Here is a 109690-nt window from a genome sequence, read left to right as displayed (position 1 = left end):
CGGGCTCGTCCCCCTGGCGTGGGGGTTCGCGATCGCCGCCCATCTCGGGCTCGTCGCGGATCGACCGGTCCTGGTCGCGCACCTCGTGATGGACGCGCTGCTCGTCGCGTTCGTCGCCCTGTCGTGGGCCGACATGGGCGCCGGCGTGTTGCGCGCGTGGCGGCTGGTGATCCTCGCCGGAATCCCCGTCACGCTCGCGGGCACCGTCGGCCTGCTCGTCGCGCCGGATCCGGCGTCGTCGCTGCTTGTCGCCGTCTCGGTCGTCGGCTGGACGCTCCTCCCCGTTCCGGCGCTGTGGTACACGGGCCGCGAGGCCGCGGGGACCGCGGGGGCGGTCAACTACGCGGCCGCGACGCTGTCACTGGCGGGCGCGGTCGGCTACGTCGCCGCGCTGGCTGCCGGCGCGGTCCCCGATTCGTCGCTTCGGATCGCGGGCCTCGCGTTCGTCGGCGTCGGCCAGACCGTCGGCATCGTCGACGCGGCGGTGCGGTACTGACGCGGCGCCGATCGCGGGGAGTCGCCGCCCGTCGCTGTCGGCCATCGTTATCGGTCGTCGCTACCGCCCCTCCCACTCGGGGTCACGGTCCTCGAGGAACGCGTCGATGCCCTCGTTCTTGTCCCGCGTCGCGAACAGCCCGACAAACAACTCCGTCTCGTAGTCGAGCCCCTCATCGATCCCCATCCGCGAAGCGGCCCGCACGGCCCGCTTCGCGTGTTCCAGCGCGACGGGGCTCTTGTCGGCCATCGACGCCGCCAGGTCGTACACTCGGTCGTCGAACCCGTCGTCGCCGTACACCTCGTCGACGAGGCCGAGGTCCGCGGCTTCCTGGGCGTCGATCAGTTCGCCCGAGCAGATCAGCTTCATCGCCTGCCCCTCGCCGACGAGTCGGACGAGCCGCTGGGTGCCGCCGCCACCGGGGATCAGTCCCAAGTTGATCTCCGGCTGGCCGAGTTTGGCCCGCTCGTGGGCGATCCGGACATCGCACGCCTGCGCGAGTTCGCAGCCGCCCCCGAGCGCGTGGCCGTTGATCCGGGCGATCACCGGCTGGCGGAGGTCAGCGACGCGCTCGTACACTCGCGGGCGCTCGCTCGCGCGCCGCTGCTCGGTCGCGTCGCGCTCGCGCAACTCGGTCACGTCGGCGCCCGCGACGAACGCCGTCGCCTCGTCGGCGCCGGTGAGGACGACGACCCGGACGCCGCTGCCTTCGCGCTCCACGGCGTCGAGGACGCGTTTCAGCTCCCCCCGGATCTGGGCGTTGAGGGCGTTGCGCGCGTCCGGTCGAGAGAGGGTCACCGTGGCGACGCGGCCGACGCGGTCGCCGACCGCGCAGTCGACGAACTCGCAGTCGCCGGCGACGGCCGCCGGACCCGAGTCCAGGTCGCCGGCGTCGTCCCCCTCCTCGGGGTCGCTCATCGCGGCCCCTCCGCCGCGCCGCCGCCCGGTTCGTCCGCGGGCCGAACCGCCTCGCCGTCCTCCCAGACGTAGAACCCCTCGCCGGTCTTCTTCCCCAGCTTGCCGGCGCGGACCTTCCGCTTGAGCGCCTGCGGCGGGCGGAAGCGCTCGCCCAGCTCCTCGCGCAGGTGCTCCAGCACGTCGAGGCGCACGTCCAGCCCGACCACGTCGGTGAGCTGTAGCGGCCCCATCGGGTGGTTGTATCCCAGCTCCATCGCCGCGTCGATGTCGGCGGCGCTCGCGACCCCCGACTCGTACATTCGGATCGCCTCGGCGCCGAGCGCGACCCCGAGCCGAGAGGAGGCGAACCCCGGGGAGTCGCGCACCTCGACGGCGGTCTTGTCCAGCGACTCGACGAACCCGCGGGCGGTCTCCAGCGTCGCCTCGTCGGTCCGCTCGGCGACGACGACCTCGACCAGTCTCATCAGGTGGACGGGGTTGAAGAAGTGAAGACCAAGCAGACGCTCGGGGCGATCGAGCGCGCTCGCCAACTCCGTCACCGACAGCGCCGAGGTGTTCGACGCCAGCACCGCGTCGTCGCCGACGTGACCCTCGGTCTCGTCGAGCACGGCCTTCTTGAGGTCCACATCCTCGGACACCGCCTCGATCACGAGGTCGGCGCCGGCGGCCGCCGCCGCCAGATCGGTCGTGCCCGTGATCCGGTCGAGCGCCGCCTCGCGCTCGGCCGGCGTCACCTTGTCGCGCTCGACGCCCTCCGAGAGCGTGTCGTCGATGTCGGCGATGCCGTCCTCGACGTACGACGCCTCCACGTCCCGCAGCGCGACCGCGTGGCCGGCGGTCGCGGCCGCCTGCGCGATGCCGGCGCCCATCGTCCCCGCGCCCAGTACCGTGACTCGCATGGCTGGGAGGTGCCGCGGGCGGGCATAAAGGGTGGGTGGTGCAGGGTGGGTGATGGAGCGAGGGAAGTGCGGCGGGGAACGGGGCGCACGGCCGGACGGCGGGTTGGGTCGACGGCGCCCCTCCCCTCAATCGCCCGCGCTCGGGCGGTACTCACGGCTCACCGCCTTCCAGCGGTTCGAGCGGAAGCGCCGGAGGTTCACCGCCAGCGGGACCGCCGTCTCCGCGAGCAGCGCGAGCAGCAGGCCGCCGACCCCGAGCGCGGGGATCGCCGTCCCCGCCCACGCCAGCGGCAGCGCCGCGAGGTACGCGCCCGCCAGCGTCGCGACGAACGGGACCCGGGTGTCGCCCGCGCCCCGCAGCGTTCCCGTGATCGACCCGTCAACGCCGAGCGCGACCACCGAGACCGCCGCGACGCGGACGAAGTCCGCCGACAGCGACAGGCTCGCTGGGTCGTCCACGAAGACGGCGGCGATCGGCTCCGCGAGCGCGACGACGATCCCGGCGGCGGCGAGGTACACGAGCAGCGACAGCCGGGTGATCCCGCGGCCGTACGCCTCCGCCTCGCGCTCGTCGCCGCGGCCGAGTTCCTGCCCGACCAGCGTCGAGGCGGCGATGGAGAATCCCCACGAGAAGCTCCCGAGGAGCGCGCGCACCTGCCTGCCGACGCCGACGGCGGCGACGACGACCGGGCCGAACGTCGCCGCGATCGCGAGCAGCGGGAACACGACCAGCCCCTGGGCGGCGCGGCGGGCGACCAGCGGCGCGGATACGCGGGCGATCTGGCCGAGCAGTTCGCGGTCGTGGGGCGACCCGCGGGCGCGCAGCGGGAGGGGGCTCGCGCCGCGCCCGCGGAGGTAGCTCCGGCCGGTCATCCCCCACGCGAACACGGCGGTCACCAGCACCGTCGCGAGCGCGGTGCCCAGCGCCGCCCCGGCGACGCCCATGTCGAGCCCGACGACGAACGTCGCCGACAGCGCGATGTTGGCGACGGCTCCCCCGGTCCGGACGACCATCGGGGTGACGGTGTCGCTGACGCCCGCGTACGTCCGACTGGCGATCAGGTTCAGGAACTCGAACAGGAGGCCCGGCGCGACCACCGCGAGGTACGTCGCGCCGTAGCCGACGCTCCGCGGGTCGCCGCCCAGCAGCGTGACGAGCGGCTCGGCCGCGAGGCCGAACAGCGCGACCGCGGGCACCGCCAGCGCGAGTGCGATGGCGACGCTGAGGCGGACGATCGCGGCCGCGCGCTCGTCGTCACCGCCGCCGTGGTTCTGGGAGACGAGCGCGACCGTCCCGCCGGCCAGCCCGATGGCGACGAATTTCGCAGCCATCCAGAACGCGTTCGCGAGTGTCAGGCCGGCGACCGCGGTCGGCCCGACGACGAGGCCGACGAGCGCGAGGTCGACCGTCCGCTTCGACATGATCGCGAAGCCGGTGACGATGCGCGGCCACGCCAGGTCCGTCGTCGCGCGCAGGCGCGACTCGCCGATGACCCCTGCGCCGTCGAGCGCCGCGGCGACGGCGGCGCCGGCACGGCGGAGCAGTGACACGGACCGGGCGAGGGCCGCGTGCGGCTAATCGCTTCCGTTCGGGGGCCTCGCCTGCCGGGTCGTCGATCCCGCGGTCACCCGAGCAGCAGCCCCGCGACCGCGCCCGTCGTGAGCACGGCCAGCGCGTCGGCCGTAGGACCGCTCCACCCCTCGTCAGCCACGAGGAAGCGGCCGCGATCGCGGACGGTCTCGGGGTCGGCCGCCACCGCGAGGTCGCCGTTCGACAGCGCCGCCCAGTACGCCAGCGGCGCGATCGCGAGCACGCGGAGGTCCGAGCCGGCGGGCAACGCGGCGTCGAGCACCGCGGCGACGGCGACGTGCGCCAGGGGCGCGAGCGCGACCGCCCGGACGACCGCCGACGGCGTCGACTCCGGTACTGTCGCGTCGAAGCGCCCGAGCGGCCTGCCGGCTCCCTCCCACGCGGGCAACACCTCGATCTCGGCGTCGAGGCCGAACAGCCGTGCGGCCGCAGCGTGAGCCGCCTCGTGCGGGAGCACCGCGAGCGCGACGACGAGTCGGGCGATCCGGGACACGAGAGGAGTTGACGCCAGAGGCGCATAGGCGTTGTCCGCCGGGGCGACGATCGACGCGGCGCGTCGCCGCCGGGCTCCGACCGCGTCGCCACCCGGAGGACCGGTCGCACCGGTAGCCGGAAGGGTTCTCCGTGGTCGTCCCCTATCCGTCGTATGAACGCAGACGACCTCCGCGACGCCTGGGCGGACCGCACCGGGGAGTTCTCCCCGCGGTACTACGCGCACTACGGCCCCAACGAGGTCAGCGAGGTCCTCGCCGACCGCCTCGGCGGTGCCGTCGGCCGCGACGCGCGCGTCCTCGAACTCGGCTGCGGCTCCGGGCGCCACCTCGCGCACCTCCACGCGGCTGGGTTCTCCGACCTCGCCGGGGTCGACATCAACCCCGACTCGTTCGACGTGCTTCGCGAGGAATATCCGGACCTCGCCGACGCCGGGTCGTTCCACGCCGGCGCGATCGCCGACGTGCTCCCCGGCTTCGACGACCGGGAGTTCGACGCGGTCTACTCGGTCGAGACGCTCCAGCACGTTCACCCCGAGGAGATGTCCCCGACCTTCGACGAGGTCGCCCGCGTCGCGGGCGACCTGCTCGTGACGGTGGAACTAGAGGGCGACGCTGACGGCGGCATCGTCGAGGTCGATGAGGGCCTCCCGCTGTACCGTCACGACTGGGGGAGCGTGTTCGAGTCGCGGGGGTTCGATCAGGTCGCTGTCGAGCCGCTGGGGCACGACACGGTCCGCGTGTTCGAGCGCGCCGACTGACCGCGAGCCGTCGCCCCGTCTGCCCCCGACTACTCCCCGGACGGGTGCTCCTCGGGGTACGACTCGTCGACCATGGGGTTCTCGCGGTCGCTCGGCGGGTCTTGAACCGCGACGTACGGCGCGTCCTCCAGATACTCGACCAGCGAGGTCGTGCCGACGAAGCCGCACGGCGGCTTCCGGAGGTGGACGTACTGGAGGCCGCTGTCGGAGAGCCACGTCTCGACCACCTGCTCGGCGGTGTTCTCGAAGAACGCCGACACCTCGTCGGTCGCGGTCCCCGGGTTGTGGACGTGCACCAGCGTGTCGCTCGGCCGGACCAGGTTCGACTCCTCGTAGTAGCGGAGTTCGCGCGCCTCCGCGGGCGAGAGCGCGTTCACGTACGCGTCGGCGTTGACCAGCGAGGTGAGCGCGGCGCCCGCGTCCGGGCGGACGGCCTCGAACGCTGCGCGGACGCCGTCAGCCGTGTCCGGCGCGTGGACGCCGTGGCGCTCGTCGTCCCACGTGCCGATGAGGTCGACGACGTGGAGGCGACCATCCGAAAGCAGCGCGTCGGCGTCGTGGTCGAAGCCGGCGAGGATCGTCTCCGGCCCGTGCGGACGGAGGTGGATCGTCGGGACGACGACGAGGCGGTCGAACCCGTCGATCCCCACGGGGCGGTGGCCGTGGGTCTTCACCGCCGGCGGCTGGCTCCGCCGACCGGGCACGGCGCGAGCGCCGCGGTCGCCGTCGATGTGGAGTTCGAGCCGCCGCGTGTCGTGGTCGACGCCGCGGAGCTTCGTGATCTCGATGAATCGGTGGCCGTCGTCGCGGACGCGCTCGCGGGTCAGCGAGACGACGCCGTGGACGGCGTACTGGAGCAGGTCGCCGACGGACTCGCCGTCGCCGCCGTCCTCCGCGGTGAACAACAGCGTCGCGTCGCCCTCGGCGGTGAGCGTCGCGATCACGTCGAGGAGGATCCGCCGGTACGTCCGGCTGTCGGTGAACCCCGCGAGTCCGTTGGCGGAGTCAACGACGACGCGGTCGTAGCCGGTGTAGCGGTTGAACTCCTCGCGAAGCGTCGCCGGCGTCAGCGCCTGGGTGTACTCACCGTACGAGCGGTCGCCGCCGACGGCGGCGGCGTCGTCGAGCCGCTGGAGCGTCAACGTGTCGTCCGCCCCGTCGGGGTGTTCCAGCGTCGTGCCCGGTGTCGCGTGCAGAGTGAGCACGTCGAGGCAGTCGTCGTCGAGCGCGAACGGGAACGACCCAAAGGAGTCGGCAACGTCGTCGAGCGTCTGTTCGGTCGTGACGTACAGGCACCGTTCGCCGGCCGCACCCCGGCGTCGAGGAACTGCATGCTCAGCGTCGACTTCCCGGTGCCGGGTCCCCCACGCACGAGCGTCGCCTGCCCCCGCGGGAGCCCGCCGCGGAGCATTCGATCGAGCATCTCGTCGCCGACGCTCGCGGCAGTCTCGTCGGTCATGTGACTGACAACGCCCTCGGACCGTCTTAACCGTATCTTCGTCGGCCCGTTCCGCCGACGACGGTCGGTGAGGGCGGCGACGCGACGGGGGTGCCGCGGCCGGCGAGCGACGAGGCCGGGGTTGAAGTGCGGCGACGGCGTTCCGTCGGCCATGCAGATCGGGTCGCGTCGGTGCCTCATCAATCCCCACAGCGGCACGGGCGATCACGCCGAGGGCGTCCGCCGAGCGATGGGAGCGCGCGGGTTCGCCGTCACCGAGACCGACGGCGCCGCCGACACCGTCGAGTTGGCGCGCGAGGCCGGCAGCGTCGGCGCCTCGACGCTGGCGGTCTGCGGCGGCGACGGAACGATCAACGACGCGCTCCGGGGGCTGTACCGCGCGGACGCGCTCGGCGACGTGACGCTCTCGGTGCTCCCGGCGGGCACGGCGAACCTCCTCGCGGGCACCCTCGGCGTCACGTCGCTGGACCACGGGATCGAGCTGTCGGACACCGGCGAGGTTCGGGCGATCGACGTGGGCGTGGCCGAGGGGACGGACGGCGCCGACGAAGCTGACGCCGGGGCCGCCGAGCCGTTTCTCGTCTCGTGTATCGCCGGACTCCCCGCCGACGCGAGCACGGCGACCTCCGGCGAGCTAAAGGAGCGGTTCGGCACGCTCGCGTTCCTGGTCACCGGCGCCCGCGAGACGATGGCGTTCGACGGGCTCGACGTCCGCGTCGAGTCGCCGGCGCGGTCGTGGACGGGCGAGGCGACCTGCGTTCTCGTCGGCAACGCCCGGAAGTTCGTCGAGGAGGGCGGCCAGGCCGACATGGAGGACGGCCGCTTCGACGTGGCGGTGGTCGAGGCCATGCCGGCCCCGGGGCTGGCCGTCGAGGCGGCGCTCCACCGCCTGCTCGGGGAGGGAACCGACGGCGTCACCCACTTCCGGGCCGGGCACCTCCAGGTCGAAAGCGACGAGGGGCCGATCACGTTCAGCCGGGACGGCGAGGTGTCGACCCACGAGCGCCTGGACTTCCGGGCGCTGCCGCGCGCGCTCGACGTTCGGGTGGGCGAGGGGTACGATCTGGACCCGGCGTCTCAGTAGTAGCCCAACGCTTCGAGCTGTGACTTGGTCTCTGCGGTCACCTCCTCGGGGAGCGGAGAGCGCACGTTCGCGCCGTCGAAGCGTGCGAACGCCTCGTCGACGCGCTCTCGCGCACGAAGCGCGTCGACGCCGTTCGCGGCACGCGTGACCGGCTCGGCGACGCCGGCGGCGTGGATCTGGAGGGCGCCGGCGGCCTCGCCCCAGTGGTACGTCTTTCGGACGCTCCCGGGGTCGCCGACGGCCGGGTGATACACCGCGCGGCTGTCGGCGAACAGCCGTCCGGCGTCCCCGCAGGCGCGCTCGAACCGCTCGCGCAGATCCGCAGTGATGGGGAGCTTCGACGCGACCACCGGCACGTCGGGGACGAACGACGCCCGCCGCCCGTCCCTGGCGGCGCCCACGACGTCCGGGAACCGAGTGAGCGCGGCCGGGTCGCCGACGCGGACGCCCCGACTCCGTCCGTCGGGGTCGACGGACGCCGGGTACCGCACGACCAGCGGGACGTGGAGCAGCGTCTCGTGCATCGGAACGATGTGGGAGACGGCCGGCGGCTCCGTCGGCAGATACCCCTCCTCGCCGAAGCCGTCGCCGTGGTCGCCGCAGACGACCAACAGCGTGTCCTCGAGGGCGTCGCGGTCGCGAAGCCCGTCGACGACGTACCGCAGGACGGCGTCCGTCTGACGGATCGCTCCGTCGTACAGCGACTCCAGCCCCGAGAGCTGCCAGTAGGGGAACTCGCCGCCGTGGAACTGCGGCTCCCACCGGAGGTCCAGCGTCGACTGAAGCGAGCGAGCGTCCTCGTCGCCCCAGCGGTCGTGCCCGGGGGCGGGCTCGAACGGTCGGTGTGCGTCCATCAGGTTGACGCAGGCGGCCCAGTCGCCGTCGCGACCCTCGCTCCAGTCGAGGAACTCGTCGGCGTAGTAGAACCCGTTCGGGCCGTCGTTCACGTCGCCGGTGACGTAGTCGGCGGCGGGGTCGTCGGGGACGGTCTCGACCGTCTCGAACGCCGAGTTCACCCCGGCGTCGTGGCTCGCGAGGAAGCCGTTCTCGGTGAAGAGGCCGGTCTCGTATCCCTCCGCCGCGAGGTGTTCGAAGATGGTGTGGCCGGGGTCGAGCCTGTGGTGGATCGTTACCCCGTGGACGTGCGTCTCCAGGCCGGTGAACAGCGACACGTGGCTCGGCAGGCTCCAGTTCGAGGGGGCGCGCGCCTGGTCGTACACCGTCGCCTCCGCCGCCAGCGACTCGAGCGCGGGCGTCGTCTCCCGTCGGTGACCGTACAGCGAACAGTTGGCCGCCCGGACGGAGTCGAGAACGACCAGCAGCACGTTCATGTTCGGAGAGCGCACCCGGCTGATACACCAAGCTAACTATGTGGTGAGTACAGTGCTGTAGAGCGACGGGAACGGTAACGGAGCCGAATATATCGACTCGATCGGATCGCCGGAACCGAGGCCGCGGACGGCGGTAGCTACAGAAGCCCACGGACCGCAGTCCCCGTATGGCCGACCACACCGACGCCGACGACGCGATGCCCGCCGGCCCCGAGCACGCCGACCCGCCGTTCGACGCCCCCGACCTCTCGGGGTCGACGGCGTTCGTCACCGGCACGACCCGCGGCATCGGCAAGCGGATCGCGCTCACGCTGGCCGAGCAGGGGTGTAACATCGTCTCGACGGGAAAGACCGCCGAGCCTGGCGGCGAGTTGCCGGGGACGATCCACACGACCGCCGCGCAGTGCGAGGAGCGCGGCGTCGACGCCCACGCGATCCAGTTGGACGTGCGCGACGCCGAGGCCGTCGAGGCGGCCGCACGGGAGGCGATCGACGAGTTCGGCGAGGTCGACATCGTGATCAACAACGCCAGCGCGATCCAGTTGGCGACCGTCGCCGATCTCCCGGCGAACCGCTTCGATCTGCTGACGGATGTGAACGTCCGCGGCACCTACCTCGTCTCGCGGGCGTTCCTCCCGCACCTGCGCGAGCAGGACGGCGGGTGGATCCTCACGAACGCGCCGCCGGTGACGGTGGATCGGGCACCCGGAAAGGCCGCCTACGCGTGGTCGAAGCTGGGGATGTCGTTCGTCACCCTTTCGCTGGCCGAGGAACTGGCGGGCGACGGGATCGGCTGCAACACGTTCTGGCCGGTGACCGCCGTCGACACCCGGGCGACGCGCTACTTCGGCCTCGGCACGGAGGACGACTGGCGGACGCCGCACGTGCTCGCGGACGCCGTGCTCTCGGTCCTCGCGCGCGACCCGGCGGAGTACACCGGCCACTCGGCGTACGACGAGGATCTCCTGCGGGCCGCGGGCGCGACCGACGCCGACCTCTCGGCGTACAACCTCACCGATGGGGACCCCGCTCCCACGTCCGCGCGGATGTTCGTGCCCGAGTACACGCGAGAGTGAGGCGATCGGGGGCGGCGGCGGACGGTGTCGTGTCGCCGCCGTCACCCGGTACGTCCGGCGACGCCGGAACCGCCACCGAGTATTTCCCCTTGGGCCGGTGATAGTACCTCATGCGACTATCCACTGCCGTACTGTTGATCGGTGTCGGCCTGTTCGCGCTTCCGATCCCGGGGACGTTCATCGGCGGCGGGCTGGTTCTGCTGGCGGGCGGCGGGCTCAGATACCTCGGCGAGTGACTCCCGTCAGGTGACGCCGCCGCCGCGGGGATCGTACTCGCGGTGGGCGTCGGCGTCGACGATCGCTTCGATCGTCTCGACCACCCGATACACGTCCTCGAAGCGGGTGTACAGCGGCGCCGGACAGACGCGGACGACGTTCGGGGGGCGGAAGTCGACGACGACGCCGCGGTCGCGCAGCGCCTCGCTCACGCGGTAGCCCTCCGGGTGTTCGATCGCGACGTGGCCGCCACGGCGGGCGTGCTCGCGGGGCGTGCCGACCGAGAAGTCGTCGCCGAGGCGGTCGGCGACCAGGTCGATCAGGGAGTTGGTGAGCGCGAGCGACTTCTCGCGGACCGCGTCGATGCCCGCCTCGCGGACCAGCTCTGCCGCGCCCTCGATCGGCGCCGACGACAGCATCGGGACGGTGCCGATCTGCCACGCGCCGGCGGTGTCGGCCCCCTCGTAGGTGCGGCGCAGCTCGAACTGCGTCGACTTGTCGTTGCCCCACCAGCCGGCGAGCGCGGGCGTCGTCCCGTGGTGGCGCTCGTGAACGTACAGCCCCGCGGTCGCGCCGGGGCCGGCGTTGAGGTACTTGTACGAGCACCACACCGCGAAGTCGGCGCCCTCTGCGTCGTCGCCGGCGTCGCCGGCGCCCGCGCTCCCCAGGTCGTGATCGACGACGCCGACCGAGTGGGCGCAGTCGAAGCCCGCGAGCGCGCCGTGCTCGTGGGCCGCCGCGGTGACCCGGTCGATGTCGAGCAGTTGCCCCGAGCGGTACAGCACCGAGGGCATGAACACGATCCCGATGTCCTCGCGCTCGCGGAGCGCGGCCTCGATGTCCGCCTCGTCGATCGTGCGGCCGTCGCGGGAGGCGACGGCGACGAGCCGGTCGTCGGGATCGATCCCGCGCTGGCGGAACTGCGCGCGGATGGCGTAGTGGTCCGTCGGGAAGTCCAACTCGTTGACGAGCACCGCCGGCGGGTCGGCCGTGGGATCCGGGCCGGCGGGCGTGCCGGGGAGTGCGTCGAGGAACGTCCCGATCAGGGTGTGGATGTTGACCGTCGTGGAGTTGGCGACGACGACCTCGGACTCGCGAGCGTCGACCAGCGGCGCGAGCAGGTCGCCGAGGTGCTCGCCGTAGCCGAACCAGTGGGGGTCGGCCGCCTCCCACCCGCGGATCGCGAGCTTCTTCCACTCGTCGACGACGCGGTCGAGCGTCGCCAGCGCGGCGTCGGGGGCGAGGCCGAGCGAGTTCCCGTCCATGTAGCGCTCGCCCTCGGGCACCGAGAAGTGGTCGCGGTAGTCGCGGAGGGGGTCGGCGGCGTCGCGCTCGCGGGCGTCCGCGAGCGACCTGACGGGGCCGGCGTCCGTGTCGGTCATGGCCTCGGGTTCGGGTGGGGCCAGTTAGGCGTTGGCGTCCCGCCCCGTCGCGCCGCGGGCGGCAGGTCCGAGGCGCTCAGTCGTTGGCGGCGGTCGCCGTCGGCTCCCCGTCCGCGTCCACGCCCATGTCGCCGACGAGCAGCAGTGTGCCCCCGACGGCCACGACCCCGACGGCCACGGCGACCGAAACGGTCCTGACGGCGGCGGCGTAGCCGGCGGCGTCGGCGAGGAGCGCAACCGCGGCGCCCATCGCGACCGGCGCGCCGGTCGACCCGAGCCGACCGATCGACTCCCCGAGGCTGACGAGGCCGCCGCGGGTGTCGTCGCTGGCGAGGCCGGTGAGCGCCGAGCGGTACAGCGTCAGCGACACCGAAAAGCCCGCGCCGACGGGGACGCCCGCAGCGAGCGCGACCGGCACCGACGGCGCGAGCGCGAGCCCCGCGAGCCCGCCGGCGGCGACGACGAGTGCGGCGAACGTCGGCGCGGGGCGACCGAACCGCGCGGTGATGCGCCCTGCCTGCGTCGTCGCGACGGCGCTGGAGACGGAGGCGACGGCGACGAGCGCGCCCGCCGCGCTGGGCGTCCCGCCGAGCAGACGGACGACGACGATCGAGTTGTACGTGAGGAAGCCGAACCAGAGGAACCCCGGCACCGCCCGCCCGACCAGCGTCGCGGCGACGCGGGGGTCCGACGCCAGCGCGAGCAGCGTACGGACGCCGCCGCGTCCATCCCCGCGCTCGCCGCCGGACCCGGCGGCATCGCCGTCGGTCGCGGACGCGTCGCCGTCGGCCGTGTCTCCCTGACCGAGGGCTGCGGGTTCCTCGAAGCGCAGCCACACGACCGCGGCGACGGGGAGCGCGGCGGCGTACAGCGCGAACGGGTACTGCCACGCGAACGCGACGAGCAGCCCCGCGAGGAACGGGAACACCGTCAGCGACGCGCCGACGGCGGTGAACCGGACGCCCTGTGCGGCCGACTCGCGGGCGCCGGAGAACAGGTCGCCGGTCGCCGTGATCAGGATCGGCCCGATCCCGGTGTAGCCGACACCCTGGAGGAGTCGGAGCCCCAGCGCGACCCGGAAGTCGGTCGTCAGAGTGAGCGCGACGCCGGCGAGCCCGAACAGCGCCAGCCCCGATACGAGAACCGGCTTGCGGCCGTAGCGGTCGGCCAACACGCCCGAGAGGGGGATGAGGACGATCCCCGGCGCGGTGAACGCCGAGAGGAGCAGCGCGGCCTCCGCCGTCGAGACGCCGTACGGTCCCGTCAGCGACTCGACGACCGGCGAGACGACCGAGGCGCCCATCGGCGAGATGAGCGACGCGAGCAGCAGCATCCGAAAGTCGCGGTCGGCGAGCACGTCCGCGTCGTCGCCGACGAGGCGATCGAGCGAGAGCGACACGCCGCCACCTCCGTCACGCCCCAGCAAGAGCGACTCGGTTCCGGCGGCCGCAAGCGGGCGGGCCGTCGGCGAGCGACCGGCCGTCGATCGACCCGGGAGCGGTCGGGTGGGATTCTTGTCGCCCCCGTCCGTCCGGATGCGCATGACCGACACAGGCGACGGGAGCGCCCGCTCCGACCGGCTCGCCGCCCTCGACCCCGACCTCCGCGAGGCCGTCGCCGAGGTCGAGGCGCTGGGCGTCCCGCCGTGGCACGCCCTCTCCGTCGAGAGCGCCCGGCGCATCGAGGACGACCTTTTCGGGGGCGACGGCGGCGACGGACGCGACGGCGACGAAGGCTCCGACGACGGCGACGGCGCCGCCAACGACGACGGCGACGGCGTCCCCGGGCTCCCGGTCGCCTCGACGCTCGATCTGGCGATCGACGGGCCTGACGGCGACGACCTCCCGCTGCGGGTGTACCGGCCGGCGGAGACGCCCGCGCCGACGCTCGTCTTCCTCCACGGCGGCGGGTGGTGTCTGGGCACGCTCGACTCCGCCGACGACCTCGCGCGGCAGCTGTGTCGCCGGGTCGGCGCGGTCGTCGTCTCCGTCGACTACCGGCTCGCGCCCGAGCACCCGTTCCCCGCCGCCGTCGACGACGCGATCCGCGCCCTCCGGTGGACCCGCGAGCACGCGAGCGGGGTCGGCGGGAACGGCGTCGTCGGCGTCGCGGGCTCCTCGGCGGGTGGGAATCTCGCGGCCGCCGCGTCGCTGGCGGCGCCCGCTGGGGAGGCGCCCGCGGTCCATACGCTGCTGTATCCGATCACCGACCGCGACTTCGAGACCGCGTCCTACGAGGCGAACGCGGACGGCCCGCTGTTGACGCGGGCTGACATGCGGCACTTCTGGGAGACGTACCTCCGCTCGGACGTGGACGCGGCGAACCCCCACGCGGCGCCGGCGCGGGCGGACGAGTCGGTCCTCGCCGAACGCGCCCCCGCCGTCGTCGTCACCGGCGAGCGCGACCCCCTGCGCGACGACGGCGCCGCCTACGTCGCCCGGCTCTCGGACGCCGGCGTCGACGCCGAACTGCTGGACTACGAGGGGATGTGTCACGGCTTCCTGTCATTCGCCGACGCGGTGCCCGCGGCCGACGCGGCGTTCGACGACCTCGCGGCTGCGACCCGCGAGCGGCTGGACGCCGCCGAGGGGGAACGGCCGGCCGGCGGGTCGGGAGAGCCGAGCGATCAGTCCCGCTCGGAGAGCCGCTCGTAGGCCGCCCAGGAGGCGTCCTCGGCGGGCGCCTCGACTCGCTCGCCGTTGACGACCACGCCGGACCCATCGCGCACCTCGCCGGCGACGCCGACCGGCGTGTCCCGCGCCGCCAGCGCGTCGACGACGCGGTCGACCGCCGCGGGGTCGACGGCCAACAGGAGCGTGCCGGACGTGGTGCACGCCCACGGGTCGAGGTCGAGCGCCTCGCAGGTTTCCACCGCCGCCGGGTTCGACGGCACCGCCGTCGAGTCGACCTCGATCCGGACGCCGCCGGCCTCGGCCGTCTCGCACAGCGCGCCGCGGAGGCCCCCCTCGGTGGCGTCGTGCATCGCGGTGACGCCGGCGTCGGCGGGCGCGTCGCGGTCGCTCGACTCCGCCGGCCGGCGACCCGCCTCCGCGGCCGCGAGCGCGTCGCGAACGACGCTCGTCTCTTCCAGTAGCACGGCCGCGTCATCGATCGTTTCCTCGTCCAAGCCGCGCTCGGCGAGCGCGTCGGGGTACAGCGACGCGAACAGCCCCGCGGTCTCGATCCCCGGCCCCTTGGTCACGAGCAGACGGTCGCTCGGGCGGGCACCGTCGGGGCGGATCACGTCGTCGTGGTCGCCGACGCCGAGGACGGTCGCGGCGCCGACCCACGGGAGCGACGCGCCGGGGTAGCGCGCCGTGTGGCCCGTGGGGACGGCGACGCCGAGCGCCTCGCACTCGGCGGCGACGGCGGCCCAGAAGGTCGCGAACTCGTCGTCGGTCACGTCGCCCGGAAGCGCGAAGGAGGGACAAAAGTGGGTGGGCGCGACGCCGGAGACGGCCACGTCGCCGAGGGCGAACGAGAGCGCGAAGCGGCCGGCGCGCTCGAAGCCGAGGTCTGGCAAAAGCGAGATGGGGTCGGTCGCGCACACGATGGCGCGGTCGGCCACGTCGACGACGCCGAAGTCGACCCCGTGGGTCGGGCCGAGGCGCACGTCCTCGCGGGCCGCCCCGAGGTTCGGCCGGACAACCGACTCGAAGGCGTCGCGGTCGACTTTCCCCCGTCGCGGCCCGCGGTCGTCGGTCATGGGTCGACGTGCGCCGGGGCGGCCCAAAGCGGTTGCGTCACGGCGACGCCGCCGACCCGGCCGGGGCGGTCGCCGGGGCGGTCAGAACCGGGGCGCCATCGGGTGCGAGACCTCGTGTTCGGTCCGCGCGGCCGGCCGCTCCACCGTCGCCTCGCGGCCGTCGGGCCAGCGGACGGTGACGCGCTCGGGCGTCTCGTCGCCGAGCCCGAAGTGGGCGACCGGCTCCATCTGACAGAGGTAGCCCGAGCCGGCACACACCACCTTCGTCCGCGTCCACGACGCCGTCTCGACGGTGACGGCGGCGCCGCGGGCGGGCGCCCCGTACTGCGTCGTCGGCCGCACGCGGAGCCAGTCGTTCTCCGCGGCCCCCTCGACGGCGTACAGCGCGAGCGGCTGGGCCGCGAGTTCGCCGTGGACGACGAGCAGTTCCAGCGCGCCGTCGCCGTCGAAGTCCGCGACGGCGGCGCCGGTGCCCAGCCCGCGCGGCTCCCTCGCGTCGCCGGGGTCGATCGCGGTCCACCCCGCGCGTCCCTTTCGAAACAGCCGGTTCGGGGCGCCCAGCGCGTTGCAGAACAGCTCCTCGCGGCCGTCGTTGTCGAAGTCCGCCGTGACCAGCGTCCGGACACGCGTCGGCGACGCGAACGCGTGCGGCGCGGCGTCGCTGAAGCGCCGGGGAGACGGAGCGTCTGCCGCGCCCTCGGGGGGTTGATCGGCCCTGAACAGCCGGCTCGGCGTCTCCCACCCGCCGACCGCGAGGTCGCCGTCGGCCATCGTGACGCCGCGGGCGTTCGTCCCCGGCGCCGACAGACCCACGTCGCCGGCGACCTCCTCGAAGTGGCCCGACTCGTTGCGGAACAGCCGGTTCGGGCCGCGCTCGACGCCGACAAACAGATCCATGCGGTCGCTCACGAGCGGGCCGGCGTACAGCGATCGGGCACCGGCGTCGAGGTCGAGGCCAACCGCCTCGCACATGTCCGAGAGTTCGCCGTCGTCGCCCAGCTCGTAGAAGCGGGAGGGAACGCCGTAGCAGGCGACGAAGACGCCGTAGCGGCCGGTGCCGTAGCGGTCGAGCGCGGCGACCGAGCGGCCGGCCCGGAAGTTGCCGCGGTCGGCGTTGACCGCGAGGCCGAACAGGTCGCGCCAGCGCACGTCCTCGTGGTCGGGGCGAACGTCGACCGGGTCGAGCAGGAGGTCGGTGTCCCGGGTCTGCCCCTGGTACGCCTCAGTGTTGTGGACGTACAGCTCCTCGGCGCCGTCGGCGTCGAGGTCGGCGGCGACGACGCCGATCGCGTGGCGCCCCTCGTCGGCGACGGCCGGGGTGGCCACGTCGCGGAGGGCGCCGTCGCGCCAGACGAGCAGCCGGTTCGCAGGCCCGTAGCCGGCGACGAGCGCGCACGGCCCGCTCACGCCCGGCGTGACGGCGACCCCGTAGCCGCGGTGGGGCGTGTCGTCGGCGATGGCGTCGGACCGGTCCGCGAACACGCGCGCTCCTCGGAGACCGGGGTACAAGAGGGCTCGGTTCCGCCCCCCGAGGAACAACGCTTTTCGGACGCCGGGGCGAACCGGGATCCATGGCAGACGACGACCCGGCAGACGACGGATCGGACGCGAACGAGGGCGCCGAGGGAGGCGACGACGGCGAGGAGAAGTCCTTCCGCGAGCGGGTCGAGGAGATCCGCGAGCGACGCGAACAGGAACGCGAGGAGGGCGAGGGCGGCGCCCCCTCCCCTGAGGAGATGATGGGCGGGGGCGGCGGCCCCGGCGGCATGGGCGGCGGCGGCAACCCCTTCGCGCAGATGATGGGCGGCATGATGGGCGGCGGCGGTCCCGGCGGCATGGGGGGTGGCGGCCCCGGCGGCATGGGCGGCGGTGGCGGTCCCGGCGCCGAGGAGGAGTCCGTCGGCAACGAAGAGCTCGTGCGCGAGGTGCGCCAGCTCCGCGACGAGGTCCGCGACGCGACCCGGCAGCTCCAGCGGATCGCGCAGGCGCTCGAGGACTAGCGAGCCCGAGCGAACCAAGAGCGGGATCGACCGGCGGCAGAGTGATCTCCGTACGGCGGTTCGCTCGTGGTTCCTCGCGCGTTCGCGTCGGCGCGTCCGGCGATCGCCGGCCCTTCGATCGGAACCGAGCGTATCATTCCTTCGGAACCGGGGTATTGGCCCCCAGACTCGGGTATTTGTTCTGTTCGCCCGTACGGGCCCGTATGGCACGATCGGAAGTCGCGATCCTGGCGCGGTTCGAGGCGAAGCCCGAGAAAGCCGAGGAGGTCGCCGAGTTCCTCAGCGGCGCGCGGGAGGCGGCGGAGGCCGAGGAGGGGATGACCTCCTGGTTCGCCGTTCGCTTCGACGAAACTCGGTTCGGCATCTTCGACACCTTCCCCGACGAGGACGGGCGGCAGGCCCACCTAGAGGGCGAGATCGCGACGGCGCTGCTGGAGCGGGCCGACGAACTCCTCGTCGACGAGCCGGAGATCGACGCCGACGTGGACGTACTGGCGGCGAAGCACGCCTGACGACGACGGGAGTCGACGTTCGACCGACGGACGCTCCCGATGTCGCCGGTTCGCCTCCGGTCGCGACTAGCTGAGTACCGCGCCGTACACCTGTTCGAGTCGGTCGACCGCGTGCTCGACGCTCGTGTCCTCGCGGCGGTCGAGGCAGGCCGCCGAGAGCGACTCGCGCTCGGCGAGCGTGCGGTCGATGGCGTCGGCGAAGGCGCCGGTGTCGCCGCGGGGGTAGTGGTGGCCGGTCTCGCCGTCGACGACGGTGTCGGCGAGCGCGCCGGCGTCGACGCCGACGACGGGCGTGCCGCAGGCGTTCGCCTCCAGCGCGACTAGCCCCTGCGTCTCGACCGGCGAGGGGAACAGGAAGGCGTCGAGGGTGGCGTACAGCGCCGGCAGTTGCTCGCGCGGGAGAAACCCGAGGAAGCGCGCGTCGACACCCGCCGCCTCGCAGGCGCGCTCGACGGCGTCGCGTGCGGGGCCGTCGCCGCCGAACACGAGCGTCGCCTCGGCGTCGGCGGTCGCGACCGCCGGCGGGATCTCGGTCAGCTCCTTCTCGAAGCCGTGGCGGCCGGTGTAGCCGACGAGGGGGGCGTCGGCCGGGTCCGGGAGGTCGTGCTCGGCGCGGAAGTCCGCGAGCGCGTCGTCGTCCGGCCGGGTGAAGAAGTCGGTGTTGACGCCGTTGGGAACGACCTCGACGGGGGTGGTGACGCCGATGTCGCTGAGGTGCTCGCCGGCCGGCTCGCTCGGGACGACGACCGCCGTGGCGGCGTTCATGTACCGCCGCTCGTACCGGCGGGCGGCGCCCTCGACGACGGTCGCGGCCGGGCCGGCCGCGAGGTAGTCGGCGTATTCGGCGGTCGGCGTGTGGTAGGAGGCGACCAGCGGGGCGTCGATCCGATGGGCGAGGAACCACCCCGAGAGGCCCAGCGCGAAGGGCGTGTGCGCGTGGACCACGTCGGCGTCGCGGACCGCGTCGGGGACGCCCGGTAGCCCCATCCGGAAGCCGTCGTAGAAGGGGAATCCGACGCTGCGGGTGGTGTACTCGCCGTCACCGGGGTCGTGTCCGGGGGCACCGGGGAACACCACGTCCATCCGACCGCCGCGGGCCTGCCACTCCGTGCGCCACGACTCCAGCGTGTAGGTGACGCCGTTCACCGTCGGCAGGTACGTGTCGGTGAACGCGGCGACGGTCTGCATTCGTCCGCCGTTCCCGGAGCGACGGGTAATGCCTTGCGTCTTCGACGCGGGTGTCGCCGTCGACGAGGGCGTCGCTGTCGACGGGGACGGCGAACGGGCACGGGCGATCGGGGACGACGGCCAAGGGCGAGTCCGGAGCGCCTACCGCGCGTCGAGCAACTGCTCGTAGGTGTCGACCAGCTCCTCGCCGACGCGCTCCAGCGAGTGCTCGGCGGCCGTTTCGCGGGCGTTCTCGCCGAGGCGCTCGCGCAGGTCGGGGTCGTCTGCCAGGCGGTTCAGCGCGTCGGCGAACTCCGCGCGCGTCTCACACAGGAGGCAGTCGTGGCCGTCCTCGAAGTACTCCCGGAACACGGGAATGTCCCGGAGGACGCACGGCTTGCCGCAGGCCATCGCCTCCAGCACGACGATGCCCTGGTTCTCCTCTTTCGTCGGGAAGAAGAACACGTCGCCGGCGCCGAACGCGCCGGGCTTGTCGTCGACCCAGCCGGTGAAGGTGACGTTCTCCGGCGGGTCGCTCGTCCAGCGCGTCACCGTCTGCGACGCCTGCGGCCCGGAGTCGACGGTGCCGAACCATGCGAAGTTGCTGTCGACGCGCTCGGCGACCTCGCAGAAGGCGGTAAGCCCCTTGCGCTCGAAGACGGAGCCGACCGCGAACATCACGACTCCGTCCAGGTCGAACCGCTCCCGATACTCCTCCCGGTACCGCTCGTGGTCGTCGACGGAGTCGTGGTCGATCCCGTTCGAGACCGCGCGGATCGGCGCGCCGACGGGGTACTCCAGCAGCCGGCGCTTCGTGTACTCTGAGGGCGTGAGCACCAGATCGGCCTGCGAGTAGAACCAGCGGAGGTACCGCCGGAGCGCGGGCGCGACCGCGTTCGACCCGCGGAAGCTCTCCCGGAAGTCCTCGCTGGTGACGTGGCAGTGCAGCACCAGTGGCGTGTCCGCCAGCCTTGCGTACCGCGCGAGTGCGACGCTGGCCGGGCCGATGAGATTCAGGTGGATCACGTCCGCGTCGGCCACGGGCGAGCGGCCGCCGAGCCCGCGGCGGAGAGCGGTACCGAGGTCGCCGTCGGCCCACGGCGATGTGACGACCTCCACGTCGGCGCCGGCCGCGCGGGCGCGTTCGAGCGCCTCGACCTGCTGGTCGTGTGCGGTGCCGATGCCCGCGCGGTCGAGCTGTGAGTCGAGTTCGAGGTAGTCGAGGACGCGCACGGTCGAGTGGTCTGGGCTTCGGCGGGTCGGGGTTTGAGCGTGCTGGATCCACGTCGGCCGGTTCCCGCAGGGGTGCCCGGATCCGCAACGCTTGACCCCCGGCGCGCGAACCGACAGCCGTTCACGTGACGAAGCGCCTCTTCACCACCCTCTGCGGGCTCGTCTTCCTGGTCAACTTCGGCCGGGTCGCGTTCGCCCCGCTGGTCCCCGAGTTCCAACAGGACCTCGACCTGTCGGCGACGGCGGTCGGCTCGGTCACGACGCTCGTCTGGCTCGGCACCGCCGCCCCGCGCATCCCGGTGGGCTGGGTGCTCACGAAGGTGGCTCGCGAGCGCGTCGTCGTCGCGACCGGCGTCGCGCTCTCGCTGGCGGCGGAGCTCACCGCGACCGCCGACTCGCTTTTGACGCTGCGGGCGGGCGCGTTCGCCGTCGGGCTCTCCACCGGCGGCTACTTCGTCGCTGCGATCCCCCTCATCGGCGCGCTGTACCCCGACCGGACCGGCCGCGCCGTCGGCGTCCACGGCACCGCGAGCCAGGTCGCCTCGGTCGTCGCGCCGGCGGTCGCGCTCGCGGCGATCGCTCGCGTCGGCGACTGGCGCGTCGTGTTCTCGGCGCTGGCCGTCGGCGCCGCCGCATCGACGGTCGCGCTGTTCGCGGTCGTCCGGGTCCGCGGCGGGGTCGAACCCGAGGGCGCGGCGGTCGACGGGGACGCCGACGCTGCCGACGCTGCCGACGCTGCCGACGCTGCCGACGCCGCCGACGCTGCCGAGCCGCGGAGCTTCCTCGCGGCGCTGTCGCACTGGCGGATCGTGCTCGCGGGGATGTCGCTGGTCGCCGTCGCCGGCTTCGCCTGGCAGGGCGTGTTCAATTTCTACGTGAGCTACCTGCTCTCGAAAGGGCTGACGCCAGCGAACGCGAACCTCCTGCTCACCGTCGCGTTCGGCGCGGGCGTCCCCGCCTTCTGGCTCGGCGGCCGGCTGGCCGACCGCCTCCCGAAGGTGCCGTACCTCCTCGCGCTCAACGCCGCGTTCGTCGCGTCGCTGGTCGCGCTCACCCACGCCGGGTCGTTCGCGGCGTTCGCGGTCGTCTCGGCGGTGCTCGGCTACGCCGCACACGCGCTGTTTCCCGCCGTCGACACGTACATGCTCGCGACGCTCCCGCCCGCCGACCGCGCCAGCGCCTACGCCGTCTTCTCTGGCGCGTCGCTGCTGTTCGAGGCGAACGGCTCGGGCGTCGTCGGCGCACTCACCGACGTCGGGGTCGCGTTCGATCAGGCGTTCCGGCTGTTCGCCGCTGCGGTTACCGCGGTGCTGCTGCTTGCGGGAGCGCTGTACGCCGCCGGGCGGTTCCCGGCTCCACCCGCCGACCGTCGCACGACGAGGTGAGTCGTCGCTCCCTGAGCCGATGTACCGGCCGCGCTCGGGATCACGGGCCGGCGATCCGCAGTCGACGAGTTCAGTAGTTTGCGGATAGTTTTCCGTCGATTCGACGGAAAACACGGTCCGAAACGTTTTGGTCTTCTGTGACAGATTACGTCGTATGTCAGGCACGCTCCCGTCGAACGCCGACGGGTCCGCCGACGCGGACGGGTCCGGGGGGACCGACCGCGACGGGTCGGAGGCCGCCGGCTCGCGGACCGACGGGGGCGCCGCGGCCGGCTCGGACACATCGGAGTCGGAGTCCGCGTCGGCCGACCCCGTCGCCGCCGAGACCGACGCGGGTGCCAGCGAGATCGACTCGCCGCCCACCGATATCGAGGAGGTGTCCGCCGGCGCCGCCGGCGACGGCGACCGAGCCGCGTCCACTGACGACGATGGGAACGTCCGCATCTGCTGGCTCAACGACGACGGCGCCGACGCGCTGATCGGCGCGCTCGCGCCGCAGACCGCCCGGGCGATCCTCGGCGCGGTCCACGAGGAGCCGCGGACCGCCTCCGAGCTGGCCGACGCCGCGGACACGTCCGTTCAGAACGTCCGCCACCACGTCCAGAAACTCGGTGACGCCGGGCTGGTCGAGACGGTTGACACGCGGTACTCGGTGAAGGGACGCGAGATGACCGTGTACGGGCCGGCGGACGACCGCGTCGTCGTCGCCGTCGGCGGCGAGTCCGAGCGGTCGTCGCTGCTCGATTCGCTCCGCGGCCTGTTGGGCGCGGTCGCGGTGCTCGCCGGGGCGAGCCTCCTCGTGCAGGCGCTGTTCGGCGCCGGCGCCGCGACAGTTTCCGGACCGGAGACCGCGCCCCGCATCGGCGACGCGGTGGGGGCGACCGGCGGCGCGGTGCTCGGTACGATCCCGCCCGGCGCGGCGTTCCTCGCCGGCGGGCTCCTCGTCCTCACGACGGTGCTCGTGGCGGAGCGACTCCGCAGACGGTGACCGTGAGTCGGACCCCCGTGTTCGTCGCGGTCTTTCTCGTCGTCGTGAGCGTCGGCACCGGACTCGTCGGCGCCGACGTGAACGACGGCGCCGCCGTCCCGGTCCTCCCGGCCGCCGACGGCGTGTTGCACGACGGCACGGCCGGCGGCGTCTCCGACGCCCCTACCGTCGGATCTGCGCTGCTCGCTCGCCTCGGATCCTCGTCCGGCGACGCCTCGGGTGACCCGGTCACGCTCGACCCCGCCGCCGACGGCGACGCCCCCGTCCGTGTGGGCGTCATCGGAAGCGCGTTCGGCGCGACCGAAGCGCTCGACGGACGGGTGGCGGCGCGTTACCGCACGGGCGGGCCGCGATTCGGCCTCGTCGCCGGCGATCACGGCGCCGCGGTCGCGGGCGTCGTCGCCCGTCGGGCCGACGAGTCGGCGCTATATCTCGCGTCCGTCGGCTACGAGCCGACGCCGGCCTCGTACGCTCGCGCGGTCGACTGGCTTATCGCACAGGACGTGGACGTGCTCGTCGACGCCGGGAGCTACTACCCTCGAACCGCAGACGGGATGGACCGGATCGCGAGAGCCGCAGAGCGGGCGACGGCCGCGGGAACCGTCTTCGTCACCTCGGGCGGCAACGCCGCGCGACGCCACTGGCGCGGCGAGGTGTCCGGCACCGGCTGGGCCGTGTTCGACGACAACGCGACCGAAGGAAATCGTCTCGGCGACGGCCCGGTCGCGGGTAGCGTGACGCTCCGGCTCTACTGGTCGGGCGGGGGCGACTACGACCTCTACCTCTACCGCGATATCGCGGACGGCCACGACCGAGTCGTCGCGAAGTCGACCCGGGGGTCCGGTCACGCCGAGGCGATCGACGCCGTGGTCCCCCGCGGCGCCTACTATGCGGCGGTGTACGCGCGCGACTCCGGCGACGGTCCCGTCGATCTGTTCGCCGCTCGCCACCGTCTCGCGTTCGCCGGCGCGAACGGGAGCGCGGTCGCCCCCGCCACCGCCGACGGCGTCATCTCCGTCGGCGCGCTCGGACGCGACGGAGGGCTCGCCGCCTACTCGGCGGTCGACACCGACGTGCGGGCCCCCGGTACGGTCACGCCCGCCGACGGAACGATGCTCAGGGGAACCTCCGCGGCCGCACCGGCCGTCGCGGGCGTCGTCGCGAGGATGACCGCCGCCGCCGGCGGCGAGGGGCTGACGCCCGCTCAGGTGGAGCGACTCTTGCGCGAGACCGCCGCGGACGGTCGCGTCTCCCCCGACGCGGCCGTCGCCGCCGCGAGGGCGGGCAGTCGAACGGGCGACGACGAGCTTCAGGGGACGGGCGACGGGGGCGATCCGGGCGGCGAGCGCGACACGAACCACGATGGCGAAGGGTCGCGGACGTTCCCGGGTCCGTAATCGATCCCCGGCCGCGCCGCCTCCGCCGACGAAACGGTTAGGTCGGCGTGCGTCCGTCTCGAAGCCGTGTCGCGAGGCCGCAGCTCGTCGATCGCCGAGCGCGTCGAGGAGTACTGGGCGTGGGCGACGGCGGCGCTGTTCCTCCTCGTGACCGTGGACCTGCTGACGACGATATACGCCGCCGCGGTCGTCGGCCCGAGCGCGGAGGCGAACCCGCTCGTGCGGTGGGCGCTCGGGCGACCGCTGTCCGTGCTCGTCGGTGTGAACCTCGGCGCGGTCGTGCTCGCGGCCGTCGTCTTCCGCGGACTGATGGAGACATACCGGTCGACGCCGGCGCGTATTCGCCCGTACTACGGCCTGCTCATCGAGGCGTGGCTGGGGCTGCTCGTGGCGGCCGGGCTCGCGCTGTTCGCCAACAACCTCTCGGTGATCGTGCTCGGCGAGAGCCTGGTGTGACGGCCGGCGCGCGCACGCGTCAGCGCGGTGCCGCAGCGGCGCAGGAGCATAGCCGTCGACCGCGCCTGCCGAGGCGAAGATTCAGGTACGAAAGCGGGGCCATCGACGGACTGAAACCCGTGGCAACCGCCGACTACACCGTGACCGAGGCGACGGACCAGCCGTGGCGAACCGTGTTCGGGCACTCCGACCCGTACCCCGAGCAGGCGGACGGGATCGAGGCCGCCCGCGCCGTCGCCGACGACGGAGGATTTCTCGCGCTGGAAGGTGCTTGCGGCACCGGGAAGACGATGCTCGCGCTGACCGCCGGCATCGACCTGGTACGCGACCCCGACAGCGACTACGAGCGCGTGCTCGTGCTCACGAGCGTCAAGCAGCAGCTCCGCCAGTTCGAGGCCGACCTCCGCACGATCAACGACAACCTCCCCGACGACTGGCGCCCCGTCTCGGGGATGACGCTCGTCGGCAAGGCCGACGTGTGCCCGTACGCCCGCGAGAACCGCGGCGGCATCGACACGACGAACGTGTACGAGCGCTGTGAGGGGCTGCGCGAGCGCACCCGCGACCTCGTCGGCGACGGCGGCGAGACGAGGGCGGGCGCGCTCGCAGAGCAAGCGAGGCGGGCACAGACTGGACTCGCCGACACCGGCGAGGACGGAGCGAGCTACCTGGAGACCGCGGACGAGCCGACCCCCTATCTGCCGGACATGCCGGAGCACGGCGGATCGGCTACCCGCGACGGCGTCGAGTACTGCCCGTTCTACGCGCAGTACCTCGACGACCTCCCGGAGGACGGCGACGCCGCGGAGGCGGTGCCGTTCGACTTCGCCGACCGCGGACTCATCGACGCCGAGGAGCTGGTCAGCCTGTCGGCGGGCCACGGCACCTGCCCGCACTCGATGATGGGGACGGTCCTCCCCCAGGTGGAGGTCGTCGTCGGCAACTACTACCACGCGTTCGACCCGACGACCGTCGGCGGGTTCACCGGCGCGCTCGTAGACGACTCGACGTTCGTCGTCTGCGACGAGGCGCACATGCTCGAACCGCGGGTCCGCGACCTGGTCTCCGACGGCGTCGCCGACGCGAGCCTCCGCGACGCCGAGAACGAACTGACGCGCGTCCTCCAGCCGGTGCAGTTCGAGGACTCCGGGCGCCGAGTGGAGGGGACGACCGACGCCGACCTCGTTCGGGGCGAACTGGCCGACGCGGAGGTGAGTCTCGACGAGGTGAAGCTGCTCGTCGAGTTCGTCCGCGACCTCCGGGAGGAACTCGACCGCCGCGTCGAGGGCTTCCTCGACGCCGAGCGCCGCGGCTGGCGCGACGACCCCACGGATCTGGACGACGAGGAGGTCCCCCTGCGCGACCCCGAGGAGCCCGGCGTCGACGAGATCACCGAGTGGGCCCGCGACGCCGGCTACGGTGAGCAGGTGTGGGCTCGGGCCGAGCAGGTGGGCGCCGTCGCCGCGCGGATCCTGGACGAGGCCGAAGAGGAGAACGGCGAGGCCCGAAGCGCCTCGGACTCGTCGAGCGGGCAGAGCCCGCGAGACCGCCAGCGCGCCGCGCCGGGGGTCGGGCGGACGCTCAACGCCTGGTATCGCTGCGACCACGGGACGTACTTCCGAGAGCTGGAACTGCTCCGCACGTGGGACGAGACCGAGCCGCCCGGCTCGTGGCGCCGCGCGTACAACGCCCGGCTCGCGCTGCACAACTGCGTGCCCGCCGACGCCATCGGGGAGCGCCTCGCCGACTTCGGCGGCGGGGTGCTCATGTCGGCGACGCTGGCGCCGCTCGACGTGTTTCGGGAGGTAACGGGACTCAACTACCTCGAATCCGAGGGTCGGCCCGTCGAGGAGCGGACCTACGGACTGGGGTTTCCCGAGAGAAACCGCGAGTCGTTCGCGGTCGATACGCCGAAGTTCACGTTCTCCAACCGCGGGCCGCCCGGCGAGGACAACGAGACCCGGCGCGCGCACGCCGACGCCGCCGCCGAGGTCGCCGCCACGACGCCGGGGAACGTCCTCGTCGGGATGCCCAGCTACGGCGAGGCGGAGTGGATGGCCGGCGAGTTGGACGCCGACGGTCGGGTCGACAAGCCGGTCCTCATCGACGAGTCGAGCGACGATACCGCGACGGAGGCGCTCAAGGCGGACTTCTTCGACGGCGAGGCGAAGCTGCTCGTCACGAGCATCCGCGGCACGCTCACCGAGGGCGTCGACTACGAGGGCGACCGCCTCGCCGCGGCCGTAATCTGCGGGGTGCCGATCATCAACACGTCGTCGCCGCGGACGCGCGCGGTGAAGACGGCGTACGACCGCGAGTTCGGCGATGGGTTCGAAACGGCGCTGACCGTCCCAGCAGTTCGGAAGGCCCGGCAGGCGATCGGGCGGGTGATCCGCGGCAGCGACGAGGTCGGGGTGCGCTGTCTGGTCGACGCGCGCTACGCCCGCGAGTCGTGGAACGCCGTCCGCGAGTACCTCCCCGAGTACGAACGCGAGGAGTTCCGTCCGGTGAGCCCGGACATGCTGCGCTTCGGGCTGGAGCGGTTCTGGGACGAACACCGGTAGCCGCGCTCGTCACCGCGCCATCCTCACCGACGCGCGACCAGCACGAACGTGTCGGTGCGCGTCTCGGCGCGCTCGACGGTGAAGCCGGCGTCCTCGAACGCGTTCGCGGCGTCGCCGACGCCGAAGCGCTCGTCGCGGGGCGGCCCGGCGTCGCCAGGGCCGTCGGCGGTCCAATCGACGGAGACGACGCGGCCGCCGGGGCGGACGACGCGCGCGAGTTCCGCCAGCGACCCGTCGCTCGCGTACTCGTGGTACGTCATCGTCGAGAAAGCGGCGTCGAGGGCGTCGTCGGCAAGCGGGAGGTCCTCGACGCCGGCGGTCACGGTCTCGACGTTCTCCGGGATGCCCTTCTCTGCGTACAGGTCGTGCATCTCCGACTGCACGTCGACCGCGTAGCAGGTGCCGACGTGCGGCGCGATCACGTCGGTGTAGAAGCCGGTACCGGAGCCCAGATCCGCGACCGTCGCGTCCGCCGGGACCGCCAGCGCGGCGAGCAGTTCCTCGCCCGAGCAGTAGCGGAATCGACCGGGGTCTTCGAGCTTGTCCGCGCGGGCGGCGTCGAACGTGTGGAATCCCATCGCGTCCGGCTACGGGTCGGGGCGTAAAGACCCCCGGCGATTTAGTCGCTCCCGGCCGAGGGGCCGCCATGCACGTCCGCGAGGCCGACCGCGACGACGCCCAGGCGATCGCAGCGGTCGCCCGCCGCTCCTGGCACGCCGCCTACGGCGAGTTCCTGTCTGAGGAGGCGATCGACGCCACCGTGGACGAGTGGTACGCGCCCAAGACAATCCGGCGCCACGTCGACGCGGCGGGGACCTTCCTCGTCGCGGAGGCGGAGGCTGACGACGCCGGCGGAGACCCGATGCACAAACGGGTCGACCCCGAGTCGCTCCTGGGGTTCGCCCACGCACGCTACGACTCCGGCGTCGGCAACGTCGTGCTCCGGCGGATCTACGTCGCTCCGGATGCGTGGGGCGAGGGCGTCGGCACCGCGCTGCTGGGCGCGGTCGCGCACCGGTTCGTCGACGACCACGATCGGATCTCGGCGGTCGTGTTCGCGGAGAACGGCGTCGGGCTGTCGTTTTACGAGCGCCACGGGTTCGAGACGGTCGGCGAGCAGACCACCGCGTTCGGCGACGGGGAGCACGACGAGCGGATCGTCGCAGCGGACCTCGCGGAGCTCGCGAGCCTCGGGGCGACGGAGAGCGGCCGGCAGGCGTGAGCGACGGGCCGTCGGCGTCGACCGGCGAACCCGTCCGGCGCCGCCCCCGAGAGCGTTAAGACGATCCGTCGACCACGAACGCATATGTCTGCGCGAATCCGCCGCCCCCGAGCGCGCGTCTGCGAGCGGTGCGGCCGCGAGGAGCGGTTCGACGCCGCGACCGGGAGCTGGGTCGTCGGCGACGGCGGCGATGTCGGCGAGGTGTACTGCATCCACGAGTGGGACATCAACGGCTCGTTCGTCCCGTTCGACGACGGGCCGACCGAGGCGTAGCGAACGCGCCGTCCCCCGGCGGCTCGCCCCTTGGCGCGTAGCGCGTCTGTCGGCCGTCGCTCAGCCTTCGGTCCTCGCGCGCTCGATCAGCTCGGCGAGCACGGTCATCGTTCCGTCCATGTACCCGGCATCGAGCGTCTCGGCGGCAGCGTCTTTGGCGACCTCGTCCGCGTTCGCAAGCGCGTAGCTCTCGCCGGCGACCGCGAACGTCGACGCGTCGTTCATCGAGTCGCCGACGGCGACGAACGCATCGGGGTCGCAGTCGAGGATCGACGCGGCCTCCCGGAGCCCGTTCCCCTTGCTCACGTCGGGGTCGGTGAGGTGGTACGCGTACTGCGTGTCGAGGAAGGCGAGGTCGAACTCCTCGGCGACCCCGCGAAGCAGCTGTTCGTCGGCGGTGACGCGCGCGGCGACCTCCGTCTCCCGCCAGCGGTTCGTCGTGTCGGCGGCGCCCCAGCCCAACTCCCCGCCGCGCTCGCGGAAGGCGTCGGCCGCCGCGGCGACGCGCTCGGCGTCGCCCTCGATGCGCACCTGCTCGTCGACGCAGACGACGCCGCCGTTCTCCGCGATCACCCGCTCGGGGATCCCGACGAAGTGACACAGCGCGATCGGGTACGGGAACGACTTGCCCGTCGCGAGCACGACCGGCGCCGGCCACTCAGGGAGCACCCGGAACGCGCGCGGGTCGATCGTGTGCTCGGGCGTCGTCAGCGTCCCGTCGATGTCCAGCGCCAGCGGCGGGAGGTCGGCGCCTGCGGGAACGTCGAGGCGCGCGGGGGCGTCGCTCGTCATTGGCGGTGTGAGGGGCCGCGAGCGAAAATGGGCGTCGGTTCCGCGGGTCGCGAGTCGAATCCCGGGCGGTCCCGGGAGGCCTCAGCGCATCCCCGGCGGCGGGCCGTCGTCGCCGAGGTCGTCGTCGCCGGTATCCACGTCAAGCCCCAGTTCCTCGCGCTGCTCGCGCAGCGCGTCGATCTGTCGGCGGTAGTACAGCAGGCCGCCGCCGCCGACGACCGCGAGGAGAGCGAACACCGCCCCGAAGATCCGGATGTCCTGCGGGAGGTAGAACTGGACGATCACCGACTGCGCCTGCACGTCGTCCCAGCGGACGTGCAGTCTGTTCTCCTCGTCGACTGAGGTGGTCGCGCCGCCGGGACTCACGTCGCCGAACACCGGCAGCGACACGCGGCGGTTCGGCGGGAGGACGACCTCGTAGGAGCCCTGCACGTACGTGGGAAGCGCGAACCGTTTGGGCGTCGACCCGGCGGTGAACGCCACGCGGTCGCCGTCCGCGTCGCCCTCTCCGGGGAAGTCGATGCGGACCACGTCGCGGGTGCGCTCGACGGCGCCGCGCTCGGCCAACTCCGACCCGGTGATCACGGTCCCGTTGGGGTAGCGGTAGCGCACGGCGCGCACGCTCAGCGGGGTCGTTCCCCCGAGGCCGTCGCGGCGGTACAGTTCGACCTCGCTACCGTTCACGGCATACACCGCCGAGAACGTCGCGTTCTCGTGGATCGTGATGTGTGCGTTCACCCCGGAGTCGACGCTCTTGTTCCAGTCGTACTCGCCGCCCGGCGGCGATTGGTCGAGCCGCTCGTCGGAGACGGACCCGCCGCCGAAGAAGCCGACACACCCCGACAGCGCGAGCATGCCCGCCAGCGCCACGAGCGCGAGGAGTCGTCTCCGTCGGGCCATGCTACTGCGGGATGACCGCCTTCAGTTCGGAGGGCAGGTAGCCGCCGATGGACGCCAGGAGGCCGGGAGCGTCCGTGTTCTCGCGACAGATGATGCTCTGTTCGAGCAGGCCAAGGCGCTCGACGGTGACGATGTCGTTCGCGTGGCCAGCCCGGTTGACCGTCGCGCGCACCTCCGCGCGGGTCGCGGAGTTGACGTTCACGCGGCCCTGTCCGCGCGTCCAGTCGTACAGGCGGTCGCGCTCGGCGTCGGCGAGCTCGTGGTCGCCGTCCTCGTCGTAGACGAACCGCAGGGAGAGGTGCTGAACGATGCCGAAGCGGTCGCGGACCTGTTCGGGCGAGCCGGTGCCGAGCCCGAGCCCCTCGGCGGGGACGCGGACCTCGATGCCGGCGTCGAGGACGAACCCGTCTTCGTCCCAGCCTTCGAGCGTGCCGACGTACGTCTCGCCGTCGGTGAAGTGGTCGGTGATTTCTCCCCACTCCTCGCGGAGCACGTTGCGGGCGACCGTCTCGTCGTCGCCGGAGACGGTCACGGAGATGAAGTCGTCGTGGCGCACTCCCACGTCGAACTCGACATCGAGGTCGCCGAGTTCGTTGGCGACGAGCGAGCCCATTCCGTCGAGCGCGCGCTCGCGCGCCTCGCCGGAGACGTAGCACTTGGTCGCGAGAACGACCATTTAGGCTTCAGCCTCGGCTTCGCGGTCGACGTTGAGTTCGTCGCGCAGCTGGTCGATGCGCCACTCCATCGCCTCGACGAGCCGGGAGTTCTCCATCGACTCCAGCGGCGAGCCGCACTCGGGGCACTCGAAGCCGAACTCCATCGCCTCCTCGAACTCGAAGCGGATCGAGTCGACCTCACACAGGTAGAACTGGTGGTCGGACTCATACGAGCGGCGCTGTTCGAGCCCGTCGAGCAGCCGGTGCATCTCCTCTTCGAGGTTCTCGGGGATGTTCTCGTAGTGGAACGTCCACAGGTACGTGAGCCAGCCGGAGTCCTCGTCGCGGACGCGCCGGTACGACGCCAGGTCGTTCTCGTACAGGATGAACAGCGCGCGACGCACGTCGTTCAACTCCAGTCCCATCTCCTCGGCGAGCTCTTCGTCGGTGACCTCGCCGTCCGGCGGGGCCGCCGCGACGGGCATCCCCGTCGGGCCGACGAGCTCGTGGAGGTACTTCTGGATAACAGGGTCTTCCAGTAGGTCCTCAAAAGCCATTTGTTGAATGTGCGGGTGGATATCGGTTAAAGTCACCGACTCGGCGGGTTCGCGGGCGACGACGCCGTCGGCGCTCACGCTCGCGATGGGCCGGGAGACGGGGGTCGGGGGCCGACCGCACGCACACAATTATTCCGGTCGGCGCCGACACCGGACCCGACGCATGTCGAGTCCCTTCCCGTCGGTGCCCGCAGACGCCCTCGCCGAGGGCGGCTGGCGCGAGGCGGAGCGCCGGGAGACGACGGCGTTCGACGCCGCGGTCGTCACCGTCGAGGCCGCGACCGTCGTGTACGAGGACCGCGCGCTCCGCGATCGGATCCGCAAGTCGACTGGACTCGACCGACTGTGGCGCTTCTTCGTCGCGAGTCGGCTCGCGGTGTCGCCGGCGACCGGGCCGTCACCGGCGCTCACGAAGCTCGTCGCCAACCGGGCGCACGCGGGCTTCGCCGACACCATCGGCGACCGCGGGTTCGAGGGCGTTCGCCGGACCGACCGCGCGGACGCCGAGGCCGCCGAGGAGGCGCTCCACGACGGCTCGCGGGTCGCCGGGTACGAGGCGCTGTGTCGTCTCGACGGCGTCGGCGTTCGGGCGCGCGGCTGGGCCGCCGTGCGTCCGTCGTCCGGGATGTACCTGCTCGTCGGCGGGGCGTACCCGACGGCCGTTCGAACCGCACCCGACGAGCGGGTCGACGACGCGCTCGCGGAGGCGCTCGATCCGGACCGTTTCCGAGGTGAACTGTTCTCGCTGATGCGGGCAACGGAGTGACCGAAAACGGGCAGTCACGAGGGACCCCTCACCACCGCCCGCGGAGCGCCACGAGCGCGAGCCCCCGCACGTCGAGTCGCACCGGAGCGACGCCGAGCGCGCGAGCGAGCGGCCCCGCCGGAACGTCGGGGTCGGCGCGCGCCACCTCCACCCCATCGACGTGGACACCGATGGGAACGCGGTCGAGCGATCGCTCCACCCGGTCGGGGAGCACCTCACGCAGCGATCCGATCGCACGGAGCGCCCGCACGCGGTCGGTCTCCACGTCGATCCGGCCGTCGCCCGATCGGATGTCTATCCGAGCACCGTCGACGGTCGCTTCGAGATCGACGGCGATCCGGAGATCGCCGACGGCGACGGGGTCCTCCAGGTCCTCTGGGTCCTCCGAGTCGTCCGAGTCGTCGGTTCTCGCCGTCACTCCTCGCCGGCCTCGCGCTCGCTCGATGAGATTCGGAGCGTTCCGTTGAGCCGCCAATGGGCGTGTTCGGCGTCCTCGTCGGCGCTGCGTGGCACGTCCACCTCGAGGTCGTCGAACGTGTAGCTGATCGCAGCGCCGCGACCCGTGAGTCGTTCATACAGCGCGATGCCGAAGTCGGGCCACGTGGTCGCCTCCCCCCGACGGGACTCGGTGATGTCGTCGGCGCGCATTCCTACCGGAACGAACGGTTTGAACCGACTTATCGGTGTTCCCGTTGGGGCGACGGTCAGCGTCCGCCGACGCTCACTCGCACAGCGCTGCTCGTCCGCGGGCCAGAAGGTCGGCACCGGTCGCCCCGTCCGGCACGGAGTCGCCGAGGACGAGGCGGTGTCGGGGCCTCCCGACGCCCGAGACCTCGGCGTCGGTGTCGACGAGCCCGGTCTCCACGAGCCGGGCTTTCGTGCGGGCGATCTCCGTTCGACTGGTGTGACCAATCTCCTCGACCTACTCGCTGACGGACATCGCCAACAGCTCGTGGCGCGCGCCGACGAGGACGCACACCGCGGCCGGATCGAACGGCCCCGTTCGGGAGAGCTCGTCGGCGGCCCGCCACAGATCGCCGAGGGTCTCGGCGGCGGCGGGCCACCGATCGGCGAACGACTCCGCGATCCTCGCGCGCCCCGGTACCTCCAGCGGGTACGTCTCGGCGTCGTCCCACCGAGACCTGTATGCGCCTGCGACCGCCTCGACAAGCCGTTCGTCGTCACCCACGACGACGCCGTAGGTCGACGATCCGTCGACAGCACCGCTCGGTGACGCGTCCTCGTCGCCGTCGGCGAGTCCGACATGGGCGCGCACGGTCCCGTCAGCGACACTCACGTTCGCGTCGATATTGGGGGCGGTGCGAACCGCGAACCGACCTGCCGAACGGACGTCGACGGCCGCGGTGGCGATCAAGAAGTCGGCGAACGTCGCCTCCGCGGTCTCGGGCGTGCAGAGGAGAACGGAGACGCGTTTCGTCGGGACCTGCTGTCGCTCGATCGTCACCGGCGGGATCACCGGGCGCTCGGTCGGTTCGCGTGAGCGAACGGATCATCCCGCGGGCGAGCGCCGGCGACGGGCCGACGGCGAGGACATCGGAGGCGGCGGCCAGCGTCTGGGCCGCGAGCGCTGACGGGGAGCCGGTCGTCATATCGGCGAATGCGCAACACTCCGACTTCAGTTTTCAGGATCCGTGGCGTTGGATTTTCACTCGGTGCGGCGAGCAAACAGCAGGTAGCCGGTGTGGCCGACTCCCGCTGTGCTCGGTCGCGTGCCGCGCTCGTCGACCGTGAGCTCGCGCTGGATCGTCTCCAGCGTCTCCACGCCGCCGAGGCCGGCGTCCCGCGCGGCGAGTTCGGTGTCTCGCGCGTCCTCCACGAACGGCGTGTAGACCGCGACGTAGCCGCCGGGGACGAGCAGATCTAGCGCGCGGTCGACGACCTCGGCGGCGTCCGCGGTGTCCAGCGTGATCAGGTCGAACGGGTCGCCGTCGGTGAGGTCGTCGAGGTCGTCGGTGAGGTCGCCGGTCCGAACCTCGACGCGGTCGCTCACCCCGCCCAGCTCCATGTTGGCGCGAGCGTTCTCGGCGAACTCCGGATCGATCTCGTAGGTGGTCACGTCCGCGCCGATCCTGCCGAGGTAGCCCGCGAGCACGCCGGTTCCGGTGCCTGCGTCGAGGACGCGATCGCCCGACTGTGCGCCGGTGTGCCCGATGACGAGCCCGATGTCGCGCGGCATCATCGGCGCGCCGGTGCGCTCGAAGTGGTTGAACAGATCTGGGCCGCGGAGGCGCCGGACGTGGAACGCCTCGCCGAGATGCGTCTCCAACACGTCGCCGTGGGCAACGTCGACAGGCACCTCCAGCACGCCGAGGTCGGTCTGGAGCTCCTCGCCGGGGCCGCGGAGATACTCCCGGTCCGATTCGGCGTGAACGAGGAGGTACGAACTCACTCCAGGCTGGAGATGGCCGCGGCGAGATCGCCGTCCGCGGCGTCGAGCGCCTCCCGGGCGTCGGCCTCGCTCACGCCGGCGCGGGTCGCGACGAGCTGCACGTCCTCGTCGGGCGCGCCGCCGGCGTCGGCCGAGCCGGCGGCGTCCGTGGCGTCGTCGTCGGCCGCGGCCTCGCCGTCCTCCGCGCCGGCGTCACCGGCGCCGAGTTCCCGCGTCGTCGGCTCGCCGACGATCTGGTACGTCTCCTGACCCTGGGCGTCCATGCGCGTGACCTGGGCGCCGTCGAACACGAGCTCCTCATCGCCCGTGCGGATGACGACCTCCTCGGCGTCGATCTCCGTTACGTCGATGCCCATCTGCTTCATCATCTTCTGCATCTTGCGCGGGTTCATCCCGCCGCCTCCGAACATACCCGAGGCGTCGCTCGCGGCGAGCAAAAGCGTGGCGAAGCGGTCGCTGGCGGCACTCGGCGTGGAGTCGGACAGACTCCGCAAAACCGCGGCCGTGCCGGCATCCCCGCGTTTCATGCCTCTCGCGGTCCTTCCACGCCTCGTGTACCTCGCACACCAGACGTGGCCGGAGTTGGGCGACTACGTCGCCGAGGAGTCGGTCGCGGTCGTCCCGCTCGGCTCGACCGAACAGCACGGGCCGCACCTGCCGCTCGCGACGGATTACCTCATCGCCGAGGCGCTCGCCAAAGAGGCGACCGACCGGACCGGCTTCCTGTGCACACCGCCCGTTCGGATCGCCGTCTCCGAGCATCACCGGCAGTTCCACGGCACGATGTGGGTCGAGCCCGAGGTCTTCCGCGACTACGTCGAGAGCTTCTCCCGCAACCTCGCGTACCACGGGATCGACCGGATCGTGTACGTGAACGCCCACGGGGGAAACGCCCAGCATCTCCGCGAGGTCGGCAGACGGCTCCGTCGAGACGAGACGGCGTTCGCGGTCGAGTGGATGTGGGACGAGTCGATCCCGGATCTCGTCTCGGAGATATTCGAGCACAACGGCCCCCACGGGGGACCGAAGGAAACGGCGATGGTCATGCACATCGCCGAGGAGTTGGTGCGAGCGGACCGCCTGGAGGCGGCCCGCGACGGCGGTATCGTCGACTTCGCGGACGCCGACGCACGGCAGTTCGGATCGCGGACCTTCTACGACTCGGCGGACAACTCAGAGAACGGCGTCTTCGGCGACCAGACGGACGCGACGCCCGAGACGGGCGAGGAGCTGTTCGAGGCGGCGAGCGGGCAGCTCGTGCACCTCTTGGAGTGGATCGACGCGCAGCCGTTCGCGGACCTCATGCCCGAGCCACACGTCGACCCGCAGCCCGGCAGCCAACGGTGACGCCCGACGACGCCGACGAGGTCACGGACGCGCTCGCGGCCGCACACCGGACGGCGACGCCCGTTTCACCGGATGGATTCCCCCGAATCGACTCCCTCGCCGACGGCTATCGGGTGCAAGAGCGGCTGATCGCACGGCTCAGCGACCGCCGAGGCAACCCGATCGGCTACAAGATTGGGTTCACCAACCAGCGAGTGCAGGCGGACCTCGGCGTCGCCGAGCCGGGATACGGGCGACTGCTTGCGGACACGCTCGCTCGCTCGCCCGCGACGATCCGTCTCGACGAGTACGTCGGGCTCCGCGTCGAGCCGGAAATCGTGTTCCGGCTCGGCTCGGATCTCTCTGCGGACGCTTCGCGGACGGCGACACGCGGGGCGATCTCAGCGGTCGTTCCGGCCGTCGAACTGGTCGACAGTCGGACCGACTGGCGCTTCGACGCGCCGCTGGCGGTGGCCGACAACTGCCTCGACGCCGGGATCGTCGTCGGCGACGACGCTGCCCCGAACGGACGCTCGACCTCAACGGAGTCGGTGACACTCCGCGTCGACGGTGAGGCGGTCGCATCAGGCGCGGGAGACGAGGTGCTCGGCGACCCGCTGGCGGCGCTCGCGTGGCTCGCTGAGACCGCCGGCGGCCTCCCGGCGGGGGCACTCGTCTCGACCGGGTCACTGACCGAACCGCTCGCCGTCGAGCCAGAGGAGACCGTCACCGCCGCATTCGCGTCGCTGGGAGCGGTCGAGCTTCGGGTTCGGTAGGGCTGACAGACGACACCGATACGTCGAGGTCACTCCCGTCGCGCCGTGTCGCACACCCGCTGCACGCGACGGGGCAGGGTTCAGCGCACGCAGGGGCTAGTCCCGGTATCTGATTTGAACCTTCGCGGTGCCAGGTCGGCGCTCACGGCGTCTTCGTGCTCACGGCGAGTCCGGAGCCGACGGGGAGGACCACCGTCTCGAAGGCGGAGTCGTCGCGGACGGCGTTGAGGTAGGCCGCGATGCCGTGCGTCTCGTCGTTCGCTCCCGCGAGCGCGTCCGGGTCGCCGCCGGCGTCGCCACGGCCGCCGGTGGCCTCGGCGTGCGCGAGCAGCGCGTCGAAGTCGATGGGGCCGCGCATCACGTTGTCAGCGACGACGACGCCGCCGGTGGAGATCTTGTCGCGGACGGCGCGGAGGGCGTCGGCGTAGCGCTCCTTCTGGTGGTCGACGAGCGCCACGTCGAACGGGCCGTCGTAGCGCTCGACCGTCTTCATCGCGTCGCCCTCCTCGAAGACGCAGCGGTCCGCGAGCCCGGCATCGGTCATGAACGCGCGACCCTGACCGAGTTCGTCGGCGTCGAACTCCGTGAGGACCACCCGGTCGGCGCCTCCGCGGAGAAACCACGACGCAGAGTAGCCGAAGCCGGAGCCGAACTCGAAGACGGTCTCGGCGTCGGTGAGGCGCGCGAGCAGGCGGAGGACGGCGCCCGACTCCGGGCCGATGTTCGGGAAGTCGTGCTCGTCGGCGAAGGCGGCCATTCGCGCCTGCACGTCGGTGTGCTCGGGGCCGGTCGCGCGGACGAACCGCGCGATGTCATCTGACAGGACCATGCACGGCGGTCGGTGGCCCGCGACTTGTATCTCACCGCCGGACCCAGCACGCCCCGAACGCGGAGGTCGCCGCCGGGAGTGGGTCGCCGTGGGCTTATCGAGAGGAACGCGGAGGGGGACGAGGACACGCCGGGAGGATACCGCTACGACTTCGACCACTCGTACTGTTTGGTTTCGAGAGGGGGCGGTCGGAGTGAGCCGGGTGAGCGACCCGGTCGAACCGCCGTCAGGCGGCGAGGTAGCCGCCGAGCACGAGCAGAACGAAGCCGACGACGGCGGCGGCATTGTAGAACGTCCCGGCGTCGCGAGCGGCGGTGCGTACCTTCCCCTCGTCGAGCGCTGAGCGGATCTTGCTCCCACCGACCTCGACGAGGCCGGTCATGACGAGCCACAGCGTCAGCATCGTGAGCACGACGTGGCCGCGCGGCGGCGCGAACAGCCCCTCGGCGCCGTACACCGTCGCGGCCATGTGGCCGCCGGTCGCGACGAACACGACTGCGCCGATCCGAGTGATGAGGGAGACGCCGGCGGCGACGCCCCCGAGCAGTTCGGGGGTCACGTCGCCGTCCTTCGCGAGCGGGAGGACCTTCCAGGCGGTGAGCACGACCGCGCCGACCCAGAGGCCGGCGAACAGGGTGTGGAACACGTACGCCGCGGTGAGCGCGGCCTGCATCGGAGCGAGTTGCATGGGCAGTCACAGCGACGGGAGCCACATAAATCCCGACACGACGCGGCGGCGCCCCCCTGCGATCGGCGGTGCGACGGTGCGGCGGTGCGGCGGTGCGGCGCTGTGGTGCTGCGGCAGTGTGGCGCTACAGCGGTGTCGGCTCCAGTCCGCTTAAGCCGCGGGCGCGTGATGGATCGCTCATGTTCGACCCCGACGATCTCGAAGCCATCCGCGAGGGCAAGCGGGAGTGGGAGGAGGAGACTCTCTCCCCGACGCTCGACCGCTTCGGGGAGCGCGAGGAGGAGTTCACCACCGACACCGGCGGGCAGGACGTGAAGCGCCTGTACACCCCGGACGACGTGGCCGACCTCGACTACGAGGACGACGTTGGCTTCCCCGGCGAGGAGCCGTACACGCGCGGCGTCTACCCGACGATGCACCGCGGGCGCCTATGGACGATGCGCCAGTACGCCGGGATGGGCACCGCAGCGGAGACGAACGAGCGGTTCAACTACCTCATCGACCAGGGCTCGTCGGGGCTGTCGATGGCGTTCGACCTCCCGACGCAGATGGGGTACGACTCCGACGCCGCGATGGCCGCCGGCGAGGTGGGGAAATCGGGCGTCGCCATCGACTCGCTGGCGGACTTCGAGCGCGTCTTCGACGGCATCCCGTTGGACGAGGTGTCCACGTCAATGACGATCAACGCGCCCGCGTCGATCCTGCTGGCGATGTACATCGCCGTCGGCGACCGACAGGGGGTAGACCGCGAGGAGCTGCGCGGCACCATCCAGAACGACATCATGAAGGAGTACATCGCGCGCAACCTCTACATCTACCCGCCGGAGCAGTCGATGCGGCTGATCACGGACATCTTCGAGTTCTGCGCCGAGGAGGTCCCCAGCTTCAACACCATCTCCATCTCGGGGTATCACATTCGCGAGGCCGGCTCCACCGCCGCCCAGGAGATCGCGTTCACCCTCGGCGACGGTATCGAGTACGTGCAGGCCGCCGTCGACGCCGGGCTCGATGTCGACGAGTTCGCGCCGCAGCTCTCCTTCTTTTTCAACGCACACAACAACATCTTCGAGGAGGTCGCGAAGTTCCGTGCGGCCCGCCGGATGTGGGCGGAGATCATGGAGGAACGCTTCGGCGCCGAGAACCCCAAGTCGAAGCAGCTGAAGTTCCACACCCAGACCGCCGGGTCGACGCTCACCGCCCAGCAGATCGAGAACAACGTCGTGCGCGTCAGCTACCAAGCGCTGGCGGCCGTCCTCGGCGGCACGCAGTCGCTCCACACCAACGGGAAAGACGAGGCGCTGTCGCTGCCGACCGAGCAGTCGGTTCGGACGGCGCTGCGGACCCAGCAGATCCTCGCCCACGAGTCCGGCGCCGCCGACACCATCGACCCGCTGGCGGGGAGCTACTACGTCGAGAGCCTCACCGACGACATCGAGGCGGAGGCGTTCGAGATCATGGAGGAGGTCGATCGCCGCGGCGGGATGCTCGACGGCGTCAAGAGCCAGTGGGTCCAGCGACAGATCCAGGACACGGCCTTCGAGCGCCAGCGCGAGATCGAGGAGGGCGAGCGGATCATCGTCGGCGTCAACGAGTTCGAGGTCGAGGAGGAGGACCGCCACGTCGACCTGGAGGACGTCTCCGAGGAGGAGGAGCAAGCGCAGGTCGACCGCGTGCAGGCGCTTCGTGAGGACCGCGACGACGAGGCGGTCGAGGACGCGCTCGCGTCGCTGCGGGACGCCTGTCGGGGCGACGCGAACGTGATGCCGCACATCGTCGACGCGGTGAAGGCGTACGCGACCGTCGGCGAGATCGCGGACGTGATGCGCGAGGAGTTCGGCGAGTACAAGCCCGGCCAGTAGTCCGACGGCCTGCTTGCGGGCGACGCCCGAGGCGGACGGATTTATTCTCCGGGCGTCGTATCGCCGGGTATGCACCTCGACCACGCCGGGATCGCGACCGACGACGCCGCCGACCTGGCCGCGCTGTACGCGGACCTCCTCGGCTGTGCGATCGCCCACGAGGAGCAGTTCGACGGGATGGCGGTCGTGTTCCTCGATCTGGGCGACTCCTACCTCGAACTGCTCGAACCGCTCGATGAGGACGGGACGATCGCCCGCTACCTCGACCGCGACGGGCCGGGGATCCACCACCTCGCGTTCGCCACCGACGACATCGCGGGCGCGCTCGACCGCGCCCGCGACCTCGGGGTCGAGTTGATCGACGAGGAGCCGCGACCGGGGGCCTGGGGCCACGAGGTCGCCTTCTGCCACCCGCGCGACACCGGCGGCGTCCTCGTGGAGTTCGTCGAGCACTGATCCCTTCGAATGACACGTTTTGTCACGGGAGCGCTCCGTCATTATTTGTAGCATCTCGACGACAGAATTATGTCCCGGCCGTCGTCGGATCCGCCCGTGCAACGACGCAACTTCCTCGGCGCGGTCGGCGCGGGCGCGGGGGCGCTCGCGGTCGGGTCGACGGGCGCTCGTGCGGAATCGACGAACAGCGATCGGATCGGTCGACTGGTCTTCGACTCGACGGCGAGTCTGCTCGGTGCGGACGGAACGCCGGCGGCCGCCGACGCCGAGTTCGTCGCGGTGCGCGCGGAGTCGACCGCCGTGAACGTCAACGAGGACGGCAACGGCGGCGCGGAGGCCGCCGTGGACTACCCCGATGACCGCCCGATCCCGCTGGTCGGCGTCGACGGCGGGGTCGTCGGCTTCGGCGCGCCGACCGTCCAGAACGGGACCGACTTCACCTTCGGCAACGAGGAGGTCGTGTTGAACGCCCTCGACCGCGTCGCGGGCTCGGGGACGGTCGTGTTCGACGAGACGCACGGCCAGTTCTACGACGCCGAAAAGCACACGGCCTTCATCCAGTACGCCGAGTCGAACGGGTACGCCGTCGAGGCGACGGGCGCAGACGGCGACTTCGCGGGCGCGCTCTCGACGGCCGACGCCGCGATCGTCACCTCGCCGAGCGAGGGGTTCAGCGCTCCCGAGCGCGACGCGCTGGCGACGTTCGTCGCGAACGGCGGCGGGCTGCTCGTGTTCCACCAGTCGGACTTCGGCGACTTCGACGCGACCGGGAACCTCAACGAGGTCGCGGCCGCGCTCGATCTCGGGTTCCGGTTCAACGACGACCAGGTGATCGACGAGACGAACAACGCGGGCGTCGGCTTCGTGCCGACCACCGACCGGTTCGACGCCGACTACGCCGGCCTGTTCGCGAACCGTCCGGGGCTCGGCTTCGAGGTCGACCCGAGCCGGACGTACACCGCGGAGGTCGTTCGGGTCACAGACGGCGACACGGTCGACGTGCGGATCCCGCGCGACGGCGTGCCGGACTACTTTGACACCGTCCGCCTGCTCGGCATCGACACGCCCGAGACCGTCGCCGGTCCCGAGCTCCCCGCGGAGTGGGAGGGGATCGACTCGCTCGAATACCTCCTCTCGACGGGCGCGGCCGCCGAGGCGTGGGCGGTCGACCAGCTCGCGGGCGCGACCGTCGAGCTCTCGTTCGACCCCGAGGAGGGCGTCCGCGGGAACTTCGGTCGGCTGCTGTGTTACCTCCGGTACGACGCCGACGGCGACGGCGCGCGCGACACGCTGTACAACCGTCGCGCAATCGCCGAGGGGTACGCCCGCGTGTACGACTCCGGACTGACGAGACACGACGCGTTCGTCGAGATCGAGCGGGTCGCGCGCAAGCGAGGCCTGGGCGTGTGGGCAGAGAGCGATGTCGACGCCGCCCCGCCGACCCAGCCCTCGCGCGTCCGTGACGTGCTGTTCCCGAAGGCGGTCCCCGTCGACCCCGGCGAGGGCGGCGAGGTGATCGCACGTGCTGCCTCCTCTGCGTCGCGACCGAACGCGCCGCTGGCCGCCGTCGACGAGGACGCCGGGGTCGCGCTCGTGGGCGCACAGACCGTCGACGAGGACTACGACGAGGCGGACACCCCGATCGACGACCCGAGCGCCTACGACTACTTCCAGTTCACCGCGGGCGTCATCGGGGCGCTGACCGAGCGGGCCGGCGAGGTGCTCATCGACGGCGGTCACGGCCAGTTCGCCGCCGAGGAGAGCGTCTGCGCCGAGGACGCCGCGTTCTTCCAGCGGTATCTGGAGGGGCTCGACGTGGGGTTCACGCAGTACAACACCCTCTCGATGGGCGAACTGGCCCGCGGGCGGGCCGTCATCGTCTCCGCCCCTACCGAGGCGTACGACGGCGACGAGCTCGCGGCCCTGCGGCGGTACGCCCGCGGGGGCGGTGCGGTCGTCGTGCTGGCCGACCGGACGGCCGACCGGGCCCGGGTGAACGACCTCCTGGCGTCGCTGGACGCCGAGATCCGCGTCGGGAGCGGCGTCGTGGACGATCCCCGGTCGAACGCCGGTCGGCCGGACCTGCCCGTGACGAGCGATACCGGCATCGACCCGCCGGAGTTCGAGGGGGGCGAAGACGGGGGCGAGGGCGAGGGTGAAAGCGGGAGGGAGAACGAAGGCGAGAGCGAGGGCGAACGAAAGGGGCGGCGCGCTCGCGGTGGCCACGGCGCCCCCGGTGGCGACGAGCGCGAGCACGGGAACGCCACCGGTCGCGGAGCGGCCGGGTCGGACGACTGAGCGGCCGAGACTCCGGCCGGGTCCGACTCGCCCGCGTCGGTCGGATGGAAAGAGCGTAGTGGGACGGGGTTCATCTCGGTTCCATGCGCGACTGGCTCTCCCACCGGGTCGCCGCCACGCCGGACGCGGAAGCGCTCGTGCTTGCGGACTCCGGGGAGTCGCTGACGTACGCGGACCTCGACGCCCGCGCTGAGGAGCTGGCGTCCCGATTCGCCGGGTTGGGGATCGAACCGGGTGACCACCTCGCGGTCGTCCTCGGCAACCGCGCGGCGTACGTGGCGCTCGTCCATGCCGCGATGCGGCTGGGGGTCCGGCTCGTCCCCTGCTCGGATCGGCTCACGGCCGCGGAACTGGCGCCGAAGCTCGCGGCCGCCGACGCGACGGCGCTGGTGTGCGGCGACGACACCGAGGCCGTCGCCGTCGAGGCCGCCCTCGGCGGCGGGGGACGCGAGGGCGGTGGTGACGCCGACTCCGATCCCGACGACCCGGCTGCGACGGGGTGGCGGTCGGTCGACGGCTTCGAGCCCGCCCGGGTGGACGACCGCCCCGCCGACGCGGCGGAGGTGGCCGCGTCGAGTGACTCCCCCGTACCGGTCGTCTCGCTCGACGACCCGGCCGACGACCGCGTCGTCGGCGTCGAGGCGGCGCCCGACGGGGAGGTCCCCGAAGTCCGCTGGGGCCGGGGCGATACGCTCGTCATGCTGTTCACGTCGGGGACGACCGGGAGCCCGAAGCTCGTGCCGCTGACGGTGGGGAACGTCCTCGCGTCGGCGACGGCCTCGGCGTTCCGTCTGGGCGTCCTCCCCGAAGACCGCTACCTCGCGACGCTGTCGCTGCACCACACCGGCGGGATCATGCCGCTGTACCGGGCGACGCTGTACGGGACGAGCGTCGTCCTCCGCGAGTCGTTCGACCCCGGCGGCGCCGTCGACGACATCCGCCGCTACGACGCGACGGGCGTCTCGCTCGTGCCGACGATGCTCTCGCGGATGCTCGACGCCCGCGGGACGCTCCCGGACTCGCTGCGCGCGGTGCTGTTAGGGGGCGCGCCCGCGCCCGACGCGCTGATCGAGCGCTGCCGCGACTACTCGATCCCGGTCCACCCGACGTGGGGGATGACGGAGGCGGCCTCCCAGATCGCGACCGCGCGCCCCCGGGAGGCGTTCGACCGCGTCGGCACCGTCGGGCGGCCGCTGCTGTGGACCGACGTGTCCGTCCGCGACGAGGAGGGCGCGACGCTGCCGGCCGGCGAGACGGGCGAACTCGTCGTCTCCGGCCCGTCGATCGCCGCGGGGTACTACCGCGACGAGGCGGCGACCGACGCCGCCCTGACCGACGACGGCGCGCTGCGGACCGGAGACGGGGGCTACCGCGACGAGGACGGCTACGTGTACGTGCTCAACCGCCTCGACGACCGGATCATCTCGGGGGGCGAGAACGTCGACCCCGGCGAGGTCGCCGCGGCCCTCCGCGAGCACCCCGAGGTCGACGATGTCGCGGTCGCGGGACTGCCGGACGAGGAGTGGGGCGAGCGCGTCGCCGCGCTCGTCGCCGCAGCGGACAACTCGGAGCTGGACGCCGCGTCGGTCGAGTCGTTCTGCCGCGAGCGACTGGCGGGGTTCAAGATCCCGCGCACGATCGCGTTCGCCGACGAGATCCCCCGGACCGTCTCCGGAACCGTCGAGCGACCGGCGGTGCGCGACCTGCTCGAACGCGCCCGCGAGGGCGACGACACCGCGACCGCGTCCGTCGGCCGCGAACCCGCAGACGGCGCGGGCGACGCAGACGGCGCGGGCAGCGCCGAGCAGTCCGACGGCGGCGACGAGTCCGACGAGGAGTAGGATCGCCTTCGGTAGGCGCCAGCCGGTCGGTAAACGCGAAACCCCGGGTCGACCGTTCCACGGAGGTTATGATGCAGGGTTCCCGAGTGCTATCCATGAACACGGGCCTGGGTCTACTGGATGAATCACTGGTCCCCGAACACGCGCGCGACGTGAAGCGGGAGGCGCGAGAGTTCGCCGAGGAGCACATCGCACCGGTCGCGCAGGAGCACTTCGCGGCCGACGACTACCCGTGGGAGGTGCTGGAGGCCGGACAGGAGGCCGGCCTCGTCGGGCAGGACATCCCCGAGGAGTACGGCGGCCGCGGACTCGACATCTACCAGATGCTCGCCATCGCCGAGGAGTTCTACCGCGCGGACGCCGGGATCGGCCTGACGATGATGCTGGCCTCCTTCGGCAACGAACTCGTCTACGACTACGGCACCGACGAGCAATGCGAAGAGTACGTCCGCCCGGTCGCCGAGGGCGACCAGATCTCCGGGCTGGCGGTGTCGGAGCCGCAGACGGGCTCGGACCTCGCGGGCATGACCACGAAGGCGGAGAAGGTCGACGGCGGCTACGAGCTCACCGGCGAGAAGTACTGGGTCGGCAACGCCGTCGAGGGGGACTGGCTCACCGTCTACGCGAAGACCGGCGACTCCGACGACCGCTACGGCAACTACTCGCTGTTCATCGTGGAGACCGACCGCGACGGCTACGAGGCCGAGCACATCCCCGAGAAGATGGGGATGCGCGCCTCCAAGCAGGGCCACATCGTGATGGAGGACTGCTTCGTCCCCGAGGAGAACCTGATCGGCGCCGAGGGCGGCGGCTTCTACATGCTCGCGGACTTCTTCAATCACGGCCGCGTCGTCGTCGGCGGCCACGGCATCGGCCTCGCCGCCGCGGCCATCGAGGAGGCGTGGGAGTTCGTCCACGACCGGGAGGCGTTCGACCGCAACATCTCGGAGTTCCAGTCGGTGCAACACGACCTCGCGGACATGCGCACCGAGTTCGAGGCTGCGCGGTCGCTCAACTGGCGCGCCGCCGAAAAGCTCCACGAGGGCGACAACGCCGGGCTGTGGGCGGCGATGGCGAAGCTCAAGTCGACGGAGACGGCCGTCGACTGCGCCGAGCGCGGGATGCAGCTCCACGGCGGGCGCTCGATCCTCACCGAGCGCCGCATCGCCCGCGTCTACCGCGACGTGCGCATCCCGGTGATCTACGAGGGCGCCAGCGAGGTGCAGCGCAACCTCGTGTACCGGCAGTCGCAGTAGGATCGATGTCGCGGTAGGTCGGCAGCCGAGACCGGACTCGACGTGATCCCGGGTTCGGAGACGCTCGTTCAGTCGTCCGTGGGGGGATTGACTGAACCGGCTTCGGTCCCGTGAGGGGTATCCAGTGTGATCTTCGTCCGCGACGAGATCTGGTGCAGCGACAGGACGACCCCCGCGCCGGCCACGATGACGACGCCTGCCACGACGAACGCGGTTGTAAACCCAACTCGATTGGCGAGCGCGCCACCACCGACACTCCCGATACCGCCGGCGAGGGCTGAGAGCGCAGCGTACATCCCCAGTGCTTCGCCCCGGACAGCCGCGGGTGCCACCCGTGTAACGATCGTCCCGGCGGTCACGGCGATCACCGCCCAGGAGACGCCGATGAGGACGAACAGGAGTGCCGAGAGGATCGTACCGACGACACTGGCGGCGAGCGCTGCACCGACGACGGCGACGAGCGGCATCGCGAGACCGCGAACCCCCAGTGCGCCCGTTTGGAGGACTCTGAGATCGAATCGACTACTGAGCCTCCCCGCACCGGTGTAGAACGCCGCCGCGCCGAGGCTGGAGACGAGATAGAGACCGAACACGAGATCCGAGGAGAACCCAACGCCGGTGAGGTACAGGGGGAAGCGGCGCGAAAAAGGCCGAGAAACCGACGAAAAAGAGGACGACGCCGAGGAAGTACACCGCGAGCGTGGCCGTGAACTTGCTGGCGAGACGCTTCGGGTGCAGGGTTCGAGTCGACCAGTACAGCCGGTTTGGGTTGAAGACGAACGTCGCCCCGCGGATACCTCGTCGGCCGATCGAGAGGATCCGTGCGACCCGTTCGGGGTCGATCCGGTCGAGTTGCCGCCGTGATGGTGCCGGCATCCAGCGACCGAAGAGGACTGCGGCGAGCAAGGCGGTGCTTCCACTGAACACGAACAGGGACTGCTGTGTGAACGCGGGCGTGAACTGCCGACCGACCGTGAGGGACCAACAGATCCCGAGCAACAGCCCACCGGCCCAGCCGTACCCCTGATACGTGTTGAGGAGTGCGATCTCTCGATTCCACTCCCGTTCGGGCGAATCAGCGACGACGAGCAGTGTCAGTACGGGTCCCGCAGCGGCGAACACGAGCCAGAGAAGCGCGTTCGCGACGATGAGTGCCGGAATCGAAGAGAACAGCGGCATCACACCCAGGAGGACGCCGACGCCGCCGAGGCTGAACAGAATGATCCCGCGCGAGTTCGATGTCCGATCGGCGAGGCGGCCCCAGACGATCGCACCGGGGGTCCCGATGAACGCGGCGACGGCACCGAGCAGGCCCAGTTCGAACGGATCGCCCCCGAGCTGAACGACGTAGAGCGGGACCAGCAACGACGCGACACCCGCGGCGATCGAACCGAGTCCCCACGCGAACAGCCACCGGTGCTTGCTCATACCGTGTTCACAGCGATGGAATACTTGAGAACACTGGTGGGACGAACGTCACACGGTACTGCTTCCTCCGGCGGCCACTCCGCCCGCGGGTGAGGTCACGTCTCACCGGGTCCACCCCCGCGCTTTACCCGTTCCCCGCCGAACTCGGAGCCGACACATGATTTCCTCCGAGCGGATGGCGATGGTCGACCGCAACGCCGCGGCGCTCGGCGTCTCGACCGAGCAGTTGATGGAGTCGTCGGGCAACGCCGTCGCCCGCGCGGTCGGCGAGCGGGCGGCCCCGGACGATCGGGTCCTCCTGGTCTGCGGGCGCGGCAACAACGGCGGCGACGCGATGGTCACCGCGCGCTTTCTCGACGAGTTCGAGACCGAAGCGCTCCTCCTCGGCCGACCGGAGACGATCCGCACCGACATCGCCCGCGAGAACTGGGACGCGCTCGTCGAGAGCGATCTCCCTGCGCGGACCATCACCGACTCCCGCGAGTTCGACCTCGACGAGTACGGTCCGGACCTCGTCGTCGACGCGATGCTCGGCACGGGCGTGACCGGCGCGCTGCGCGAACCGGAGGCGACCGTCGCGCGCCGACTCAACGCCGCCGACGTTCCCATCGTCTCCGTGGATGTGCCCTCCGGCGTCGACGCCGACACCGGCGAGGCCGCCGGCACCGCCGTCGACGCCGACGCGGTCGTCACCTTCCACGACGACAAGCCGGGCCTCGCGAGCCTCGATTGCGACGTGACGGTCGCGGACATCGGTATCCCCGACGCCGCCGAGACGTTCGTCGGCCCCGGCGACCTGCTGGCGCTGGGCCGCGATGCCGACTCCCACAAGGGCGACAACGGCGAGGTGCTCGTGGTCGGCGGCGGCCCCTACACCGGCGCCCCCGCGCTGGCCGCCCGCGCCGCGCTCCGCGCCGGCGCCGACCTCGTCCGAGTGGCGTGCCCCGTCCCCGTCGCCCGCGAGATACAGGGGTACGGTCCGGACCTCATTGTCCGCGGGTTCGACGGCGACCGCCTCGCGCCGCGGCACGTCGCCGACCTGCTCGACCGCGCGGCCGACCAGGACACGGCCGTCTTCGGCCCCGGACTCGGCAGCGACGACGCGACGCTGGAGGCCGTCGCCGAGTTCCTCGCCGGCTACGACGGCCGCGCAGTCGTCGACGCCGACGCGCTGCAGGTCGTCCCGGAGGTCGACACGGAGGCGGAGCTAATCTGTACCCCGCACCAGGGCGAACTGCGAACGATGGGCGGCGAGACCGCCCGCGACTGGCGCGAGCGCGCCGACCTCGTCCGCGAGTTCGCCGGCGAACTGGGCCACACGCTGCTCGTGAAGGGTCGGCACGACGTGATCAGCGACGGCGCCGAAACCCGCGTCGGCCGCACCGGTAACCCGGGCATGACCGTCGGCGGCACCGGCGACGTGCTCGCGGGCGTGACGGGCGCGCTCGCGGCGCAGGTCGACTCGTCGCTCCAGGCGGCCGCGCTCGCGGCGTGGGCGAACGGCCGCGCCGGCGACGCCGCCGCCGACGAGTTCGGCGACGGTCTCGCGGCGTCGGATCTCCCGGACCGGATCCCACAAGCCCTCCGCGACGAAGGGGAGTGACATGAGCGACGACGAGTCCACCCCCGACCGCGACGCGCGGGCCGACGACGACCTGACCCACACCGACGACGCGGGCGACGTGCAGCTGGTGAACGTCGGCGAGAAGCCGGACTCCGCGCGTCGCGCCGTCGCGCGCGGGACGATCCATCTCACCGAGTCGACCGTCGAGGCCGTCCGCGGCAACGAGGTCAAGAAGGGCGACGTGCTCGCGACCGCCCGGATCGGCGCGGTGCAGGCGGTGAAACACACCTGGGAGACGATCCCGATGTGCCACCAGATCCCGATCACGAACGTCGACACCGACTTCACGGTGTCCGACGACCGAATCGAACTGGAGGTCGCCGTCGAGACGACTGGGAAGACAGGCTGCGAGATGGAGGCGCTAGAGGGCGTAACAACGGGTCTGAACACGGTCTGGGACATGGTGAAGGCCGCCGAGAAGGACGTGACGGGCGACTATCCGAACACGCGGATCACGGACGTGGAGGTCGTGACGAAGGAGAAAACCGTGCTGGAGTGAACTGTGCCGGGAGCCGTACTGCCCCCGTAGCGTCCGCCGGATACCTTTTAATCACGGCCGCGGAACCACCACCTATGATATCACTCGACGAGGCCGTCACCGCCAGACTGGAATCGCACGGCACACGGTTCGAGGTGCTCATCGACCCGGACGCGGCGCTGGCGATCAAGCGCGGCGAGTTCGAGGGCGACCTGGAGGACGTGATCGCCGCTGAGGACGTGTTCGAGAACGCCTCCCGCGGCGACCGCCCGCCCGAGGAGGACGTCGAGGAGGTGTTCGGCACGACCGACGCGATGGAGATCATCCCGGAGGTCGTCAAGCGCGGGGAGATCCAGATCACCGCCGAGCAGCGCAAGGAGATGCTCGAACAGAAGCACAAACAGCTCGTCAACCGGATCACGCGCAACGCGGTGAACCCGCAGATGGACGACGCGCCCCACCCGCCCGAGCGCATCGAGCGCGCGCTCGAGGAGGCGGGGTTCACCGTCGAGCCGATGGAGCCCGTCGAGAACCAGATCGACGACGCGCTCGACGCGCTGCGCCCGGTCATCCCGATCCGGTTCGACGAGGTGACGATCGCGGTGCAGCTGCCCGCCGACTACGCCGGCTCCGGGCAGGCGAAGGTGCGCGAGTTCGGCGAGCTGGAGCGCGAGGAGTGGCAAAGCGACGGCTCGTGGGTCGGCGTCGTCACGTTCCCCGCGGGGCTGCAGAACGACTTCTACGACCTCGTGAACGAGGTGTCCAGCGGAGAGGCCGAAACCCGGGTCGTGAAGGAAGAAGACGAGATCAGCCGTCGGTAGCCGCCGCGACCGAGCCGACCGAGCGTCGCCGCGGCGTACGAACGCCGCGGTCGCCTCGTTATCCCCGCTTGAAGCCGATGAAGAAGCCGCCGGTGAACCCCGCCGACACCGACAGCGTCGACAGGATCGAGCTCACCCACGACGGCGGCTGGCTCCCGGCCGCGACGTCGCTGGCGGACATGAACGTCGCGCCGAGCTTGTCCCAGTTGACGGTCAGGATGCCCCGCGATTCGAGGAATTTGAACAGCGCGAGCTCGATCCCGACGAGCACCGCGATCAGCTTCGCGACCTTCTTCGCCGCGAAGCCGACGATCCCGCCGACGACGGCGCCCGTCCCCAGCTCGAGGCCGAGCTTCTGCGGGTCGATTCCGAGCTGCGCGATCGCTTCTGGCCCTGGCATACCCTGGGTTGGGCCGTCCCCGGTTAAGTCGTTTGTGGGGCGAGAAGCGACAGGACGGGTGTCGGATATCGCCACGCGCGGAACGGCCGGACTGGGCAACCTACCCCGGTCGCGTCGGCGCGGAATTGAAGTCGACTGGCCCCGTACCCGCGAGTATGCGACCGACACGGACCATCGCGAACCGGGAGGTGGATGGAACCCATTCCTGACCGACACACCGGTGACGCGCCGACGGCGGTCGTCGCCAAGCGCGTCGACCGCGGGAGCGCCGACCTGACCGAGATCACGGAGCTGGCTCGCGCCGCTGGCTATGAGGTGACCGCGTCGCTCTCACAGGCCCGCGATCAGGACCCAGCGTACCACTTCGGCGAGGGGAAAGCCGACGAACTCGCGGCGCTGGTCGCCCGAGAGGACGCGGACGTCGTCATCATCGACAACGAGGTCGGCCCGTACCAGACGTTCAACATCGGCTCGAAGCTCCCGGAGGGCGCCGAGGTCGTCGACCGCTTCACGCTCATCCTCGACATCTTCGGCCAGCGCGCGCAGACGCGCAAGGCGCAACTCCAGGTCGAACTCGCGGAGCTGCGCTACGAGCTGCCGCGCGCCGAGGTGAAAGCGAGCCTCGCGAAGCGGGACGAGCGACCGGGGTTCATGGGGCTGGGCGAGTACGACGAGTCGCGCGAGCGCGACATCAAGGCCCAGATCAGCCGGATCAAAGACGAGCTCGACGCGATCGCCGAGACCGAGGAGAAGCGCCGCGAGCGCCGCCGGGAGTCCGGATTCGATCTGGTCGCACTGGCGGGGTACACGAACGCCGGCAAGTCGACGCTGCTTCGCCGACTCGCGGACGACCTCGCGGTCGACGAGAACGCCGAGAGGCACCCTGACCTCGACTCGACGGCCGAGTCCGAGAACCAGCTGTTCACGACGCTGGGAACCACGACCCGCCGCGCGAACACCGGTAAGCGGGACGTGCTGCTCACCGACACGGTCGGGTTCATCTCCGACCTGCCGCACTGGCTGGTGGAGTCGTTCAAGTCGACGCTCCAGTCCGTGTACCACGCTGACCTCGTCCTCCTCGTCGTCGACGCCAGCGAGCCCGTCGAGGAGATGCGCGAGAAGCTCGTCACCTCCCACGATACGCTGTACGAGCGCAACGAGGCGCCCATCGTCACGGTGTTCAACAAGGTCGACCGCCTCGGCGACGACGAACTCCGCCGCAAGCGCGAGGCGCTGTCCGCGCTGGCACCGAACCCGGTGTGCGCCTCCGGGCTGACCGCCGAACGGGTCGACGAGCTCCGTGCGCGCGTCGAAGCGGAGTTGCCCGACTGGAAGCGAGAGCGGCTGCTGCTCCCGCTGTCAGACGAGACCATGAGCCTCGTCTCGTGGGTCCACGACAACGGTCACGTCGACCGCGAGGAGTACGATTCTCAGCAGGTGGACCTGGAGTTCGAGGCGCCGCCGTCGGTCGTCGAGCAGGCCCGTTCGCGGGCGGCCGACCTCGATCACGAGGCGACGGCGGAGTCGGCGGAGTCGCCGTAGCGACCGACCGCCAACGCATTCCGCCGTCGACGTTCTCCGCACAGCTCCCCGTGGGTAGTCGGTTGGTACCGCAGTTAGGCGGTCGATACTAAACAGCGATCGAGTCGAGTCGCCGACCGACATGCGCGACACTACGTTCCACATCGTCTGCCGAGACTGTCCGACGGAACTGCTGGGCGACTCCGAACGGGCGGCCGCGCGGCTGGCCGCCGACCGCGAGAACGCCGCCGGGCACGACGTCGCCGTCGGCCGCGTGGAGTGATTGAACGGCGGCGGACACAACGCCGGGGTGTCGGCGGTGGACGAGAACCGGAGATCGACCGAGGCTTGTACCGGGCGCCCGATCGCCCGGTATGACCGACGAACCGATCCCATCGGCGGACGCCGACGACAGGCTCGCCGCCGCCGTCGCGGCCGCCGAGCGCGGCGGGGCTGTCGCGCTCGACTCCTTTCGCTCGGCGCTCGACGTAGAGACGAAGGCGGACGGCCCGATGGACGCCGTCACGGCCGTCGACCGCGCGGTCCAAGAGCGCATCTTCGAGTCCGTCGGTGACGCCTATCCCGACGACGCGGTCGTCGGCGAGGAGGGCGACGCGCTGAAAACGGTCCCCGACACGGGCGCCGCGTGGGTCGTCGACCCGATCGACGGCACCGTCAACTACGCGAAGGGGAACCGCGTCTGGATGACGAGCATCGCGGTCTGTCGCGACGGGGAGCCCGTCGCAGCAGCGAACTACGCGCCCGCGACTGACGACCTGTACGTCGCCGGCAGCGGCGACGCACGACGAAACGGCGATCCGGTGACCGTCGGCGACACGGCCGATCCGAACGCACTGCTCGTCAACCCCGTCTTCGGCGTCTCGGCTTCCCATCGAAGAGAGTTGTCGAAGGCCGTCGACACTGTCTGCATCGAGTTCGGCGACGTGCGGCGGTTCGGCTGCGCGCAGGCGGCGCTGTCGGGTGTCGCGACCGGCGAGCTCGACGCGGTCGCCTCGACGGTCGAACTCAACGCCTGGGACACCGCCGCCGGCGTCCACCTGATCCGGCGGGCTGGCGGCCGCGCGACCGACGTGCACGGCGATCGCTGGCGCCCCGGCTCAACGGGGTTGATCGCCTCGAACGGCGAGGCACACGACGCGCTCGTCGACGCGTTCGATCCGGTCGAGTGACGGCCCACCGACGCGGGCGTCGTCACCGCGGGAACCCGAGTCGCGCGCCGGAGCTTACTGCAGCCGCTCGATGACCTGCAGCAGCGACTCCTTTTTTTGTACGCCGACGAGCCGCTCGGCCTCCTCGCCGTCGGCGTAGAACTGCAGCGCCGGGATGCCGCGGACGCCGGCGTCGGCCGCGAGCTCTTTGAACGCGTCCACGTCGACCTCGAGAACCGTCAGCCCGTCGACTTCGTCCGCGAGTTCCTCGACCGTCGGCTCCAGCATCTTACACGGTCCGCACCAGTCGGCATAGTAGTCGACGAGCACGAGCCCCTCGCCGGTCAACTCCGCGAACTGCTCCTCGCTTTCGATCTCGATGGGTTCCCCGGCCGCGGTCTTGCTGCTCATACCGCGTCATTGGTGAGCTCGCGTGTTAACCGTTCCACTGGAATGCCGGGCTCGCGCACGACCGCTGCAGCCGACGTGATCGTGTCCGTCGGGCAGCGCCACCGTCGAGGCGGTTGCGACGCCGTCGCTGGCGGGTGGGCGAACAGGCGACTCGCGGTCGCGTCCGTCGGTGAGTCGCACACCCGCTGGGCGACGGACGGCGGCGGTCAGCGCACGCGACGGGGTGGCCCCGTCACCGCACTTCAATCTTCATAGGAGAGCAACACGCCGTCGTCGACGCGCGCCACGTCGACCAGATCGAGTCGGGGGAACTGGTCGACGAACCCGTCGCCGTCCGCAAGCGTCGGCGCGTCGCTGCCGCCGATCACGAGCGACCCGACGTAGAGGGTGAGTTCGTCGACGAGGCCGGCGTCGAAAAGCGAGAAGATCACCTCGCCGCCCCCCTCGACCATCGTCCGCTCGACCCCCTCGGTTTCGAGCGCGTCGAACGCCGCGCGGAAGTCGACGCGGCCGCCGTCGCCGCCGGCCTCCAGTATCTCCGCGCCGGCGTCCCGGAGCGCGTCGAGTCGGTCGGGGTCGGCGCGGTCGCTCACGAGCAGGTAGGTCGTCGCCTCGTCGTCGAGGATCCGGGCGTCCGTCGGGGTGCGGGCGCGCGAGTCGGCGACGACGCGGGCGGGCGTCGCCGGACGGCCGTTGCGGAGGCGCTGCACGCGGCGGTCCTCCTCGTCGAGCGTGAGGTGCGGGTCGTCCGCAAGGACGGTGCCGACGCCGACGAGCACGGCGTCGGCGGCCGCGCGGATTCGGTCGACGCGGTCGAAGTCGTCGTCACCGCTGATCCGGACTTGCTCGCGGCGGCGCGAGGAGAGCTTCCCGTCGACGGAGACGGCGGCGTTGACGTGGACGTACACGGCGGGAGGCAGGGGATGAGATCAGTTCTGCCGGTAGCCGAGCGGCTTCTTTTGCTCCAGTTCGATCTCGACGTGGACCGAGTCGGGGAAGTCCATGTGGCCGACCTCGCGGGCGATGTGGTCGTTGCCGTGGATCTCCAGCCGGCGGGCGAACACCTCGAACGTCCAGTCGCCGAGTCGGTCGCCCGAGGAGAGTCCCTCGTACAGCGGGACGCGGACGCGTTCGGCCGGCTCGGTGTGGGGCCCCTTGCACTCGGCGCCCTTCCGTTCGAGCATCTCGCGGATGCCGTTCACGGTGTCGTCGAGGGCGGCTCGGTCCCCGCTCTGGAAGCGGAGTTTGGTTACGAAGGTCATGAGCTGTGGGTCTACCCTCCCTGTTTCGCCGAAGCGGCAAAAGCGCATCTACCCGCGCGGCGCCACGTGGGCCACTCCCACGAAAGTCGACGGAGGGATGGGCCGCCGTCGCAACCACGGCCGTCGCCCCGCCCGCCGGACCACGTCGCCGGCGGCAGCATCGCGGACGCTCGGCGCCGTACAGGTGCCGTTCCGGCCGGTAGGCCAGTCTCCGCTCCGACATACTCTTGAACCGGGGTAGCTTACCTGTCGGCAATGCCGGTCGAAGCGACTAGCGCTGGAGCCATCCTCTTCCGCGACACCCGCGGCAAACGGGAGTACCTGCTCCTGAAGAGCCGACCCGGGGACTGGGAGTTCCCCAAGGGCGGGGTCGAAGGGGAAGAGGAACTCCAGCAGACGGCGATCAGAGAAGTGACCGAGGAGGCGGGAGTCGAAGACTTCCGCCTCATCGACGGCTTCCGCAGGGAGTACGACTACGTGTTCGAGGCGGGCGGAAGCACCATCCACAAGACGGTGCATCTGTTTATCGCCCACTCGTTCGAGGCCTCCGCGGAGCTGTCGACCGAACACCGCGACCTGCAGTGGCGCGACTACGAGCAGGCGCTCAACACCATCACGCAGGACGGTCCCCGCGAGATCCTCGAGGAGGCCCACGACTACCTGGACGAACTCCAGGCGACGGAGGCCGACGGCTACCTCCTCGAATCCGAGGGCTGATCGGGAGCGTCCACGCCGACACGGGGGAGCGAACCGCCGGCCGCGCGTCGCCGGCGCACCAGCGACACCGAAACCGGTTAGTTCGTGTCCGCGCCACCTCCGGGTGTGTTTCGGGGCGCCGGCGACAGCGAGTTCGCCTTCGAGCTGCTCGTCAGTCGGTGGGCCGAACTCGCCTGGCACCCCGCCGAGGGCGACCGACCGGTCGTCGTCGCGCGCCAACTGGGCACCCGCGAGCGCCGCTGGGACACGGTCGTGCTGGAGGTCGACCCCAACGCGCTGGCGGAGCGGCGCGCGTTCGGCGAGCGCGAACTCGACTCGGACCTCCTGCGCGTCGTCCGCGGCGCGCCCGTGGACTACCGGTGGTATCGGGACGCGCTGGATGACCTGGGCGTTCCCTGGCGCTACGTGCGCGAGGCCGTCCACCGCGCGGCCGGCCGCGACCTGATCGAGAAACGCCGCGGACGCAACGGCCGAATCGAGTTCCGTCGCCTGCGGGAGTACCCCGACTGGGTCGAGCGCGTCGTCGCGATCGAGAACAAGCCGGATCTGGACGCGAGCGCGGCCGCGACGCTGTCGGACCAGCTTCGCCACGACGTGCAGTCGGGGCTCGCAGACGAGGTGTGGGTCGCGACCTCGGCGACCGGGGACCGGGTGTCGCCGGCGCTGTTGGAGGACATCCCCGTGGAGGTCGGCGTCGTCGAGTTCGACTTCTCGGAGGGCGTCCGGGCCGACGCTGCCGAGGTGGTGTGGCACCCGACTGCACTCGACGCCGACGGCGACCCCCGGACCCGACTACTGCTGGCCGAGCGCGCCTACGGGAGGGGTTGGCGCTCGTTCCACGAGACGATGCGCCCCGACTGCCGCCACTTCGAACTCCGCAGGGAGAGGCGGGCGCTGGTTCCGTACTGCGCCGCGAACGGACGGGTGCCGACGGCCGCCGAATGCAAGGGGGGCTGCCCCGAGTTCTCCCCGGAACCGCCGCAGTGGCGGACGAACGGCTGGCCCATCGAAGGCGGACCCGGGAAGGGGATCCGGGCGCTGTTGGAGCGGCGGCGAGCGCGCGAGCGCCGACGGGCGGTCGACGAGGAGTGAGACGGAGCCGGTCGCGTCACTCGCCGCTCACGACGACCTCCACGTCCTCGCGAGGCACCGCGAGCCTGAACGTCGGCACCGTCCGGTAAATCACCTCGACGACGTTCTTGCGCCGGAGGCTCTGGAGCGCGCGACGCACGTCGTCTGCCTCCGGATCGACGCCGAACCCCTCGCGCACCCTGTTCAGCACGGAGACGACCGACTCGGAGCGCTCGTCGTGGTCGGCGACGACGCGGAACACCTGCTCGTGGAGTTCCGGGACCGTGATCCGCTCTGGCACCGCGTTCGGGTCGTCCTCGTCGTCGACGACGCCCGGTTCAGCGCCGGTGCGCTCCGCGGCCTCGCCCGTGGCGCGGATAAGGCTGTTGTCGTCGCGGTAGTAGTAGTCCTTCAGGTGGTTCTCGAGGTAGCTGTGCACGTCGCTGCCGCTGTCCATCCCCCACCGGTCGCCGAGTTCGCTGTTCTTGGTCGGCTGGAGCCGCACCACGTCCGCGAGCCGCTCCAGCTCCTCGTCGGTGAGGTCGCTCATCGCCGGGGGATTCCCCGCGGGAGTATTTGGGCCTCCCGGTTCGCCAGGGTCCGGGCCCGACCGGATCCATGTCGGAACTCTTGTATATTATTCAACACAACTATTGTTCATTGAGAATAATCGACAGTGGCCGCTCGACGGCCGAGCGGAGAGACCAATGACAGAAGAGACCCACAGTCCGGCGGACGCGCCGTCGGCGGGAGCGAGTCAGGTACAGCACGGGATCGAAAACGAGTACTACACCCAGGAGGTGCACGGGCCGTACGACTACTTCGACATGGACGCGTTCGAGCTGGAGAACGGCCGAACGCTCCGGAACTGCAGGATCGCGTACGCCACTTTCGGCGAGTTGAACGACGCGAAGGACAACGCGGTTCTCTTCCCCCACATGTACTCGGGAACGAGCAAGGACATGGAGATGTACGTGGGGGAGGACTCCGCGATCGACCCGAACGAGTACTTCGTGATCCTTCCGAACCAGATCGGCAACGGCCTCTCCACTTCGCCGCACAACACGCCGGCGCCGAACGGGCAGGCGGATTTCCCGAGCGTCCGGATAGCCGACGACGTACGCGCGCAACACCGCCTCCTCACCGAGGAGTTCGGTATCGACGAGCTCCAGCTCGTGCTCGGATGGTCGATGGGCGCCCAACAGACGTACGAGTGGGCGGTCCGGTACCCCGAGATGGTGAAGCGGGCGGCACCGATCGGCGGGACCGCGACGAATCCGGTCCTGAGCGGCCTGCTGGTGGACGCGCTCATGTCCTGTATCCGGTCGGACTCGGGGTGGGAGAACGGCTACTACGACGATCACCGGGCGGTTCGCGACGGGCTGAAGCGACACGCGCGAACGTGGCTGCTGATGGGGACGAGTTCGACCCTGTTCCGCGAGGAGGCGTGGCGCAAGGCCGGATTCACGTCGCTTTCGGACTTCGTCTACGGCGCGTGGGAGGAGTGGTTCCTTCCCATGGACCCGAACAACCTGTTGACGATGGCGTGGAAGTGGAAGCACGCGGACGTGAGCCGGATCACCGACGGCGACCTCGAAGCCGCCCTTGACCGGATCGAGGCACGCACCTACGTGATGCCGTTCGCCGAGGATTACGTGTTCACTCTGGAGGACTGCCGCGAGGAGGAGGCGATGATCCCCGACAGCGAGCTTCGACCGATTGAGACGCCCTGGGGCCACTTCGGAATGTTCGGATTCGACCCCGCGGACAAGGAGTTCATCGACGAGACCGTCCGGGAACTGCTCGACGAGGAGGTGTAACCGCCGGAACGATCCGAACCGGATCGTCGGCGACGGGCGCGCTCGGCGGCGACCTGGTGGCCGACGACGCTACCGGCGTCGGTCCGACGACGGCGACGACAACCGGCTTCGCATGTCGCGGGGGGAAGGGTTACGGTGTGTCACGGAGACTGACCGTGCGTGCCCGAATCCGACACCGTCATCCTCGACATCGACGACGAGATCGCCACGATCACGATCGACCGGCCGGACAAGCTCAACGCCCTGAACGTCGAGACGCTGGAGGCGCTCCAGACGGCCATCGCGGAGGCCGAGGAGGCCGACGTGCGCGCGCTCGTGCTCACCGGCGCGGGAGAAGAGGCGTTCATCGCCGGCGCGGACATCTCCTACATGAAGGACCTCGGCACGCCCGAGGCGCAGGCGTACGCCGAACTGGGCCACGACATCGCGCGCTCGCTGGAGACGTTCCCCGCCCCCAGCATTGCCGCGGTCAACGGCTACGCCTTCGGCGGCGGCTGCGAACTCGCGCTGGCGTGCGACCTCCGGGTCGCCGCCGAGAACGCCGTCTTCGGCCAGACGGAGATCGATCTTGGGATCGTCCCCGGGTGGGGCGGCACCCAGCGACTCCCCCGGCTGGTCAACGACGAGGTCGCCCGCCGGCTGATCCTCTTCGGCGACCGCATCGACGCGACCGACGCCCACGAGTACGGCATGGTCGGCGAGGTGGTCGCGCACGACCAACTCGATTCGCGGATCGACGACCTGACCGCCGACCTCGCCGCACAGCCGAAGTTTGCCGTCGCGGCGGCGAAGGAGGCGATCAACCAGTCCCACGAGACGGGGCTGGAGGCCGGGCTCGAGTACGAGCAACGCGTCTTCTCGGGACTGTTCGGGACGCACGATCAGCGCGAGGGGATGGACGCGTTCGTCAACAAGCGCGACCCCGAGTTCGAGTAAGGCGGGGCGCGAGCTGAGCGAACGAGGCAGATTCAGCGGGACGATAAACGCCGGTTTCAGCGGATCGGTCACGCCCCCCGTCTCGGGCCGCCCTGAGCCGACCGACACGAACCCAACCGATAGCAAAACGGCCCGGAGCTGACACTACCAAGATATCTCACGGCGGCGTAGCGTCGGCACAGATGACCACGGTCTAACTGTCGCGAGTGGAGTCGTTGTTCGAGGAGTTGACGTTCCCTGTCGCCCGCGATCACGCCGCGCAGCAGTTTTCCGACGTGACGCTCCGGTTCGCGGATGGCGACGGGAACCTCGGCGAGTACGTCGCCGAGTGCCCCAGCGAGACGTTCGACTCGGCAAACGACCTGTACGCAGATCTCAACAACGTCCTCCCGGTGGAAGCAGTCGGCGAACCCAGGCAGTCCGAGGGGGACGGCTGAGCGGCCGGCGCCGACTACCGCTCGGTCGGATCGTCGTCGCTGACCCTCCGGCCGCCGCCGTCGCGGCCGGCGCGGTTCCGGAGAGAACCCGGATCTTAAGTACGAAGCCGGCAGACCGAGGGGGTATGAACTTCTGCGACGAGTGCGGATCGATGATGAAAGCGGACGACGACACGTGGGTGTGCGGGTCGTGCGGCCACGAGGAGCTTCGCGACGAGGCGACGGAGGCGGGGATGACGACGACGCAGGGGCAAGAGGGGAGCGCCGTCGTCGACGTGTCCGAGATGGACCAGTCGGAAATCGGGCCGACGGTCGAGCAGAAGTGCCCGGAGTGCGACGAGGTACAGACGGTGCGCTACGAGATGAAGCAGATCCGCTCGGCCGACGAGTCCGAGACGCGCTTTTTCACCTGCACCGAGTGCGGCCAGAAGTGGCGCGAGGACGACCACTGAACGGCGCCGCGCGCGGCGAGCAGCCGTGCCGTTCCACGGGGTCGCGAGAGGCGCAGCCCGGTAGCCCCCCGACCGTGGCGTTCGCTTCGGTCGATCCCTACGCCCCGTCCTCTCCTTCCACGTCCTCGGGATCGACCACGCGCTTGCCGGTCTCCTGTGGGAGAACGACGCGGTCGGCGTCCTCCCACTCGCGCTCCAGTTCCGCGCCCTCGAACAGCCGGTCGAGGAAGACGGCGAGCCCGGCGACCTCCGAGTGGGGCTGGTTCGTCACACCGACGTTGAAGTCCGCCTCCTCGTAGAAGTCGAACGGCACCTTCTCGCCGCCGACCACGACGAGCAGCGGGGTGTCGCCGCCGACGGCGTCGGCCCGAATGTCGGCTTCCACGTCCTGGACGCGCTCGCCGTACATCGTGAGGTGGACGACCGTGCCCTCCCAGTTGCGCGTGAACGCGCGCTGGTCGTCGCGCAACTCGACGGCGAAGGGGCCGCCGAAGCGGTCGGTGATGTCGCGGATCGTCTCCGCGGACTGGCCGGCGTTGTCCGGGAGGATCACGCGATCGGCGCCGAGCGCGCGCGCCGTCAGCCCCACGTGGGTCGTCATCCGGTCGTCCCGCCCGGGGCGGTGACCGTACCGGAGGACGACGACCTCGTCGTTCATACGCCGACAACGACGCGCCCGGGTAAGGGCGGTTCGCTTTCGGCGGCGAGGCGACGACCCGACGACCGCCGGCGTCCCCGCCCCCGTCCGCCGTCCCCGTCGCCGCCGGTGCCGTCGACAGTGCCGGCGACCCCCCGGCGTCCCCGCCGCTAGTGTCGCCGACGGCGCTTTCCCGTCCGAACCCCTTCGACCGTCCATGCGTAACTACCCCGAGGACATCGCCGGCGTCGGCGACGAACGACTGGTCGGGAAGACGGCGCTCGTGACCGGATCGACCAGCGGGATCGGTCGGGAGATCGCGCTGTCGCTCGGGCGACTCGGCGCGCACGTGATCGTCCACGGCCGCGACGACGACGCCGGGGGCGGCGTGGTCGACCGGATCGACGCCGGCGTCAACGAGGGCACCGCCGAGTTCGTCGCCGCCGATTTCGCGGAGCCGGAGGAGGTGAGCGCGCTCGCCGACGCGACGCGGCGCGCCGTCGGCGACGACGGCCTCGACCTCCTCTTCAACAACGCGGGCGGCTACTTCCGCGAGGCGCGACTCACCGACCTCGGCGTCGAGTACACGTTCCACGTGAACCACCTCGCGCCGTACCAGCTCACTGCCGAACTACTCGACGATCTGGCCGACGACGCCCGAGTGATTACCACCTCTTCGGAGGCCCACCGCGGCGATCGGATCGATCTCGACGCCGTGGAGTCGGTCGAGGAGTTCTCCTCGTGGCGCGCCTACCAGCGCTCGAAGCTGGCGAACGCGCAGTTCGCCGCGGAGCTGGGGCGTCGACTACGCGAACGCGACGGTCGGGAGATCACCTCGAACAGCTTTCACCCGGGTGCGATCCCCGGCTCGGGATTCCTCCGTGACCTCCCCGGGCCGCTCTCGCGGGTCGCCCGCGCGCTCGGACGGCTCCCGTTCGCGACGACGCCCGCGGAGGGCGCGGCCACCGCGGTGTACCTCGCCGTCGCCGACGAGCCGGCCGACGCGACGGGGCGGTACTTCGCCGACCGCCGGGAGAAGAAGCCCTCGACGGAGGCGCAGGACCCGCGCGCGCAGCGCCGGCTGTGGGAGACGAGCGCCGACCTGCTGGGGGTCGACGAGCCGCTTCCGGCGCCCGCGACCGACGAGATCTGACCGACAACACGGGGGATCGAACCGTCCGCTCGACCGCGTTCGCGCATGCGGCGACCGCAAGAGCTTTTCTGCGCGCTCGCCCCCGGAACGTCATGGACTTGACTGGAAGCGCCGCCCTCGTCACGGGCGGCGGCGGCCTGATCGGCTCGCATCTCGCGGGACACCTCCAAGCGGAGTACGGCGCGGACGTGCGCGTCGCAGACGACTTCTGGAAGGGCGAGCGCGGCCGGATCCCCGACGGTGTCGACGTGATCGAGGCCGACCTGACCGACGAGGCCGAGACGCGCGCGGCGGTGACCGACGACCTCGACGTGGTCTTCCACCTCGCGGCGTACACGGACACGAACTTCGACGACGACCGGGCGCTGTTCGAGGAGAACACCGAGATGACGTACAACGTCCTAGAGGCGATGACGGACGCGGGCGTCTCGAACCTCGCGTTCACCTCCTCCTCGACGGTGTACGGCGAGGCCCCCCGTCCGACGCCGGAGGACTACGCCCCCCTGGAGCCGATCAGCATCTACGGCTCCAGCAAACTCGCCGACGAGGCGCTCATCTCGACGTACGCGAAGAGCTACGGCTTCACCGCGTGGGTGTACCGCTTCGCCAACATCGTCGGCCCGTACCAGCGCGGCAACGTGATCCCCGACTTCATCCAGAAGCTCCAGGCGGACCCCGAGGAGCTGGAGATCCTCGGCGACGGCCGCCAGGAGAAGTCGTACCTCCACGTCACCGACTGCGTCGACGCGATGTGCCACGTGGTCGAGCACGGCGAGCGCGACCTCAACACGTTCAACCTCGGCTCGCGCACGACGACCTCCGTGAACCGCATCGCCGACATCGTCGCCGCGGAGATGGGGCTGGATCCCGAGTACGGCTACACCGGCGGCGACCGCGGCTGGACGGGCGACGTGCCGAAGATGCGCCTCTCCGTCGAGAAGCTCGCCGCGCTCGGGTGGGAACCGCCCGCCTCCAGCGACGACGCCGTTCGCGCGGCGACGCGAGACCTGCTCGCGGAACTGTCGTGAGTCGGAACGGGCCGTGCCGTCGCGGGGGACGTCGAGACCCGAATAGACGTCTCGGCGGCGCTCTGTAGAACTATTTACTCGGTCGCGGAAAACTATTTATGCTCTCCGAACGTATCGGTGAGTATGAACGAGTACCGCAACACCACCTACGCCGAAGTGAGTTCCGGAGTCCGCAGCGTCGCCGACCGCGCCGTCTCGCTCGGGCGACCGGCCGGCGACGACTGAGCGATCGCACCGCGGATCCGTTCGGTCGCGAGCGATCCGAGAGGCCCCGACGCGGGTGCGGAGAGCGGCCGGCGCCGCCTCCGACGGTTCGCCGTACGACCGAACCCCGTGACGTGAACTGCAACTGCGGGTGCGGCCGGCCGGGCAGAGGAGACGGAAGCGTCTGAAGGGGACATCGCTTTATTCCGCTGGGGGCTACCGTCCGTCGTGCAGATCGTGGGGTACGAGACACCGGCGGGCGCGCTGTTCGTGAGCGACGGCGCGCCGGACCCGAACGCTTCGCCCGGGACCGCGACCGGCGAGGTCGATCGGATCGCCCTCGACCCGGGCACCGATCTCTCCTATCGCCTCGGCGAGCGGCGCTGTGCGGGAACGGTCCACGACGGCGGGCACGTCGCCTGCGGCGCCGACGCGGCGCCGTACTGCGAGGACCACCGGTCGACGTGGGTGTGCGCGCGGTGCACCGGAACCTGCCTCAAAGATGAGATGGACTGCTTCGACGACCACGCGGTCTACGTGGCCGCGTTCGCCCCGGACACGTTCAAGGTGGGCGTCACGAGGGAGTGGCGCCTCAACACCCGACTGCGCGAGCAGGGCGCCGACCGCGCGGTCCACCTCCGGACCGTCGAGAACGGTCGGATCGCCCGCGAGATCGAAGCCGAGATCGCCGCCAACGGACTCGAACGGGCCGCCCGAAGCGACGGCGACGACGCGGGCGACGCCCGTGGGTCGCCGACCGCTGCCCCCGCCGAGGGAACCGACGGGCTCCCCGACCGGGTCCGGGTCCCGACCAAGATCGCCGGCCTCGCAGAGCGAGTGGACGACGACGCGTGGGACGCGCTGCTCGCCGGCGTCGAGTACGAGGAGCGATTCGAGTTCGACTACGGGCTCGACCTCGCCGAGCGCCCCGTGGCCGAGACGCTCGCCTCGGGCACCGTCGTCGCCACGAAGGGACGGCTCCTCGTGCTGGAGACCAGCGGGACGGCGTACGCGGTCGACATGCGCGACCTCGTCGGATACGAGATCGAAGCGGGCGACACCGAGCGCGACCTCCAGTCGAGCCTCGGCGCGTTCGGGTAGTCGCAGCGTCGAGGCATATCGGAGGCGGCACCGTGGTATTCAAACGCGATATTTTGCGGACTGGCTTGATACGTCCGACCGCCGATCGGACGGATAGAATGGTGCAACTGCTTCGACGGAGTTTCGCGGCGAAGCTTCTGGTCGGCTTCGCGCTCACCACGGGTGCGACCGTCGGCTACGGGCTCGTGACGCGCAACGTCGTCGGGACGATGCTGATGGCGACCGCCGGGCAGGTGGTGCTCGGGGCGTATCTCGGGACGAACACCGTCGTGTCCATGCGGACGCTGGAGGAACAGACGGAGGCGATCGCGGACGGCGACCTCGACGTGGCCGTCCGGACCTCTCGGGCGGACGAACTCGGGCGGGTGTACAGCTCGGTCGACCGGATGCGGCGCTCGCTCGCCTCCCGGATCGAGGAGGCCGACGAGGCTCGCGCGGAGGCCGAGGCCGCAGAGGCGCGCGCGCAGTCGCTCGCCGAAGACTACCAGCGCACGGCGACCGAGTACGCGGAGACGATGCGCGCGGTCGCCGATGGCGACCTCCGTCGCCGAGTGGAGGTCGACCGCGAGCACGACGCGATGGAGACCGTCGGGACGGCGTTCAACGACGCCGTCGACGAGCTGGAGGTCGCGCTGGCGCGGGTGGACACCTTCGCGGGCGACGTGGCCGACGGGGCCACGGACGTGCGCGCCGCCGCCGAGCGGATCGACGAGCGCACCGACGACGTGCTCGCGGCGACCGACGACATCGACGCCGCGACCGACGAGCAGCGCGCGACCGCGCGGACGGGCGCCGAAGAGACGGCCGACCTCTCAGCGACCGCCGAGGAGGTGGCCGCGACGACCGAGTCGCTCGTCGAGACGACCGACGAGGCGGCGGACGCCTCCGAGGAGGCACGCTCGGCCGCGGGCGACGCGATCGAGACGATGAGCGAGGTCGACGAGACGATGGGCGAGGCGGTCGACCGCATCGAGACCCTCGACGAGGCGACCGCCGAGATCACGGAGGCGGCCGAGCTCATCCGCGACATCGCCGAGCAGACGAACATGCTCGCGCTCAACGCCTCCATCGAGGCCGCGCGCGCCGGCGGCGACGCGGGCAACGCCGGCGACGGCTTCGCGGTCGTCGCCGAGGAGGTGAAGGGGCTCGCCGAGGACACCGGCGACCGCGCGGACGCGATCGCCGGGATGATCGACGAGGTCCGAACCGAGACAGAGCGCGCGGTCGAGGCGATCCGCGCGACGAGCGAGCAGGTGAGCGACGGCTCGACCACCGTCGCCGAGGCCGTCGACCGCCTCGACGACATCGCGGAGGCCGTCGACGACCTCGACCGGGGCGTCCGCGAGATCAGCGACGCGACCGCCGAGCAGGCGTCGGCGGCCGCGGGCGTCTCCGAGACGATCGACGACCTCGCGGAGAACTCCGACCGGACGGCCGACCGCGCCGCCGAGGCGGATGCCGCCGCCACCGAGCAGTCGACCGCCGTCGACGCCGTCGTCGAGGAGTCGGAGACGTTCCGCGCGCGCTCGGACGACTTGCTCGACGTGCTCGCGGAGTTCGACCTCCGTGAGTCGCGCGCAACGTCTGCGGCCGGCGGCGACGCCGCGTCCGGGGCCGGCGAGTCGACGGCGCGGGCGGTGAGCGACGGCGGCGGGCCGCTGGACGGAGCCGAGCGGACCGACGGGGGTGAGCGCCGATGATCCCGGACGTGCTGACGCCCTCCGTCGACGGCCTCAGTTCGGTCGTGTACGGGGTCGGAACGCTCGGCATGCTCCTGGGTATCGCGGTCGTCGGATGGCTGTTGCGCGACGAGACGCTCGATTCCGGATCCGGCCGGTTCCGGGTGCTGCTCGTGATTCCGGCGTTCGCAGCGCTGTCGTACGCGTCGATGACCTTCGGTATCGGCGTATTCACGATCAACGGGTACGATGTCGAGGGGATGCGGTACCTCGACTGGCTGGTGACGACGCCGGTGCTCGTCGGGTACGTCGGCCACGTCGTCGACGTCGACCGCTCGGTCGTGTACGGCGCCGCCGGATTGGACGCGACCATGATCCTGACTGGCTTCGTCGCCACGACGACGACGGGGATGCTCCGGTGGGGCGCGTTCGCGGTGTCGTCGGTCGCGTTCCTCCTCATGCTGTACGTCATGTTCGTTCAGTATCCGCGACGGGCGAACACGACGACGCCGGAACGCAAGCGTCTCTTCCTCCGCCTCCGCAACCAGGTCGGCGTCCTCTGGCTGCTGTATCCTGTCATTTGGCTCGCGAGTCCTGTCGGATTCGGGCTGGTGTCGACGCTCGGTACCGCGATGCTGGTGACGTTCATGGACGTGGCCGCGAAGGTACCGTACACCTGGGTCGTGCACGAACACCGGGGGATATTTGGCACCGACCGAGTGTCGAACGATGCCAAATCTGTTGACGGGGACAAATTCGAGAGCGAAGTCCCCACGGCGACGGCTGACTAACGACCGGCCGATCGTTCGCCGGCGGACCGACTTCACTCCTCGCCGCCCGCCCACTCCACGTCGGAGAGCGTCCGCTGGACCGCCTCCTCACCGACCGCGGAGGCGAGCTCCTCGAACCCCTGGCGGACCGCGCGGTCGGAGGCGTTGGCGACGAGCCGCGAGACGATGAACTCCGGCGTCGACTTGCCGACGACGCCGAAGCGGGGCTGGTAGTCGACGAGCAGGTCAAGGTCGTTCGTGAGGCCCTCCGCGAAGATGCCGTCCACGCGCGCGGCGTCTGGCAGCGGCGAGAGGTCCTCTGCGAGGTGGGTGACGTACACGCCGACGGCGCCGCGGTCGACCGTGAGCTCCACGAGGCCGTTGAGCAGGTCCGCAGCGCGTCCGGGCTCGGTGATCGCCTCGAACTCGTCGACGAGCATCAGGGTGCGGCCCTCGCCGACCAGCGGCGGAACCACGGACTTCAGCGTCGATTCGAGCACGCCGGCGTTGAACGACGCGTGCCGGCGGTGGAACACGACGGTGTCGAAGCGGCCGACTTCGGCGGCCTCGGCGGGAACCGGTAGCCCCATCGACGCGAGGATCACGACCTGACAGACCGTCTCCAGCAGCGTCGTCTTCCCGCCGGAGTTGGCCCCCGTGAGCACGGCGACGCGGTCGCCGGCCGGGATCCGACCGCCGGACGCGTCGCTCGGGAGACCGTGGTCGCCGACGCCGTAGCTGACCGGCTGCACGTCGCCCGAGAGAAAGAGGTTCCGGGCGTTCGCGACCGCGACGCCGTCGCCGGCGAGGCCGGGCCGCGAGAGGTCGTGTGCGACGGCGAACCGCGCCAGCGAGAGGGAGAAGGCGATATCGGAGACAGCGTCGACGACGGTCGCCACGTCGGCGCCGCCGTCGGCCACGTCGGTCTCCAGTTCGGCGCGGACCTCGGCGGCCCGCTCGTCGGCCGCCGCCTCCAACTCGTCGGCGAGCGTGCGTAGCGTGGAGCCGACGAAGTCCGCGGAGTCGACGGCGCCGTCGGGGGCCGCCGACTCGACGCGCCCGCGGGCGAGCCCCGTCTCGCCGGCGACGTACTCGACGACCGCCGACCGGAACGCGTCGGCGTCGCGTGCGCCGCGCTCGCGAACCGTCTCGACCACGTCGAACGCCGAGTCCGCGAGGTCGCGGGCGTCGGCAGCGCGCTCGCGCAGGCGGTCGAGTCGTTCGTCGGCGCCCGCGGCGACGCCGTCGTCGGTGAGCGCAGCCAGCGCGGCGGCGGCCTCGCGCAGGGCTGCCTCATCGACGCCGTCGAGCGCGGCGAAGGTGCCGCCGCGCAGCCCCGCCTCCCGGAGCGCGAGCGCGCACTCGATGGCCGCGCGGTCGGTCCCTCCCGCCTCGTCGTACTCGGCGAACGCGTCGAGGACCAACTCGCGGTCGGCCTCGCTCAGGTCGACCCACGCGTCGCGGGCTTCGAGCACGTCGTCGAGCCGGCCCTCGCGCCGCTGGTCGCTCCCGAGCGGCGTGAGCACGCGCACCCGGTCGGCGGCGTGGGCGGTGACCGCGTACCCCGCGGCGAGATCGAGCAGGTCGTCGTACACCTCGCGGGCGTCGCGGGTGCCGAACAGGTCCATCGCCTCGCGGCCGTTCGCCCGGCGGAGCACGCGGGTCGCCCGGCCGCGCGGAACGCCGGCGTCGACGAGCGCGCGCACGTCCGCCGACTCGATGGCGTCGACGGCCGCCGCCTCGCCGAGCGACTCGCGGAGCGTCTCGGCGGTCTTCGGGCCGACGCCCCAGTACCGTTCCAGTCGCATACGAATCCGTGTGGACGGAGCGGTGTAGACGTTACCGGTCCACGCGCCCCGTAGACGGTACCGGTCGACGGGCGCCGACGCTGGCGTAGGCGGTTCGGGTGTCGAACGCGGAGAAGCGGGCGGCCTGCCGTCAGACGCCGGACGTGGAGCCGTTCTCGGCGCGGTCGCGGTAGACACGCAGCAGCTCCTCCAGGATCATACCGGAGCGGTCGGTGGTCTCGTAGTTCTCGTCGATGAACTGCTCGGCCTCCGCGAAGTCGTTGCGCAAACCGAGTTGGCGGACCGTGATGACCGCGTTGAGGAAGTCGCGGCCGCCATCGGCCCCGAGCAGCACGGGCTCCTCCTGGAGGTCCAGCTCCTCGCGGATCTCGCCGTAGTTGAACGTCTCCGGCTCCCACTCGTCGCTGACGAGCGCGAGCACGTACTCGGCGGAGAAGCGGTAGAACTCGGACTTGCTCTCGAAGACGCCGTCGTCGACGAGGGCGTCGATTTCGTCGACGACCTTATCAGGGTACCGGACGGTGTCCTTGGCCATGCCGAGTTCCTCCTTCGTTCCACACTTATACCGAACCATATAGAGTCTTTTGGTTACCTGACAGACTCGTTCGCGAGAACGGGCTCGACAGCCGTTCTCTCGCTTGAATCTTGCTCTCGATACGCAGAGGATATATATCGATCCGGTACGGACCGCCGCCGGGTCGCCGGCGCGGAACCGCACGGTTCACCACCCCGCTCACCGAACGGCGGCGCGTGCAGCGTCCGTCGCTCGACGCCGTCCGCGGCTTCGACCGCGCCGTCTACGTCGTCGCGCTGGGCCAACTGATCAACGTCTTCGGCGGCGGCCTCGTCTATCCGTTCGCGACGGTCCACTTTCACCTGCGGGTCGGCATTGCGCTGTCGGTCGTCGGCCTCGGGCTGGGCGCCAAGAGCGTCACCACCGCCGCGGGTACGGCCGCCGGCGGGCTCCTTTCGGACGTGATCGGACGCAAGCCCGTGATGGTCGCCTCGATGGCGCTGTCGGCGGTTGCGCTCGCGGCGTTCGCGTTCGTGCCCGAGATCGTCGGCGTCGTCCCGACGGCGGTCCCCGCCGCCACCGGCGTCTCGGCGCTCGGCGTCGCGTTCGTCGGGGTCTGCGTCGCGTCGGGGTTCGTCCGCGGGCTGTACACGCCGGCGAGCCACGCGATGACCGCCGACCTCACCGACGCCGCCGAGCGCGACCGCGGCTACGCCCTCCTGAAGGTCGCGAACAACGTCGGCTTCGGCGCCGGCTTCGTCGCCGGCGGGGCGCTGTACTCGGTTGCCTCCGTCGCCGTCTTCGTCGCCGACGGCGCCACCTCGGCGGTCGTCGCGTTGGTGATCCTCCTGTTCGTGCCACGCGTCGCCGCCGGTGAGGTGGCCGACGAACGGACGGCGAGCGCGGCCGGCGAGGGGGAGGAGTCGGACGGCGAGGGCGACGCGGGACGTGGCGCGCTCGCAGCGTGGTGGCGCGCGGCCACCCGGCCGCGGGTGCTCGCGCTTGCGGGCGTCAACGTCGGCTTCGCGGTCATGTACGCGCAGATGCAGACGACACTCCCGATCGTCGCCACGGAGGAGCTGGTGCTCACCGCCGCCCAACTGGGCACGCTGTACGTCGTGAACCCCCTCACCGTCGTGATCCTCCAGATCCCGCTGGTCGATGCCGTCGGCGGCTGGCGGCGCACCCGCGGGCTCGCCGCGTCGGCGTGCTTCTGGGCGGTCGCGATGCTGGCGGCGTGGGGCGCTGACCTCATCTCGGTATCCGGACACGCGGGTCTCGCCGCGCCGACGGTGGTGCTCGGCGTCGCGCTGGTCGGCGGGCACCTCTTTTTCGGGACGGTGGGGGAGATCCTCCACTCGCCGCTGGCGTCCGCGCTGATGTCGGACCTCGGCAGCGCCGCCGAGCGCGGCACCCAGCTTTCGATGCTGGAGGTCGCCAAGCGCCTCGGCATCGGCCTGGGGTCGTTCGCGGGCGGGCTGTTCTTCGATCACGGTTTTTCCGGCCTGCTGTGGCCGACGCTGATCGCGGTGTGCGGACTGGTCGTTGCGACGCTGTTGTGGCTGGAGCGGTCCGTGACGCCGCGCGAGAACGGCGCGCGCGGCGACGCGACCGAGGCCGCGGTCGAGACGGCGACCGACGACTGACCCGCGGGGGCGTCCGCGCCGGCGTGATCCACCCGAAACCGCTATCCGCCGCGGCCGTCGAGTACCGATCAACGCGCCCGATGAACGACGCACAGATCGCAGCAGAGCGGATCGACCGCCTCGCCGAGTTCGCCCGCGAGGCCGCGCGCGCCGGCGAGGAGGAGCGCGCCCGTGAGGCCGTCAGGCTCGCCCGGCGGATCGCCGAGCGGCACCGCTGCGGGCTCCCCGCACGGTTCGACCGCTTCACCTGCGACGCGTGCGACGCGTATCTCATCCCCGGCCGCACCGCACGCGTGCGCCTGCGAGAGGGGAGCCACGTCGCGATCCGGTGTGCCTGCGGCGCGACCGAGCGGTACCCGTACGGCGACTGACGGGCACGGCGGGCGGCGACGCCGCAAACGAGAACCTTCAAACCGCGTCCACGGCTAGCGGGGCGTATGTCTGACCAGGATCTCCGCAAACAGGCCCACGATCTCGACGTGACCGTCTGGGTCGGGAAGAAGGGCCTCTCTCCGGTCGTCGACGAACTCGACGACCAGTTGACGAACCGCGACCTCGTGAAAGTGAAGTTCCACCGCTCGGCGCAGGCCGGCACCGACGTGGACGAACTGGCGACGGAGCTGGCCGATCGGGTGTCGGCGGACCTCGTGGAGACGCGCGGTCACACCGCGGTGCTGCACAGATGACCCTCGCGGGGGTCGCACCGGTCCTCAAGACGGCCACGCCGGCGCCCGGAGACGGAGGGTCATCAACGGCGTCCGCGCCCGTCGCCGATCTGCTCGCGAGCCTCGGCGTCCCGACCGGGTTGGCGGGTCCCCTCGGGGCGGCGATCACGTTCCTCGTCGTCGTGGCGGCGTTCGTCGTGCTCGGTCGGACGTTCGTCCGGCCGCTACTCGACCGCGTGCTCGACGCCCGCGGGCTGGAGACCCACGCCAAGCGGCCGCTCAAGAAGGTCGCGAACGTCGTCGTCGTGTTCGCCGGTATCGCCGTCGGCTTCGGCCTGGCGGGCTACGGCGACTTCCTCCAGTCGCTGGCGACGATCGCCGCCGCGGCGACGCTCGCAATCGGCTTCGCGATGCAGGACGTGATCAAGAACTTCGTCGCGGGCATCTTCATCTTCACCGACCGCCCGTTCCGCATCGGCGACTGGATCGAGTGGGACGGCCACTCAGGCATCGTCGAGGACATCTCCTTTCGCGTCTCGCGCGTCCGCACCTTCGACAACGAGCTACTGACGGTCCCGAACTCGCAGCTCACCGACGGCGTGATCAAAAATCCCGTCGCGAAGGATACGCTCCGCCTGCAGTTCCTGTTCGGCATCGGCTACGGCGACGACATCGAGCACGCCACCGAGATCATCGTCGAGGAGGCCGAGCGCCACCCGGATATCCTCTCGGACCCGGCTCCGTCGGTCCGGCTCACGGAACTGGCAGACAGCTACGTCGGTCTCAAGAGCCGCATCTGGATCGGGAACCCCTCGCGGGCGGACTTCGTGAAGATCCGCGGGGAGTACGTGACGAACGTGAAGGAACGGTTCGACGAGGAGGGAATCGAGATCCCGTTCCCCCAACGCGACCTGTCGGGTGGGGTGGAACTCAACACGCCTGCGGAGGGCGCCGCGACCTTGGGCGACGACTGAGCCGGAAGCCCGTCGGTTCGGGTCCGCGTTCGCTTCGCGCGTCGTTACTTGTCCAGTACCTGCTGAGCGATAGTGTTGCGCAGGATCTCGCTGGTGCCCTCGTAGATCTCGTTGAGCTTCGCGTCTCGGTAGAACCGCTCGACGGGGAAGTCCTTCGTGTAGCCGTAGCCGCCGTGGATCTGGATCGCCTCGTTGGCGACCTCGCGACTGATCTCGCTGGCGTACAGCTTCGCCTGCGCGGCCTCCTTGATGAACGGCTCGCCTTTGATCTTCAGGTCGGCGGCCTTGTGCATGAGCAGTTCGGCGGCCTGCAGCTTCGTGTCCATGTCCGCGATCTTGTGTTGTATCGCCTGGAACTGCGAGATCGGGCCGCCGAACTGGTCGCGCTCGGTGGCGTACTCGGCGGCCGCCTCCAGCGACGCACGCGCGATGCCGACACCGCGGGCGGCGATGGTGATCCGGCCGCCGTTGAGCGTCTTCAGCGCCTGTACGAAGCCGTCGCCCTCCTCACCGAGCAGGCGCTCGGCGGGGAGGTACAGGTCGTCGAAGCGGAGTTCGGCGGTGGGACACCCCTTGTCGCCGAGCTTGTGCTCGGTTCCCTCGACGATGAAGCCGTCGTCCTCCTCGGGGCGCACGACGAACGAGGAGATCCCCTTGTTGCCGGCGTCGGGGTCGGTCTTCGCGAACAGGGTGACGGTGTCGGCGACCGAGCCGTTGGAGATCCACAGCTTCCCGCCGTTGACGACGTAGCCGTCGCCGTCCTTCTCCGCGGTCGTCTCCATCGCGGGCACGTCCGACCCGGCGCCCGCCTCCGAGAGCGCGAACGCGCCGATGTCGCGCCCCTCGGCGAGCGGGGTGAGGTACGCCTGTTTCTGCTCCTCGTCGCCGAAGGCGTACAGCATGTTGCCCGCCAGCGAGATGTGCGCGGCGACGACGGTGCCGAGGCCCCCCGAGCCGCGCGCGATCTCCGAGAGCCCGAGCGCGTAGCTGTGGTAATCGAGGTCGGCGCCGCCGTACTCCTCCGGAAACGGCATCCCCATCAGGCCGAGCTCGGCCATCTGGTCGACGATGTCGCGGGGGAACTCGTCCTCCTCGTCGATCTCGGCGGCGCGCGGCACGATCTCCTCGTCGGCGAACTCCGCGACCATGTCGCGGATCTGTCGTTGCTCGGTGGTCAGCCCGAAGTCCATGGTCGTTCCTGTGAGTTCCGCGGCTTCAATCTTTGCAGTGTCGGTGGCGGCGGCGGGATCGGTGCCGCGAATCGACGCGCCGATCCCGTGACAGGACAGCGACACGCACCACACAGTACTTTTTAACCCTCCTGCCATAGGCCACTCCAACTGAATGCCCGACGCCGATCGCCCCGCCGCGACCCACCCCGACGCCGACCTCGCGTGGTGCCACGAGGCCGTCCAGGGCGTCTCGCGCACCTTCGCGCTGACCGTCGACACCCTCGACGAGCCCATGTCGTCGTACATCTGTCTCGGCTACCTCGTCTGCCGGATCGCCGACACCGTCGAGGACGCCGACCACATCGCTCCCGATGAGCAGGCCGCCCTCCTCCGGGAGTTCGACGCCGCCCTCGACCCCGACGACGGCGCGGACGCCGGCGACTTCCGCGCCTCGGTCGGCCCGCATCTCCCTCCCGAGTCGGAGCGCTCGGCTGACTGGGAGGTCGTCGCCGAAGTCGACCGCGTGTTCGCCACCTTCGAGGGCCTCCCGCCGGAGGTGCGCCGCGCGGTCGTTCCGCCGGCCCGCGAGATGGCCACCGGCATGGCCGACTTCGTCGAGCGCTACGCCGACGAGGGCGGCCTCCGCATCGAGACGAAGGGAGAACTGGAGGAGTACTGCTACTACGTCGCCGGCACCGTCGGCACCCTCATCACGAACCTCATCACGACCCTGGGCACCGTCGACGACGAGCGCGCCGACCGCCTATACGAGGTCGCCGAGGAATTCGGCCTCCTGCTCCAACTGGTCAACGTTGCGAAAGACGTGCACGACGACTACACCGAGGAGAACAACGTCTACCTCCCCGCCGAGTGGCTCGACGAGGAGGGCGTCCCGCAGGACGAGGTCGTCGCGCCCGAGTACTGCGAGGGCACCGCCAGCGTCGTCTCGCGGACGGCGGGCTACGCCCGCGGCTTCCTCGACGGCGCGCAGACGTACCTCGAACGCGTCCCGCTGGTCGAGGGGAACACCCTCGCCGCGTGGACGATCCCGTACCTGCTCGCGGTGGGGACGCTCCGGGAACTGTCGGAGCACCCCGAACGCGCGGTCACCGGCGAGGGCGTGAAGGTGAGCCGCGAGGAGGTGTTCGCCGTCGTCACCGCGGCCCACGAGCACGGCCGCGACGCGCTGCCGCGCCTGCGGGAGTCCATCGCCGCGCAGCCGTTCCACACGGCGCCGTCGGCGGCGGATTGAGGTAGACGGCGAGTTCGTAGTGGCGATTGAGCTTTACGAGGGCGCAAAGAGAACGGCTACCGCGTCGGGACGCTCAAGTGGAAGGCACCGGGCGAGTACCGCAGTTTCACCTACAGTCAATCCGGCTTCAAGCTCAAGAACACGAGTGGTCGGAGTAAACTGTGGCTCTCGAAACTCGGAGAGATCCCGCTCACCTTCCACCGCGACCTCCCCGACGACGCCGACATTAAGACCGTCACGGTCAAGCAAGAACCAACCGGGAAGTGGTACGCCATTCTCGACATCGAGACGCCCGAGGACCCGCCGGAGAAGCCGGAGAATCCCAAGAGCTGCGTCGGTATCGACGTGGGGATTCTCAAGTACGCCCACGACACCGATGGAACCGCCGTCGAATCCCTCGACCTGTCCAACGAACGCGAACGTTTGGAACGCGCACAGCGCGACCTCTCGCGGAAACAGCACGGGTCGGACAATTGGGAGAAACAGCGTCGGGGCGTGGCAGAACGCCACGCCGAGTTGAAGAACAAGCGCCGCGACTTCCTTCACAAGCTCTCGAACTACTACGCTCGGGAGTACGACTTCGTGGCCGTCGAGGACTTGGACGCGAAGGGGTTGGTCGAACTACCGGGCAACTCGCGGAACCGGGCAGGTGCGGCGTGGGGGACGTTCCTGCGGATGCTCAAATACAAGTGCGAACGCGAAGGAACGCACTTCGTTGCTGTGAATCCGCGCGGAACGACGAAAGAGTGTGCGTCCTGCGGCGTCTCGACCGAGAAACCGTTGTGGGTGCGCGAACACTCCTGCCCGGCGTGTAGGTTCGAGGCCGACAGAGACGCGAACGCGGCGTGGAACATTCTTTCTCGCGGTATCACAAAGCGGTTAGGAGCGGGACGCTCCGAATCAACGCCTGTGGAGACTGCGCTCCCTGTGTCCTCGATTGTGGATGCAAAGCGCGTCGTGGAAACAGGAAGCCCCACCCTCAAGCGCGAGGGCGTCAACCCGAGCGGTAGGGTGGGGTAGTTCACGCTCTTGTCTCTCTGTGAAACCGTGACGGACGATAGATACAGAGGGTATACCCGGCATGGCATCTGCGCACCCATCAGCTACCCCGTACTAGATCCGCGTCGATCTGCGATTCGGCAGTAGAATTGACACAAGAGCATCTCGAGCGGAGCAGCCTCTACTCCTTCACGAAATAGCACTCCAAAGGTGTGGGAGCCGAACAGTAATTATATTGCCACAGTGACCGCAGTTTGAGCTAAGGCGGTCTCATGGAGGGATTCCCGAATGACACAACCCTGGCGGACGTTGATTCCATGGAGGAATCGAACGGAGGTCTATTGGGAATGTCGCAGGTGTGGTACCACTGTCGATGGAGCCACCGAAGAGTGTCCGACGTGTGGATCCGCACAGATCGCTCGGTACGAGATGTCCTGACAGCAGATCGTTCGGTTCAGAGGACGCGGTAGGAGGAATATCAAAACGACCCGCCCGCAGAGCGCGAGGCAACGAGTCGACGTGATCGTTTCCGCCGCCCTCGGTGACCCAACGACTTTCTCCGAGCCACCCCAACCCCGGAGTAGCCATGGTCCAGACCGACTCCGACTCCGACCTCGCGCGCGGCGATGCCGTGCCCGACTTCGAACTCCCCGGCGTCGACGGCGAGACGCACGCGCTCGCGGACTTCGCCGACAGCGACGCCGTCCTCGTCGTGTTCACGTGCAACCACTGCCCGTACGCACAGGCGAAGTTCGACCTGTTGAACCGGATCGCCGCCGAATACGACGACTGCGCGGTCGTCGGGATCAACCCCAACGACGACGCGGCGTACCCCGAGGACTCCTTCGAGAGAATGGTCGAGTACGTCGAGTCGGGCGCGGTGACCTACGACGCGTACCTCCGCGACGAGACCGCCGCGGTTGCAGAGGCGTACGGCGCGGTCTGTACCCCCGACCCGTTCCTCCTGCGCACCGAGGGCGACGGGTCGTTCACGCTCGCGTACCACGGCCGCCTCGACGACGCGCTCAACCCCGACGACGAGGCGACCGAGTACTACATCGAGGACGCCATCGACGCCGTGCTCGCGGACGAGGACGTTGCCCTGGACCCCGGGCCGAGCCGCGGCTGTTCGATCAAGTGGCCCTGAGCGGGCGACCCGTCTGCGGTTCGCCTCTTTCGGCGTGACCGGTTAGGCCGCCTCGCCGTCAGATCTGCCCGTCTCGCCGTCGGAGCCGCCCGCCCCGCCCGCCTCCTCGACCAGTTCCTCGAACGTCTCGCGGGCGTTCTTGACGGCCTTCTCGCGCTTGGCGGGGTACGCCTCCACCTTCGCGCGGAAGGTGATCCCGGGTCCGAGTTCTGCGCTGCCCGTGAACGCCGCCTGCTTGTCGAGCCGGAGGAACAGCGAGTTGTTGTCGTCGACGCGCTCGTCGAGTTCGGCGAGCACGCGGTCCCACTCGGGCAGTTCCGAGAGCATCGAGAGGACGTGACGCACGTCGTCGGCGCGCTCGACGCGCGCCGAGAGCACGACGATCCGGTCGCCGTGGTGGCCGGCGTTGACGACGCGCTCGATATCGAACTCCTCTGGAAGGAACGTGCGCAGCGCGTCCTCCACGCGCTTTTCGTCCTCCGTGGCGTAGCAGAAGGCCCGCAGATCGACGTAGTGGAAGGGAACGGAGCTCACGTTGGTCGCCAGTAGGCGCGGCGGGATGAAAAGGGGTCGGACTGGACCGGAGCGTTTTCCTACCCGATAGGCACACCTACATAGCGATGTCGCCGGCCGTTTTCCGCTACTACCTCTACAAGGCCACCCGCGCGGTCGAACTGTACCGTCCGATCATGTACCTCTACTTCCTCTCCGTCGGCCTCTCGTTCACCCAGATCGCGATCTTGGAGGCGGCGTACAACCTGACGACCGTGGTGGCTGAGGTGCCGACGGGCTACGTCGGCGACCTGATCGGCCGGCGATTGAGCCTCGTCGTGGGGACGGCGATCATCGCGGGTACGCTCGCTGGCATCGCGTTCTCGACGACGTTCCCGGCGCTGCTGGCGCTGTACGTGCTGTGGTCGGTGGGGTACGCCTTCCGCTCGGGGAGCGAGGACGCCTGGCTGTACGACTCGCTGGTCGGCGACCGGGAGTTCGCGACCGTCCGGGGCCGCGGCGAGTCGGTCGCGCTGGCCGTCGGTGTCAGCGGCGCCGTCGCCGGCGGATGGCTCGCCGGCATCGACCTGTCCCTGCCGTTTCTCGTCGCGGCGGGCGTCACCGCCGTCGGAGCCCTCGTCCTGCTCACCGTCGACGACGCGGGCGGGACACCCGAGTTCGACCCGCTGACGCCGCGAGCGGCGTTGGAGGCCGTCCGAGCCGCAGTTCGGGACCCCCGTCTGCGGTCGTTTCTCCCGTACTACTACGTGCTGTTCTCTGCGGTCACGTACCTCGTGTTCATTTTTCTCCAGCCGCGCATCGAGGCGGTCGCCGTCGACGGCGCGGGCGCGGCGCTCGTGGGGGTCGCAGGCGGCGTCGAGCCGTTCCTCGGCTGGTACTACGCGGGGATCAGCCTCGTCGGCGCGCTGCTCACCGGCCGAGCGGGGTGGCTCCGCGATCGCGTGGGCCTGCGGGCGTGGTTCCTGACGACGCCGTTCGTCGTGGCGGCGCTGCTCGTCGGCCAATGGGCCGTTCCGCTGGTGGCGTTTCCCGCGTTCGTGCTCGTGCGCGGCCTCTCGGAGGCGACCTCGGTGTTCGCGGCCAACTACGTCAACGACCGCATCGCCTCGCTCGGGCGCGCGACGACGCTGTCGGCGATGGCGATGGTCTCGGGGGTGACGGTCGTGCCGTTCCAGTTGGCCAGCGGCACTCTCTCGGATCGCTTCTCGCCCGGCGTCGCGCTGGCCGCCGCGGGGGTCACGCTGGCCGTCGGGTCGCTCGCGGTGCTCGCGTGGCGCGACCCCGTCCCGGACAGCGCCTGACCCGACCCGCGGCGTCAGTGGGGGTCGTGGCCATGCCTGCGGGCATGGGAGTCGATACGTACGTGCGGTGATACGGGAAGCCGACGACGGGTTGGTCGTCGTTGTCCCCTCGAAACGGCGTTACTCCTCGTCGTCGACGGCGGCGTCCGCGTCAGTGTCGGCGGCAGTCAACTGGTCGGCCGGGACGCCCTGCTCTTGGCCCTCCTCGAAGCTGACAGTGTACGTCGCGTCGCCGAACATCGTCTCCATCACCTGCGTCACGGTGCCGGTCTCGCCGTCGAACTCGCTGTGCTCATCGTGCAGCACGACGCTGTCGTCTTTCTCGAACTCGGTCATGTCTCGACCATCGACACGACCGTACAAAAGGTCGCTGAAAGGCTACGCGGCGGCGACTCCCACGATCGCGGCGCAGACGCCGTAGGCGGCGGCCGCACCCCCGATGAGGCCGCTAACTGCGGCCGTGAACGCGGCCGCGGCGGCGACGCGATCGAGTGCGACAGACAGCCCGAGCGACCGCAGCGGGGTCGGAGCGACGGCGGCGGCTGTCGCCTCGGCGCCGACGGCGAGCGCCTGGGCGACAGCTGCGACGACGACCGCGGCGGCGACGACGGTCAGCAGGTGCCGGTGGACCCACCAGCGACCGACACCGCGTCGCCCCGGGGAGCCCGCGCTCGGTCGCGACCTGGACATTCGGGGCGTCTGGGTCGGTATCCCAGATAAACGTTCGTACCCGCCGAGACGGTCGCGGGTCGCCGGTCACTCCCCCGCGACGAGCACGACGGCGACGACCGCGAAACCGACGCCGAGGAGCTTTCGCGCGGTGACGGGTTCGTCGAGGAGCACGACGCCGACCGCCGAGGAGGCGACGAAGAACATGGCGAAGATCGGGGCGACGATCGACACACGACCGACCGACAGCGCGCGGTAGTACGCGAGGATGCCGACCGAGAGGCAGGCGCCCGCCGCGAGCACGTAGCCCATCCGCGGGTCCGTGAGGTGCTCGACGACGCCGTCGCCGGTGAACCCGATGACCGCGAGCGTGGCGACGACGAGCACCGAGTTGGCGACGAATGCGGCGACGGTGCTGGGGATGGCCCCCTCGCCGGCGGTCGCCAGCCGCATCAGCGGCGCGACGAACGAGTACGCCGCCAGCGCCACCACCGACCAGACGATGTAGTTCATACGGCCCCTGTGTGGCTCCGCGGCTTCAGGGATCCGACTCGGGACGACCCGCCCGGTTTCGACACGGCGGCGGTGCCGTCGCCGACGGGGACCCGTGCGGTGTGTTCGCTGATATCGCGCCGGGCGAAACCGCTTTGCCCGGCCGTACGAGTCGGGGAGTATGGACGAGGCTACCCGATCCCTGCTAGACGCGCTCGTCGACGACGCACGCGAGTCCACCGCCGACCTGGCCCGCCAGACCGGGCTGGACGAGGCGACCGTCGAGGAGAGGCTCACCGAGTTGGAGGCGTCGGGGGCCCTGCGTGGCTACACCGCAGTCGTCGACTGGGACGCCGTCGACGAGGAGCGCGTCAGCGCCATCGTCGAAGTGAACGTCGAGCTCGACCGCGAGACCGACTACGACGACGTGGCCCGCCGCATCGCGGAGTCGCCGGCGGTCGACTCGCTGCGGCTGATGTCGGGCGACTACGACTTCGCGGTCAACGTCTCCGGCTCGTCGATGGGCGACGTGTCGGGGTTCGTCTCCGAGGAGGTCGCGCCGCTTCCGGCGGTGACGAAGACGGTCACCCACTACGTGATGGAGACGTACAAGGAACGGGGCGTCAGCTTCACCGACCGCGACGACGACGACCGCCTCTCTGTGACGCCATGAACGGCGGCGACCCCCGAGACAGCGACGCCCGAGACCGCGGCGGCGACGACCCGACCGGTGCCGGCCGCGGGTCCGTCGAGACCGACGGCGGTGCCGCCAGCGGAGCGGAGGCGTCCGAGGGCGAGGGATCACGGTTCAGCCCCGCCGATCGCGTCGCGTCGGTGCCGCCGTCGGGCATCCGCGAGTTCTTCGAGATTGCCGAGAACCGCGACGACGTGATCTCGCTGGGCGTCGGCGAGCCCGACTTCACCGCGCCGTGGGCCGCGCGCTCGGCGGCGATCGAGTCGCTGGAGCGGGGACGCACCAGCTACACCGCCAACCGCGGTATGCCCGACCTCCGGCGGGCGATCGCCGAGCGCGTCACGCGCTACGGGCAGTCGTACGACCCCGACTCGGAGGTCCTCGTGACGACCGGCGCCTCAGAGGCGGTCGACCTGGCGTTCCGGGCGTTCGTGAACCCCGGCGACACGGTCGCGCTCCCGACGCCGACGTACGTCTCCTACGGGCCGGGCGTACGCTTCGCCGGCGGGGAGCCGCTCCCGGTGCACACCCGCCACGAGGACGGCTGGGCACTCACGACGGAAGCGCTGTCGGAGGCGGGCGTCGACGAGGCCGACGTGCTCGTGCTCTGTTACCCGAACAACCCCACCGGGGCGACGATGGACGCCGACGAGATGGACGCCGTCGCGGCGTTCTGCCGCGAGCACGACCTGCTCGTCGTCGCCGACGAGATCTACGCCGCGCTCACCTACGACGGGGACCACCAGTCGGTTGCGACGCGGCCGGGGATGCGCGAGCGCACGGTCGTCATCAACGGCTTCTCGAAGGCGTACGCCATGACCGGCCTGCGCCTCGGCTACGCGATGGGTCCCGAAGCGGCGATCGACGCGATGACGAAGGTCCACCAGTACGCGATGCTGTCGGCGCCGACGACCGCCCAACACGCCGCGCTGGCGGCCATCGATCGGTGCGACGACGAGGTCGAGGAGATGCGGCGGGAGTACGATCGACGCCGTCGGTACGTCGTCTCGCGGCTGCGCGAGCTCGGCCTCCCGGTGGCGGAGCCGGGCGGCGCGTTCTACGCGTTCCCCCGCGTCGCCGACGTGGCGTCCGACGGCGACGCCCGCGCGTTCGCGACCGAGCTGCTGGAGGCGGAGGGCGTCGCGGCCGTCCCCGGGACCGCCTTTGGCGCGGGCGGCGAGGGCCACATCAGGATCTCGTATGCGACCGGGCTGGACGACCTCAAGGAGGCGATGGCGCGCCTGGAGCGGTTCCTCTCGTAGCAGTCACTAGCGGAGTCGACACGCACCGTTCGCCGAATTTTCGAACGGAACGCCATCGAACGCGGGCGACTCGACCTCGTTCAGAGGTCATCGAAGCCGTCGTCGTCGAAGAGGTCGTCGTCGTCCACCGAATCACCGTTGTCGAGGTCGCGAAACGCCCGTTCGAACTCGCCGTCGCCGAAGCTGGCGACCTCCTCGTCGAGCTCCGCGCGAAGCGTCGCCGCCCGTCGTTCGAGCGACTCGTACCGCTCGGACTCCTCCAGCGCCGCTCGTCCCTTCTCGGCTTCGAGCACGGCCATCTTCGAGGAGACCGCGAACAACTCCTGGACCCGCGAGTCGTACGCCGAGCGAGAGTACAACCCCTCGACGGTGTCGAGCAGGGATTCGCGCGTGACGGGCTTGACGAGGTAGTCGTCGAACCCCATCTCGATGATGTCGAAGTCGGGCTCGACGGCGGTGACCATCGCGACGCGGGCGTCGATCCCGCGGTCCCGGGCCTCCTCGAGCACCTCGTCGCCGGACAGTCCGGGCATCCGGCGGTCGAGGAGGATCACGTCGATCTCGGGGACGAGTTCGTCGAGCGCCGCTTGACCTCCGTAGGCGGTGCGAACGTCGTATTCGCCGTCGAGCCACGCCGCGTACAGGTCCGCGAGGTCGGGCTCGTCCTCGACGACGAGGACGACCGGCGGCTCGGCCGGGTCGTCCGGCGCGCGGGTGCCCGTGTCCTCGCTCATGCTGTGTCCCCCCTCGGCGGTCCTTCGTCCGTGACGGACCGGCCTACATCACGGTATCCGTCGACGCATACCGGTCCCGCGACTCTCCGTCGCGCGGACGTTCGGGCGTACCGGCGCCGTCCGGCCATCAATTGGTGTTGTCACCGCCGGGTACTTAACCGTATGCGATGTACGGGGGAACCGGTCGAAAATTGGCGTGGGTCAGGTGACGGGTTCGCGTCACGCCTGCCGTGGTGCCCCACTGTCCGCGGTGGCCACCAGCCACCGGAGGGACGTACGGGCACCGCCATCGAAAGCTTACCGGCCGTCGCGTCCGAAAGCGGTCACGCGTCGTCCACCGGCCGTCAGACACTACACTGGCGGCGCACGCGTCGCCGAGGCGAGCCGAGGTCGGTTTCCGCGCCGATTACTCCGGGCTGTAGTTCGGCGCCTCGTCGGTGATGGTCACGTCGTGGGGGTGGCCCTCGGTCTGGCCGGCCTGGGAGACGCGGACGAACTCCGCGCGTTGTTTGAATCCGGGAAGCGTCTCGGCGCCGACGTACCCCATGCCCGAGCGCATGCCGCCGACGAGCTGGTGGAGCTCCGACGAGAGCGGCCCCTTGTACGGGGTCGCGGCCTCGACCCCCTCGGGGACGAACTCCTCGTCCTCCTCGGCGTCCTTGAGGTAGCGGTCGCCGCCGCCCTCGGACATCGCGCCGACCGAGCCCATGCCGCGGTACTGTTTGTAGCGCTTGCCGTTCATCGTGATGACGCGGCCGGGCGCCTCGTCGGTGCCCGCGAAGTACGACCCGAGCATCACCGCGTCGGCGCCGGCGGCGATCGCCTTGATCGCGTCGCCGGAGTAGCGGATCCCCCCGTCGGCGATGACGGGCACGTCCTCGCGGGCGGCCACGTCGGCCACCTGCGCGACGGCGGTGATCTGGGGCATCCCCGCGCCGCTCACGACGCGCGTGGTGCAGATGGAGCCCGGCCCGATGCCGACCTTGAGGCCGTCGGCGAAGCCGACGGCGGCCTCGGCGGCCTCGCGAGTGCCGACGTTGCCGACCACCACGTCGGCGTCGACCTCGGCTTTGATCGCCTCCGCGGAGTCGAGGACGTTGAGGTTGTGCGCGTGCGCGCAGTCGATGAACAACACGTCCGCGCCGGCCTCGTCGGCGGCGACGGCGCGCTCCTCTTCGAACGGCCCGACGGCGACGCCGACGAGCAGCGAGCCCGACTCGTCGCGGGCGGCGTCGGTGTGCTCGCGGCGCGCGAGCGTCCCCTGCATCGTCACGAGGCCGACGAGCCGGTCGTCGTCGTCGACGACCGGAACGCGCTCGATCTTGTGGTCGTACATGAGCTCCAGCGCCTCACGGGCGTCGACATCCTCCGGGGCGGTGATGACCTCGTCCGTCATCGCCTCGCGGACGGCGTCGGACTCGCCGACCTCCAGGTACGGACGGATGTCGGTGCCCGAGATGATGCCGAGGACAGCGTCGTCCTCGTCGACGACGGGGGCGCCGGAGACGCCCTCGTGCTCCATCATCGCGTCGACCTCGCGGACGGGCTGGTCGGGTGAGGCGGTGACCACGTTCTCGCGGCGGATCACCAGCTCGTCGGCGCGCTTGACGCGCTCGACCTCCGCGACCGTCTCCTCGACGGTCATGTTGCGGTGGAGCACGCCCAGACCGCCCTCGCGGGCCATCGAGATCGCCAACTCGGACTCGGTGACGGTGTCCATCGCCGCCGAGAGGACGGGGATCGTCAGCTCGACGTTGGACGACACGCGTGTGGAGACGTCAGCCTCGTCGGGCTCGACTCGGCTCTCCTTGGGACGCAACAGGACGTCGTCGAACGTCAGCGCTTCCGATACCTCCAGCTTCTGTGAGAACGGACTTCCCTCGGATCCGTCGTTCGCCATATCAACGGTGCTCGCGGACACCGCAAAAACGTTCCGAGAATCGGACCGCATGGACAGTCAGTCACACACGTACGTGTACAGATCGCCGGTGCGGGCACGCACGGTAGGGGGTCGAAATGCATCTGGGTGCACATATCCGCGGATCGACGCGAGCAATAGCGGATCGCTCCTCGAACGGCCGGGAGCGCGGCCGCTCCATCGCGCAAGATTTGCGCGCGCTGCCGCCTGACTTCGACGGTCCAACGGCGTGTGTGGTCGAGTCCCGACGGTCCGTAGGTTCAGTATTTAAATAGCGGCGAGAATTCGTTCGGACTGTGTGGACACGTCCCACGCAATCGTTAAGTCTCGCCTACGGGAGAGTAGTAGTATGGACTTCGAGTCCCGCATCGCAACGGGTATCGTCGGCTGGGTGAGCGACAACGCTGCACTCCCGACATTTATTCCGTTCAAACGCGGGCTCGACTGGTGCACAGGAGAACGCCTCCCGCGTTCCTCCCTCCGAGCGTCCGTCCGCTCCGGTTCGTCACCAGACTCCCGTCCGGTCGTGGGTTATGCCGGGTCGTATCGCTGAGCCGTGAGCACCTCAGCACACCCGATCGCGCTCCGCCTGGAGCAGCGCGTCGGCGGCGCCACGCGGCTCCTCGCGACCGTCATGGGGCTCCCGCTCGTCGACGGCATCTTTCCGGCGCTGGTCATCGCGGGCGCGCTCACCGTGCCCTTCGGGATCGTCGAGACGGGACTGCTCATCTTCGGCGGCTCCGCCACGATGGCCGTCGTCCTCGCCGAGATGGAGGGGACGCCACGCGAGAAGGCCGCCTCCATTCTCCTGCTCGGCGCCGTCCTCGTCCCCGTGGCGATGGCCGAGGCGGCGCTGGCCCAGACGATCCAGAGCCTGCTGAACCCCGAGGTGTTCCACCGGTTCGCCGGACTGGTGATCCTCGCGGTCGCGGCCAAGACCGCCAGCGCGGAGATCGGCGAGTACCTCCCGAGCCCCGGCGCGATCATCGGACTCGGGCTGCTCGCGTCGTTCCAGCCTGCCGGCGCGGAGTTGGTCGTCTCGCTCGACCCGGATCTGCTCGCCAGGGCGGGCGCTGCCGCCGGCGTCGGTGTCGCGTTCGCGCTGTCGATCGCGCTGGCGGGCGACCGACTGCGCGGCCGCGTCGACATCGACCGCTTCCGCTTCGGCTCCTCGGTCGCGCTGGGCATCCTCTCGCTGTCGGTGCTTGGGCTGCTTCCGACCGAGCAGCCGGTCGCGCTCGGCGTCCTCGCCGTGACCGGACTGTTCGCGTACGACCCGAACTCCGAGGGCGACGCGGACGAGGAGTCCCTCGACGACGAGGTCGACGGCGCCGACGCGGTCGAGACCGCCCCGGAGCCAGCCCCCGGGGACGCGGTCACCACCGACGGCGGCGACGAGGTCGACAGCGACGACCCCACAGCCAACGAGACCGCCGACACCGATCTCGATCCCGACCACGGACGCGTCTATCCCGACTCCGGCGTCGCCTTCGGGGGGACGCCGACGGCGCCGACGGCGGGAATCGACCCCGTCGACTCCGCCAGCGGCGCAGAGGAGGAGGACGACGACGCCGACGACGAGCCGTCGGACGAGCCCTCCCGCGAACCGTGGCTGTGAGTCGGCGCTGCCCGGGCTGACCGCCCGGGACCGGGACACCCGGACCGCGGTCTTTTACTCGATCGGCTGCCGACGACGAAGCATGAGCAACCGCGTCGTCGAGGGACGGATGGTCACGCCGGAGCGACTCGCCGAGTTGGTCGAGGGGGACTCCGTGATGGATGCCGAACCGATCGAGGACGCCGATCGCCAGTGTCCCGACTGCGGGGGCGACGTGATTTCGGTGGGCTACATGCCCAGCGTCACGGAGTTCGTGACGGCGTACAAATGCCAGGAGTGCTCGTGGGGCGAGACCGACCGCGAGTAGCGGATCCGATCGAAATCCCTTTACGGCGGTCAGAGGTATGAGTGATTGCACGGGGTCGTGGCCAAGCCCGGTATGGCGACTGACTCCAGAGGCAACGCGCCCGGTGACGAACTCCAGACTGATATACCGAGCGTCCGACTGATCATCGGACGCGACGACGACCCTCTGGAGTACCGAGGTGCCGACCGGAGATATCAGTCGATCGGGGGTTCAAATCCCTCCGACCCCATTTGCTCCACGAAACGACTCGAACAGTGCCGACAGGCGCACCGTTCGCTCTGCCTCGACGCGTTCGGGATCGCCCGCGGCCGGTCGGTCACGTCGATACCCGAATACACGTACTTATCCCACTCGATTACGTATCCGTCGATATGAGCGACGATACGCAAAACCGCAAGCCCCTCAGGATGCCCGACGACAACCAGGTGTTCGCGACAGTCACCGACATGCTGGGCGGTCGGCGCGTCACGCTTCGCTGTGCCGACGGTGAGGAGCGCATGGGCCGGATTCCCGGTCGGATGCGCTTTCGAACGTGGGTGAAGGAGGGCGACATCGTGATCGCCGAGCCGTGGGACTGGCAAGACGAGAAGGCCGAGGTCGTCTGGCGCTACGAGTCCGACGACGCCCAGCAGCTCCGCGAAGAAGGCCACATCCAGTAACGGGATCGGGTTTTCCGCCAGTTCGCGCCCGCCAGGTCCATCACTCCCAATCGGATCCAGCTCCCGCGTCGCCAGTTCAGCCTCAAGACGCTCGACGCGGGGCGCGATGGCGTCTGATCGGTGGCTGTCCGTTCCGACGGTGACGGAGACGCCGCGGCCGCCGTCGCCATGAACTCGGTGAACGACCCGTCCGAGTACGTCGAGTGGACGTGGCAATCGTGACGCGCGATCGACCGAGGGCGGTCCCACTCACGAACCTTTTGGGGTCATGCTACTGGGTCTCATTACCCGGGGGCCGAGTCCCGATCGCCGGCGGCGGTGTCGTCGTCGGTCGTCCGCTCGACGAGTGCGTCGGCGAGCGCGCGGAGGTCGGTCGGCGCGTCGAGTTCGTTCAGCCAGCGCGCGGGGACCGCGTCCCCGCTCGCGCCGAAGCGGGCGCCCGCGACCGCGCCGGCGACGGCGCCGAGCGCGCTCGCGTTCCCCCCGCGGCTCACCGCCGAGACGATCGCCTCCTCCGCGTCGCCCGCGACGACCGCCTCGTGAAGTGCGGTCTCGAACAGCGCCGATAGGTCGCCGGTGGGGTCGATCCTGATGGCGCCGCGGTCGCCGACGACCGATAGCGTCTCTCGGAGGGAGACCGGCGCGCCACGGGACACGGCGACCTCCATCCCCGTCGACACCGCGTTCTCGACGGATTCGCCGTCGACGAGTTCGCCGACGATCACCGCCAGGGCCGCGGCCGGTTCGACTTCGGCCGCGTCGACGGCGGTCGCCGACTGAGCGTCGTCGAGCGTCCGTTCGACCGCCTCGGCGGCCGCCGCGACGCGTTCGCCGGCGGCCCACGTGGGACAGCCGGACGGGACGGCAGTGGCGAGCAGCAACCCGGAGCGGTTCGCCGGTCGCGACCCGTCCGGGCACGTCGATCCGGCGGAGTCGGATCGGTCCGCCAGTCGCTTGGCCGACCGAACAGCGGCGGCTGTGACAGCGGTGGTCGTTCCCGCTGCGGGGCCGTCGCCGCTGAGCATCTCGGTCACGCGGCCGTGGCGGTCGCGGACGGCACCGGCGGAGTCGCCGTCGATCGGGCGGCCGAGCGCGTCGCCGACAGCGAGCCCGAGCAGGCTCGCGTATGCGCGCTCGCCGCGGCTGGAACCGGAGCGAGCGTCCGAGTCGGTCATCAGAGTCGGCTCGGGCGGCCGGCGGTACAAGCGTATCGGCGGCGTCCGACGGCGTCGAGTTCGTCCGCGGAGTCGGGTTCGTTCGCGGAGTCGAGTTCGTCCGCGGAGTCGGTGGCGGCGGCGTTTGACGCGTCTTTGTCGGTCGGATCGACCGCGATAGCCGTGTCTGACGGGTCGAGTGTCATGTGGGTAGTTGGGTCGGGAACGCCGTTTCCGGCGGTGTCACTCTCGTATCGAGCCGAAACGCCACACACTCGTATGGTATGGTGGCCGCGCTCAGGCGAACTCGACGAGCGTGCCCTCGTACCGGCAGTCCTCGAGAGCGTGCTTCGCTGCGAAGCCGGCCTCGTGGGGCGTCGAACCCGAGCCGACGCCGACCTTGAGTTGGACCTCGGCGTCACCGGCGACGTGGTCGATCGCGTTGCGGTAGTCGTCGTGCGAGACGTCCGGGCACGCGGCGATGACGTTGTCGCCGCCGACGAAGAACGACAGCGCGCCGTGCTCCTCGCGCATGTACTTCATCAGCGAGGCGTACCCCTGCTCGATGTTGATGAACGAGTCGAACTCGTTGAGCCGGTCGGTGTACTTCCCCGTCGCGTCGTTCACGTCGAAGTGCGCGATGTGCACGTCGTCGTCGGTCGGCTCGCCGCCGTGGAACTCGCCCGCGAGCGCCTCGCTGCGATCGGACGACTGCGCGGAGCCGGCCGCCTGCACGCGCTCGGTCGCGGTTTCCAGCGCGTCGATCGGCACCTCGTCGACGCCGACGCCGAGGCTCACGGTGACGGGGAAGCGGTTCCCCACCGACTCCTGGAGAAGTTCGTGGTCCCGGCGGTCGAGCCCGTTGGTCACGGCCACCATGTTGTCGAAGCGGGTGAAGAAAACGTAGCCGCCCCGGTTGCCGATGTACTGTGCCATGTCCGCGAACAGGCGCGACTGGAGCGTTTGGAGATCCATCTCCCGGCGGGGCTCCGGCGTCACGGTCCACGGGCCGTAGTTGTCGATCTGCACCAGCGTCAACTGCGCGGCGGTCACTGTACCCGGATCGGGGGACCGACGACACATACGCGTTACCGTTCACGGATCCGTGACGGTCGTCGGCTCCGTCCGCGGTCGCACCCACGGCGATCGAACCCACGGCGATCGAACCCACGGCGGCCGAACCCACCGCGTTCGCACCCACCGCGGGCACACCGCCCCCGCGGCGGGCGATACGTTCAACAGCGTGCCGCCCCAACGACGGTCGTGATACGCGGCGTCGTCCTCGACGTTGACGGAACCGTCGTGCGCGGACGCGACCCGTTGCCGGGCGCGCCGGAGGCGGTCGATCGCCTGCGCGAGGCCGGCATCGACGTTTGCTTCTGCACGAACAACCCGACGAGCGCACCGACGGCGTACGTCGACCGGCTCGCGGCCGCCGGGATCGACGCGAGCGCCGACGAGGTGGTGACCGCCGCCGACAGCACCGTCGCGTACCTCCGCGACCACCACGCAGACGACGCGCTGTACGTCCTCGGCGAGGACGGGCTGATCGAGCAACTGGAGGCGGCCGGACTCTCTGTGGCGGCGGGTCACGCCGATGCGGACGCAGGTGTCGTCTCGATCGACCGCTCGTTCGACTACGACGACCTCGCGCGGGCGCTGGCGGCGCTGGGCGACGGCACGCCGTACGTCGGCACAGACCCTGACCGCGTGATCCCCGGCCCCGACGCGCTCGTACCGGGGTCGGGCGCGGTGCTCAGTGCCGTCCGAGGCGTCCTCGATCACGGCCCCGACGCCGTGCTCGGAAAGCCGTCCGCGACCGCCCGCGACCTGGTGCTCGACGCGCTCGGACACCCGCCCGAGGAATGCCTCGCCGTCGGCGACCGACTCGACACTGACATCGCCCTCGGCGCCGACGCGGGGATGCGGACGGCGCTCGTGTGCACCGGCGTCACCGACCGCGACGACGTGGCCGCCTCCCCGTACGAGCCCGACTACGTCCTCGACGACTGCACGGGGCTCGCGGCTATCGCGGACCCCGCCGATATCGATGACGTGCTCGCCGGGCGTGGCGACTGACCTGATCGAGGGACGCGATCGCCGGCGATCCGCGGTCCGCGACTACGAGCGGTCGTGAAACTATCGCGATAGAGACTGTCTGACGAAGATTTATACGTAGTGGTGTGCTATCTGTTACCATGGAAGAGCGCGACTCACCGTACGTCTTCCGTGACGAGCCGGACGACCCCGTCGGCGGTGCAGACGACCGCACCGACGAGGAGGTCGTGATCATCGACGGCCGCGCGATGACGTACCGATCCTACCGCGGCGACGACGCTCGTCGCTGAGTCCGCAGGCGACGCGGAGCGGCCGCTCGCCGTCGCCAGTTTCGAAATACTACTCCGCTTCGCGAGCGGCCGCGCCGCCCTCAGAAGGCGTCGGCGTGGGCCGTGATGTCGGCGTGGAGCCCCTCGCGAAGCGCCGAGTGGACGTGACAGATGCCCTCGGCGCGCTCGACGATGTCCGCGAGCGTCTCGTCGTCGAGATCGGCCTCGACGTGGATGTCGAAGCGGATCGCGGCGAGGTCGTCGTCGTCGTCGAGGTCGGCCTCGGCGTCGATCTGGACCGTTCCGAGGTCGTCGTGGCCGCGCTGCTGGCCGCCGACGCGGAAGGCGGGCAGGAAGCAGGAGGCGTAGTCGGCCACGAGAACGGAATTGGGGTCGGGGCCGTCCTCGCCGAGCGCGTCGATAGTGAGCGAGAAGTCGCCGACCTGACTCGTGCTGGTGAAGCCCTCTTCGCTGACGGTGGAGGTCTCGATGTCGGACATGCGTCTGATATCAGGGGCGGTTCGTGCCTAAACCTTGTTACTGCGGACGCCGGACCGGTGTGAACGACCGACGGCGATTCGGACGCCGATTCTGCCGGCGGCCGCTCACTTCTCGCCGATCGTGAACGTCTCGTCGTCGCCGAGGACGACCGCCTCGGTGTCGCTCCCGGTCGCGCGCACCTCACGGACGAAGTCGTCCGTGTCGATCTCGATCGGCGGGAAGGAGTCGTAGTGCATCGGGAACGCGTAGTCGACATCGAGCCAGCCGACGGCGATCGCTGCCTGCGCGGGCCCCATCGTGAAGTGGTCGCCGGCGGGGACCGCGGCCGCGTCGGGTTCGAGGAACGGCGCGATCACGTCGCGCATCTCCGTCATGAGCGCGGTGTCGCCGGCGTGGTAGAACGACGTGCTGTCGGGGTCGGACTCCTGGGTGGGCTTCGTCTCGGAGATCACGTAGCCGGCGGGCGTGCCGCCGGAGGCGCCGTAGCCGGTGTCGAGCCCGTTGGTGTGGTCCGCGCGGACCATCGTCACGAACGCGTCGCCCAGCTCGACGGTGCCCCCGAGGTTCATCCCAGTCGTGTCCTTGACGCCGTACTCGTCGGTGACGTAACCGGTGACCTCGGGCGTGCCGACCACGTGGGCGCCGCGGAAGCGGTCCACGTCGGCGATGTGGTCGGCGTGGCCGTGCGTGAGCAGCACGTGATCCGGATCGAGTTCCTCGGGGTCGGTGTCCGTGTGGGGGTTGTCGAAGAACGGGTCGATCAGGAACGTCGTGTCCTCGGTCTCGACCGACCACGTGGAGTGGCCGTGCCAGGTGAGGTCCATGGATGTCATCCACCCATGTGTTCGGTCGAATTACACATAAATCCGTTCGCCGACGGCGATCCCCTCTGGCGAACGGCGGATCGCGAACCGACCGCGGCCGACGGCCGCGGCGGTGTCATCGTCGCCTCAGTCGGCCGCCTCGGCGACTTCCGTGGCGTTCGACCGCCCCGAGAGCCGGTGGACGTAGTCGTCCAGGGCGAGCGCGAAGTCTCGGTCGCGGGCCTCGTCGACATCGACCCACGAGAACTCGAACGCGCTGCCGTGTTCGCCGCCGCCGTCGCGGACGACGTGGGTCCACTCGTCGCGGGGCTCGTAGACGCTCGCGTGATAGAAGTGGCGCACGTACGCCTTCGGCGGCGAGTCGCGCCGGGTCCACACGTCGGTCGCCAGCTTGTCGGCGCTCGCCAGCGTCGCCAGCCCGCTCTCCTCGCGCACCTCCCGATACAGCGCCGACCGCGGCCGCTCCTCGGGCTCGATCGTTCCCTTAGGGATCTGGAGCCCGTCGTGTCCCGGCCCCTCGAACACCAGCAACTGCGAGTCGTCGCGGGTGATGTACGCGCACGCCTTGCCGACGTACGTCATCTCCGGCTGGGTCATGCGAGACGGTTGATGCGTCCAGTGGTAAAGGTACTCCTGATGGTGTATAACCACCTACTAGGAACTTCTGCAGCAGGCGGACGAACGGTCGCCGCCGTCGACCGCTGAGACCGCTGGGCAGCGCGTGGATCGGAACGCTCAGACCGTGAACCGGGAGACGGTCGTCGCGGCCCGCTCGAGGTCCGCGACGGACGCGGCGGCGACGGTGATGTCGTTCTCGCCGTAGCCGATGTCCAGCGTCGTCTCGAACTCGCCGTCCTCGACGGCGACGACCGCCGAGTCGACGGGCGTCGTCACGGCGACGCGCGCGCCGGTGGTCTCGCCCGAGACGACGACGGAGTTGCCCTGGAAGTTCGTGTCGACGCGGAGGGCTGGCTTCTCGTCGCTGTCGTGGAGCCGCCGGTCGAGGAAGCGCTCACGGATGAACGCAGGCGTTTCCACGGGCTCGTCGGCGTCGATCCCGTGGGCGAGGCGGACGAACTGCGCCATCGACCACGCCAGCGGCGTCGCGCTCCCGGTCCCCTCGCCGTACTCCCAGTCGTACTTGGTGCGGTAGTCGCGGTCCCACACCTGCTCTGGGATCATCCGACCCGAGTTGGCGAGCCGCTGCATCGTCTGCAGCAGCGTCGCCGGCTCCAACGCGGCCTCGCGGCTCGTCTCATCCGGGTCGGCCCAGAGTTCGTACTCGCCGCGCTCGCCCGTCAGGAGCGGCCACAGTCGGCCCTTCCCGTGGTTCTCGACCGACCAGGGCGCGCCCACATCCCCCTCCTCGCGCTCGCCGTAGCCGTCGCCGTTGTAGCGGTAGAAGGCGGCGCCCGCCGGCAGGTCGACCCGGATGGTGTCGTCCACCTCCCGCACCGAGTTGCGGATCGCCTCGTCGTCCCACGGCTTGATCCCGAGGCGAACGAGTTCGAGGAACCCGGCGTCGATGATGTCGCGCTCGTCGAGCCGCGGGCCGTCGTTGGCGAGCGTGCGCAGGTGGCCCGCCTCCGGGTCGCCGTCGCGGGTGACGCGGACGTAGTACGGCGTGTGCGTGTGCCGGGCGGTGCCCGACTCCGTCGCGGTCCACGCCTCCACCTCGGCGGCCCACCGGTCTGCGATCGCGAGCCACACGAGCGCGTTCGCGTCGTCGCCTGTTTCGAGCGCGAGCTTCCCCCCGCACGCCAGCCCGGCGATCTCGGCGGCGATCGACGACGGCGAGTAGCCCGCCTCCTCCTCCCACCGCTCCTGCCCGCTCGCGGGGCCGTTTCGGGCGACGTAGTCGGCCGAGCGCCGGACGTGTTCGTAGTCGTACTGCGTGTCGTCGAAGTCGACGCCCGCCGCCCAGAGCTGATAGGCCATCACTGCGGGGAAGGAGATGTTGTCCATCTGCTCGCCGCCCCAGCGGGTGATCCCGTTGAGGTAGGTGTTCTGTGGGATGAAGCCGTCCTCGTCCTGCTGGAACTCGTAGATGTACTCCAGTTGATCGACGGCGGTGGCGATATCGCCGGTGAGCAGCGACGCCGTGAACACCTGATACAGGTCGCGCGCCCACACGAAGTTGTAGCCGTATCCCTTCTGCTCGTCGGCGTGGACCGCCTCCCCCCACGGCACCGACGGCGAGGCGACGCTGGCGCCGCGGTAGGTCTTGTCCTCGACGGCGCGCAGCGTCATCAGCGCCGTGCGGTACTGGTTGGCGAGGTCGTCGTCGCCGGCGACTGCGTCGGGCAGCGGTCGGTCGTCGAGGAACGCCCGCCACGACTCGCGGTACGCCGCCGCGACCCCGTCGTAGCCGGTCGCGAGCGAGCCGACCGCCTCCCCGAGCGCGGCCGACGCGTCCGCCTGTCGCGCGAATCCGAGCGCGAGCGTCTCGCTGGCGTGGGTGCCGGAACCGAGTCGGCCGACGAGCACGACGCTGTCGTCGTCGACCGACGAGCGCGTGCGCGGCACCTCGCCGGTCGCCAGTAGCGCCGCGAGTTCGTCGCTGCCGGCGGCGCAGACGGTCGCCCAGTCGAACCGGCCGGCCGTCGCCATCGCGACCGCGACGGAGTAGCCGTTGCCGTCCTCGTCGACGAGCATGGCGTCATCGGTGTCGCCGGTGTAGGCGCCGGCGTCGCGGGCGACGAGGTGGTGGCTGCCGGGCTCGCCCAGCCGCAGGCCGCGGTCGCGGGTGCCCGTGTTCGTGAGCGCCGTGTCGGCGGCCGCGTACACGTCGTACTCGTCGCCGTCACCGGCGCGGAACTCCACGTCCGCGACGAGCGCGTCGTGGGCCGGGTCGACGGCGTACTCGACGCGCAGCTCCCACTCGTGGCCGCGGCCGTCGCCCGTCTCGGCGATCGTGTGCTCGTACAACAGCGCGTCGTCGGCCGACGGGCGCACGCGCCGCTCGACGGTGTCCTCCCCGTCTCTGGGACCCTCGACGTGGGTCCGAACGGTGTAGTCATCGTCGTCGTCGGCCGCCGAGACGACGAAGTCCAACGTGCGGAGGTTCATCAGGTCGACCCGGGGGAACCGCACCTCCGTGAGCGCCCCCTCCGTCAGCGTGAACCACACGCGGGAGGCCTCGGACTCGCCGTGGTCGGCGACGGTGCCGACGCCGAACTTCTCGCCGGTCGTCCACCGCGGTCGGTCGGTCGGCGCCGACGGCGAGGCGGCGCCGCTCGGAAGCGCGTCCCGCTCGGCCAGCGTCGCCGTCGCCCCCAGGCGGACGCCGTGGGCGTACCCGAGCGGCGTCGCGCTGTCGGGCGTGCCGTCGTCGTACCACTGCTCGGGGAGATAGCCCATCGGCGTCGTCAGGGGACCGCCGTCCTCCAGCAGCGCGTACAGCTCCGCGGCACGGTCGAGCAGCCGCCCGCCGACCTGCTCGCGCCCGCGATCCGTGAGCAGCGCGCCAAGCGTCGCCGCCCCGCTCGCGCCCATCGCGGTCGCAAGCGTCCACACCTTCTCGCCGTCTTGTCTGGCCGTGCGCCACTCGTCGCCCTCGTAGCGGATCAGCCCCTCGACGGCCGATTCGCTGGGGTCGCGGTACAGCCCCGAAAGCGACGCCCGGACGTGGTCGGTCACGCGGTCGACGTCCTCGTCGGCGACGTGGAGCCCGTCGACGGCCTCGACGGCCGCGAGCGCGTCGGCGAGGGCGAACGTCGAGGCATCGAGGCGGTCGTCGCGCTCCCCGTCGACGAGGCGGACCGCGTACGTCCCGCCGTCGGCGTCCCACAGCGCGTCGAGCGCCGCGAACGTCCCCTCGGCGCCGGCCCGCCCGCGTTCGCGCAGGTCGTCGCTCACCGGCGCGCGCGCGACCGCGGCGTACGCCTCGACGAACGTCGCAGCGGTGTGGGCGAAGCGGCCGGCCATGTCCTCCCAGAGGTTCTGACAGCGGCTCGGGAGCCCGTCGTCGTCCCGGGCGTCGTCGAGCGCGTCGACGCCGTCGGCGACGCTCTCGCGGACCCGTCGCTCGTCGGCCGCCGACAGCGCGTCGCCGTGCTCCCGCAGGAGCGTCGCGAGGTAGGTGACGGTGATGGCGGTCTGGTCCGCCTGATACTCGTCGGAGCCCTCGCGCCCCTCGACACGGGCGTTCGCCCATCCCGGCGCCAGCGACCCGTCGACTGCCCACACCCGGTGGGGCCACGACCCGTCGGCCTGCTGGGCGTCGCAGTAGAAGCGGGCGCTTCGCGCCAGTTCCTCCGTGTCCACCCCGAGCGCCAGCGGCTCGTTCGCCCGCAGCAGGTCCAGCGAGATCCGGGCGTCGTCGCGGAACCAGGTGTAGCCGTAGCCGCCGGAGTTGCGGAAGAACGGGTCGAACTCGGGACCGGCGATCCGTCCGCCGCTGGGCGCTTCGAGCAGCGACAGCGCCCGCAGATCCGCACGGACGGTCCCTCTGCGCGGACCGTCCTCCTCGACGGCGACCGCCGCGCGCTCGCGCGCGACCGTCCGGAGCTCGTCGGCGCCGGCGTGGTCGGTCGCGCACTCGCGCAGTGACGCGAGGGTTCGCTCGCGGTCGGCGTCGCCGTCCGTCAACGTGGTCACGAGCGTGGTCCGGAGGCCTCGACCCGCGCGCTCCAGGGGCGCGGTGACGACCACGTCGCCGCTGAGATGGGTGTCCTCGTAGCGGTTCAGCGCGCCCTCGCGGGGGAGCGCGACCGGGTTCGAGTCGAGGATCTCCTCGAAGCGCTCGGGGATCTGCGCGCGCACGTCGTCGAGTCCCGTGGAGGCGGTGAGGAAGTCGTGTTCATCGCGGTGGAACACCTCGACCGCGTCGCCGTCTGTGGGCCCGGCGCCCTCGTGGATCAGCCGGCCAACGCGGGTCTCTTGCCCCTCGGGGGCGAGGGTGAGGTACGCGACCAAGTGCGCCTCCGGCGGGATCGACCCGCGGAGTTCGACGTGCGTGACGTGCTCGCGCCCGAGCGTCAGGTCGTACTGGTGGACGGTGAACGCGCCGGCGTCGTACTCCGTCTCCACGAGGGTCGTCTCGCGGTAGTAGTGCTGGCGGACCGTCTCCAAGTCGTCGAACCAGTAGGTCTGCTCGCCGGTCTCGATGCCGAACCGGGAGCGATCGATTCCGGACAGCCCGGAGAGCGCCGAGGAGTAGTCCCGGATCCCCCCCGTCGGGGAGACGTGAACCAGCCGCTCACCGCGCCCGGACAGTGCGCCGTGGGCGGTGCTCGCCGTGCCGGCTGCCCCGTGCCCGCGGTCGCGCTTGTAGTCGTTGAGTGCCGTTCGCAGCCGCATTCACCCGTCAAACTACCCCCATGCGTAAAGAAACCGCGGAACGAGATCACGCCACACGGTGGCGCCGCCCCGCTTCACCGGCGTGGCCCCGGCCTCAGTCGCGAACCGGAACCACGACCACGTCCGACACCGCGAGCGTCCCGTCTCCGCCGGCGGGACCCTCGCCGTCGGTCGCCACCGACTCATCGGTCACGAGGTCGGTGTCGCCCACGGGGGCACCGACTGACACCGCAGCGTCTCCGGCGCCGAAGTTGAGAGCGACGACGACCGGGTCGCCCCCGCCGGCTCCGTTGCCCTCGTCCGCGGCCTCGCGACGGTAGGCGACCACGGAGTCGGGGTCCCCAGATCGCACCTCGTAGTCGACGCGCGACAGCCCCGCGCGGTGCTGGAGCGCGGGGTGTTCGTCGCGGAGCGCGAGCAGCCGTCGGTAGTGCTCGGTCAGGTCTTCGCGGGCGTTCTCGTAGTCGAGCCGGTCCCGGCGCCCGAGCTGGCCCGTCTCCTGCCCGGCGTACACCATCGGCGCGCCCGGCAGCGTCGCGAGCGCGCCCGCCGCCGCGAACGCCGCGTCCTCGCCGTATGAGGCGAGATACCGACCCTCGTCGTGGTTCTCGTGGTACAACATGAACGAGGCGTGGTCGGGGAAGCCGATCCGGCGGCGCTCGTCGACGGCGTCGAGCACCGCCTCGGCGGCCTCGTTCTCGTCGCCGATCTCCCGGAGGGTGAACGCCGTCGTCGAGTCGAAGTGCATGTCGAACAGCCCCGCCTGGAAGTCCGGGATGTACGGGATCGTCTCATCGAGGAGGAAGAACTCCGAGTCGTGTGCCTTCACGCGCTCGCGAATCTCCCGCCAGAAGCCGTCGGGGACCGCCCACGCCATGTCGCAGCGGAACCCGTCGACCAGCGGCGCCCACTCGTCGACGGCGTCGAGGAGGTGACGCCGCACCGCCAGCGTCGAGAAGTCGAAGTTGGCGATCAGCTCCCAGTCGAAGTACGTCCCCGGCTCGCCGCTTTCCTGCCACTCGTACCAGTCGTGGTACGGACTCTCCGGGTCGCCGTACGCGTCGCCGAAGAAGGGGTGCTCGCGCGCGGAGTGGTTGGCGACGAAGTCGAACAGAACGCGGATGTCGCGCTCGTGGGCCGCGTCGACGAGGTCGCGGTACGCCTCGCGGCCGCCCAGATCCGACGCGATCTCGAAGAAGTCGGTGATATTGTACCCGTGCGGGGCGCCGTCGTGGGCGAGCACCGGCGTCAGCCACAGCGTGTCGACGCCCAGATCGTCGAGATCGTCCAGGCGCTCGCGGACCGCCGACAGCGGCGATCCCTCGTGGTCGTCGTCCGCGAACGTCCGCACGTACACCTCGTAGATGGTCGAATCGAGCGCCCACGACGGCGGATCGTACGGTCGGTCGACGGTCACCGCGCCGTCCGCGCCCGTGGCGGACCCGCCGACGGCGCTGTCAGCGTCGGCGGCGTCGTCGGGGGAGTCTCCCTCGGGCGCCGGTCGACGAACGTCGACGGCGTCGACCACCCCGTATGCGCCCGCTGAAACCGGAACGGCATACACGCGAGCGCGCTCGGGGAGGCGCTCGCGCGCGACCGAGAACGTTCGCCCGTCGACGCTCACGTCCGACTCGTCGAGGTCGTCGCGGTCGTCCAGCAGGAACTCGACGCGGGCGCCGGGCGGGCGCACGCGCGCCTCAATCCGGACGGCGTCCTCGGTGACGGCGGTCTCCAGGTGAACGCGCGGTCGCTCAACGTCGCGGTCGGCGTCGCCGTCGGCGGGTCCGCCCGCCCGGCCGGCGGACCCGCTCGCGCCGGAGCTTCCGGAGGCCGACCGGCGGGTCGGCTGCTCGGCCTCATCGCCGGAAGTGACGCCGCCGCTGGCGGAGGTGCCCTCCTCGGCCGCAGGGGCGGTCCCCTCGGCGAAGGCCCGGACGGTCAGGTCGTGGGTCGTCCGGCCGTCGTCGAGCCGCAGCAGGTACCGGCCCTGAACGTCGGGCTCGAACCACTGGACCGCATCGTCGGTCACGTCGGCCGCCGATGCGGGCGGCGCGTCGGCGACAGTCCACTCGTAGTCGGCGTTCGGGTCAGGATCGCGCGGCGCGAGTTCGACAGCCTCGCCGACCGCGCACACGCGCGGTTGTCCCGGATGGTCCATGCGAGGCCGCTGGAGCGGGAGCGGTTTCGCTCTTTCGCCGATGCGCTCGCGGCGTCGCCATCGACGGCTCCTCGAGTGGGCCGAGAGACGCGGGGAATCGCTAAGTGGCCGCCCGTGGATCGTCCGGGTATGGAGGGCAACGCCGCCGGCGACGAGGAGGAAGAACACGATGACGCCGCCGGGACCGATCGCCCGGTCTCGGTCGACGTGGAAATCGCCGACGGCCGGACGGTGATCACGGTCACGGGCGACCGGGACGCAGCGGTCGTGGTCGAGTCGGCTTCGGGCGAGCGTGTGTACCTTCCCCCGGAGGACTTCGACCGCCCGCCCGAATCCGAGGACGGTCCGCGACAAGGCGCATACGGCACGGGCCCGGGCCCGTCGGACAGTCCGTATCAGTCGACGGCCTCGGATAGCCCGTACCAGTCGGTCGCCACCGACAGCCCATACCAATCGCCGGAAACGTCGGACAGCCCCTACCAGCGCGGCGGGCCCGCGCCCGACCGCGTCGGACTGGAGCCCACCGCCGACGGCTTCCGGATCGTCCACCCGGAGCCGATCACCGACTTCCGGCTGCTCAGGTAGCGGGCCCGCTCGGGGACTCCCCGGTGGTGGTCACGCCCCGTCGAGGATCCGCTCGTAGAAGGCGACGTGCTCGTCGGCTACCTGATCCCAGGTGCGCTCCTCGTACTCGATGGGCGTCTCCAGCGCGAGCGCGCGTTCGATGCCCGCGGCGATCGCCTCGGAGTTCGGCTCGACCTCGATGAGACAGTCCTCGGGCAGCACCTCCGCGGCGCCGCTGGGCCCGGCGACCACGCGGGTACCGACCGACAGCGCCTCGACGATGGTGATCCCGAACGGCTCCGCGAGCGACGGCGAGACGAAGAGATCCGCGCTCGCGTAGTAGTCGCCCAGTTCCTCCTCGGGAACGTAGCCGACAAACTCCACCCGCTCTTTGATGCCGAGGAGCTCGACGAAACGCTTCAGTTGGTCCGTGAGGTGCCCCGTGCCGCCGATGACGAGCGTCACGTCGTCGCGGCGGAGCTTCGGCAGGGCGTACAGCAGGTACGCGAGCCCCTTCTGGTCGGTGTGGCGGCCGACGAAGAACAGCATCGGCCCGTCGATCCCCAGCTCCGCCTTCACGTCGCGCCCCGTCGGCTTGACCGACGAGAAGCCGTTGTAGATGACCTCCGCGTCGCCGCCGTACTCGTGGGCGATCTTGCGGGCGGTGAACTCGCTTACCGCGAGCAGGTGGTCCGACCGGCTGACGACGCGCTGTTCCGTGCGCTTCTCGCGCTCGGGCGGGTCGGCGTTGCGGTCGGAGGACAGCGAGTGGAACGTCGTCACCCACTCCACGTCGTGGCTGGCCTGCGCGCGCGACCCGGGGTTGTAGCCGAACCAGTCGTTCGTGTGGACAATGTCGGCGTCTGCCGCGCGGTCGACGAACGCGCCCGACAGCCGGCCGATCCTCGTGATGATGTCGCCGTCGCCGGTCGGCACGCCGTGGATTCCCTCGCGGTTCTCGGGCGCGTACTCCGCCGGAAGCACTAACTCGACGGTGACGGTGTCTCGCACGCGCAGGCGCTCGAACAGTTCGCCGACGGCGGTGTCGAGCCCGCCGGTCACGTTCGGCGGGAACCCCCACCCCAGCATCAGGACCGTGTACGGCATCGACTCTGCTATGGTTCGACCGGTACTTAGTCACTTGGCGTCGACCCCGAGGATCGATCAGCGAGGATCGATCGCAGGGGTCGGTCAGCGGGGATCGGCAGACCAGACACTTGATACGCCCCGCACTCGATCACTCGCTCGATGCGATTCGATCGCCGGAGCGGCGTCCTGCTCCACCCCACCGCGCTGCCCGGCCCGCACGGCATCGGCGATCTGGGCGTGGGCGCGCGCTCGTTCCTCGACTTCCTCGACCGTGCTGACCAGTCGATCTGGCAGGTGTGTCCGCTCGGACCGACCGTCGGCGTCCACGGCCACTCCCCGTACCAGACGTTCTCCGGGTTCGCCGGGAACCCGCTGCTGATCGACCTCGTCGACCTCGCGGAGCGCGGCTATCTCGGCGACGACGAACTCGACACGGAACGCGATCCAGCCGCCGGCTTCTCGTCCCACGAAGTGCGCTACGAGGCCGTCGAGTCGTTCAAGCTCGGCCGTCTCCGGACGGCATTCGATCGGTTTCTGGAGGTCGCAAGCGACGACGAGCGCGACGCGTTCGCCGCGTTCCGCGAGCGCGAGGCGGGCTGGCTCGCCGACTACGCGCTGTTTCGCGCGCTCAAGACCGAGTTCGACGGAGCGCTGTGGACGGAGTGGCCCGAGCCGGTCCGCGCGCGCGATCCGGAGACGCTGGCCGACTACCGCGAGTCACTCTCCGACGAGGTCGAGTTCCGGGCGTTCTGCCAGTGGACGTTCGATCGCCAGTGGCGCGACCTGCGCGCGTACGCCGACGATCGGGGCGTCGAGATCCTCGGCGACCTCCCGATCTACGTTGCGCTCGACTCCGCCGACGTGTGGGCCGCGCCCGAGGCGTTCGACCTGACGGACGACGCCCGACCGGCCGCGGTGGCGGGCGTTCCCCCGAACATGGGCGACTCCGGGCAGCGGTGGGGGAATCCGGTGTACGACTGGGACCGCCTCGCCGAGACGGGGTACGAGTGGTGGCTCGACCGCCTCCGGCGGCTGTTCGACGCCGTCGACTACGCCCGCCTCGACCACTTCAAGGGGTTCGACGAGTTCTGGGCGATCCCCGCCGACAGCGACGACCCTGCGGACGGCGAGTGGCGCGAGGGGCCCGGCCACGCGTTCTTCGAGGCGGTGCGCGCGGAGTTCGGCGAGCTCCCGTTCGTCGCCGAGGATCTGGGCTTCCTCGACGCCGAGAGCGCCGCGTTGCGCGAGGCGTTCGACCTCCCCGGAATGCGCGTGCCACAGTACGCCGACTGGTGCCAGCAGGGGCACCTCTACCAGCCGATGCACTACCCGGAAGACTGCGTCGCGTACACGTCGACCCACGACACCGACACCGCCGTCGGCTACTACGAGTCGCTCGGCGACCAGCAGCAGGACTGCCTCCATTACAACCTCGGCACCGACGGCACGGAGATCGAGTGGGACCTCGTCGAGGCGGTGTGGAACTCCGAGGCGACGCTCGCCATGACGACCATGCAGGACCTGCTGGGACTGGACAGCCACGCCCGATTCAACACGCCGGGAACGACCGACGGGAACTGGCGGTGGCGGGTCACCGACGCCGGCCTCGACGACGCCGTCGCAGACCGGCTCGCGCGGATCACGGACGCGACGGTTCGGTGAGCCCGACCCGGCGACCGGCGCCGATATTCAGTCGTGATTTTTGGCGGCTGAGATATATGTAGGGGAGCAACATCGAGTGGAGTAACCGCCGTGCGAGAGCGCGCGGGAGCACAACCAACAGATGTTCGAATTCATCACAGACGAAGACGAGCGCGGGCAGGTCGGTATCGGGACGCTCATCGTGTTCATCGCGATGGTGCTCGTGGCGGCGATCGCCGCGGGCGTCCTCATCAACACGGCCGGCTTCCTCCAGAGCAAGTCGCAGGAGACGGGACAGCAGTCGAGTAAGCAGGTCAGCAACCGCCTGCAGGAGGTCGTGACGGTCGGGACGGTCAACACGTCACAGGACACCATCTCGAAGGTCAACGTGACGGTGACGCAGGCGCCCGGCGCCGGCGAGATCGACCTCTCGAACGCGACGATCAACTGGATCGGCCCGCAGGGAACTGAGACGTTGACGCACTCCTCCGCGAATGAGGGCGGCTGGCAGTTCAACACCTACGCGGTGAAGAACACCGACACCTCGAAGACCGTCCTTAACGACCCTGACGACCGATTCAACGTCGAGTTCGACCTGACCGCGACCGACTCCCCGGCCGAGCTCGCCGAGGGATCGGAGGTCACGATCAAGATCAACACGATGTCCGGCGCGACGACGACGATCCGCTTCACCGTCCCCGAGTCACTCGGGCAGAAGCAGGCCGTCGAACTGTAAGCGCGACAGCCCCAGCGGTTCTTCCGTTTTCAGCTGTTCATCGTCGCCAGCGGCTGCGCCGTCGACGGCCGGACTCACAACGACTAAGCACTACCCAGCCGATCCGCCGACGATGCGCTACGCCAGAATCCGCGACCCGGCGGGTACCGTTCGCCGCGGCACGTACGACAACGGCACCGTGACCGCGGGCGGCGAGACGTACGACACCGACGCCGACGACGTGGACCTGCTCGCGCCCTGCGAGCCGTCGAAGATCGTCTGCATCGGCCGGAACTACGCCGACCACGCCGAGGAGCTCGGGAACGAGGTCCCGGACCGCCCGCTGCTGTTCCTCAAGCCGCCGAACGCGGTCGCAGACCCCCACTCGACGGTCACGCTGCCGGCCGGGAAGGAACGCGTCGACCACGAGGCCGAGATCGCGTTCGTGATCGGCGACCAGGCGCGCAACGTCGCCGCCGAAGACGCCATGGACTACGTCGCCGGCTTCACCTGCCTCGACGACGTGTCGAACCGCGACGACCAGAACGAGGAACAAAACTGGGTGCGCGGAAAGGCGTTCGACGGCGCCGCGCCGATCGGCCCCTGCATCGCCGACCCCGAGCACGTGCCCGACGACGCGGCCGTCGAACTCCGGCTCAACGGCGAGACGAAGCAGTCCTCTTCGCGGGACTACTTCATATTCGCTATCCCCGAACTCGTCGAAGAGATCACGACCTACATGACGCTGGAGCCGGGTGACGTGGTCGCGACCGGGACGCCCGCGGGGGTCGGTCCGCTCTCGGACGGCGACCGCGTCGAAGTGGAGATCGAGGGCGTCGGCGTCCTCGAACACGACGTTCGGCAGAGGTAGGTCTCGACCGTCCCCGTCCGAGCGAACGTGGGAGGAGACGCTTACAGCCCGGAGACCAGGTCGCGAAGCACCGCCTCGGGGTCGGCGGCCTTGGCGACGCCGGAGGCGAGGAGCACGCCCGTCGCGCCCAACTCGCCGGCGGCGGTCACGTCCTCGCCGGTCGACACCCCGGCGCCGCAAAACAGGTCCACATCGGCGTCGACGGCCTCCACCGCGGCGACGGAGTCCTCGACGATCGCGGGGTCGGCCGTCGCCACCGACACGTCGCCGCCGATGAGCTCCGGCGGCTCGACGGCGACCGCGTCGGGACCGAGCGCGGCGGCAGCGCCGGACTGGGCGGGGTTGTTCGCGCACACGACCGTCTCCAGCCCCGCGCGTTCGGCGGCGTCGAGGGAGGCGTCGATGTCGGCGAGTTTCAGCCGGTTCTCGGAGTGGTTGATCAGCGTGCCCGTCGCGCCCGCGTCGGCGACGGCCTCGGCCAGGGTCGAGCCGGTGTGGCTGCCGTGCTCGACGGGGGAGACGTGCTGGGCCCACGTCTCGACGCCGGTGTCGGCGACGGCCGCGAGGTGGGCCGCCTGGGGCGCGACGGCGACGCGCGCGCCGGTGTCGTCGGCGACGGCCGCGCACGTCTCGGCGATCTCGACCGGGTCACAGGGGTACGCCTTGAGGTTGACGAGGATCAGGGTATCGGAGTCGCTCACAGGCGAACGGTGCGAGGGGCACGCGAAAAGTCGCTTCGGTCGCGACAGCGGTTGCGGGCGGCGGGCAACCGCGCGGGGACCGGACAGCCGCCGATCCGGCGTCCGTCAGTTGTCGTTTCGCTTCACCACGTCGCCGAGGGTCATGCTCCCCGAGGAGGATGCCTCCCAGTCGGCGTCGTCGACGGACTCGCCTTCGACCAGCGAGATGCCGAGCTTCTTCTCGAGCTTCTGTTGCACGTCGTCCGACGGGAGGATGTCCCCGCGTTCGAGCTTCCGGATGACGGAGGCCTTCTCGTTGATATCATTCGCCAGGTCCTCCTGGCTCAGGCTGGCGGCCTCGCGGGCCTGCCGGATCCGGTCGTCGTAGTCGCCGGCGACGGTCTCCATGTCGTCGAACATGTCGCGACGGCGAGACGACGAAGACGACGACGAAGAACTCGACGAGTCCGACGAGGAAGACGAAGACGAGGAGGTGGAGTACTTCGTAGCGGCCGAAGAGGAGCTTTCGGTGCGGACCTCGGTGCCGAAGTCCGAGCAGTCCGAGCACAGCTCCAGCTCCGCGCCCTCGACTTTCGTGGTGGTGAGCGACGCCTTCTCCGCGCCGCACATCTCACACTGGGGCATACTCCGACCTAGCGCGGTGTGCGGTATAAAACGTGTGCCACCGCCGGCCGTTCGCGAGTTCTTTAAGTATTCTAAATATCAGCAGTTGGTTCGGGTAATTTGATATCAGAATCATTCAGATACATTGATTCAGAAACCAACGAAAGGAGTGGTTGTAATGTCCGAAGACGACGCCGCAATGACGGAATGGCTGGCTGACCACCCGCGGATGATGGGCGCGCTGTTCACGCTCGTGCTGCTGCTGTCGAGTGCGGGGAATGTGGCAGCAAACGGTGTCACTACGGCTGGTCCGTAGATTTGACGATCGATTCGAGGTCTGTCTCATCTGTCCAGTAGAGGGAATTGTCAATCCTGATCGGTGTCCGACCGAAATCAAGTTCTGAGTTGATCTCATCCACGGGAAGGGATACCTCTGCTGTCTTGACACCAGTAATATAGTTCGTATGAGTAGGGTCAAATTGAGCGGCAGACATGGATCCATGCGAGAAATGCTTGCTGGGATAAAATCTACTCACGAGTGAGATTCGTCCATCAAATAAATTCTGGACATCAGTTATCATCGGCGCTCCTGTCACACACTGACACAACTGCACCATCGGGTCCCCCGCGATACTGTACGCGCTCTCGGCGAACGGGCCGGTCCCGACCACGTCGAGCGCGGCGTACAGCGGGAAGCCGGCGTCGAACAGCCGCGCCAGGTCGCGGCCGACGCGGGTCGCAAGCGAGTTCGGGAGGTCCGTCAGCGAGACGACGCCGCCGAGCGCGCCCGCCTCGACGAGCGCCATGCCCTGCTGGTAGGACGTGCAGGCGTTGAGGAGGAACGCGTCGACGCCCGTCTCGTCGAGCGTCCGCAGGTCGAGGAAGCCGTCGGAACACTCCATCCCGCGCTCGTCGACGTGGCCGACGTAGTGGAAGAAGTCGTGGTCGTCCGCGAGGAGGTCGCGGAGCGCGTCGCAGGCCAGATCGCGTTCCTCGCGGATGTCGAAGGTGACGTGGTCGCGGAAGCCGTAGGTGTCGCCCAGTTCGTCGACCATCGCCTCGTCGTTGCACACGACCGTGACGCCGATGGTGAGGTCCTCCGCGGGCGTGCGGTCGAGGCGCCGGCGGTACGTCTCGACGGTCGGCTTGGCCGCCCGCATCGGGAACCCGGGGCCGATCCACGCCTGCGCGATGCTGTCGGCCGCCTGCAGGGTCACGATCGACTCCGAGTCGTCGAGGGCGTTTTGGGTCGGGCCGCGGGTCGAGCCGGTCGGCGGATCAGCGCCTGCACTCCGCGTCAGCGTCGCCGTCTCGACCGCCTCTCGCGAGGCACGGACGAAGTCGTCAAGTTCGGTCACGCCGCCGTCACCCGTCGCCGAGGTCTCCGGGGGCGGCGAGCGAACCACCGAGAGGTCCGCGGCGAGGAACGGCAGCGCCGAGTCGTTCTCGGCGGCGGGCACCACGTCCGTCGTGTGGGGCCAGTCGAGGCAGTCGAGCGTCGCCGCCGTCGGCACCTCGAGGTAGGCGGCGGTCCGCTCGGCGAGGTCGGCCTCGTACCACTCGGTCCACGGCGGGTCGAGGCGCTCCGTGAGCACCTCGTGGACGTGGAGGTTCACGTCGTACAGCCCCGCCGAGCAGGCCCGCGTCGCACAGTCGAGCGTGAAACAGTGTCGGAGGAGGTCGCCCAGCGCGGCGGCCAGCGCGTCCGGGTCCCGCGGCAGGTCGTGCCGGTACTCGCCCGCACGAAGGTACGGGTCGGCGCTCTCCTCGACCGCCGCGGCGAGGTAGAACGCCAGCGGCGTGGCAGAAAACAGCGCGTCGTACTCGAACGGCAGCCCCAGCGTGATCCCGGCGTCGACGCGCTCGACGAACCGCGGCGCCTCGAACGACTCGCCGCGCTCGATCAGCGGCGGGTGCCCCCGGAGCGTCGGGAACGACCGCTCCGGCGAGGTGGTCGCCAGCGCCGACCCGAACGTCGAGATCGCGCTCGCGAGCCCCTCCGGGGATTCGGGGACCGTCACCGTCCCCGCGGGGGAGTTGCGCCGCGAGCGGGCACCGATCAACAGCTCTCCGGGAGCGTCCGCAGCGTCGATCTCGTCGGGTCCCGCGGTGCCCCCGTGACCGGGATCGATCGAGACGCGCGGGTACCGGTCCTCGTAGGAGACGCTCGCCGGGCCGTCGACGGCGACGTACGTCTTCACCGGGGCCGTCGACAGCTCCAGCACGTGGGGCCCGGGCGGCACCCGGGCGGGCGCCTCGGCCGTCGCGGTCGCGACGACGGCGTTGTCAGCGTCGCGGACGTACACGTCGGCCGTGCACAGCGGCGTCACGGTCGTCGCCTCGACGGCCCAGCACCCGTCGACGGGGGCGTTGAACCGATCGGCCGTCGCCAGCCGCGTCGCCGTCGGCGCCTCCCCGGTGTCGGGCCGGTCGACGGCGATCGGCAGGCGAACCTCCTCGATCGAGTCGACGAGTTCGAACACCGACGGACCGCGCCGCGTCGCGTCGACGAGTCGGACGGCGGCCTCGGGCGGCGCGTCGGAATCCGCGGCACTCGGGGCTCGGTCCGTCATGGGATCACCGGAGGGAGTTCCACTCGGTCGTCCCCCAGTCGAGGATGTGCCACCGCTCTTCGGGCGCCGACGCTGTCTCTCTGGAGCGAAGCTCCACGATCACGTCGAGCGAGTCGCCGAGGATGTCGACGAATTCGTCGATGACGGGGTCCGACCGCGGGGATTCCCCGGTCGGGCGCGGGAGGTGAAAGTGCGCCATGCCGCCGCGGTCTCGGGTCGTCTGCGCAACCTCGCACAGCAGCGTTCCCGTGGCGTCGCCGCCGAGCGTCGCACAGAGCATGTCGACCCGGAAGATTCCGACCCGCAGCCCCAACCGATCCGATCGGTCAGTGTCGTCTGGGCGTGCCCCATCGACTTCCTCGATGGCGTCCAGAATCGCCGCTCTCATTCCCCCCGCGGTCGACTCGTGGTCGACGGCCTCCGCAGCGGCGTCGGTGGCTTCCCCGCCGCCCCCGTCCAGATCGAGGCTAGCGGGCTCGGCCGGCGACGTGTCGTCCGTCGAAGTTCCGGACGGGTGAATCGCGTCACCTGCTCCGCCCGCGTTCGCCGCGTCACTCTCCCCGGTCGCGGCAGCGGGATCGCGGACCGCGTCGTCGAGACGGACGACCGCTGCGTCGGCGTCTCCGGCGTCGACGCCGTCGGGGAACCACGCGGACGGCGACGCCGAGCCGTCGGTCGTGAGCGCGAGCACGCGCCGGCGCAGGTGCTGGGTCGCGCCGAAGTACCGCGACGCCGCGACGCAGTAGGCGTCGTCGGAGACATCCCCCGTGACGAGCACGCAGCACCCGTCGTCGAGGTCGGCGAGCGCGGCCGAGAGCGTCGACTCCGGCCCGCGAACGAGCGCGCTGTTCGAGGGGGAATCGTCCGTCCTGCCGGTCATACACTCGCCATCCCACCCGGGGGACAAAAGTATTCGTCCACGCACAGGGGCGAGGTTCAAATAAGGATGAAGAGTGAGGCGGAGCGATTTTCAGCTGATCTATGGCAGAAACCGCCCGCCTCAACGGATGTTTGAACGAGATCGAGTTAGCCTTTGTGGAGCGAGAAACAACACCAAGGCAGTTTATGAAGCTTGGTATTCAGCTCCATCTGTGTGGCCTATCACTTTCGAATACCGTCTCAGTTCTCTATGAATTTGGTGTTGATCGAGCTCGATCCACCGTCCATAACTGGGTTCACAAGGCCGAG

The 109690-nt window shown here is 70.6% G+C and carries 115 protein-coding genes, 1 tRNA gene and 2 pseudogenes (1 of these 118 cut by a window edge); 63 read left to right on the top strand and 55 right to left on the bottom strand.

Annotated elements, in window-relative coordinates; all coding sequences use genetic code 11:
- A protein-coding gene (locus tag BUE16_RS10285; protein ID WP_073309614.1) for a hypothetical protein crosses the window boundary here: on the top strand, positions 1-496 show its 3' portion. 32 nt of this gene lie to the left of the window's left edge; only the last 496 of its 528 coding nucleotides appear in the window; its start codon lies off the left edge, out of view; it ends in the stop codon at positions 494-496.
- Between the two features lie 60 nt (positions 497-556).
- Here BUE16_RS10285 and BUE16_RS10280 read toward each other — a convergent pair whose 3' ends face one another.
- The 4 genes from BUE16_RS10280 to BUE16_RS10265 all read right to left on the bottom strand — a co-directional run bounded on the left by BUE16_RS10280 (position 557) and on the right by BUE16_RS10265 (position 4397).
- The gene (locus tag BUE16_RS10280; protein WP_073309309.1) at positions 557-1414 is read right to left on the bottom strand and encodes an enoyl-CoA hydratase/isomerase family protein; all 858 of its coding nucleotides are present in this window, start codon (positions 1412-1414) and stop codon (positions 557-559) included.
- Entirely contained in the window at positions 1411-2313 is a 903-nt protein-coding gene (locus tag BUE16_RS10275; protein WP_073309308.1) for a 3-hydroxyacyl-CoA dehydrogenase family protein, read from the bottom strand. Before BUE16_RS10275 ends, BUE16_RS10280 begins: the two co-directional genes overlap by 4 nt.
- A 126-nt stretch (positions 2314-2439) precedes the next feature.
- Positions 2440-3864, bottom strand: a complete 1425-nt coding sequence (locus BUE16_RS10270) for an MATE family efflux transporter (protein WP_073309305.1) — start codon at positions 3862-3864, stop codon at positions 2440-2442.
- 74 nt (positions 3865-3938) lie between these two features.
- On the bottom strand, positions 3939-4397 hold the full coding sequence (locus tag BUE16_RS10265) for a hypothetical protein (protein WP_073309303.1): 459 nt from the start codon (positions 4395-4397) through the stop codon (positions 3939-3941).
- A gap of 153 nt (positions 4398-4550) precedes the next feature.
- Between BUE16_RS10265 and BUE16_RS10260 the strand changes: the two genes are divergently transcribed.
- Positions 4551-5156: a class I SAM-dependent methyltransferase gene (locus tag BUE16_RS10260; protein ID WP_073309301.1), complete on the top strand. Its 606-nt coding sequence runs from the start codon at positions 4551-4553 to the stop codon at positions 5154-5156.
- A gap of 29 nt (positions 5157-5185) precedes the next feature.
- Here BUE16_RS10260 and BUE16_RS16970 read toward each other — a convergent pair whose 3' ends face one another.
- Both BUE16_RS16970 and BUE16_RS17515 read right to left on the bottom strand, forming a co-directional pair.
- Positions 5186-6361, bottom strand: a complete 1176-nt coding sequence (locus BUE16_RS16970; protein WP_200778422.1) for an RAD55 family ATPase — start codon at positions 6359-6361, stop codon at positions 5186-5188.
- Positions 6295-6567 (bottom strand): RAD55 family ATPase, encoded by a 273-nt coding sequence (locus BUE16_RS17515; protein ID WP_394327436.1) that lies wholly within the window; start codon positions 6565-6567, stop codon positions 6295-6297. The genes BUE16_RS16970 and BUE16_RS17515 overlap by 67 nt, the downstream gene beginning before the upstream one ends.
- Positions 6568-6766: 199 nt before the next feature.
- Here BUE16_RS17515 and BUE16_RS10240 point away from each other — a divergent pair, with 199 nt between their 5' ends.
- A complete protein-coding gene (locus BUE16_RS10240; protein ID WP_073309294.1) occupies positions 6767-7699 on the top strand; it encodes a diacylglycerol/lipid kinase family protein in 933 nt (310 codons plus the stop codon).
- On the opposite strand, the gene BUE16_RS10235 is transcribed toward BUE16_RS10240, so the two are convergent.
- Positions 7693-9030 carry a sulfatase gene (locus tag BUE16_RS10235; RefSeq protein ID WP_073309292.1) on the bottom strand — a complete coding sequence of 446 codons (1338 nt, stop codon included), beginning with the start codon at positions 9028-9030 and terminating at the stop codon, positions 7693-7695. The genes BUE16_RS10240 and BUE16_RS10235 overlap by 7 nt on opposite strands.
- A 197-nt stretch (positions 9031-9227) precedes the next feature.
- Between BUE16_RS10235 and BUE16_RS10230 the strand changes: the two genes are divergently transcribed.
- Together BUE16_RS10230 and BUE16_RS17345 are read left to right on the top strand one after the other, a co-directional pair.
- Complete coding sequence (locus tag BUE16_RS10230) at positions 9228-10106, top strand: SDR family oxidoreductase (RefSeq protein WP_073309612.1); 879 nt, start codon at positions 9228-9230, stop codon at positions 10104-10106.
- Between the two features lie 110 nt (positions 10107-10216).
- Complete coding sequence (locus tag BUE16_RS17345; protein ID WP_268762490.1) at positions 10217-10342, top strand: hypothetical protein; 126 nt, start codon at positions 10217-10219, stop codon at positions 10340-10342.
- A gap of 6 nt (positions 10343-10348) precedes the next feature.
- Here the strand turns inward: BUE16_RS17345 and kynU are convergent, their stop codons facing one another.
- A complete protein-coding gene (gene kynU, locus BUE16_RS10225; RefSeq protein WP_073309289.1) occupies positions 10349-11704 on the bottom strand; it encodes a kynureninase in 1356 nt (451 codons plus the stop codon).
- Positions 11705-11780: 76 nt separating this feature from the next.
- On the bottom strand, positions 11781-13247 hold the full coding sequence (locus BUE16_RS10220; RefSeq protein WP_159435758.1) for an MFS transporter: 1467 nt from the start codon (positions 13245-13247) through the stop codon (positions 11781-11783).
- Between BUE16_RS10220 and BUE16_RS10215 the strand changes: the two genes are divergently transcribed.
- Positions 13246-14358, top strand: a complete 1113-nt coding sequence (locus BUE16_RS10215) for an alpha/beta hydrolase (protein WP_073309287.1) — start codon at positions 13246-13248, stop codon at positions 14356-14358. The genes BUE16_RS10220 and BUE16_RS10215 overlap by 2 nt on opposite strands.
- On the opposite strand, the gene BUE16_RS10210 is transcribed toward BUE16_RS10215, so the two are convergent.
- Positions 14331-15410: an AIR synthase family protein gene (locus BUE16_RS10210; RefSeq protein WP_073309284.1), complete on the bottom strand. Its 1080-nt coding sequence runs from the start codon at positions 15408-15410 to the stop codon at positions 14331-14333. The genes BUE16_RS10215 and BUE16_RS10210 overlap by 28 nt on opposite strands.
- 81 nt (positions 15411-15491) lie before the next feature.
- Positions 15492-16892 carry a CRTAC1 family protein gene (locus BUE16_RS10205; protein WP_073309282.1) on the bottom strand — a complete coding sequence of 467 codons (1401 nt, stop codon included), beginning with the start codon at positions 16890-16892 and terminating at the stop codon, positions 15492-15494.
- A gap of 89 nt (positions 16893-16981) precedes the next feature.
- Between BUE16_RS10205 and BUE16_RS10200 the strand changes: the two genes are divergently transcribed.
- Together BUE16_RS10200 and BUE16_RS10195 are read left to right on the top strand one after the other, a co-directional pair.
- Positions 16982-17410, top strand: a complete 429-nt coding sequence (locus tag BUE16_RS10200) for a hypothetical protein (RefSeq protein ID WP_073309280.1) — start codon at positions 16982-16984, stop codon at positions 17408-17410.
- Positions 17411-17613: 203 nt separating this feature from the next.
- Entirely contained in the window at positions 17614-17922 is a 309-nt protein-coding gene (locus BUE16_RS10195) for a putative quinol monooxygenase (RefSeq protein WP_073309278.1), read from the top strand.
- 66 nt (positions 17923-17988) lie between these two features.
- Here the strand turns inward: BUE16_RS10195 and BUE16_RS10190 are convergent, their stop codons facing one another.
- Positions 17989-19110 carry a glycosyltransferase gene (locus tag BUE16_RS10190; protein ID WP_073309275.1) on the bottom strand — a complete coding sequence of 374 codons (1122 nt, stop codon included), beginning with the start codon at positions 19108-19110 and terminating at the stop codon, positions 17989-17991.
- Positions 19111-19138: 28 nt separating this feature from the next.
- On the opposite strand from BUE16_RS10190, the gene BUE16_RS16705 reads away from it, so the two are divergent.
- A complete protein-coding gene (locus tag BUE16_RS16705) occupies positions 19139-19279 on the top strand; it encodes a hypothetical protein (protein ID WP_159435757.1) in 141 nt (46 codons plus the stop codon).
- Here the strand turns inward: BUE16_RS16705 and BUE16_RS10185 are convergent.
- The gene (locus BUE16_RS10185) at positions 19252-20322 is read right to left on the bottom strand and encodes a glycosyltransferase family 4 protein (protein WP_073309273.1); all 1071 of its coding nucleotides are present in this window, start codon (positions 20320-20322) and stop codon (positions 19252-19254) included. The two genes, BUE16_RS16705 and BUE16_RS10185, sit on opposite strands and share 28 nt — an antisense overlap.
- 125 nt (positions 20323-20447) lie before the next feature.
- Here BUE16_RS10185 and BUE16_RS10180 point away from each other — a divergent pair, with 125 nt between their 5' ends.
- The 5 genes from BUE16_RS10180 to BUE16_RS10160 all read left to right on the top strand — a co-directional run bounded on the left by BUE16_RS10180 (position 20448) and on the right by BUE16_RS10160 (position 27112).
- The gene (locus BUE16_RS10180; RefSeq protein WP_073309271.1) at positions 20448-21707 is read left to right on the top strand and encodes an MFS transporter; all 1260 of its coding nucleotides are present in this window, start codon (positions 20448-20450) and stop codon (positions 21705-21707) included.
- Between the two features lie 154 nt (positions 21708-21861).
- Positions 21862-22695: a winged helix-turn-helix domain-containing protein gene (locus BUE16_RS10175; protein WP_079991597.1), complete on the top strand. Its 834-nt coding sequence runs from the start codon at positions 21862-21864 to the stop codon at positions 22693-22695.
- 2 nt (positions 22696-22697) lie between these two features.
- Entirely contained in the window at positions 22698-24092 is a 1395-nt protein-coding gene (locus tag BUE16_RS10170; RefSeq protein ID WP_143165407.1) for a S8 family serine peptidase, read from the top strand.
- Positions 24093-24158: 66 nt separating this feature from the next.
- On the top strand, positions 24159-24548 hold the full coding sequence (locus BUE16_RS10165; protein WP_079991596.1) for a hypothetical protein: 390 nt from the start codon (positions 24159-24161) through the stop codon (positions 24546-24548).
- 119 nt (positions 24549-24667) lie between these two features.
- The gene (locus BUE16_RS10160; RefSeq protein ID WP_234972382.1) at positions 24668-27112 is read left to right on the top strand and encodes an ATP-dependent DNA helicase; all 2445 of its coding nucleotides are present in this window, start codon (positions 24668-24670) and stop codon (positions 27110-27112) included.
- A gap of 23 nt (positions 27113-27135) precedes the next feature.
- Here BUE16_RS10160 and BUE16_RS10155 read toward each other — a convergent pair whose 3' ends face one another.
- Complete coding sequence (locus tag BUE16_RS10155; protein ID WP_073309267.1) at positions 27136-27690, bottom strand: class I SAM-dependent methyltransferase; 555 nt, start codon at positions 27688-27690, stop codon at positions 27136-27138.
- A 68-nt stretch (positions 27691-27758) separates the two neighbouring features.
- Here BUE16_RS10155 and BUE16_RS10150 point away from each other — a divergent pair, with 68 nt between their 5' ends.
- Together BUE16_RS10150 and BUE16_RS10145 are read left to right on the top strand one after the other, a co-directional pair.
- Complete coding sequence (locus BUE16_RS10150) at positions 27759-28334, top strand: GNAT family N-acetyltransferase (RefSeq protein ID WP_073309265.1); 576 nt, start codon at positions 27759-27761, stop codon at positions 28332-28334.
- Positions 28335-28418: 84 nt separating this feature from the next.
- The gene (locus BUE16_RS10145) at positions 28419-28607 is read left to right on the top strand and encodes an HEWD family protein (RefSeq protein WP_073309263.1); all 189 of its coding nucleotides are present in this window, start codon (positions 28419-28421) and stop codon (positions 28605-28607) included.
- 60 nt (positions 28608-28667) lie between these two features.
- Here BUE16_RS10145 and BUE16_RS10140 read toward each other — a convergent pair whose 3' ends face one another.
- The 4 genes from BUE16_RS10140 to BUE16_RS10125 all read right to left on the bottom strand — a co-directional run bounded on the left by BUE16_RS10140 (position 28668) and on the right by BUE16_RS10125 (position 31512).
- Positions 28668-29399 carry an HAD-IIB family hydrolase gene (locus tag BUE16_RS10140; protein ID WP_073309261.1) on the bottom strand — a complete coding sequence of 244 codons (732 nt, stop codon included), beginning with the start codon at positions 29397-29399 and terminating at the stop codon, positions 28668-28670.
- An 81-nt stretch (positions 29400-29480) separates the two neighbouring features.
- Positions 29481-30299, bottom strand: coding sequence for a DUF5803 family protein (locus BUE16_RS10135; protein ID WP_073309259.1), 819 nt, complete (start codon positions 30297-30299; stop codon positions 29481-29483).
- Between the two features lies 1 nt (position 30300).
- Positions 30301-30975, bottom strand: a complete 675-nt coding sequence (locus tag BUE16_RS10130; RefSeq protein ID WP_073309257.1) for a DUF2110 family protein — start codon at positions 30973-30975, stop codon at positions 30301-30303.
- Positions 30976-31512, bottom strand: a complete 537-nt coding sequence (locus tag BUE16_RS10125; protein ID WP_073309255.1) for a transcription factor — start codon at positions 31510-31512, stop codon at positions 30976-30978.
- Positions 31513-31675: 163 nt separating this feature from the next.
- On the opposite strand from BUE16_RS10125, the gene BUE16_RS10120 reads away from it, so the two are divergent.
- Positions 31676-32278 (top strand): hypothetical protein, encoded by a 603-nt coding sequence (locus BUE16_RS10120; protein ID WP_073309253.1) that lies wholly within the window; start codon positions 31676-31678, stop codon positions 32276-32278.
- A 28-nt stretch (positions 32279-32306) separates the two neighbouring features.
- On the opposite strand, the gene BUE16_RS10115 is transcribed toward BUE16_RS10120, so the two are convergent.
- The 6 genes from BUE16_RS10115 to BUE16_RS10095 form a co-directional block, all read right to left on the bottom strand.
- Entirely contained in the window at positions 32307-32696 is a 390-nt protein-coding gene (locus BUE16_RS10115) for a hypothetical protein (protein WP_073309251.1), read from the bottom strand.
- Positions 32693-32926 (bottom strand): hypothetical protein, encoded by a 234-nt coding sequence (locus BUE16_RS10110; protein WP_073309249.1) that lies wholly within the window; start codon positions 32924-32926, stop codon positions 32693-32695. The genes BUE16_RS10115 and BUE16_RS10110 overlap by 4 nt, the downstream gene beginning before the upstream one ends.
- Before the next feature lie 73 nt (positions 32927-32999).
- Positions 33000-33191, bottom strand: a complete 192-nt coding sequence (locus BUE16_RS17570; RefSeq protein ID WP_449404994.1) for a hypothetical protein — start codon at positions 33189-33191, stop codon at positions 33000-33002.
- A gap of 9 nt (positions 33192-33200) precedes the next feature.
- Entirely contained in the window at positions 33201-33743 is a 543-nt protein-coding gene (locus BUE16_RS10105; RefSeq protein WP_143165406.1) for a transcriptional regulator TbsP domain-containing protein, read from the bottom strand.
- A 201-nt stretch (positions 33744-33944) separates the two neighbouring features.
- Positions 33945-34688, bottom strand: a complete 744-nt coding sequence (locus BUE16_RS10100; protein ID WP_073309245.1) for a methyltransferase domain-containing protein — start codon at positions 34686-34688, stop codon at positions 33945-33947.
- Entirely contained in the window at positions 34685-35098 is a 414-nt protein-coding gene (locus BUE16_RS10095; protein ID WP_073309244.1) for a nascent polypeptide-associated complex protein, read from the bottom strand. Before BUE16_RS10095 ends, BUE16_RS10100 begins: the two co-directional genes overlap by 4 nt.
- A 142-nt stretch (positions 35099-35240) precedes the next feature.
- Between BUE16_RS10095 and BUE16_RS10090 the strand changes: the two genes are divergently transcribed.
- Together BUE16_RS10090 and BUE16_RS10085 are read left to right on the top strand one after the other, a co-directional pair.
- Positions 35241-36035 (top strand): creatininase family protein, encoded by a 795-nt coding sequence (locus tag BUE16_RS10090; RefSeq protein WP_073309242.1) that lies wholly within the window; start codon positions 35241-35243, stop codon positions 36033-36035.
- The gene (locus BUE16_RS10085) at positions 36032-36790 is read left to right on the top strand and encodes a 2-keto-4-pentenoate hydratase (protein ID WP_073309240.1); all 759 of its coding nucleotides are present in this window, start codon (positions 36032-36034) and stop codon (positions 36788-36790) included. The genes BUE16_RS10090 and BUE16_RS10085 overlap by 4 nt, the downstream gene beginning before the upstream one ends.
- A 142-nt stretch (positions 36791-36932) precedes the next feature.
- Here the strand turns inward: BUE16_RS10085 and BUE16_RS10080 are convergent, their stop codons facing one another.
- Both BUE16_RS10080 and BUE16_RS10075 read right to left on the bottom strand, forming a co-directional pair.
- Positions 36933-37619, bottom strand: coding sequence for an O-methyltransferase (locus tag BUE16_RS10080; RefSeq protein ID WP_073309238.1), 687 nt, complete (start codon positions 37617-37619; stop codon positions 36933-36935).
- Between the two features lie 226 nt (positions 37620-37845).
- Complete coding sequence (locus tag BUE16_RS10075) at positions 37846-38307, bottom strand: transporter (protein WP_234972381.1); 462 nt, start codon at positions 38305-38307, stop codon at positions 37846-37848.
- Positions 38308-38486: 179 nt separating this feature from the next.
- On the opposite strand from BUE16_RS10075, the gene BUE16_RS10070 reads away from it, so the two are divergent.
- The 5 genes from BUE16_RS10070 (at position 38487) to BUE16_RS10050 (ending at position 46017) form a co-directional block, all read left to right on the top strand.
- A complete protein-coding gene (locus tag BUE16_RS10070; RefSeq protein ID WP_073309236.1) occupies positions 38487-40166 on the top strand; it encodes an acyl-CoA mutase large subunit family protein in 1680 nt (559 codons plus the stop codon).
- Positions 40167-40235: 69 nt separating this feature from the next.
- Positions 40236-40622, top strand: a complete 387-nt coding sequence (gene mce, locus BUE16_RS10065) for a methylmalonyl-CoA epimerase (RefSeq protein ID WP_073309234.1) — start codon at positions 40236-40238, stop codon at positions 40620-40622.
- Positions 40623-40718: 96 nt separating this feature from the next.
- Positions 40719-42920, top strand: a complete 2202-nt coding sequence (locus BUE16_RS10060; protein ID WP_159435756.1) for a DUF4350 domain-containing protein — start codon at positions 40719-40721, stop codon at positions 42918-42920.
- Positions 42921-43003: 83 nt separating this feature from the next.
- Entirely contained in the window at positions 43004-44761 is a 1758-nt protein-coding gene (locus BUE16_RS10055) for a class I adenylate-forming enzyme family protein (protein ID WP_073309230.1), read from the top strand.
- Positions 44762-44868: 107 nt separating this feature from the next.
- The gene (locus tag BUE16_RS10050) at positions 44869-46017 is read left to right on the top strand and encodes an acyl-CoA dehydrogenase family protein (protein WP_073309600.1); all 1149 of its coding nucleotides are present in this window, start codon (positions 44869-44871) and stop codon (positions 46015-46017) included.
- A gap of 68 nt (positions 46018-46085) precedes the next feature.
- On the opposite strand, the gene BUE16_RS17225 is transcribed toward BUE16_RS10050, so the two are convergent.
- Positions 46086-46484, bottom strand: a complete 399-nt coding sequence (locus BUE16_RS17225; protein WP_234972380.1) for a hypothetical protein — start codon at positions 46482-46484, stop codon at positions 46086-46088.
- A gap of 55 nt (positions 46485-46539) precedes the next feature.
- Positions 46540-47445, bottom strand: coding sequence for an MFS transporter (locus tag BUE16_RS10045; protein WP_234972379.1), 906 nt, complete (start codon positions 47443-47445; stop codon positions 46540-46542).
- A 157-nt stretch (positions 47446-47602) separates the two neighbouring features.
- Between BUE16_RS10045 and BUE16_RS10040 the strand changes: the two genes are divergently transcribed.
- The 3 genes from BUE16_RS10040 (at position 47603) to BUE16_RS10030 (ending at position 50368) form a co-directional block, all read left to right on the top strand.
- A complete protein-coding gene (locus tag BUE16_RS10040) occupies positions 47603-49048 on the top strand; it encodes a bifunctional ADP-dependent NAD(P)H-hydrate dehydratase/NAD(P)H-hydrate epimerase (RefSeq protein WP_073309228.1) in 1446 nt (481 codons plus the stop codon).
- 1 nt (position 49049) lies between these two features.
- Complete coding sequence (moaC, locus tag BUE16_RS10035; RefSeq protein ID WP_073309226.1) at positions 49050-49568, top strand: cyclic pyranopterin monophosphate synthase MoaC; 519 nt, start codon at positions 49050-49052, stop codon at positions 49566-49568.
- A gap of 74 nt (positions 49569-49642) precedes the next feature.
- The gene (locus tag BUE16_RS10030; protein WP_073309225.1) at positions 49643-50368 is read left to right on the top strand and encodes a ribosome assembly factor SBDS; all 726 of its coding nucleotides are present in this window, start codon (positions 49643-49645) and stop codon (positions 50366-50368) included.
- A gap of 58 nt (positions 50369-50426) precedes the next feature.
- Here the strand turns inward: BUE16_RS10030 and BUE16_RS10025 are convergent, their stop codons facing one another.
- Positions 50427-50768 (bottom strand): FUN14 domain-containing protein, encoded by a 342-nt coding sequence (locus BUE16_RS10025; protein WP_073309223.1) that lies wholly within the window; start codon positions 50766-50768, stop codon positions 50427-50429.
- 192 nt (positions 50769-50960) lie between these two features.
- Between BUE16_RS10025 and hflX the strand changes: the two genes are divergently transcribed.
- The 3 genes from hflX (at position 50961) to BUE16_RS10015 (ending at position 53479) form a co-directional block, all read left to right on the top strand.
- A complete protein-coding gene (gene hflX / locus BUE16_RS10020; protein WP_073309221.1) occupies positions 50961-52310 on the top strand; it encodes a GTPase HflX in 1350 nt (449 codons plus the stop codon).
- 121 nt (positions 52311-52431) lie between these two features.
- Positions 52432-52572 (top strand): hypothetical protein, encoded by a 141-nt coding sequence (locus BUE16_RS16700; RefSeq protein ID WP_159435755.1) that lies wholly within the window; start codon positions 52432-52434, stop codon positions 52570-52572.
- A 91-nt stretch (positions 52573-52663) separates the two neighbouring features.
- Positions 52664-53479 carry an inositol monophosphatase family protein gene (locus BUE16_RS10015; protein WP_073309219.1) on the top strand — a complete coding sequence of 272 codons (816 nt, stop codon included), beginning with the start codon at positions 52664-52666 and terminating at the stop codon, positions 53477-53479.
- A 54-nt stretch (positions 53480-53533) separates the two neighbouring features.
- Here the strand turns inward: BUE16_RS10015 and BUE16_RS10010 are convergent, their stop codons facing one another.
- The 3 genes from BUE16_RS10010 to BUE16_RS10000 form a co-directional block, all read right to left on the bottom strand.
- Entirely contained in the window at positions 53534-53869 is a 336-nt protein-coding gene (locus BUE16_RS10010) for a thioredoxin family protein (RefSeq protein ID WP_073309217.1), read from the bottom strand.
- Between the two features lie 242 nt (positions 53870-54111).
- Positions 54112-54777: a 2,5-diamino-6-(ribosylamino)-4(3H)-pyrimidinone 5'-phosphate reductase gene (locus tag BUE16_RS10005; protein ID WP_073309215.1), complete on the bottom strand. Its 666-nt coding sequence runs from the start codon at positions 54775-54777 to the stop codon at positions 54112-54114.
- Positions 54778-54798: 21 nt separating this feature from the next.
- Entirely contained in the window at positions 54799-55131 is a 333-nt protein-coding gene (locus BUE16_RS10000; RefSeq protein ID WP_073309213.1) for an uS10/mL48 family ribosomal protein, read from the bottom strand.
- A 255-nt stretch (positions 55132-55386) separates the two neighbouring features.
- Between BUE16_RS10000 and BUE16_RS09995 the strand changes: the two genes are divergently transcribed.
- The gene (locus BUE16_RS09995; RefSeq protein WP_073309210.1) at positions 55387-55848 is read left to right on the top strand and encodes a bis(5'-nucleosyl)-tetraphosphatase; all 462 of its coding nucleotides are present in this window, start codon (positions 55387-55389) and stop codon (positions 55846-55848) included.
- 105 nt (positions 55849-55953) lie between these two features.
- Positions 55954-56940: a DUF5787 family protein gene (locus tag BUE16_RS09990; protein WP_073309208.1), complete on the top strand. Its 987-nt coding sequence runs from the start codon at positions 55954-55956 to the stop codon at positions 56938-56940.
- A gap of 16 nt (positions 56941-56956) precedes the next feature.
- Here the strand turns inward: BUE16_RS09990 and BUE16_RS09985 are convergent, their stop codons facing one another.
- Entirely contained in the window at positions 56957-57469 is a 513-nt protein-coding gene (locus tag BUE16_RS09985) for a DUF5797 family protein (RefSeq protein ID WP_073309206.1), read from the bottom strand.
- Positions 57470-57626: 157 nt separating this feature from the next.
- On the opposite strand from BUE16_RS09985, the gene BUE16_RS09980 reads away from it, so the two are divergent.
- The 4 genes from BUE16_RS09980 to BUE16_RS09965 all read left to right on the top strand — a co-directional run bounded on the left by BUE16_RS09980 (position 57627) and on the right by BUE16_RS09965 (position 60564).
- Positions 57627-58739 carry an alpha/beta fold hydrolase gene (locus BUE16_RS09980; protein WP_073309204.1) on the top strand — a complete coding sequence of 371 codons (1113 nt, stop codon included), beginning with the start codon at positions 57627-57629 and terminating at the stop codon, positions 58737-58739.
- 159 nt (positions 58740-58898) lie between these two features.
- A complete protein-coding gene (locus BUE16_RS09975; RefSeq protein ID WP_073309202.1) occupies positions 58899-59675 on the top strand; it encodes an enoyl-CoA hydratase/isomerase family protein in 777 nt (258 codons plus the stop codon).
- A gap of 197 nt (positions 59676-59872) precedes the next feature.
- A complete protein-coding gene (locus BUE16_RS09970; protein WP_234972386.1) occupies positions 59873-60112 on the top strand; it encodes a DUF5789 family protein in 240 nt (79 codons plus the stop codon).
- Positions 60113-60237: 125 nt separating this feature from the next.
- The gene (locus BUE16_RS09965; RefSeq protein WP_073309200.1) at positions 60238-60564 is read left to right on the top strand and encodes a transcription factor S; all 327 of its coding nucleotides are present in this window, start codon (positions 60238-60240) and stop codon (positions 60562-60564) included.
- Between the two features lie 97 nt (positions 60565-60661).
- Here BUE16_RS09965 and BUE16_RS09960 read toward each other — a convergent pair whose 3' ends face one another.
- Positions 60662-61222 (bottom strand): tRNA (cytidine(56)-2'-O)-methyltransferase, encoded by a 561-nt coding sequence (locus BUE16_RS09960; protein WP_073309198.1) that lies wholly within the window; start codon positions 61220-61222, stop codon positions 60662-60664.
- A gap of 196 nt (positions 61223-61418) precedes the next feature.
- Between BUE16_RS09960 and BUE16_RS09955 the strand changes: the two genes are divergently transcribed.
- From BUE16_RS09955 to BUE16_RS09935, 5 genes are all read left to right on the top strand, one after another.
- Positions 61419-62354 carry an SDR family NAD(P)-dependent oxidoreductase gene (locus tag BUE16_RS09955; protein ID WP_073309196.1) on the top strand — a complete coding sequence of 312 codons (936 nt, stop codon included), beginning with the start codon at positions 61419-61421 and terminating at the stop codon, positions 62352-62354.
- A gap of 92 nt (positions 62355-62446) precedes the next feature.
- Positions 62447-63382 carry an NAD-dependent epimerase/dehydratase family protein gene (locus tag BUE16_RS09950; protein ID WP_073309194.1) on the top strand — a complete coding sequence of 312 codons (936 nt, stop codon included), beginning with the start codon at positions 62447-62449 and terminating at the stop codon, positions 63380-63382.
- A gap of 432 nt (positions 63383-63814) precedes the next feature.
- Positions 63815-64687 carry a DUF2797 domain-containing protein gene (locus BUE16_RS09945; protein ID WP_073309192.1) on the top strand — a complete coding sequence of 291 codons (873 nt, stop codon included), beginning with the start codon at positions 63815-63817 and terminating at the stop codon, positions 64685-64687.
- A 98-nt stretch (positions 64688-64785) separates the two neighbouring features.
- Positions 64786-66387 (top strand): methyl-accepting chemotaxis protein, encoded by a 1602-nt coding sequence (locus BUE16_RS09940; protein WP_073309190.1) that lies wholly within the window; start codon positions 64786-64788, stop codon positions 66385-66387.
- Complete coding sequence (locus BUE16_RS09935) at positions 66384-67157, top strand: bacteriorhodopsin (RefSeq protein ID WP_073309188.1); 774 nt, start codon at positions 66384-66386, stop codon at positions 67155-67157. The genes BUE16_RS09940 and BUE16_RS09935 overlap by 4 nt, the downstream gene beginning before the upstream one ends.
- Before the next feature lie 32 nt (positions 67158-67189).
- Here BUE16_RS09935 and BUE16_RS09930 read toward each other — a convergent pair whose 3' ends face one another.
- Together BUE16_RS09930 and BUE16_RS09925 are read right to left on the bottom strand one after the other, a co-directional pair.
- Entirely contained in the window at positions 67190-68944 is a 1755-nt protein-coding gene (locus tag BUE16_RS09930; protein WP_073309186.1) for a MutS-related protein, read from the bottom strand.
- A gap of 130 nt (positions 68945-69074) precedes the next feature.
- Entirely contained in the window at positions 69075-69479 is a 405-nt protein-coding gene (locus BUE16_RS09925) for a ribbon-helix-helix domain-containing protein (RefSeq protein ID WP_073309184.1), read from the bottom strand.
- Between the two features lie 215 nt (positions 69480-69694).
- On the opposite strand from BUE16_RS09925, the gene BUE16_RS09920 reads away from it, so the two are divergent.
- The 4 genes from BUE16_RS09920 (at position 69695) to BUE16_RS09905 (ending at position 72743) form a co-directional block, all read left to right on the top strand.
- Entirely contained in the window at positions 69695-71104 is a 1410-nt protein-coding gene (locus BUE16_RS09920) for an MFS transporter (protein ID WP_073309182.1), read from the top strand.
- 80 nt (positions 71105-71184) lie between these two features.
- Positions 71185-71475, top strand: coding sequence for a ribonuclease P protein component 4 (locus BUE16_RS09915; protein WP_073309598.1), 291 nt, complete (start codon positions 71185-71187; stop codon positions 71473-71475).
- 66 nt (positions 71476-71541) lie between these two features.
- Positions 71542-71790, top strand: coding sequence for a YhbY family RNA-binding protein (locus tag BUE16_RS09910; RefSeq protein ID WP_073309179.1), 249 nt, complete (start codon positions 71542-71544; stop codon positions 71788-71790).
- Positions 71787-72743 carry a mechanosensitive ion channel family protein gene (locus BUE16_RS09905; protein WP_079991594.1) on the top strand — a complete coding sequence of 319 codons (957 nt, stop codon included), beginning with the start codon at positions 71787-71789 and terminating at the stop codon, positions 72741-72743. Before BUE16_RS09910 ends, BUE16_RS09905 begins: the two co-directional genes overlap by 4 nt.
- Positions 72744-72787: 44 nt before the next feature.
- Here BUE16_RS09905 and BUE16_RS09900 read toward each other — a convergent pair whose 3' ends face one another.
- Entirely contained in the window at positions 72788-73933 is a 1146-nt protein-coding gene (locus BUE16_RS09900) for an acyl-CoA dehydrogenase (RefSeq protein ID WP_073309594.1), read from the bottom strand.
- A 154-nt stretch (positions 73934-74087) separates the two neighbouring features.
- On the opposite strand from BUE16_RS09900, the gene BUE16_RS09895 reads away from it, so the two are divergent.
- The 3 genes and pseudogenes from BUE16_RS09895 (at position 74088) to BUE16_RS09885 (ending at position 77313) form a co-directional block, all read left to right on the top strand.
- Entirely contained in the window at positions 74088-75167 is a 1080-nt protein-coding gene (locus tag BUE16_RS09895) for a phytoene/squalene synthase family protein (RefSeq protein ID WP_073309177.1), read from the top strand.
- Between the two features lie 33 nt (positions 75168-75200).
- Positions 75201-76187, top strand: a pseudogene (locus tag BUE16_RS09890) (RNA-guided endonuclease InsQ/TnpB family protein); the annotation flags it as partial.
- Positions 76188-76752: 565 nt separating this feature from the next.
- The gene (locus BUE16_RS09885; RefSeq protein ID WP_073309175.1) at positions 76753-77313 is read left to right on the top strand and encodes a thioredoxin family protein; all 561 of its coding nucleotides are present in this window, start codon (positions 76753-76755) and stop codon (positions 77311-77313) included.
- A 42-nt stretch (positions 77314-77355) separates the two neighbouring features.
- Here BUE16_RS09885 and BUE16_RS09880 read toward each other — a convergent pair whose 3' ends face one another.
- The gene (locus BUE16_RS09880; RefSeq protein WP_073309173.1) at positions 77356-77847 is read right to left on the bottom strand and encodes an RNA-binding protein; all 492 of its coding nucleotides are present in this window, start codon (positions 77845-77847) and stop codon (positions 77356-77358) included.
- A gap of 86 nt (positions 77848-77933) precedes the next feature.
- On the opposite strand from BUE16_RS09880, the gene BUE16_RS09875 reads away from it, so the two are divergent.
- Positions 77934-79127: an MFS transporter gene (locus tag BUE16_RS09875; RefSeq protein ID WP_073309171.1), complete on the top strand. Its 1194-nt coding sequence runs from the start codon at positions 77934-77936 to the stop codon at positions 79125-79127.
- 120 nt (positions 79128-79247) lie between these two features.
- Here the strand turns inward: BUE16_RS09875 and BUE16_RS09870 are convergent, their stop codons facing one another.
- The 3 genes from BUE16_RS09870 to BUE16_RS09860 all read right to left on the bottom strand — a co-directional run bounded on the left by BUE16_RS09870 (position 79248) and on the right by BUE16_RS09860 (position 80309).
- The gene (locus tag BUE16_RS09870) at positions 79248-79463 is read right to left on the bottom strand and encodes a DUF1918 domain-containing protein (protein WP_073309169.1); all 216 of its coding nucleotides are present in this window, start codon (positions 79461-79463) and stop codon (positions 79248-79250) included.
- A 42-nt stretch (positions 79464-79505) separates the two neighbouring features.
- The gene (locus BUE16_RS09865; RefSeq protein ID WP_073309166.1) at positions 79506-79817 is read right to left on the bottom strand and encodes a hypothetical protein; all 312 of its coding nucleotides are present in this window, start codon (positions 79815-79817) and stop codon (positions 79506-79508) included.
- Positions 79818-79883: 66 nt separating this feature from the next.
- The gene (locus BUE16_RS09860; RefSeq protein ID WP_073309164.1) at positions 79884-80309 is read right to left on the bottom strand and encodes an EamA family transporter; all 426 of its coding nucleotides are present in this window, start codon (positions 80307-80309) and stop codon (positions 79884-79886) included.
- A 160-nt stretch (positions 80310-80469) separates the two neighbouring features.
- On the opposite strand from BUE16_RS09860, the gene BUE16_RS09855 reads away from it, so the two are divergent.
- Both BUE16_RS09855 and BUE16_RS09850 read left to right on the top strand, forming a co-directional pair.
- On the top strand, positions 80470-80961 hold the full coding sequence (locus tag BUE16_RS09855) for an Lrp/AsnC family transcriptional regulator (RefSeq protein WP_073309161.1): 492 nt from the start codon (positions 80470-80472) through the stop codon (positions 80959-80961).
- Complete coding sequence (locus BUE16_RS09850) at positions 80958-82244, top strand: pyridoxal phosphate-dependent aminotransferase (protein ID WP_079991593.1); 1287 nt, start codon at positions 80958-80960, stop codon at positions 82242-82244. Before BUE16_RS09855 ends, BUE16_RS09850 begins: the two co-directional genes overlap by 4 nt.
- An 80-nt stretch (positions 82245-82324) precedes the next feature.
- On the opposite strand, the gene BUE16_RS09845 is transcribed toward BUE16_RS09850, so the two are convergent.
- Both BUE16_RS09845 and guaB read right to left on the bottom strand, forming a co-directional pair.
- Entirely contained in the window at positions 82325-82978 is a 654-nt protein-coding gene (locus tag BUE16_RS09845) for a response regulator transcription factor (protein WP_073309159.1), read from the bottom strand.
- A gap of 406 nt (positions 82979-83384) precedes the next feature.
- Positions 83385-84878 carry an IMP dehydrogenase gene (gene guaB, locus BUE16_RS09840; protein WP_073309157.1) on the bottom strand — a complete coding sequence of 498 codons (1494 nt, stop codon included), beginning with the start codon at positions 84876-84878 and terminating at the stop codon, positions 83385-83387.
- Positions 84879-85452: 574 nt separating this feature from the next.
- Between guaB and BUE16_RS09835 the strand changes: the two genes are divergently transcribed.
- The 4 genes from BUE16_RS09835 (at position 85453) to eif1A (ending at position 87480) form a co-directional block, all read left to right on the top strand.
- Complete coding sequence (locus BUE16_RS09835) at positions 85453-86514, top strand: DUF5794 domain-containing protein (protein WP_073309155.1); 1062 nt, start codon at positions 85453-85455, stop codon at positions 86512-86514.
- A gap of 82 nt (positions 86515-86596) precedes the next feature.
- Complete coding sequence (locus tag BUE16_RS09830) at positions 86597-86821, top strand: DUF5795 family protein (RefSeq protein ID WP_073309152.1); 225 nt, start codon at positions 86597-86599, stop codon at positions 86819-86821.
- 51 nt (positions 86822-86872) lie between these two features.
- Positions 86873-87050, top strand: a tRNA-Trp gene (locus BUE16_RS16695).
- A 142-nt stretch (positions 87051-87192) separates the two neighbouring features.
- Positions 87193-87480 carry a translation initiation factor eIF-1A gene (eif1A, locus tag BUE16_RS09825; protein ID WP_073309150.1) on the top strand — a complete coding sequence of 96 codons (288 nt, stop codon included), beginning with the start codon at positions 87193-87195 and terminating at the stop codon, positions 87478-87480.
- A 284-nt stretch (positions 87481-87764) separates the two neighbouring features.
- Here eif1A and BUE16_RS09820 read toward each other — a convergent pair whose 3' ends face one another.
- On the bottom strand, positions 87765-88655 hold the full coding sequence (locus BUE16_RS09820; RefSeq protein ID WP_073309148.1) for an ADP-ribosylglycohydrolase family protein: 891 nt from the start codon (positions 88653-88655) through the stop codon (positions 87765-87767).
- A gap of 276 nt (positions 88656-88931) precedes the next feature.
- Complete coding sequence (locus tag BUE16_RS09810) at positions 88932-89687, bottom strand: GTP cyclohydrolase III (protein WP_073309143.1); 756 nt, start codon at positions 89685-89687, stop codon at positions 88932-88934.
- A gap of 210 nt (positions 89688-89897) precedes the next feature.
- Between BUE16_RS09810 and BUE16_RS09805 the strand changes: the two genes are divergently transcribed.
- Together BUE16_RS09805 and BUE16_RS16960 are read left to right on the top strand one after the other, a co-directional pair.
- Entirely contained in the window at positions 89898-90713 is an 816-nt protein-coding gene (locus BUE16_RS09805) for an HAD-IIA family hydrolase (RefSeq protein ID WP_073309141.1), read from the top strand.
- 119 nt (positions 90714-90832) lie between these two features.
- On the top strand, positions 90833-90982 hold the full coding sequence (locus BUE16_RS16960) for a hypothetical protein (RefSeq protein ID WP_200778414.1): 150 nt from the start codon (positions 90833-90835) through the stop codon (positions 90980-90982).
- 80 nt (positions 90983-91062) lie between these two features.
- Here BUE16_RS16960 and BUE16_RS09800 read toward each other — a convergent pair whose 3' ends face one another.
- The 5 genes from BUE16_RS09800 to malA all read right to left on the bottom strand — a co-directional run bounded on the left by BUE16_RS09800 (position 91063) and on the right by malA (position 99745).
- Complete coding sequence (locus BUE16_RS09800) at positions 91063-91461, bottom strand: OsmC family protein (RefSeq protein ID WP_073309139.1); 399 nt, start codon at positions 91459-91461, stop codon at positions 91063-91065.
- Between the two features lie 105 nt (positions 91462-91566).
- The gene (locus tag BUE16_RS09795; protein ID WP_073309137.1) at positions 91567-92286 is read right to left on the bottom strand and encodes a metal-dependent hydrolase; all 720 of its coding nucleotides are present in this window, start codon (positions 92284-92286) and stop codon (positions 91567-91569) included.
- 126 nt (positions 92287-92412) lie between these two features.
- Positions 92413-92883: an NUDIX hydrolase gene (locus BUE16_RS09790; protein WP_073309135.1), complete on the bottom strand. Its 471-nt coding sequence runs from the start codon at positions 92881-92883 to the stop codon at positions 92413-92415.
- A 138-nt stretch (positions 92884-93021) separates the two neighbouring features.
- Complete coding sequence (locus tag BUE16_RS09785) at positions 93022-97587, bottom strand: glycoside hydrolase family 15 protein (protein WP_073309133.1); 4566 nt, start codon at positions 97585-97587, stop codon at positions 93022-93024.
- Between the two features lie 94 nt (positions 97588-97681).
- Positions 97682-99745, bottom strand: coding sequence for an alpha-amylase MalA (gene malA, locus BUE16_RS09780; RefSeq protein ID WP_073309131.1), 2064 nt, complete (start codon positions 99743-99745; stop codon positions 97682-97684).
- A 129-nt stretch (positions 99746-99874) separates the two neighbouring features.
- Between malA and BUE16_RS09775 the strand changes: the two genes are divergently transcribed.
- Entirely contained in the window at positions 99875-100330 is a 456-nt protein-coding gene (locus tag BUE16_RS09775; RefSeq protein WP_234972378.1) for a DUF7510 family protein, read from the top strand.
- Between the two features lie 30 nt (positions 100331-100360).
- Here the strand turns inward: BUE16_RS09775 and BUE16_RS09770 are convergent, their stop codons facing one another.
- Complete coding sequence (locus tag BUE16_RS09770) at positions 100361-101416, bottom strand: glycosyltransferase family 4 protein (RefSeq protein ID WP_073309129.1); 1056 nt, start codon at positions 101414-101416, stop codon at positions 100361-100363.
- A gap of 141 nt (positions 101417-101557) precedes the next feature.
- On the opposite strand from BUE16_RS09770, the gene malQ reads away from it, so the two are divergent.
- The 3 genes from malQ to BUE16_RS09755 all read left to right on the top strand — a co-directional run bounded on the left by malQ (position 101558) and on the right by BUE16_RS09755 (position 104625).
- Entirely contained in the window at positions 101558-103060 is a 1503-nt protein-coding gene (gene malQ / locus BUE16_RS09765; RefSeq protein ID WP_073309127.1) for a 4-alpha-glucanotransferase, read from the top strand.
- Between the two features lie 121 nt (positions 103061-103181).
- Complete coding sequence (locus tag BUE16_RS09760; protein ID WP_073309125.1) at positions 103182-103775, top strand: archaellin/type IV pilin N-terminal domain-containing protein; 594 nt, start codon at positions 103182-103184, stop codon at positions 103773-103775.
- Positions 103776-103887: 112 nt separating this feature from the next.
- Positions 103888-104625 (top strand): fumarylacetoacetate hydrolase family protein, encoded by a 738-nt coding sequence (locus BUE16_RS09755; protein ID WP_073309123.1) that lies wholly within the window; start codon positions 103888-103890, stop codon positions 104623-104625.
- A 41-nt stretch (positions 104626-104666) separates the two neighbouring features.
- Here the strand turns inward: BUE16_RS09755 and tpiA are convergent, their stop codons facing one another.
- Complete coding sequence (gene tpiA, locus BUE16_RS09750; RefSeq protein ID WP_234972377.1) at positions 104667-105326, bottom strand: triose-phosphate isomerase; 660 nt, start codon at positions 105324-105326, stop codon at positions 104667-104669.
- Positions 105327-105431: 105 nt separating this feature from the next.
- Positions 105432-105950 carry a multiprotein bridging factor aMBF1 gene (locus tag BUE16_RS09745; protein WP_073309121.1) on the bottom strand — a complete coding sequence of 173 codons (519 nt, stop codon included), beginning with the start codon at positions 105948-105950 and terminating at the stop codon, positions 105432-105434.
- A 157-nt stretch (positions 105951-106107) separates the two neighbouring features.
- Here BUE16_RS09745 and BUE16_RS16955 point away from each other — a divergent pair, with 157 nt between their 5' ends.
- A complete protein-coding gene (locus BUE16_RS16955; protein ID WP_200778413.1) occupies positions 106108-106245 on the top strand; it encodes a DUF7503 family protein in 138 nt (45 codons plus the stop codon).
- On the opposite strand, the gene BUE16_RS09740 is transcribed toward BUE16_RS16955, so the two are convergent.
- Positions 106229-108502, bottom strand: a complete 2274-nt coding sequence (locus BUE16_RS09740; protein WP_073309119.1) for a hypothetical protein — start codon at positions 108500-108502, stop codon at positions 106229-106231. The two genes, BUE16_RS16955 and BUE16_RS09740, sit on opposite strands and share 17 nt — an antisense overlap.
- A 4-nt stretch (positions 108503-108506) precedes the next feature.
- Complete coding sequence (locus BUE16_RS09735; RefSeq protein WP_073309117.1) at positions 108507-109382, bottom strand: DUF7504 family protein; 876 nt, start codon at positions 109380-109382, stop codon at positions 108507-108509.
- Between the two features lie 101 nt (positions 109383-109483).
- On the opposite strand from BUE16_RS09735, the pseudogene BUE16_RS09730 reads away from it, so the two are divergent.
- A pseudogene (locus BUE16_RS09730) lies at positions 109484-109690 on the top strand (IS6 family transposase); the annotation flags it as partial.

This window comes from Halobaculum gomorrense (genome assembly GCF_900129775.1).
GTDB classification, from domain to species: Archaea; Halobacteriota; Halobacteria; order Halobacteriales; family Haloferacaceae; genus Halobaculum; species Halobaculum gomorrense.
Note: the sequence above shows the minus strand (reverse complement) of the source record. Positions and strands in the feature narration are given on the sequence as shown.

What these genes read in the sequence shown, in the direction of transcription:
- BUE16_RS10280 (WP_073309309.1), bottom strand. Translation starts at nt 1,414, where the DNA reads ATGAGCGACCCCGAGGAGGGGGACGACGCCGGCGACCTGGACTCGGGT.
- BUE16_RS10275 (WP_073309308.1), bottom strand. Translation starts at nt 2,313, where the DNA reads ATGCGAGTCACGGTACTGGGCGCGGGGACGATGGGCGCCGGCATCGCG.
- BUE16_RS10260 (WP_073309301.1), top strand. Translation starts at nt 4,551, where the DNA reads ATGAACGCAGACGACCTCCGCGACGCCTGGGCGGACCGCACCGGGGAG.
- BUE16_RS17515 (WP_394327436.1), bottom strand. Translation starts at nt 6,567, where the DNA reads ATGCTCCGCGGCGGGCTCCCGCGGGGGCAGGCGACGCTCGTGCGTGGG.
- BUE16_RS10240 (WP_073309294.1), top strand. Translation starts at nt 6,767, where the DNA reads ATGCAGATCGGGTCGCGTCGGTGCCTCATCAATCCCCACAGCGGCACG.
- BUE16_RS10235 (WP_073309292.1), bottom strand. Translation starts at nt 9,030, where the DNA reads ATGAACGTGCTGCTGGTCGTTCTCGACTCCGTCCGGGCGGCCAACTGT.
- BUE16_RS10230 (WP_073309612.1), top strand. Translation starts at nt 9,228, where the DNA reads ATGCCCGCCGGCCCCGAGCACGCCGACCCGCCGTTCGACGCCCCCGAC.
- BUE16_RS17345 (WP_268762490.1), top strand. Translation starts at nt 10,217, where the DNA reads ATGCGACTATCCACTGCCGTACTGTTGATCGGTGTCGGCCTGTTCGCG.
- kynU (WP_073309289.1), bottom strand. Translation starts at nt 11,704, where the DNA reads ATGACCGACACGGACGCCGGCCCCGTCAGGTCGCTCGCGGACGCCCGC.
- BUE16_RS10215 (WP_073309287.1), top strand. Translation starts at nt 13,246, where the DNA reads ATGACCGACACAGGCGACGGGAGCGCCCGCTCCGACCGGCTCGCCGCC.
- BUE16_RS10220 (WP_159435758.1), bottom strand. Translation starts at nt 13,247, where the DNA reads ATGCGCATCCGGACGGACGGGGGCGACAAGAATCCCACCCGACCGCTC.
- BUE16_RS10210 (WP_073309284.1), bottom strand. Translation starts at nt 15,410, where the DNA reads ATGACCGACGACCGCGGGCCGCGACGGGGGAAAGTCGACCGCGACGCC.
- BUE16_RS10200 (WP_073309280.1), top strand. Translation starts at nt 16,982, where the DNA reads ATGGCAGACGACGACCCGGCAGACGACGGATCGGACGCGAACGAGGGC.
- BUE16_RS10195 (WP_073309278.1), top strand. Translation starts at nt 17,614, where the DNA reads ATGGCACGATCGGAAGTCGCGATCCTGGCGCGGTTCGAGGCGAAGCCC.
- BUE16_RS10190 (WP_073309275.1), bottom strand. Translation starts at nt 19,110, where the DNA reads ATGCAGACCGTCGCCGCGTTCACCGACACGTACCTGCCGACGGTGAAC.
- BUE16_RS16705 (WP_159435757.1), top strand. Translation starts at nt 19,139, where the DNA reads ATGCCTTGCGTCTTCGACGCGGGTGTCGCCGTCGACGAGGGCGTCGCT.
- BUE16_RS10175 (WP_079991597.1), top strand. Translation starts at nt 21,862, where the DNA reads ATGTCAGGCACGCTCCCGTCGAACGCCGACGGGTCCGCCGACGCGGAC.
- BUE16_RS10155 (WP_073309267.1), bottom strand. Translation starts at nt 27,690, where the DNA reads ATGGGATTCCACACGTTCGACGCCGCCCGCGCGGACAAGCTCGAAGAC.
- BUE16_RS10150 (WP_073309265.1), top strand. Translation starts at nt 27,759, where the DNA reads ATGCACGTCCGCGAGGCCGACCGCGACGACGCCCAGGCGATCGCAGCG.
- BUE16_RS10145 (WP_073309263.1), top strand. Translation starts at nt 28,419, where the DNA reads ATGTCTGCGCGAATCCGCCGCCCCCGAGCGCGCGTCTGCGAGCGGTGC.
- BUE16_RS10140 (WP_073309261.1), bottom strand. Translation starts at nt 29,399, where the DNA reads ATGACGAGCGACGCCCCCGCGCGCCTCGACGTTCCCGCAGGCGCCGAC.
- BUE16_RS10135 (WP_073309259.1), bottom strand. Translation starts at nt 30,299, where the DNA reads ATGGCCCGACGGAGACGACTCCTCGCGCTCGTGGCGCTGGCGGGCATG.
- BUE16_RS10130 (WP_073309257.1), bottom strand. Translation starts at nt 30,975, where the DNA reads ATGGTCGTTCTCGCGACCAAGTGCTACGTCTCCGGCGAGGCGCGCGAG.
- BUE16_RS10125 (WP_073309255.1), bottom strand. Translation starts at nt 31,512, where the DNA reads ATGGCTTTTGAGGACCTACTGGAAGACCCTGTTATCCAGAAGTACCTC.
- BUE16_RS10120 (WP_073309253.1), top strand. Translation starts at nt 31,676, where the DNA reads ATGTCGAGTCCCTTCCCGTCGGTGCCCGCAGACGCCCTCGCCGAGGGC.
- BUE16_RS10110 (WP_073309249.1), bottom strand. Translation starts at nt 32,926, where the DNA reads ATGCGCGCCGACGACATCACCGAGTCCCGTCGGGGGGAGGCGACCACG.
- BUE16_RS10095 (WP_073309244.1), bottom strand. Translation starts at nt 35,098, where the DNA reads ATGTTCGGAGGCGGCGGGATGAACCCGCGCAAGATGCAGAAGATGATG.
- BUE16_RS10080 (WP_073309238.1), bottom strand. Translation starts at nt 37,619, where the DNA reads ATGGTCCTGTCAGATGACATCGCGCGGTTCGTCCGCGCGACCGGCCCC.
- BUE16_RS10075 (WP_234972381.1), bottom strand. Translation starts at nt 38,307, where the DNA reads ATGCAACTCGCTCCGATGCAGGCCGCGCTCACCGCGGCGTACGTGTTC.
- BUE16_RS10070 (WP_073309236.1), top strand. Translation starts at nt 38,487, where the DNA reads ATGTTCGACCCCGACGATCTCGAAGCCATCCGCGAGGGCAAGCGGGAG.
- mce (WP_073309234.1), top strand. Translation starts at nt 40,236, where the DNA reads ATGCACCTCGACCACGCCGGGATCGCGACCGACGACGCCGCCGACCTG.
- BUE16_RS10055 (WP_073309230.1), top strand. Translation starts at nt 43,004, where the DNA reads ATGCGCGACTGGCTCTCCCACCGGGTCGCCGCCACGCCGGACGCGGAA.
- BUE16_RS17225 (WP_234972380.1), bottom strand. Translation starts at nt 46,484, where the DNA reads ATGCCGCTCGTCGCCGTCGTCGGTGCAGCGCTCGCCGCCAGTGTCGTC.
- BUE16_RS10045 (WP_234972379.1), bottom strand. Translation starts at nt 47,445, where the DNA reads ATGAGCAAGCACCGGTGGCTGTTCGCGTGGGGACTCGGTTCGATCGCC.
- BUE16_RS10040 (WP_073309228.1), top strand. Translation starts at nt 47,603, where the DNA reads ATGATTTCCTCCGAGCGGATGGCGATGGTCGACCGCAACGCCGCGGCG.
- moaC (WP_073309226.1), top strand. Translation starts at nt 49,050, where the DNA reads ATGAGCGACGACGAGTCCACCCCCGACCGCGACGCGCGGGCCGACGAC.
- BUE16_RS10030 (WP_073309225.1), top strand. Translation starts at nt 49,643, where the DNA reads ATGATATCACTCGACGAGGCCGTCACCGCCAGACTGGAATCGCACGGC.
- BUE16_RS10025 (WP_073309223.1), bottom strand. Translation starts at nt 50,768, where the DNA reads ATGCCAGGGCCAGAAGCGATCGCGCAGCTCGGAATCGACCCGCAGAAG.
- hflX (WP_073309221.1), top strand. Translation starts at nt 50,961, where the DNA reads ATGGAACCCATTCCTGACCGACACACCGGTGACGCGCCGACGGCGGTC.
- BUE16_RS16700 (WP_159435755.1), top strand. Translation starts at nt 52,432, where the DNA reads ATGCGCGACACTACGTTCCACATCGTCTGCCGAGACTGTCCGACGGAA.
- BUE16_RS10015 (WP_073309219.1), top strand. Translation starts at nt 52,664, where the DNA reads ATGACCGACGAACCGATCCCATCGGCGGACGCCGACGACAGGCTCGCC.
- BUE16_RS10010 (WP_073309217.1), bottom strand. Translation starts at nt 53,869, where the DNA reads ATGAGCAGCAAGACCGCGGCCGGGGAACCCATCGAGATCGAAAGCGAG.
- BUE16_RS10000 (WP_073309213.1), bottom strand. Translation starts at nt 55,131, where the DNA reads ATGACCTTCGTAACCAAACTCCGCTTCCAGAGCGGGGACCGAGCCGCC.
- BUE16_RS09995 (WP_073309210.1), top strand. Translation starts at nt 55,387, where the DNA reads ATGCCGGTCGAAGCGACTAGCGCTGGAGCCATCCTCTTCCGCGACACC.
- BUE16_RS09985 (WP_073309206.1), bottom strand. Translation starts at nt 57,469, where the DNA reads ATGAGCGACCTCACCGACGAGGAGCTGGAGCGGCTCGCGGACGTGGTG.
- BUE16_RS09980 (WP_073309204.1), top strand. Translation starts at nt 57,627, where the DNA reads ATGACAGAAGAGACCCACAGTCCGGCGGACGCGCCGTCGGCGGGAGCG.
- BUE16_RS09965 (WP_073309200.1), top strand. Translation starts at nt 60,238, where the DNA reads ATGAACTTCTGCGACGAGTGCGGATCGATGATGAAAGCGGACGACGAC.
- BUE16_RS09960 (WP_073309198.1), bottom strand. Translation starts at nt 61,222, where the DNA reads ATGAACGACGAGGTCGTCGTCCTCCGGTACGGTCACCGCCCCGGGCGG.
- BUE16_RS09955 (WP_073309196.1), top strand. Translation starts at nt 61,419, where the DNA reads ATGCGTAACTACCCCGAGGACATCGCCGGCGTCGGCGACGAACGACTG.
- BUE16_RS09950 (WP_073309194.1), top strand. Translation starts at nt 62,447, where the DNA reads ATGGACTTGACTGGAAGCGCCGCCCTCGTCACGGGCGGCGGCGGCCTG.
- BUE16_RS09940 (WP_073309190.1), top strand. Translation starts at nt 64,786, where the DNA reads ATGGTGCAACTGCTTCGACGGAGTTTCGCGGCGAAGCTTCTGGTCGGC.
- BUE16_RS09935 (WP_073309188.1), top strand. Translation starts at nt 66,384, where the DNA reads ATGATCCCGGACGTGCTGACGCCCTCCGTCGACGGCCTCAGTTCGGTC.
- BUE16_RS09930 (WP_073309186.1), bottom strand. Translation starts at nt 68,944, where the DNA reads ATGCGACTGGAACGGTACTGGGGCGTCGGCCCGAAGACCGCCGAGACG.
- BUE16_RS09925 (WP_073309184.1), bottom strand. Translation starts at nt 69,479, where the DNA reads ATGGCCAAGGACACCGTCCGGTACCCTGATAAGGTCGTCGACGAAATC.
- BUE16_RS09915 (WP_073309598.1), top strand. Translation starts at nt 71,185, where the DNA reads ATGAACGACGCACAGATCGCAGCAGAGCGGATCGACCGCCTCGCCGAG.
- BUE16_RS09910 (WP_073309179.1), top strand. Translation starts at nt 71,542, where the DNA reads ATGTCTGACCAGGATCTCCGCAAACAGGCCCACGATCTCGACGTGACC.
- BUE16_RS09905 (WP_079991594.1), top strand. Translation starts at nt 71,787, where the DNA reads ATGACCCTCGCGGGGGTCGCACCGGTCCTCAAGACGGCCACGCCGGCG.
- BUE16_RS09900 (WP_073309594.1), bottom strand. Translation starts at nt 73,933, where the DNA reads ATGGACTTCGGGCTGACCACCGAGCAACGACAGATCCGCGACATGGTC.
- BUE16_RS09895 (WP_073309177.1), top strand. Translation starts at nt 74,088, where the DNA reads ATGCCCGACGCCGATCGCCCCGCCGCGACCCACCCCGACGCCGACCTC.
- BUE16_RS09885 (WP_073309175.1), top strand. Translation starts at nt 76,753, where the DNA reads ATGGTCCAGACCGACTCCGACTCCGACCTCGCGCGCGGCGATGCCGTG.
- BUE16_RS09875 (WP_073309171.1), top strand. Translation starts at nt 77,934, where the DNA reads ATGTCGCCGGCCGTTTTCCGCTACTACCTCTACAAGGCCACCCGCGCG.
- BUE16_RS09870 (WP_073309169.1), bottom strand. Translation starts at nt 79,463, where the DNA reads ATGACCGAGTTCGAGAAAGACGACAGCGTCGTGCTGCACGATGAGCAC.
- BUE16_RS09865 (WP_073309166.1), bottom strand. Translation starts at nt 79,817, where the DNA reads ATGTCCAGGTCGCGACCGAGCGCGGGCTCCCCGGGGCGACGCGGTGTC.
- BUE16_RS09860 (WP_073309164.1), bottom strand. Translation starts at nt 80,309, where the DNA reads ATGAACTACATCGTCTGGTCGGTGGTGGCGCTGGCGGCGTACTCGTTC.
- BUE16_RS09855 (WP_073309161.1), top strand. Translation starts at nt 80,470, where the DNA reads ATGGACGAGGCTACCCGATCCCTGCTAGACGCGCTCGTCGACGACGCA.
- BUE16_RS09850 (WP_079991593.1), top strand. Translation starts at nt 80,958, where the DNA reads ATGAACGGCGGCGACCCCCGAGACAGCGACGCCCGAGACCGCGGCGGC.
- BUE16_RS09845 (WP_073309159.1), bottom strand. Translation starts at nt 82,978, where the DNA reads ATGAGCGAGGACACGGGCACCCGCGCGCCGGACGACCCGGCCGAGCCG.
- guaB (WP_073309157.1), bottom strand. Translation starts at nt 84,878, where the DNA reads ATGGCGAACGACGGATCCGAGGGAAGTCCGTTCTCACAGAAGCTGGAG.
- BUE16_RS09830 (WP_073309152.1), top strand. Translation starts at nt 86,597, where the DNA reads ATGAGCAACCGCGTCGTCGAGGGACGGATGGTCACGCCGGAGCGACTC.
- eif1A (WP_073309150.1), top strand. Translation starts at nt 87,193, where the DNA reads ATGAGCGACGATACGCAAAACCGCAAGCCCCTCAGGATGCCCGACGAC.
- BUE16_RS09820 (WP_073309148.1), bottom strand. Translation starts at nt 88,655, where the DNA reads ATGACCGACTCGGACGCTCGCTCCGGTTCCAGCCGCGGCGAGCGCGCA.
- BUE16_RS16960 (WP_200778414.1), top strand. Translation starts at nt 90,833, where the DNA reads ATGGAAGAGCGCGACTCACCGTACGTCTTCCGTGACGAGCCGGACGAC.
- BUE16_RS09800 (WP_073309139.1), bottom strand. Translation starts at nt 91,461, where the DNA reads ATGTCCGACATCGAGACCTCCACCGTCAGCGAAGAGGGCTTCACCAGC.
- BUE16_RS09795 (WP_073309137.1), bottom strand. Translation starts at nt 92,286, where the DNA reads ATGGACCTCACCTGGCACGGCCACTCCACGTGGTCGGTCGAGACCGAG.
- BUE16_RS09790 (WP_073309135.1), bottom strand. Translation starts at nt 92,883, where the DNA reads ATGACCCAGCCGGAGATGACGTACGTCGGCAAGGCGTGCGCGTACATC.
- BUE16_RS09785 (WP_073309133.1), bottom strand. Translation starts at nt 97,587, where the DNA reads ATGCGGCTGCGAACGGCACTCAACGACTACAAGCGCGACCGCGGGCAC.
- malA (WP_073309131.1), bottom strand. Translation starts at nt 99,745, where the DNA reads ATGGACCATCCGGGACAACCGCGCGTGTGCGCGGTCGGCGAGGCTGTC.
- BUE16_RS09775 (WP_234972378.1), top strand. Translation starts at nt 99,875, where the DNA reads ATGGAGGGCAACGCCGCCGGCGACGAGGAGGAAGAACACGATGACGCC.
- BUE16_RS09770 (WP_073309129.1), bottom strand. Translation starts at nt 101,416, where the DNA reads ATGCCGTACACGGTCCTGATGCTGGGGTGGGGGTTCCCGCCGAACGTG.
- malQ (WP_073309127.1), top strand. Translation starts at nt 101,558, where the DNA reads ATGCGATTCGATCGCCGGAGCGGCGTCCTGCTCCACCCCACCGCGCTG.
- BUE16_RS09760 (WP_073309125.1), top strand. Translation starts at nt 103,182, where the DNA reads ATGTTCGAATTCATCACAGACGAAGACGAGCGCGGGCAGGTCGGTATC.
- BUE16_RS09755 (WP_073309123.1), top strand. Translation starts at nt 103,888, where the DNA reads ATGCGCTACGCCAGAATCCGCGACCCGGCGGGTACCGTTCGCCGCGGC.
- BUE16_RS09745 (WP_073309121.1), bottom strand. Translation starts at nt 105,950, where the DNA reads ATGCCCCAGTGTGAGATGTGCGGCGCGGAGAAGGCGTCGCTCACCACC.
- BUE16_RS16955 (WP_200778413.1), top strand. Translation starts at nt 106,108, where the DNA reads ATGTCCGAAGACGACGCCGCAATGACGGAATGGCTGGCTGACCACCCG.
- BUE16_RS09740 (WP_073309119.1), bottom strand. Translation starts at nt 108,502, where the DNA reads ATGACGGACCGAGCCCCGAGTGCCGCGGATTCCGACGCGCCGCCCGAG.
- BUE16_RS09735 (WP_073309117.1), bottom strand. Translation starts at nt 109,382, where the DNA reads ATGACCGGCAGGACGGACGATTCCCCCTCGAACAGCGCGCTCGTTCGC.